This window comes from Aeromonas sp. D3 (genome assembly GCF_027705025.1).
Classification (GTDB): domain Bacteria; phylum Pseudomonadota; class Gammaproteobacteria; order Enterobacterales; family Aeromonadaceae; genus Aeromonas; species Aeromonas salmonicida.
This window is the reverse complement of sequence record NZ_JAPDBE010000002.1, coordinates 113,323-228,665: the sequence shown is the minus strand read 5'-3', so window position 1 is coordinate 228,665 and position 115,343 is coordinate 113,323. Positions and strand designations below refer to the sequence as shown.

Below are 115,343 nucleotides of genomic sequence, written 5' to 3'. Positions count from 1 at the left end.
CACACCGCGGTGCAGACGAAGGATGGAGATATCAAAGGTCCCGCCGCCGAGATCATACACCGCTATCACCCCTTCCTGACCGGAGTCGAGGCCGTAGGCAATCGCGGCGGCAGTGGGTTCGTTGAGCAGGCGCAGTACGTGCAGACCGGCCAGACGGGCCGCGTCCTTGGTACCCTGACGCTGGGCATCATCAAAATAGGCGGGCACTGTAATGACAACGCCATCCAGCTCGCCACCCAGTGCGGCCGCACCACGCTCTGCCAGTTTCTTCAAGATTTCGGCTGAGACCTGTACCGGGTTGACCAGCCCCTGACGGGTCTGCAGCTGGGGCATGCCGTTATCGGCGGCCACAAACTGGTAAGGCTGCTGGCGAGTATCAATGTCGGCCAGGGCCTTGCCCATCATCCGCTTGGCGGAGACGATGGTGTTGTGAGGATCGAGTGAGGCTTCACGCTTGGCGTCAAAGCCGACACGAATAGCATCAACCTGATAGTGCACCACGGAGGGCAGCAGATCCCGACCCTGCTCGTCGCAGAGGGTATCGGCGTGGCCGCTGCGCACTGCCGCGACCAGAGAATTGGTGGTGCCAAGATCGATGCCAACGGCACGTTTATGCTGATGAGGTGCGGCGCTCTGGCCGGGCTCGGCGATTTGCAGTAATGCCATGGGTAATCAAAATTCCAGCGTTAAAGGATCAAGACTCGAACAGTGAGTCTTCGAATCGTTCCAGCTCTTCAAGGAGCTTGTCGACAAACTTGAGTTTGCGGACGCAATCAGCCGCGATCAGATCATCGCCAGCGGCAAGCGTCAGTGTCAGCTGTTGCATCAACAGCTGGTGATCATGCCCTATTTCCTGGCGAAAATCCTTGATGGCACCCTCAGGGTCGGCTTCCCCTTTCAAGTCGGCAAGGCGCTCGCGCCACTCAAGTTGTTGCATCAGGAAGCTGGTGTCTTGCAGGGTTTGCTGCTCGCCACGAATATCGGTGCCTCGCAGGGAGAGCAGATACTCGGCTCGGCGCAGGGGCGTCTTGAGGGTGGTGTAGGCATCGTTGATCTGGGCGGCTCGTTGCACCGCAACCAGTTGTTCCCGCTCGGGCGCCGTGGCAAAACGATCGGGGTGGAACTGGGTTTGCAACTGACGGTAGGTGTCCGCCAGCTGACGGGTATCGAGCTCGAAGCCTTCAACCAGCCCAAACAGCTCGAAATGATTCATGCAAACCTCTTAGACACAGACGTTTTCACCGCCACCAAGCTCGCCAAAAACGCTGAACCGGGTGTTATTGAACTGGTCGTTTTCGACCAGTTCAACCGGCAGGACATCATGTATGTCAAACCTGTCAGACACTGAAACTTTCGCCGCAACCACACTCGCCCTTGGCGTTGGGGTTATTGAACTGGAAGCCCTCATTGAGGCCTTCCTTGACGAAGTCCAGTTCGGTGCCATCCAGATGGATCAGGCTCTTGGCATCGACGATGATTCTGACACCGTTCTGCTCAAACACCTGATCTTCATCCGCCAGCTCATCGACAAACTCGAGCACATAGGCAAGACCCGAACAGCCGGTGGTCTTGACGCCGAGGCGAAGGCCTATGCCCTTGCCCCGGTTGGTCAGAAAAGAGGAAACCCGTGCCGCTGCGGCATCTGTCATGGTAATGGCCATACTGCTCTCCTGACCTTAGAGACCTTTCTTCTGCTTGTAATCGGCGATGGCGGCCTTGATGGCATCCTCAGCCAGAATGGAGCAGTGGATCTTCACCGGTGGCAGAGCCAGCTCTTCGGCGATGTCAGTGTTCTTGATGCCGGCGGCTTCGTCCAGGGTCTTGCCCTTGACCCACTCGGTCACGAGGGAGCTGGAGGCAATGGCGGAACCACAACCGTAGGTCTTGAACTTGGCGTCTTCGATGATGCCGTCGTCGCTGATCTTCAGTTGCAGCTTCATCACGTCGCCACACGCCGGAGCACCGACCATACCGGTCGCTATGTTGGGATCGTTCTTGTCGAAGCCACCTACGTTGCGGGGATTCTCGTAGTGGTCGATTACTTTTTCACTGTAAGCCATATCTAACTCCTGCTAATTCCGTTGATCACTGATCCGATGGATCAGTGATGAGCCCATTCGACCGTGTTCAGATCGACGCCGTCTTTGTACATCTCCCACAGGGGAGACATCTCGCGCAGACGACCGATGGAGTCACGGATAAGCTTGATTGCGTAATCAATCTCTTCTTCTGTGGTAAAGCGACCCAGGCTGAAACGGATGGAGCTGTGCGCCAGCTCGTCGTTCAGGCCCAGCGCGCGCAGCACATAGGAGGGCTCCAGGCTGGCCGAGGTACAGGCAGAACCGGAAGAGACCGCCAGATCTTTCAGCGCCATGATCAGGGATTCCCCTTCCACATAAGCGAAGCTGACGTTGAGGTTGCCCGGTACACGCTGTTCCAGGTCACCGTTGATGTAGACGGCTTCAATATCCTTGATGCCATCCCACAGACGCTGACGCAGGGCCATGATGTGCTGGCCTTCGCTCGCCATCTCTTCTTTGGCGATACGGAAAGCTTCACCCATGCCAACGATCTGGTGAGTCGGCAGTGTGCCTGAACGCATGCCACGTTCGTGGCCACCACCGTGCATCTGGGCTTCCAGACGAACGCGGGGCTTGCGACGCACAAACAGGGCACCGATCCCTTTCGGGCCGTATACCTTGTGCGCAGAAACAGAGAGCAGGTCAACTTTCAGCGCTTCCACATCCACCGGGATCTTGCCCACGCTCTGTACCGCATCCACGTGCAGCAGGATCTTGCGGGAGCGGCACAGCTCGCCGATGGCGGCAATGTTTTGCACCACGCCGATCTCGTTGTTGACGTGCATGATGCTGACCAGGATGGTGTCATCACGCAGGGCGCCCTCGATCTGTTCCAGGGTGAACAGGCCGTTCGGCATCGGCTCGAGGTAAGTCACCTCATAGCCTTCACGCTCCAGCTGGCGGCAAGTATCGAGTACTGCCTTGTGCTCTGTCTTGGAGGTGATGATGTGCTTGCCCTTGCCAGCATAAAAATGGGCAACGCCCTTGATGGCCAGGTTGTTGGATTCGGTCGCGCCGGAGGTAAAGACGATCTCGCGCGGGTCTGCACCGATCAGCTCTGCCACTTGATTACGGGCCAGGTCTACCGCCTCTTCGGCTTGCCAGCCAAAGCGGTGGGAACGGGAAGCTGGATTGCCGAACAGGCCATCCATGGTGAGACACTGCATCATTTTTTCTGCGACACGCGGGTCCACCGGACAGGTTGCCGAATAATCAAGGTAAATAGGCAGTTTCATGTTTTTCTCCGTTACAGCCAGGGTCACACATCGACCGGCTGTGGAAAGCACGTTTGTTTATAGTTGGACTTTCAAGCTCACATCGCCGTGTTCTACCCGATCAACCAGGGACAACACGGTTTTCATTTGTTCATCTTGCTTGCCGGCAATCCGGCGCACGTCCGCCTGACCCACCAGCTCAGCCAGGGTGATATCCCCCAGGAAACTGGAAATACGCTCGCTGAGGTCACGCCACAGGGAGTGAGTGAGACACTGGGTACCGCCGTGGCAGCCACCTTTGCCGAGACACTTGGTGGCATCAACCGACTCGTCGACTGCAGTGATCACCTGACCGACAGAGATAGCATCAGGGGCCAGACCGAGGCGATAACCACCGCCCGGACCACGCACACTGCTCACCAGACCATGCTTGCGCAGGCGGGCAAACAGTTGCTCGAGATAGGACAAGGAGATGCCCTGACGCTCTGAAATATCAGCCAGGGGCACAGGCCCCTGCTCTGCATGCAACGCCACGTCGAGCATGGCAGTCACAGCGTAACGTCCTTTTGAGGTCAGTCTCATATGCCTTACCGTCTTGCGAACCAATCAATATGGGCACATGGTCACATACCCGACTAAAACAGTCAAGTATATGGTTGAGTAATACAGTCGGGTTTAATCCTGCGGCTTTGGCTTCTGGATCGAGGTCAGAATGCCGCGCAAAATATTGAGTTCTATCGCTTCCGGACGGGCCCGATTGAACAGGCGGCGCAGCTTGCTCATCACCTGACCCGGGTGGTCGTCGGCAATGAAGCCTGTTTTGAGCAGAGTCTGCTCCAGATGCTGATAAAAGCCTTCCAGCTGACGGGCGCTGGGATAATCCGCCTCGCTCTCCACCTCGGGAGCCTGATCCTTCAGCCAGCACATCCGCACTTCATAGCAGATAGTCTGTACCGCCATGGCCAGATTGAGGGAGCTGTATTCCGGATTGGCAGGAATGGCCACATGGTAGTGGCATTTCTGCAACTCGTCGTTGGTGAGGCCAGTGCGTTCACGGCCAAACACCAGGGCAACCGGATGCTTCATCCCTTCCCCCACGGCTTTTTCCCCTGCTTCACGGGGATCCAGCATGGGCCAGCTCAGGGTACGGGAACGGGCACTGGTGCCGATGACCAGACCGCAGTCAGCAATGGCCTCATCCAGGGTCGATACGATACGGGCATTGGCGAGCACGTCACTGGCACCTGCAGCCAGCGCATGAGCGCCGTCATCAGGCAAGGCTTGCGGATCAACCAACACCAGCCGGGTCAGCCCCATGGTCTTCATGGCTCGCGCCGCGGATCCCATGTTGCCTGTGTGAGAGGTGTTTACCAAAACGATACGAATCTGATCCAACATGCCCAGTCAATCTTCAGTCAAAAATGGCGCGCAATTGTAACATAGCCAATCGCTATTTTGGCACCGTAAATGGCGTCCCATTTCACAACAAAACCGTCATTTTGTAGAACAAAGCATCATTAGCCAACCGGGGAGGCTGGCTAAACTTGGAGGATGGAGAAGGAAACGAGTGGAGGAGACATGTGCCCGCATTGGCTTTATGAGAGGTTGCCTGCCTGCTATTTGTTGACGGCAGTCGGCATGATCATGCTCACCGACTCCCCTTTGCTCTGGCTGGCAGGTGCCCTGCTGTTTGTGGCCGGTGCGGCGAGCTGGATGATGCGCTCCAGCTATCGGCGTACCGACCTGGTCATCTTTCCGACCAAGCGCTGGTTCCAGCCGGAATGGCTCTACGAGGCCCAGCCCTTTATCTGGCTGGCGCTGGGGTTGCTGCTCTCTCACCTCCCCGATGCCATGGCCCTGATGGCCTTGCTTCCTTGTGCCTGGGCATGCCGCTGCCTGTGGGTTCGCAGTCACTACCGCCACCATGCCGCTGGCCTGGCTTCACACTTGAGACGGGATCCCGCCCGTCGGCGCAGGGTGCGACTCCTGCGCTGACAGGGCACGCGCCCCTTCAATAAAGGTAGCGAGATCCATCAGGGGATAGCGCATCAGCCTCGGCAAACCGTCCAGATCCAGGCTGTCCATCAGGTTCTTCACCTCCAGTCCCAGCTCGGTATCTCCCTCAATCTTCAGCTTGCGCTGAAAGAAAAGGGAATCGGGGTCCTCTTTGCGACCAGCGATCAGGATGAGGTCGTTGGTGGTACCACTGAAACAGACATCCGCACGATCGCAATGGCGTGCCACCACCAGCTTTCCATCCTGTTCGCTGATAAACCAGCAAAGCTCGAGATCCGATACCTCGACTTTCAGCCACTTGCCAGCCAGAAACTCGAAATCGCCATCTTCGATGGCCTCCTTGAACACCCGCGCCAGCAGGCGCTCCATCAGGTTCCGCTGCAGGGTAAAAGGCACCAGTTTGAGGGGGTGACGCAAAAAGCGGGGGGCCTGTTCGACCAGACGACGTTGCAGTTGTTGAAACACGATGAACTCCCAAGTTTTTACGCATTCAAGCACAGGGTTGCACTCTGGATCCTGTGGGAAATCAAACTTGTGCCGACTTACCTCAAGAAGGGTAAAGCCACACAAAGCTGCCTCAGGTCAAAAAGTGGGAAGGCATCGATGAATACAATCGGGCCACTTTTGCATTTTTCCCCTCTCGGAGCGTACCCGATGGAATTACTCTGTCCGGCAGGCAGCTTGCCGGCACTGAAAACAGCCGTGGATAACGGGGCCGATGCGGTTTATATCGGCTTCAAGGATGACACCAATGCCCGCCACTTTGCCGGTCTCAACTTCACCGACAGCAAGCTGGAAAAGGCGGTGGACTACGTGCATCAACATGGCCGCAAGCTGCACATCGCCATCAATACCTTCGCCCACCCGGGCTCCGATACCAGATGGAAACAGGCAGTAGACAGGGGGGTTGCCCTGGGTGCAGATGCGCTGATCATCGCCGATCTCGCCGTGCTCGATTACGCCAGCCGCCATTATCCGGACATGGAGCTGCACGTTTCTGTTCAAGCCAGTGCCACCAATGCCGCCGCCATCCGTTTCTATCAGCAGCATTTCAACGTCGGCCGGGTGGTCTTGCCACGGGTGCTCTCCATGCACCAGGTCCGGCAGCTGGCCCGCGAGACCGATGTCGGCCTGGAAGTGTTCGCCTTCGGCAGCCTCTGCATCATGGCGGAGGGCCGCTGCTACCTATCCTCCTACATGACAGGGGAGAGCCCCAACACGGTCGGGGCCTGCTCTCCGGCCAAGTTCGTGCGCTGGGAAGAGACGCCACTGGGCCTCGAATCCCGTCTCAACGAGGTGCTGATCGACCGCTACGGCCCGGGTGAAAATGCCGGTTATCCGACCCTGTGCAAGGGGCGTTTCGACGTGGATGGCCAGACCTATCACGCACTGGAGGAGCCGACCAGCCTCAACACCCTTGGCCTCTTGCCCGAGCTGTTCCAGACCGGCATCCAGTCAGTCAAGATTGAAGGGCGCCAGCGCAGCCCCGCCTATGTGGAGCAGGTCACCCGGGTCTGGCGTGCGGCCATCGATGCCTATCAGGCCAATCCCCAGGCGTATCAGGTCAAAGCAGAATGGGATGCCCAGCTCGCCCGCGTCTCGGAGGGGAGTCAGACTACCCTGGGTGCCTATCACCGTCAGTGGCAATAAGGAGGCCCGATGCCATTTCTTCCCGAAACAACCGATGCTGCCTTCAGCCCCTTCAGTCGCCACAAGGAGCACAACTAATGCAATTTTCTCTCGGGCCCCTGCTCTTCTACTGGCCCAAGGCCGACACCCAGGCCTTCTACCAAGCCGCTGCCGACAGTCAGGCAGATATCATCTATCTGGGAGAAACCGTCTGCAGCAAACGCCGTGAGCTGAAAGCAGATGACTGGATTGCCCTGGCCCGCCAGGTAGCCAGCACCGGCAAGCAAGCGGTGCTCTCGACCCTGGCCCTCATCTCTGCCCCCTCCGAACTCAAGGAGGTGAAGCGGCTGGTCGACAACGGCGACCTGCTGGTCGAAGCCAACGATCTGGGCACTGTTCAACTCGCCAGCGAGGCCGGGCTCCCGTTTGTCTGTGGCCCCGCCATCAACGCCTACAACGCCGATGTGCTGCGCATGCTGCTCAAACAGGGAATGACACGCTGGGTGATGCCGGTGGAGCTCTCCCGCGACTGGCTGGTTCAGCTCAGTCAGGATCTGGGCGCTGCCCGCCAGCAGTTTGAAGTGGAGGTGTTTGCCTACGGCCATCTGCCGCTCGCCTATTCGGCGCGCTGCTTCACTGCCCGCTCCCTCGACAAGCCCAAAGACAACTGCGAGCTCGCCTGCATCCATTACCCCACTGGCCGGCTGGCCAGCAGCCGCGAGGGGCAGAAGGTGTTCAATCTCAACGGCATCCAGACCCAGTCCGGTTACTGTTACAACCTCGGCAACGAGCTTGGCGGTATGGCGGATCTGGTGGATGTGGTACGCCTCTCCCCGGAGGGACTGGACACCCTTGATATGTTGGCTCGCTTCAAGGCCAACCAGCAGGGGCAGGCTCCTCTGCCACTGCAACAGGAGCGGGACTGCAATGGTTACTGGCGCCAGATCCCTGGCATGAGTCTAGTGGAATGACACAGCACCAATACCGGATCTGAGCACGGCGGCCACGGCTGCTGGTGTCAAATATCTCCGGCATAAGTTCTGGTGGAATAACACAGCACCAATACCGGATCTGGGCACGGCGGCCACGGCTGCTGGTGTCAAATATCCCCGGCATAAGCTCTGATGGAATAACACCGTACCAATACCAGCACGCAGACAGCAAAAAGGCCTCATCAAGAGGCCTTTTTTACATCGCAGACACAGGCAAATCAGGATGCCTGTTTGCTGCTCTTTCCCTGTGAACTCTGGGCGCCCGGCGGCAAGGGTTTGCGCGCCATCAGCTCCAGCTCCAGCAGGGCGTATCTGTGCTCGATGAAGTCATACACGTTGTTGGCGAGCGCCAGCTTGAAGTAGCTGATGGCTTCCTTGCGGTTGCCCTTGGCCAGTTCAAACTTGCCCAGATAGAAGTAAGTTTCACACAGGCGCTCGGCGAGCTCCCGGTTATCCTTCACTCCTTTCACCACATTGCCCATCAACTGGGTGGCATTGAGCTCACCGGTATAGAGGCGAACCAGATCCCAGTTCCAGGCGTCGTCGTCATATTTGTTGAGACGCTCTCGCATCCTGCTCATGGCAGCCGGCGCATTGAGCTTCTGCTCCGCCAGATAGAGCCACATCACCCGATACGGGTCTTCCGGCTGCGCTTCATAGAAGCGTTTCATGTCGGCGGCGGCCAGCTCGGGGCGATTACCGTAATAGAGTGCGATCCCGCGGTTGAGATAGGCATAGTCATAGTCGGGAGCCAGTTCGAGAGCGGAATCAAATGCCTCGTAGGCTTCGTCATAATTCTGCTGCTGCACCAGATAGACGCCGATAAAATTATAGGCCTCGGCAAAATCCGGTTTCTCCCGCAAGGCACGGTTGAAATCCAGCCTCGCCAGCGAACGCAAACCGACCCGATCAAACACCACGGCACGCTCATAAAACAGTTCGGCACGTTGCTCAGTGGTCAATTCCATCTCACCGAGCATCTGACCGAGTCGCGCCAACGCCAACTCGCTCTGGTAAGAGACCTGCAGGGGGGTCGCCAATACCAGTGAAGCGGGTTGCGGCTTGGGAACTTGAGGCGCTTTAACCTGACTGCTACTGCTGCAACCCCACATGGGGAGCAACAACAGGACACCAAGGAGGTATCCAATCCCTTTCCTGACGTTCAATGAACACTCCGACGCTTACGCTTGACCCCGCATATGGTAAAGGTCAACCGCCACTTTGTCATGTGGCGGTTCCCCTCTCCCTCAAATAAATCAGGATTCGACAGGGTATCCGGCCTCACCCCAGCCCCGAAAACCGCCATCGACACTGACAACCCGGCTATAACCCATTTTTTGCAGATTTTCCGCCACCAGGATGGAGCGGAAACCCCCACCACAATAGAGATAGAGTTCAGTCTGCGGATCCGGATAGCGGGTCTCGATATCCCGTTCAATCACGCCGCGACCAAGGTAGGCCGCCCCTGGCAGGTGACCTCTGGCCCACTCGCTCTCTTCCCGCACGTCGATCAGGTGAAAAGCACGCCCCTCATCCTGCCAACGTTTGATCTGGTGCACATCAGTCTCTTGCACCTGAGGGCGAATGGCCTCGACCAGGGCCAGAAAACGGGGATTGTGTTGCATGGCTTGCTCCTTGCCTTAGGTAATGGAAGATGGGTCATCGGGGAGCATAATGACTCACCCGCCCCATAAGAGAAAGGGCGCCTCACGGCGCCCTTGTCGATTACGGCAGGATCTCTTGCTGATCCGCGCCCTCTTTTTCCACCTGGGTCGGCAGCATATGCTCCCGCTTGACCCCGAGGAACATGGCGAAGGCACTCGCCACATAGATGGATGAGTAGGTGCCGAAGGCCACCCCGATCACCATGGCTACCGAGAAACCGTGGATCAGCGGACCGCCCTTGAGCAGCAGCGCCAGCACCACCACGAACGTCAGACCCGAGGTGATGATGGTCCGGCTCAGGGTCTCTGTCATGGAGAGATCCAGGATGTACTCGGTATCCCCCTTGCGCACCTTGCGGAAGTTCTCCCGCAAGCGGTCAAACACCACTATGGTGTCGTTCAAGGAGTAACCCACCAGGGTCATCAGCGCCGCCAGCACGGTCAAATCGAATTCGTACTGGAAGTAGGCAAACACGCCGAGGGTGATGACCACGTCGTGCACCAGGGAAATAATGCCCCCCAATGCCAGACGCCATTCGAAGCGCACCGCTACGTAGATCAGGATACAGATGATGGAGGCCAGCATGGCCATGGCACCGTCTGTTGCCAGTTCGTCGCCCACTGAGGGGCCGACAAACTCGACGCGCTTGAGCACGGCACCCTGATCAAGCTGCTTGGCAGCCGCCAGCACTTCATTGCCCTGCTGCTCGACCTTGACCCCCTCTTTCGGGGTCAGGCGAAACAGCACGTCGCGACTGGAGCCGAAGTGTTGCAGGGTTGCCCCTTCAATCTTCTGCTCATCCAGCACCTCGTGGATCTTGTCCAGGCTCACCGATTGCTGGAACCCCACCTCGATAGTGGTACCACCGGTAAAGTCCAGCCCCCAGTTCAGGCCCCGATCGAACAGGAAGAACAGGGAGATCACCATCAGCAGGGCAGAGAAAACCACACCCGGCTTGGCATAGCGCATAAACGGGATAGGTTTTTCAAAATGTAGAATCTGAAACATGTCTCTTCCTTAGATCGGCAGCTTGTCGATGCGCCGTCCACCCCAGCCCAGGTTGATAATGGCGCGGGATACTGTGATGGCAGTAAACATGGAAGCACTCAGACCGATACCCAGCGTCAGGGCGAAGCCCTTGATGGCGCCAGTGCCGATACCGAACAGGATCACACAGGTGATGAGCGAGGTGACGTTGGAGTCGGCGATGGTCGAGAATGCACGATCAAAGCCCAGATGAATGGCCTGCTGTACCCCGCGACCGTTGCGGATCTCTTCCCGAATACGCTCATAGATCAACACGTTGGCATCCACCGCCATACCCAGCGTCAAGACGATACCGGCAATGCCCGGCAGTGTCATGGTGGCTCCGGGGATCATGGACATGATACCGACGATCAGTACCAGGTTCATGGTGAGCGCCAGATTGGCCACCCAGCCAAACGCGCGGTAGTAGATCCCCATGAACAGCACGATAACCAGCATGGCCCAGCCGATGGCTTCCATACCGCTGTCGATGTTCTGCTGACCCAGGCTTGGGCCTATGGTCCGCTCTTCAACGATCTGGATGGGGGCAATCAGGGCACCGGCACGCAACAGCAGCGCCAGGTTGTGGGCTTCGTTGGCGTTGTCGATACCCGTGATGCGGAACTGGCTGCCAAGACGCGACTGGATAGTGGCGACGTTGATCACCTCTTCCTGTTTGCGGAACTTGCGCTTGCCATCCGGACCCGGCTGACCGACAGGCTTGTATTCGATGAAGACGGTCGCCATGCCTTTACCGACGTTGTCCTTGGTAAAGTTGGCCATCTTGTTGCCACCCTGGCCATCAAGCTTGATGTTGACCTGGGGACGGCTGTACTCATCGAAACCGGACTGGGCACCCACTATGTGGTCACCGGTCAGGATCACCCGCTTTTGCAGCACAACGGGGCGACCGTTGCGGTCGTTGTACACCTTGGAACTCGGCGGTACACGGCCGTCGGCCGCGGCCTGAATATCGGCCGTTTCATCGACCATGTGGAATTCCAGGGTCGCGGTCGCACCCAGGATCTCCTTGGCACGGGCGGTATCCTGAATACCGGGCAGCTGTACCACTATGCGTTCGGCACCCTGCTGCTGAACCAGCGGCTCAGCCACCCCCAGCTCGTTAACCCGGTTGCGGATGATGGTGATGTTCTGCTCGAGAGCATACTTTCTCACCTCTTTGATCTTGGCATCACTGAGGGCAGCGTTGAGAACGAACTCATCCCCTTTCTGCTCTGTGGTGAAGGTCAAATCCGGGTTCTGACGACGCAGATAAGAGACGGCACGTTCCTGATCTGCTTCATCACGGAACAGAACCTGTACCTGATCACCGACCCGACGTACGCCGGAGTAACGGATCTTCTGGGTACGCAGCTCGGTGCGAAAATCCTGCACCATCTGCTCTTGCTGCTTGGTCAGCGCCTCGGCCATGTCCACTTCCATCAGGAAGTGCACACCGCCGCGCAGGTCAAGACCCAGCTTCAGGGGTGCCGCACCGATGGCTTCGAGCCAGGCAGGGGTAGACGGCGCCAGGTTCAGGGCGGTAATGAAATTGTCACCGAGCTTGTTGGCAACCAGATCACGCGCCTTGAGCTGATCTTCGGTATTCTGGAAACGAACGAGGATGAGACCATGCTCAAATGCAGCATGCTTGACCGGAATGCTGGCGGCCTCAAGGGTCTCTTTGACCAAGTCAAGGGTGTCCAGCTTGACTTCGGCACCACGGCTGGCAGACACCTGCAAGGCCGGGTCTTCACCGTAAAGATTGGGGGCTGCATATAGAAAACCGATGGCGATCACGAAGACCACCATCAGGTATTTCCACAGCGGATAGCGATTTAACACGCTGTGCTCCTCAGGAGATTAAAGGGACTGGATAGAACCCTTGGGCAGTACGGCAGAGACGAAATCACGCTTGATGGTGACCTGGGTCTGATCGTTCAGGGACAGCACAATGTATTCGCTATCGGCGGACACTTTGGCGATCTTGCCAACCAGGCCACCTGAGGTGAGCACTTCATCACCCTTGGCCAGGGAGCTCATCAGGTTGCGGTGATCCTTGGCACGCTTGGCCTGGGGACGGTAGATCATGAAGTAGAAGATAAGGCCGAACACGGCCAGCATGATGATCATTTCCATGCCACCACCCTGTGCACCCGGAACTGCGCCTTCTGCATACGCCTTGGAGATAATGCTCATTTAACAACCTCTCATTTGATGTAGATTTGATAACTAATTTATATATCGTTGTTATTTCACGTCATTTTCAGCTAACGGAGGCACGGGCTTCCCTTGCCGACGGTAAAACTCAGTTACAAAGTCGTCTAATTTACCCTGCTCGATCGCGTCCCGCAAACCCTGCATCACTCGCTGGTAATAACGCAGGTTGTGAATGGTGTTCAGACGGGCACCAAGGATCTCGTTGCACTTGTCCAGATGGTACAAATAGCTGCGGGTGTAGTTCTTGCAGGTGTAGCAATCGCAGTCCGCATCCAGGGTACTGGTGTCGCTGCGATACTTGGCGTTGCGGATCTTGACCACCCCATCCGTGGTGAACAGATGGCCGTTGCGGGCATTGCGGGTCGGCATCACGCAGTCGAACATGTCGACTCCACGGCGCACCCCTTCCACCAGATCTTCCGGTTTGCCCACGCCCATCAGGTAGCGCGGCTTGTCAGCCGGAATTTTCGGGCAGACGTGCTCTAGGATCCTGTGCATGTCTTCCTTGGGCTCACCCACCGCCAGACCGCCAACCGCATAACCGTCGAAGCCGATCTCCAGCAGGCCGTTGAGGGACACATCCCGCAACTCTTCATACACGGAACCCTGAATGATACCGAACAGGGCGTTCTTGTTACCCAAGGCATCAAATTTGTCGCGGGAACGCTTGCCCCAGCGCAGGGACATCTCCATGGACTTGCGCGCTTCTTCGTAAGTGGCCGGATACGGGGTGCACTCGTCGAAGATCATCACGATGTCGGAGCCCAGATCGTACTGGATCTCCATGGATTTCTCGGGGTCCAGGAAGATCTTCTCACCGTTGATGGGGTGACGGAAGTGCACGCCCGCCTCGGTGATCTTGCGAATGTGCCCCAGGCTGAACACCTGGAAACCACCCGAGTCGGTCAGGATCGGGCCCTGCCAGTTCATGAAGTCGTGCAGATCGCCGTGGGCGCGCATCACTTCCTGCCCCGGCCGCAGCCAGAGGTGGAAGGTGTTGCCAAGCAGGATCTCGGCGCCGGTCTCGCGTACTTCTTCCGGGGTCATTCCCTTGACGGTGCCATAGGTACCGACCGGCATAAAGGCCGGCGTTTGTACCACACCACGTTCGAAGACCAGTTGACCGCGACGGGCACGGCCGTCGGTGGTTTTCAGTTCAAATTTCATTGCTACCTCGTTGCGTCAGAGAAACAGTCTGACAATAGAGAGCCCGAAGGCCCGGTATAAAGGGCGAGGCTTATGCCACTGCCCGGCGACGGGTGACAAACATGGCGTCCCCGTAGCTGAAGAAACGGTACTGCTCGGCCACGGCCGCCTGATAGGCCGCCATCACCTGATCGTACCCGGCGAAGGCGCTGACCAGCATGATCAGGGTCGACTCCGGCAGGTGGAAGTTGGTGACCATGGCATCGACTACCTGAAACTGGTAGCCGGGGAAGATGAAGATGTCGGTGTCGCTGAAAAAGGGCGCCAGCGGCTTGCCCTGGGCCAGACTTGCCTTGGCTGCGCTCTCCAGGGAGCGTACCGAGGTGGTGCCCACCGCAATCACCCGGCCACCCCGGGCGCGAGTTGCGTTGATCGCATCCACCACCTCCTGCGGCACTTCGGCGTATTCGGAGTGCATGTGGTGATCTTCAATCTTGTCCACCCGCACCGGCTGGAAGGTCCCCGCCCCTACATGCAGGGTGACAAAGGCCGTTTCAACCCCTTTGGCGCGGATCTTTGCCAGCAGCGGCTCATCGAAGTGCAGGCCGGCGGTCGGCGCCGCCACGGCGCCCGGTTTCTGATTGTAAACGGTCTGGTAGCGCTCCTTGTCGGCGTCCTCATCGGGACGGTCGATATAGGGGGGCAACGGCATATGGCCTATGGCTTCCAGAATCTCCAGCACAGGGCGCGGGTCGAGAAAGTGGATCTCGAACAGGGCATCGTGGCGGGCACGCATCTCGGCATCGACCTTTTCGCCATCGGGGCCGCCATCCAGGATGAGGCGGGTGCCCGGCTTGGGCGCCTTGGAGGCCCGCACATGTGCCAGCACACTGTGCTCGTCCAGGATGCGCTCCACCAGCACCTCCAGCTTGCCACCGCTGGCCTTCTGGCCAAACATGCGCGCCGGAATGACACGGGTGTTGTTGAATACCAGCAGATCGCCGGGGTTGAGCTGGTCCAGCACATCCACAAATTGACCATGGCGCAGGGCGCCGCTTTGACCATCGAGCTGCAACAGGCGGCTGGCGGTACGCTCTGCCATCGGATAGCGGGCAATCAGCTCGTCTGGCAGATCAAAATGAAAATCGGATACTTGCATCTTTCACCTCGGGGGAATCGGCGGCTAGTCTAGTTATCCCCCTCTTCCAAGGCAACCCAAAAGACCAAAAACCCAAGAGAGACAAGGGATAGCGAGCAATATTGCGACATCCATCCGGTTAATGATTCTTTAATGATCTGTATTGACCCTGATCATGTTTTGCCTGCGGGGGCTGGGCTAGGGTGAAAGCAGATACACAAGGAGGCCCACCATGATGACCTTATCCGAGATCATGACAGAACATCCCTTCACTCTGGGTCCGGAAAACAGCGTCAAGCAGGCGATGGATCTGATGCAGCAGGAGCGGATCCGCCATATTCCCATCGTCGACGAACACCATCATCTTCTGGGTCTGGTCACTCTCACCGACATCCTGGCCACCCGCGAGTCCAAACTGCTGCTCATCAACCCGGAGCGGGAGGCGGAATTCACCGACAGCGTCCAGCTCGACGAGATCATGACCCGCCAGGTAGCGAGCGTGGATCCCCACGCCGGCATCAAGGAGGCGGCCCTCTACCTGCAGCGCCACAAATATGGCTGCCTGCCGGTGCTCAAGGGGCGCAAGCTGATCGGCATAGTGACAGAGTCGGATTTCATTGCGGTCGCCATCAACCTGCTCGAACTGATGGAGGAACAGGAGCCGCCAAGCGACTTCTGATCTAAAAACAATGTAATAAAATTACATTGAAAGCGTTTTCGGCATATTAAATCGGCATTAGAACTGAAATACTTTCATTTTGATTGAAATTTTACACCATAACCTTGCTTTGTGATCTGCATCACACTATTATCTCACCCATGCAATAGTTGCCGAGGGGGAGACGAGGGATTGTGCACCCAGCCTCTTCCTCTCATATGTCTGCAAGTTTGCACACCCCGTAGTTAGTCTTTGCTGTAAAGCTTTTGTTTATATAGCCATTCCTTGTTTGATGACCCGGCCTTGTCATAGCGACAACGCCGGGATTTTTTTATCTGCACTATCCTGCCCGGCCTTGCCCTTCCTGCTCCCATTGCGTAGCACGCCACTGCACCGTCCTGCCGCCTCACAAAACAAATAGCCATTCGGACCTTGAAAAGCCGATGTGCCGCACAGATGTTGAACCTCGACAAGGAGTTACCTCTGTACGCCAGAGATATTCATGTTAGGTACAGCAGCGATAGGCTATCTAATAGATAGATTGAAGTGATTCAATTTTGCGGCTTTAATCGATTAAGAAAAGCCCCTATGATGAATCCATCGAACGTTAAACGCCTGGTCCGGACAGACTCTTCAATACCAGACAGGCATATGTACATCACCAAGGAGCTAATACATGTCTACCTATATCAACACTGAAATCAAGCCGTTCAACGCCACCGCCTACCACAATGGCAAGTTCGTTCAGGTGTCTGACGCAGACCTGAAAGGCAAGTGGTCCGTGGTATTCTTCTACCCGGCTGACTTCACCTTCGTTTGCCCGACCGAGCTGGGTGACCTGGCTGACAACTACGCTGAATTCCAGAAGCTGGGCGTCGAGATCTACTCCGTCTCCACCGACACCCACTTCACTCACAAGGCGTGGCACGACACTTCCGACACCATCCAGAAGATCCAGTATCCGATGATTGGTGACCCGACCGGCGCCATCACCCGCAACTTCGGCGTCATGATCGAAGAAGCTGGCCTGGCTGACCGTGGCACCTTCGTTATCGACCCGCAAGGCATCATCCAGATCGTTGAAATCAACGCTGGTGGCATCGGTCGTGACGCGCTGGAACTGCTGCGCAAGGTCAAAGCCGCTCAGTACGTAGCTTCCCACCCGGGTGAAGTGTGCCCGGCCAAGTGGAAAGAAGGCGACGCCACCCTGGCCCCGTCCCTGGATCTGGTAGGCAAAATCTAAGCCTCCCGCTTCCAAGACCGGCCCATTCAAGGGCCGGTCTGCTTTCTGGCCTCCTCTTGGAGCATCAGGCCAGTCATCGCCGACCCGCAATCATTAAGAAGGAATTCGAAGATGTTGGATACCAACCTCAAACAACAGCTGAACACCTATCTGCAGTACATCGTCAATCCCATCGAGATCAGCGTGTCCGGCAACGACAGTGACAAATCCGCAGAGCTGCTGGCATTGGCCCGCGAGATCAGCGAGATGTCCCCCAAAATTGCCATGACTGATGGCAGTAATGCCCGCAAGCCTTCCATGAGCGTTGCACCACAGGGCCAAGCCCCGCGCGTTCATTTTGCCGGCATCCCCATGGGTCATGAATTTACCTCTCTGGTGCTCGCCTTGCTGCAAAGCGGCGGCCACCCTTCCAAGACAGATCCGGCCGTACTGGAGCAGATCAAGCAGCTGAAGGGCGAGTTTCACTTCGAGACCTATATCTCCCTCTCCTGCCACAACTGCCCGGACGTGGTACAGGCGCTGAACCTGATGGCGACCCTGAATCCCGGTATCACCCACACCATGATCGACGGAGCCCTGTTCCAGGACGAAGTGAACGAGCGCCAGATCATGGCGGTGCCGAACGTCTACATGAACGGTCAGCCGTTCAGCCAGGGCCGTATCTCGCTGGAAGAGATCATTGCCAAGCTCGATACCGGTGCGGCCGATCGCAAGGCCGCCGAACTGAGCGAAAAAGCCCCCTATGACGTGCTGGTAGTGGGTGGTGGCCCGGCTGGTGCCGCAGCAGCCATCTATGCCGCCCGTAAAGGTATTCGTACCGCCATCGTCGCAGAGCGTTTTGGTGGTCAGGTGATGGACACGGTCGGGATCGAGAACTTCATCTCCGTGCCCTACACCGAAGGTCCCAAGCTGGCCGCAAGCCTGGAGCAGCACGTCAAGCAGTACGGTGTGGAAGTGATCACCGAGCAGCGTGCCGCCGCCATCAGCAAGGACGGCTATGTGAATGTGGAGCTGGCCTCTGGTGCCACCCTCAAGAGTCGCGCCGTGATCCTGGCGACCGGTGCCCGCTGGCGTGACCTGAACGTGCCGGGCGAGCTCGAGTACCGCACCAAGGGCGTGGCCTACTGCCCCCACTGCGACGGTCCCTTCTTCAAGGGCAAGCGCGTGGCAGTGATAGGTGGTGGTAACTCCGGTATCGAAGCAGCCATCGATCTCGCCGGCATCGTCGAGCACGTCACAGTGGTGGAATTTGCCGATACCCTGCGCGCCGACGAGGTACTGCAGAAGAAAGCCCGCTCCATGGGCAACATCGACATCATCATGAGCGCCCGCACCACGGAAGTGATCGGTGATGGCAGCAAGGTGGTGGGGATGGATTATGAAGATCGCACCACCGGTGAAATCAAGCACCTGGCGGTGGCTGGCATCTTCGTCCAGATCGGACTGGTGCCGAACACCGAGTTCCTCAAGGGGAGCGAGGTGGCACTGACCCGCTTCGGCGAGATCGAGATCGACACCAAGGGCGCCACTTCCCTGCCCGGTGTCTACGCCGCCGGTGACGCCACTACAGTGCCGTTCAAGCAGATCATCATCTCCATGGGGGCCGGTGCAACCGCAGCGCTGGGGGCATTTGATTACCTCATCCGCAATGCGGCGCCGGAAGCGGCAGAAACATCCGCCAAGGCCGATGCCGTGACCGCCTGATAACGGCCCTCGTGCCAGTAAAAAGCCGACTCCCTGGAGTCGGCTTTTTTATCCGTGTTATTCACCAAGCGCTAGTTGGCCTTCACATCCTCCGCCTCGGGCGTGGCAAAGGTCGCAGGCACAGCTTCCCCTTCCAGATCCGTTCTCGGCTCCAGCTCCGCAGTCATGGGGGTATTGGGCGGTACCGGCATGAACACCTGATGCTCGGCCAGTGGAATGGGTGCCCGCTGCCGCTTGCGCCAGCCCAGATACGCCGTCAGCAGGGCGCCGCACAGGGCAAAGTAGACAAACAGCCCCTGTGGCCCGAACTGCATCATGACAAAAGGCGCCAACAATGGCCCTATCATGGCGCCCAAACTGTAGGCGAGCAGCAACCCCTGATTGGCCCCCAACACCTGATCCGGGCGCAGCTCATCGCAAGCATGGCTCAGACTCAGGGGATAAATGGAGAACGCCATCCCCCCCAGCAAGAACACCAGGACGCCGGCGATTGGCTCGCGCCAATCCTCGGGCAACAACACCATCAGCAAAGCAAGCAGGGTCAGCACGGCACTGAGCAGCAGGATCACCAGCCGCCGGTCATAGCGATCAGAGATGCGGCCAATGGGATACTGCAGGCACATGCCCCCCAGGATCACCAGCGCCATCATATCTGCCACCCGCGAAAGCGAAGCCCCGCTGTCGGTAAAATAAAGCGGCAACAGACCGTAGATGGCGCCGAGGATGAGGCCTGAGGTGAAGCTGCTGCCCATGCCCGCCGGGGTGAGCCGCACCAGCTCAATCACCCCGACCGGTTGGGGCGCCACCATGGCCGGTGTGGCCACCCGGGAGAGCGCAAGCGGCACCACCGACAGGGTGGCCGCCATGGCACACAGGGCAAACGGTGTCAGCACCATGGGATCCACCCACTTGAGCACCAATTGGCCCATGGCCAGTGATCCGTAGAGCAGTATCATGTAGAGCGACATCAGCCGCCCCCGATTGGCCGGGGAACTAGAGACCAGCATCCAGGACTCCAGCACCACGAACAGACCGCCGGTGGCAAAGCCCCCCACCAGTCGCAGCGCCGCCCAGCTGACGGGTTCCACCACCATGCCGTGCAGCAGAAACAGAAAACAGAGCAGGGAGGCGTAGGCCGCATAGGCCCGGATATGACCCACCCGGATAATGAGGCGCGCATTGACGAAAGCGCCCAGCACCAGACCGCCAAAATAGGCGGCCGACACCAGGCCTATGGCTTGCACCAACACCTGCTCGGCCGAGAGGCGCACCGTCAGCAGGGTATTGAACATGCCATGGCCCAGGATAAAAATCACCAGACTGGCCAAGGGTGACAGCAACCTTGTGAGTGACATTGGGTCTCCCTGTGTGGCTCATTAATGAGCTAAACAGTCATGGTACCGCTTGCTTCCTGCCCACATCAACCCAACCGGCCCTGCAAGGGGCGCGCTATCCTTGATGAGCCCCCTCCTTGAGGTAACTAATATGAAAACCAAACTGTTGATGATCGGCCTGCTCTTTGCCGGAAACGCCCTCGCCTTTCACTGCCCTGCAGACATGAAGAGCATCGATGACGCCCTCGCCAAAGGCCCGGCCCTCAGTGCGGAGCAACTGGCCGAGGTGAAAAGGCTGCGCGCCGAAGGGGAAACCCTGCACAAGGCAGGCAAGCATCAGGCGTCCGTCGATACCCTGGCCAAAGCCCTGGCGCTGCTCGCACCGGCCAGGTCCTGACGCAACCCTAGGCTGCGAAGGCTCCGGCGTGATGTCATGTCAGACATGCGCCACAAACAACAAGGCCACCTGCTGGGGTGGCCTTGGTTTTATCGGGTAGCTAACCCTCATTCACTCTGCACCTGATCACAACCATTTAAGTTGGAAACTGGCAGATCAAAGTATTCAATGAGTTAACGATACCAAATGTGACATTTAAGTTGGAAACTCAAAAGTAATACTACATCTGCTCCGTGAGCAAACAGGACATTTAAGTTGGAAAACAGGCTCTATTTGACGTGATGGGGAGGGTGCGAACAAATCCTTGACACGAGATCATCAGATTTTCTTAGTACCATGGATGAGAACCAACGTGAGCCATCAACTGACCTTCGCTGACTACGAGTTCAATGGCAAACACCGCCAGACCCGCAAAGAAATCCCCCTTTTGTTCGGATCTCCCTAATTTATCAAAGGCTATGCACATACACATTTTCAAGAATACTTGTCGCGTGAAAAATAAAAATCACTGGCGATAGATTTAAAATTACTACCGTTAGCACTGCCCCATAGACAGCATCATTTATTATTACCCTGGATGGACATATATTTTTCATCTAATTGTGCAGAGAATCCAACTATTAATGATTTCAGCCCGAAATGGAAGGCCGTTTCAGCAGTGGTTCTCGTCTGAACATTAAATGCCTCCTGTAATAATGGTGGCACAGCGTCCATCACTGTATTGTATTCTGTCGGGTTTGTGGCTTGCTCTTCCAATACTGCACCCAGCGTAAAATGGCTGATAGATTGCAGAATGAAAAGAGCCTCCTCGACCGAAAACCCTGCATCGCATAGACAGCGTAGTTGCGCCTCTGCTTGTTCAAACTGGGGGGGCGTAGGAGAGGTCCCTATGTGCAATCGGGCTCCATCACGATGGACCAATAATGCTTTACGGAAACTCAGAGCATTTTCCTGGAGAAACTGCTGCCAACTCTCAGTCGGTAACGGTACTGAACGGGTGTGATGCTTCGCCAGTATTGCCTCTGAAAGCATGTTCATAAGGGTCTGCTTGTTGCGCACGTGCCAATACAGAGTCGGTTGCTCAATTTTGAGGGACTGCGCCAGCTTACGCGTAGTCAGGCCCTCTAGCCCTTCTCTGTCCAGCAGGGTGAGCGCCATTGAAATTACGTCGTCCAAGCTTAGTCGTGCCATCACTATCTCCTTTCGCTGTTGACAATCTATCACTGATAGAGTTACTTTTCAAACCCTATCACCGATAGAGAGCGTTAACTATGAACCGCACTGTGATGATGGCACTGGTCATCATTTTTTTAGATGCCATAGGGATTGGCATAATTATGCCTGTCTTACCGGCGTTATTACGGGAGTTTGTTGGAAAGGCTAATGTTGCGGAGAACTACGGTGTTTTATTGGCGCTGTATGCAATGATGCAAGTGATTTTTGCCCCTCTTCTCGGCCGCTGGTCAGATCGCATAGGTCGTCGCCCTGTATTATTACTTTCACTTTTAGGTGCAACACTGGACTACGCATTAATGGCAACAGCCAGCGTAGTGTGGGTGTTGTATCTGGGACGCTTAATTGCTGGTATTACCGGTGCGACTGGAGCTGTTGCAGCCTCAACAATTGCCGATGTCACACCTGAGGAATCCAGGACACATTGGTTTGGTATGATGGGTGCCTGTTTTGGTGGCGGTATGATTGCTGGACCAGTCATTGGTGGTTTTGCAGGTCAACTTTCGGTACAGGCACCGTTTATGTTCGCTGCTGCCATTAACGGGCTGGCATTTCTGGTCTCCCTATTCATTTTACATGAGACCCATAATGCTAATCAGGTTAGTGACGAGATAAAGAATGAAACAATCAATGAAACCACATCCTCCATACGCGAGATGATCTCCCCATTATCGGGATTGCTAGTTGTCTTTTTCATCATTCAATTGATTGGCCAAATCCCTGCAACATTATGGGTTTTATTCGGAGAAGAGCGCTTCGCATGGGATGGCGTAATGGTCGGTGTTTCATTGGCTGTGTTTGGGCTTACACACGCTCTGTTTCAAGGACTTGCTGCTGGTTTTATCGCTAAACATTTGGGAGAACAGAGAGCTATCGTGGTTGGCATCTTGGCTGATGGCTGTGGCCTACTTTTATTGGCAGTCATTACGCAAAGCTGGATGGTTTGGCCAGTTGTGCTGTTACTCGCTTGTGGTGGCATAACTCTTCCCGCTTTGCAGGGAATTATATCTGTTCGTGTCGGTCAGGTAGCACAGGGACAATTGCAAGGGTTGCTGACCAGTTTGACACACCTCACGGGTGTAATCGGTCCACTTATTTTTGCATTTTTGTATAGTGCAACCCACGAATCTTGGAATGGTTGGGTGTGGATAGTTGGATGCGGATTGTATGTAGTTGCACTGACTATACTGAGGTTTTTCTATCCCGGCAGGGCAGTCCACCCGAAAAATCAGAGCAATTCACAGCCATTTCTTTAAATGGTAATGGTAACTGAATGCCCCCAATTCCTAGACGTGAAACCGACCGTTGCACAGCATCAGAAATTGTGAATGTAACACATTGGACTACTACGAGAACCTACAATGCAAGCCATATTATTTGAGTAGTATTAACGCTACTCCATAACGACTGTCGCCATACTGAAAGTATGGTAAACAGAATAAAGAACTGTCCTCCACAATTGCAAGCCACCATGCCAATCTGTCAGCGCATAATGCCCATTATGTTTAATTGCAGTGTTTGCTTAGCAAAATGGTCACTTCGCAGCCAAATAGTAAATTAGCGCCAGTTTTACACCCTCAGCCGAAGCTAGTCTGGGCCTGATTAGCGTGAAAGTTTATGACAAATCGCTGGTGAGTTTGACTCAGCGAGGAGGCCACTCTGATTTACTCCAAGAAAAGCCATCAAGCGGGTATTTTGATCGGTTTAACTCAATGACCCACCCGCTACCGGCAGACGCGAACGCCAGTTGATAGCCCTGCTCGGGCGAGATGCCAGACGGCAAAGCGGAGACTGAGCGAAAGCTTTCGTCATCAGATGACACCTCTCACCGGTTGACACACGCCTGCGTTGCCGATGCCAGAACCTAATCGGCTCAAAAAGGCCTAGATAATGAGCCGATTAACGTCACTAATCGGCTCATCGCCAAATCAGGTCCTGATTCGTCACAAAAGCGCCAACGCTTTCGTCGACGGCCAACGAAGTGCGCCAAACTAGGTGAGATCCCAATGAACTCTTGAGTGATGGATTACATTGGGCCCGACAACGTTCACGACCATCATCAACAGAGCCCATATGGAGACAACTGGCTACATGAATCGTGCTAACCACGCTCTCACCGCTAGCAGTTCATCTGTGACCGATGTTCTTGCATCCCTCGATATGCCTCGCAATAGGCTGGCGGCTCATCAGCACATTGTTGCCGGAGTCTCCCCTGAGGTCGTCATCAAGTTGGTTGCCCTGCTAGGGTCGGACACTCGTACTGTTTGTGCGATGATCGGCATTCACCGTGATGAGTTGAGTCGCCAAATCAGGCGGGGAGTTCACCTATCTCCCGCTCAGGGAGATCGCCTCTACTGGGTTGTACTAGCGCTGGAGGCTGTCATATCCCTGTACAACGGCGATATTACCAAGTCATTACGATGGCTCACTCGACCAGCCTGGGGATTTGGGGGTGAAAGGCCCGCTGAGGTGCTCACCTCACCGATGGGCGCTCAGGCGGTTATCGACCTTGCAGGAGGAATTGAACACGGCGTCCCTTATTGATTCACCCGTACATGTCATCGTTTATACCAGAACGACCCCTTTCAACCGCTTGCAGCGTGTCGAATCGCCCGCTTAAGCCCAAACGAATCCATTAACATGAATGGCCAGTATTTCCGAAGCTATTTTGACGCAATCAAAACTCAAGGTGACGAAGCTCTTCGTAGTCAAACTGCCCATCCCTGAGGAGATGAATGATGACCTCGCCTTGATCTAGTTCAAGCGCATTTAACATGTTCTCAAGGACCCCGCAGGTATAAAAAGTCATGCCATTTTCCCCATCAAATGGCAGCCAGTAATCATTACCAGATGACTGTTTCCATACTAGAAAGTCACCCTGTCTTGCTATCGTTGATAGGGTTCCAGTTCCGCTGGAAAGTCGCCATCTGTCATCTTGTCGCCAAGATGCAAATATTTTGAATACGCCAACTCGCTCCTCCTTTTCATCTGGTGGGATACGCAATACCACCCACCCCTCTGGTGTAACTTTCATACCACGGCTCCTTTCATAGCGCAGGATAAATTAGGTTCTTGGACAACCTGCTGTGACGGGCAGAATGCAATTATTCCCATGCAACACGAGAGTATCTGTTGTCTGATTGCCGTTGGGCGCAGGCTGGCACGCTCCTGCGTGAGCCGACGGGTCTCAATCGCTTCATCGTTAGATAAGCTCCTGATTTCCTTCAACTCGCCCAAAGTGGTCCGGATCGGCGGGTTGATAGTCTTCCGCGAACAGGTTTTGCAACCGATGAGCCTGCCTCAGGTTTGCCAACGCTTCGAAAAAACAGGTTTCGCAAAGATGCACCTGATATTGCGCACCATCGTGCTGCGAACCATACCCCCAGCGCGCTGCCAGCGTGCCGAACTCCTGCGTACCAATGGTGGTTGTCGTGCTACTGCCACAGACATCGCAGAGAATATCGACGACCTGCGTGGTGGGGACGATGGCTTCGACTTTCATGGCAATACTCCTCGTGTTGACCCCTGACAGCCGTGCCTATATCGACGGCAACCATCAGGGTTTGGCATGCTGGGCTGCGTAAGCAGCGACAAGTCGCACAGCCAGCGCATAGCTGAGCGGTAATCTAGCTTTGTATTTCCTGAGCCAATCCGGTTTGCCAAGCGCACGCTCCAGGGCTGACAATGATCTTGCCTGTGCGGCCAGCTGCCCAAGTCGTGCAGCCAGTTCCAGATCCCGTTGTGCCCAATCCACGCTGGGATGGTGAACAGCCCGTTTGGGAGCGGGCAACTGCTGATACAGCCAGACGCGATCATGCTGATAGAGCCAGCTGAATGCCGTTCGGCACGCCTGCTCGATGACACCGCGACTGGCATGGACATGCTGTGCCAGATATGTCGTCAATGTATCGCGGTGCTCACGCAGCTTGCGCACTCTGCCCAAATGCCGCCGCCAATCAGACAACCCCTGATGGCTCTGAATGATGGCTTCGACCGCACCGACTGAGACGCCATGGCAATGGGCGATCTGCTGTCGGCTTACCCCCATGAACGCCTGCCGCCATATCCCCTGCGCCACTGCCGCAGTGATGCGCTGGATTCGGTGTTCGACGGGGTGGTTGTGTCGCAACGCGAGTTGCTTGATATAACCGACACTGTAACCGGTGTGGCGGGCGATCTGGCGCATGGAGAGCGGCTCTGCCAACCACCTTAGCACTGCTCGCTCGGCGGCTTGCGCGTCACGCGCTGGCGGCACAGGCAACACCTGCTGCGCCTCGATGGAGAAGAACTCCGCTGGGCTGCGACTCACAAACGCCATCAGCATCACATGTTTCAGGTAGTGGTGACTGCGGTCACCGTGCACCAGCCCCGAGACGTATCGATAGTTGGCCAGTCCCGGCGGCACTATCGGCGTTATATCGGCAAACAACCCCTGCCAGAACTCCGTCATGGCCTGCAACAGGGCCTGGCTGCGCAGATGGCCTCGGGCCGTCAGATAGCCCTGTTGCCCGAGCCATCGCTGGTACAGCTCCGCTAGCGACTCCGTTGGTGACTGGACGCACAGATGCCGATGCAGAGCGGTGATATATGCAGAGAGATAGATTTCATGTGCGGATGGTCGTGATGGTTCACAGGGTATCGCGGGATCCGGCAGGAACAATCGGCGGTCGATGCCGCCTGCACCGGCCACCAGGGTATGCAGACGCAGCTGGTGCGTTTCACAGGCGGTGACCCCGTACAGTTGGTGCGCCGTATGCCAGTAGCCGCAACCCACGACCTGTTCATCCCCCCGCAGGCAGGCGGGACACCATTTAAGGCAGACACCGCCAAAATGTAGTTTGCTGGCGGCCTGCCCTGACAGGGCGATGATCCCCCTCCCCTCACCCAGCATGGCGGCCGCTAGGGCGTGGACTTGGGATTGCTCGTCCAGCGCGAAGGCATAGAGCGGGAAGCCCGTGCCATAGTGCAGCAGGTATTGCGGATCCACTCCAGCAGCCTGGGCAGTAACCTCAATATGGCCTGGCAATACCGGATGCAACCGAATGGCAGGACGATGGAACAATCGTTCACAGAAGCGGTTTCGGTCACTGTAGGCAGAATGTACGAAACACTGGCTAACCCAGCTGTAGGCTGATTCGCCAGGAATATAGGTTGGGCTCACTGAGGTCAACACCGCTCACCCCTCAGATCCCAGGAGCCCTACCAGATCGATACCTGCATGCTGCAATAGCAGAAGGTGGGCCAGAGGATGCAACGGATCTCGGGCTGACTGCTCATGATAGCCCCGTGCATTACGCAGTTGGGGGGGTAACTGCCAGCCCTGACCGATCCGTCCAGAGTTGATGAAATACGCAGCCAATGTCTGGGGATCGCTCTGCGCATCCATCTGCTTGAACCACATATTGATCGCTTTAATACTCTTGACCGTGCGCATCGCCTCGCCCGATATCCCCATCGAATCACTCACCAACTGGGTCAGCGAGCGTAGGGTAAGTGCGCTGGCGGAATGGGCCAATACCAGCGACGCTAACTCGATCTCGCGCATCGGCTCGGTAAAATGACCATCATATCCCCCCACCCAGTGGCCGCACTGTGAGCAGAGGTTATCGTAGGGAGGGATGGGTTGTTCCGACAACAGCGTGGCGGTAAAACCACAGCCTGCGCAGCACCCGGACAAGCCGAGTTGATGTCGATGACAATGAAACACCCCTGGCAACTGATGATCCCGGTGGTAATACGGCATGCCATGGATCTCGTGATCTTCTGCGATACAGCCTGCGCACCAGCGCCAGTGTCGGTGCTGTATATTATGTTGGCCGGTCACCCTCAGCCGGAGCGGCGTATGACCCGCCAACGCTGCCACCACGCTCCCTTGCTCGTGCGGAGTCAGGAAGGGGGCTAAATAATTGCCGACAGAGTGATCCTGCCACGCACGTTGAACGTCTCGTGCCCGAAACTGGGTATCGAGGGTAGGATCGTCGGGGTGACATAAACGGTGAGGGCGGATTTGTGGGCTGCTCAGCCCCAACGCCCGGGCCGTTGCTGTAAACGTTCCGTGCGTGCTCAACACATGCATCCGGCCTACCACCGCCCCCAGATGTTCGCCCGGTAGCAACTCCAATCGATGCAGGATCATTTCGGCTTACCTGTATCCAGGTGATACCCAAGCTGGCCTAACAATAATTCCGGCGATAACTGTTCCAATGTTTTCTGTTGTTTTACATCTATTTTCTGCGACTTATTGCTGAGCTTAACATCACCTTGCAGCAGATGAGTTCCAGACTGTGGTTGCACCTGCTGAGCGACCTCATGACCACTCGCCACCGATTCCAGTATGAGCATCGGTGAGAGATCCTCAAATTGGTAATAGGCACCATTACGCAATGCGGTCAGCGCAGGATTGAGTATTCTAAAATCGCGATTAAAGCAGCGATCCAATGCAGCTATCGAGAGATCTTGATCTTGAGGTTTCAAATGGGTCAGATACGAAAGCGTGACCCGCACTAGGCTAGTCGCAATAGCTGGAATACCTGCGCTTAAATAATGAATGTGCTGGCGCAACACGTCTTCCGAGGTTGTCTGGTTTTTCAGCAATCTAGTCTGGCAGATCAGGCGAATAAAGCGGTGCCAAAATGAGCTTTCGAGGTCACAACTCACCAATTGCATAGAACCATTTTTGGTCGCTCGGCGAGTGAGCGTCATCTCGCTTTCAAATAATTTCATCGTGGCCAGCGTCCCGACAAACATCAGTGGTATACCAACTCGATTGAATAATTCCTCCAGAAATTTCATGGTGGTTTTTTCGTTGTTGCTGATCACCTCACTCTTGGCCGACTTGGCCAGATTCTGTGCTTCGTCGAGGATCAACAAACCAACCCCATGGCTGATAAACGCCTTTTGCACCACCGAAATCAATTCATTGACAGATCTACCTCGATGCGCATGACTGTAATCCTCGCCAGTGACTGCATCCAGCGATTCCAACAAGTTCAGTAGTAATGCCTTTTGGCCACGGCGATCATGTACCTCGATATACAGATAGGTCACCTGTATTCTGTTAATAACAAACTCGTTGCCATGGTGATCCGTATAATCACCATGCTCTATCGTCTGTGGGATCTGCCTGCAAATCTGCTTTACCATCGTGGACTTTCCACGTCCACTCAGTCCCAGCAGTAACAGGCTGTATTGAACCGACAACTCCAGTTCCAATACATGTGCAGCCTTCCACGGTTCAGCCTTATCACGATCAATCGCAGCTAATATCCGACGTACATCAGCCCCAACTGGGTTGCGTCGAACATACCCGGCCTCGATCATCCGTCGCATCTGGTCGTATAAACGGTACGCCTCATCTGGAGATGTATAAACCGCCGCCAGTTGGTCAATGGCAGTACGGATAAAATATGAATGTAGCGATTCATCTACCCCGCTAAGATCTAATTCATAGTGAAAAGGAATCTCACAGTTCGCATAAAACTGTGCCGAAGAGAGTGGCATACCTAACCCCTCAATATAGGGATTACCACGATAACTCACATTGGGGTGTGCAAAATATTTCGGTTCCGCCATGGTTACTTTTCCTGAACTGTGAATATTGTTGGATCAGTGAGATCTTGCTGGCCTATCGCCGATAATGGTCGAGGATTTGTATCTAGCTGAGCGACAGGAACCAATTCGGCAACAATGGACTGCCCCTCCCGATGTCGTTGCATGGCAGCATCTATCATTTTGCGATCTTTCATGCCGCCTTGAATGCTTTTGGCATTGCTTTTTATATGCCGCCTGATACTGGCCTGTATTTGTTTATCCTGTTTATCGAACTTTTGTACAAGTGCGACTCGCTCACTGAACTCGCGCTCCTTCATATTTGCGAGACGTTCCTTAGTGATTTCCTGCTGTCGCATGACATTCTCCCAATTATGATTTTTATAGGCCTCACTCCGGTCATTAATATCCAACTGGATAACATCGCCCAATACCGCATCTTTAAGCCATATATAATTGGTGGTGACATCTGAGTAGCGAATTTTAATCTTAAACCTACCAAGATTCCTGGCTTTATCCAGATAGTTCCTACGAACAATTTCATTGCAACTATAGTACAAGCCTCTAAAATAAATGCCCTGTGACATAACCGTTGCCTCAGCCTCGGGCAATAATGCAAAACGCAGCTTATCTGCGGACACTCTGGAACCTATGACAGCTTGCTTTAGCCCCCAATTCCAGACATCACGAGGAGTAAAACCAACACCATCTCGTGACATTTCAAAGTTTTGAGAATTAATACTAGCGCGATTATTATTCAAAAAGAGAATAGTATTTATCAAGCGGTTCATAAAGTCGCTGTAACTATACAATGGTTTACGAGACGGATGTTGGTCCTCTTTTTTCGGCACTTTCATCACTTTTCCTGCATGAGGTGGTATTGCCATTTCTTGCAGTAAATGGAAGCTTTTTTCGACCGTGCCTTTCATATCGCCACGGTGGAGTGCATTTAAATTTGCGGCCTTGATGCCGATTTGGCCTTGCAATATTGCAGTAATATTGTTATCCGAATTTTCAGATCCCCGATCCATCGTTAACTCACGACATACTTCTTGGCAGGGCCATTCAGACTCCTTTATATCAACGCCATACTCCCGACAGAAATCAATTTTATTACTCATGGCATTAAAAAGAGCCTGACTGGCACCATGCCAGCAGGGATTGCCAAATCCCACATGAATTCCAACAATCATGGTACTATACGTATCAACAACCAAATATATTGTAGGTCGTCCAATACTCACTAATTCATCTTGTGAATATTCATCACGAATATAAATGTCGGCAATGGTACTATCTATTTCATACCGATAAGTTGGTCCGCGCAGCCCTTTTTTAGCCACACCAGGTTTAGCCGCATGATCTCGCGCATAATTAATGCTACCAACTCGCTTTTTGATAAATGTTAGTTTATCGATACATTTCATTAATTGTCGTTTGAATGAACGGGGAGAAATCAAGTGATCTTTTGGAAGTAATACTTTCACTGATTCTGATACTTCACCATCTCCAACACTTTTTGGACTCAATTCGACAGATGCATAGGTCATACAATAGTCTAAATATAATTTAGAGAGAACGACTTCCTCTCCAGAGCGAATCGACTTTGAGAATAAATCAATGTTTTTAATGTCCTGCTGGGTAATACCTCGATAAGGATTGCCGTAATTAGTTTCACGTCCTCTTTTTGAGGCCAGACAGATTTTCCCATCGTCCAACTTAATAGTTTTAGTTGGTAGTTGATGATTCAAACCACACTCGTAATATCGTGGCAATAGTGAATTTTTCATCCCTCCACATTTGAAATAGCGATTCAAACAACTGCTTACATATTTTTTACTACGACCTGACTGAATTATGAGTTGTTTCAATATGCCGTTTGATTCACCATATAGATAACGATGTTTAAGATCTGGATCTACTATCAGTGGTTTGATAGTAGCAAGACATTGATCTCTTTTATCAATCCATCTAGGATCAAAAGCTGAATCTGGTTGATAGAATATCTCTGGAAAATCATGATCTGCAATAGAAACCCTAGCAGAATTTATATCAGACTCGACATGTTCCAAAGAAATAAAAAATGGGCGCTTAGGTGAGTCAGTCAACAAATCTGATACAGCTATTAACCTGTTATCCAGACAGATATCAACAATAAGCAACTCGGATTTATTTTTTGTGTTAGATACAATTTTTTGGTTAATTCTCATGAGACCCTCGCAATGCGGGAAGAGGGTGGTATAACTCAATACGCTGTGTCAAATCCATATCAATACGACCGGTATATACTGCATGTTGGAATAAGCAAACAGCATGCCTCTCATCAATGTTCATCTCTTGAGCGACCAGCAAGGCTAACATCCTAAGTGTGGATAAGGGTGCCATAATCATGTGATTTTTAAATTTTAAAACTACATGATCATAAAGATCTGCTGAAACTTGGAGAAGATTTTTTGAATCAAAACACTCCCGCAAGAACTCTACATTGTAGATAAATGTAGCATCAAAATCTTTCTCAGTTACCATCACAAAATCGATATTTTCAGCACGCCAATATTCAAGGGCAATTTTCTCTTTTGCTCGTGTTCGATTAACGACTCGAGGATTGGTGATGGCAGGATCCAGAGCATCGGAATATTTATAGCTGTACGCTGTCAATCGCGCGTTGCCACTATCGGATTGCCTCAACACTAAAAAATCCTGAGTCATGGTTTTGGCTGGAATACGACCACCATGATTGCCCCTCTCTTTGTAATTACCTGGATGGACAATGTTCAGAGAGGCAGCAATTTCTAGAGTTTTATGCAGGGGCAGCGGGTACTGCTCCAGAATATCGATAACCGTTGGGTCATGTTCGAAGTAAAAAAATGGGCGTCGCTCACCACGGCTGAGCAGATGATGCTCACGTTTGGTCTTGTGACTATACACAATCTGACCCTGCCCATGGGTATGGGACTGTCGCACTGTGACCCAGGGCCGATACCCCCAAGCCTGGATGTCTCGGTTGTATCGCTCCGTTTTGGCGATTTCCGCATCTGTGATAATTGGCTGCTTAACCATCTTTTGTTTCATGACCGCTCCTATCTGACTTGCATACAACCTAGTCAGCAGGCAGGGGATCGTCAACAACAAGAATGAACGTAAGATGTTGTTTTATCTTATTTATTTTTATAAATATTAACTGATGATGCTGCTGTGGTGAAAACTCCACACGTATTGAATTTTTATATTTCCCCTTTAAAAACAAAAACTTACCTATATGCGCATAAATACACACAACAGTGCATATTTATTTTTATAAATAATAAGTACAAGTTTTTTATTCCAATTTAGATATAAGAGGACAACTGATATAGAGCATGATTCTGAGGCTATCGATTGTTCTGCACAGAAAAAATGGCCTTTTCGGCCATGAGAGGGATCCTTTGAGGATCAGTAGAAGGCATCAGTACCAAAGAAACAGCCCGGCAAGGGTAACCTGCCGGGCTGTGGGAGTGACTGACGATCAGATAACTCACGCCAACAATCGAGCCGCCATCCCATCCAATCGCTCTTTTGTCTTTTCCCAGCCTGGCATCACTTGGCTCATCAGCCGAAACGACTCGCTGTGGTTGTGCTCGGCAATGTAGCAGAGCTCGTGCAGGATGACGTAATCGATACACTCGCGAGACGCTTTGACGAGGTGTGGGTTAAGCGTGATCCGGCCATGGGGGGAACAGCGCCCCCACAGGGGGATGATGCGAATAAGCCACCAAACACAATGCCATGCCTTTATAACAAGTTGAATTTTAAGGACTAAAAATTTCAATTTTATTGTAGAGGACACTTATTCGCACCCTCCTTAGCTGGTCAGGGCACGGTGCTCAACCGATTAGAGGTATTACCCAAGTGAAACTGCGAAGTCATTCCATTTCAAATGTCCGATATTCACCTGATTCATGATCATATACTTCTACCTCTGCACCACTACCACTAGACTCTACGCTCTCAACATCCGCTGAACGATACTCTCCATAATCATGGTCATAATATTCAATTTCCTCCCCAGCTCTTACTAAATTACCGCTTTCAATCTCAATGTCACTCCCAGAATCATTGTCAACACCTTCCCATGCATAAATATTAGAAGACATTATTGCAGCAAAGAAAGCTAGAGTGATTGTTATTTTTTTCATCTGTAATCCTTTTTAAATTAAGTTAAGAATGCCCGGATGACTCACTGAATTTGAATACCCAAACTTGTGAGTAAGGAGGTCGTCAGTGTTCCCGTACTACTTAACCTGTTATCACTCTGATAGCGTTTTATCTGGGCGCGGGTTTTCGGGCCAATCTTGCCATCGATAATACCTACATCATAGCCTTTGGTGAACAGTGCTAATTGCACCCGCATGACCAGATCCATCATGGCGCTATCATTGGCTGTCAGCCGTCTGGCTGGTGAAGTGACTTCGAGAGGGGCCTGCAAGCTTTGGTTAAGGCTGTTTACACTGCTGCCATATGCTCGCGAAGGCACAGCGACAGGGGCCGAATAGGTCGAGGTGCCGTAGCCTGAGTAGTGAGAACGATGACTGGAGTGCGAGCGATGTGAACTGTGCGAGCGATGTGAACGGTGGCCTGCATAGAGGTTGTTCACATCCATGTTCAACGAGGCTTCCATGTTGGGCAAGTTGTCTAAGTTCAACTGATTGAAGGCGTCATCGGAGAGATGCGCTTCGCTAGCCGTGACCCCATGCCCACTTAGCACACCCAGACCCAGTACACCCCAACGCTGCAACGTGGACATTAGTTTTTTCATAACAAATTTATTACTCCAATATAAGAGTCATCATCAACACTACATAATGATTTAGTTAAAACACCCGACTTGTGATCAAGGTTCGACGCAAAGAAGCCACAGCAGACTGCCTTCGAAGCACAATCGTCACAACCTTGCGGGAATCCATTTTTCCAGTCGGAAATACTTTGCGCGGCAAAATCGCGCAAACTCAGCGGCAAGTGACAATGCGGAATATTGTAAAGGCAGTACTGCACATTATTCATTTTCAGGGTATTCATGGCAGAGCTTAACGCGGGCAAATGCTCAGCAATGGGAGAGTACACCGTAGCGTAATTTTGCTTGGCAAAGCCCGTAAATTCGATCCCCATAAGGGCAACAAAAGAGACAAACGATAAATTTCTGACAATAAACTCACACAGCGCTTCGATATTTCTGAGTACATCTTTCGTCAAGACGATCCGCAGTTCGATGGACTGTTCAATCGTTTTTAGGTGATAGAGGCCGTTGATGGTCTGATTGAATGCCCCGCGAGACTGCACATGGTAATCGTGATCGCGGGCCATTGCCCCATACAATGGGACACCCCATAGCACCCGCTCATGCCCAATCTGCTGAATCTCATCGATCAGCTCCCTATTACTCAGGTTTTTTCCATTGGTCAAAATATGAAGCTGGGTTTGCGGCAATTTCTGGTGGCAATGGGTCAGAATTTTCAAAAAATCCGCCCCTAACGTCGTCGGTTCACCGCCGCTGATCCCCAAAGTGCGCGGCTCATCGTCCAACAAATCAATGATGTCCAGTGCATCATTCACCCGCCACGCGTCATCCACATTTTTCGGCGGCTGCGAGCACATGATGCAGAAGTTATCGCACCGCTCTGTCAAGAACAGTGAGTTGGAGTCACTGCGCTGCTTGTAGGCGATATACACGGCATCCGTTAACGTCACAATGATGTCGCCATCGTCAAGGCGCTCACCTTCCTCGGTGACGTGAATGATTTGACCGTCAAAAAGCGGGGTTGCATGGTCATAAATGACAATAGCCCCCCACTTGATGGAAAGCAGGGCTTCGCCTCTATATTGCCCGTCGGGGTAGATCAGGCATAACTCGTCCGGTGATCTTCCTGTGGCGATGTAGCTATCAACTGTCGTTACCCGCAACGGGCGGCGAGTTGTAGAGGGATAATGAATGACCGCTCTTAATTTCAGTTTGAAGCTCATCGCTCACTTACCCCTTGTGACCCATGAAGTGAATACATCCTTGTTCTCTTCAAGGAGGCTGAACAAGTGGCGATACAACGGTTTCTGCTTATTGCAGAAGTCATTCTTAGCCCTGTGTCCACCCAAGTCGCCAGTACGGGAATAGTTCTGGATGGGGTTGGCACCACAGTAGGGTAAATAGGCGCAATAGGCGCAAGCCGGAAGGGATTCGGCCACCCCGCTCATCAATATCTCACCCATCACATCCGACGAAATCAGCTCCACATAGGGCGCCTCTACTGAGCCCAAACAGAATTTGTTATCGCCCATGTCATAGAGCATTCGGGCTTCATCGGACGGGTATACATAGCTGTTGTAGTGATAGACCAGCACCCCGGTGCCATCGCCACAGGGCGAGCGCAGATCCACATAGCCCACCGCACGTCCGGTCAGCATGTTGTTCAGTGCCAAGGACGCCGTGACTTCATCTAGGTAGTAGCCTGCTTTATTGATATCGATGATGTATTGCAGGCTCTTTTGATAAAACGCGAAATACTCGGCAGAGGTATAGCTGACCTTGCTTTCCCTTTTGACGGCAAAGCCATACATGTTGAGCGGCCGCAAGAATATCGAATGGAAGCCATGCTTCACATACTCATCTACGATCTCCTGGTGAAAAGGTAGACTGTCTTTGGTGATGGTGGTCATGGCGGCGATGGCCTCATCGCCAATGGCCTCTCTCACCTTTCGAATACCCGCAAGGGTACTTTGATAGCTATTACCACATGAGGATGGCCGATTTTTGTTGTGTAGCGCTTCTGGGCCATCCAGCGACGTTGAGATCTGAATACTGTGGAGCTTGATAAAATCCAGCATCTCATCGGTAATGTATTGCAGGCTAGTGGCAATGACAAACACGAGGCTCTTGCCATGCACACTGTTTTTTTCGTGAGCGTAGTCCACGATAAATTTAATTAAATCGAAGGCGAGCAAAGGCTCACCTCCCTGAAACTCAATGGTGATGCGCTGGTTGGGTGATTCGAACACCCGATCTACCGCATTTCTGGCCGTCTCTTGTGACATGTCGTGCTGTGACGATGTCACTGATTTGCGGCTCGCCTGACAATACTCGCAAGAATTTCCACAACGCAATGTGATCACAAAGATATGCAGTCCCGGCCCGCCACTGAGGAAAGATTTGCGCTGCCTGTATTTGGCTGATAAACAGCGCAGTGCATACGAATCCTCAGAACCTGCCAAGAAACTCTTTCGTTTTAACTCTTGATATAACTCAGTGTCAGTTGGCAGTTCGCCAGCCACCAATTCTTGCAATTCTCGATCCTGAATAAATGAAAATTCACCAACTGCATTGACGATGAGTACTTCATCTTGACTCAAGCGTTCAAAGTTAAAAGGAAACAGTGTATAGTCTTTATCTTTGTCAGCAAAATAGGCTTTATTCTTAAATTTATTTCGCATCAACCGGTTCGCTCCATGCTTCACGCAGCGCAGCACACACCAACGCCTCTTTCACTACCTTCGTTTTTTCCTCAATCACTACCCGCAACTCGTGGTCAATCAGCGCATTTTTAAATTCAGCCTCAAAGTCGCTGGCTATCGGAGTGGTATCCAATGCCGCAACAGTAATGAAATACATTCCACTTTTCATTTGAATTTCGAAATTAAAATTACCTGCAAACCCGTAACAAGTTCGCAATATGGCATCTTTACTGAAAAAAGGGTCGATAATTACGATCATGATTACACTCAGGAAATACATATGAGGAAAACAAAGAACTCTTCAACTATACCAAAAATGAGGTATCGAAGTGAATTTTCAAGTTAGGATTTTTTAGATTATCTAAGCTATGCTTGCGTTAGCTCAATGTTTAGGTGCAATGCCCACGACGGAACATCGCATACTTAGTGTTGTGAATGGCTGATGTTGTTACCATTATGTGTTGGTGAGTTGCTTTACCCCTTCATGTGCCTATCGTTGGCCCTCCTTCGGTACCCAGATTATCCTTTGGCACCATGCCGGTGCTTAGCCCGATAGGGAAATTTGAGTAATAACGCAAACTTTTGTATAAAGTATACCGCGCCCTTGATATATGAATGCTACTGATCTACTAACGACGGTCTAATAAATTCTTAATTTGTAATTTAATTACGTTTTATCAAACCAAGCATAAAAAAGGCCCTGCTATTGCAGGGCCTTTTAGTTTCCAACTTAAATGGTCGGTTTCCAACTTCAATGTCACGGTATCCAACTTAAATGGTCGTGATCAACACCGTTATTACTTGGCGTAATCCTCGGTGGGGATGCAGGCGCAGAACAGGTTGCGATCGCCGTAGACATCGTCGATGCGGTTGACCGACGGCCACAACTTGGCGGCGCGCACGGCGTCGGACGGGAAGACCGCCTCTGCGCGGCTGTAGCCACGAGCCCACTGCTCGTCCATCACGTCATCCTGGGTGTGGGGTGCGTTGACCAGCGGGTTGTCGGTCAGGCTCCAGTGACCGTCCTGCACCTTGGCAATCTCGGCACGGATGGCGGTCATCGCCTCGACGAAGCGATCCAGCTCGCGCTTGGATTCGGATTCGGTCGGCTCGACCATCAGGGTACCCGCCACCGGGAAGCTCATGGTCGGCGCGTGGAAGCCGTAGTCCATCAACCGTTTAGCCACGTCCATCTCGCTGATACCGGACGCCTCTTTCAGCGGGCGGATATCCAGGATGCACTCGTGAGCCACCCGACCATTGCGACCGGAATAGAGCACGGGGAAGGATTCACCCAGCTTCTTGGCCAGATAGTTGGCGTTGAGGATGGCCACCTGGGTGGATTTCTTCAGCCCCTCATCACCCAGCATGGCGATATACATCCAGCTGATGGGCAGGATGCTGGCCGAACCGAACGGTGCCGCCGACACGGCGCCGTTGTTGCGGCTCTCCTTGTCGGTCTTGACCACAGCGTGACCGGCCACGAAGGGTGCCAGGTGTTTCTTCACGCCGATGGGGCCCATGCCCGGACCGCCACCGCCGTGAGGGATGGCGAAGGTCTTGTGCAGGTTGAGGTGGGAGACGTCCGCGCCGATAAAGCCCGGGGCAGTGAGGCCCACCTGGGCGTTCATGTTGGCACCGTCGAGGTAGACCTGACCACCGTGCTGGTGAACGATGTCGCACACCTCCTTGATGGTCTCCTCGTACACCCCGTGGGTGGAGGGATAAGTCACCATCAGGCAGCTAAGCTTCTCCCCCGCCTCGGCCGCCTTGGCGCGCAGGTCGTCGAGATCCACGTTGCCGGACTTGTCACAGGCGGTGACTATGACCCGCAGACCCGCCATCTGGGCAGAGGCCGGGTTGGTACCGTGGGCAGAGGCAGGGATCAGGCAGATGTCGCGATGGCCGTCGCCACGGGACTCGTGGTACTTCTTGATGGCGAGCAAGCCTGCGTACTCGCCCTGGGCGCCGGAGTTGGGCTGCATGCAAACCGCATCGTAACCGGTTACCTTCACCAGCCAGTCTTCGAGGTCGGCCAGCAGCAGCTGGTAGCCCTTGGCCTGGGCCAGCGGGGCGAACGGGTGCAGCTTGCCGAACTCGGGCCAGGTCACCGGGATCATCTCAGCGGTGGCGTTGAGCTTCATGGTGCAAGAACCCAGGGAAATCATGGCGTAGTTAAGCGCCAGATCCTTGGCTTCGAGACGGTGGATGTAACGCAGCATCTCGGTCTCGGAGTGGTACTTGTTGAACACCTCGTGGGTCAGCACAGCGTCGGTGCGCAGCAGATCCTGCGGGATGCCCTGATGGGTCTGGGCCGCCTTGTCGAGCGCCTCCACGTCCAGGCCATGGCCCTTGCCGAGGAAGAGATCGAACAGTTCGGCCACATCGGCGCGGGTGGTGGTCTCAGAGAGCGACACACCCACGGCACCATCCAGATCGGCGCGCAGGTTGATGCCCAGCCCTTCGGCCTTGGCGATCAGTGCCGCCTTGTCGCCCGTCAGTACGGTAAGCGTATCGAACCAGCTGGCGTGTTTGAGGGCCACGCCCTTGGTTTTAAGCCCCAGCGCCAGGATGCTGGTGAGACGGTGCACGCGGGAGGCGATGGTTTTCAACCCCACGGGGCCGTGGTAGACGGCGTAGAAGCTCGCCATGTTGGCCAGCAGCACCTGGGCGGTACAGATGTTGGAGTTGGCCTTCTCGCGGCGGATATGCTGCTCGCGGGTCTGCATCGCCATGCGCAGGGCACTCTTGCCGCGGGCGTCCTTGGAAACGCCTATGATGCGACCCGGCATGGAGCGCTTGTAGGCGTCGCGGGTGGCGAAGAAGGCGGCGTGGGGGCCACCGTACCCCATGGGCACGCCGAAGCGCTGGGCGGAGCCGAACACCACGTCGGCGCCCAGCTCGCCCGGGGATTTGAGCAGCAGCAGGGAGAGCAAGTCGGCGCTGACGCAGGCCAGCCCTTTCTGGGCCTGTACCGCGGCAATCAGGGCGCGCAGATCTTTCACCTCACCTGTGGTGGTGGGGTACTGGAACAGAGCACCAAACACCTCTTCACTCACCGCGTCGCTCGCGGCACCGACAGCCACATCAAAACCGAAGTGAACCGCGCGCTCCTTGACCACGTCGATCACCTGCGGGTGAACATCATCGGCCACGAAAAAGAGGTTGGATTTGGACTTGGCCATCCGCTTGGCCAACGCCATCGCCTCAGCGGCGGCGGTCGCCTCATCCAGCAGGGAGGCGCTCGCCAGATCCATGCCGGTGAGATCCAGCGTCAGCTGCTGGAAGTTGAGCAGGGCTTCAAGACGGCCCTGCGCCAGCTCGGGCTGGTAGGGGGTATAGGCGGTATACCAGCCCGGGTTTTCCAGCACGTTGCGCAAAATGACGTGGGGCACATGGGTATCGTGGTAGCCCATGCCGATATAGCTCTTGGCAATCTTGTTCTGGGCGGCATAGCCCCTGAGCTTGGCCAGCGCCTCCACTTCGGTCATGCCCGCACCGATGCCGAGCGGGCCCGGCAGGCGAATGGCGGCGGGCACGGTCTGGGCAATCAGATCGTCCAGACTCTCGGCGCCCACCTCGGCCAGCAGCACACGCAGCTCTTCCTCACCCGGGCCTATGTGGCGGCGGATGAAATCGGTTTTTTGTTCGAGTTCAAACAGTGACTGGGTCATTTCCCTATTCCTGGTAATAAGTCCTGGTAACCAAGACCTGATGTTCCTGATAGCCGGCTGATACCGACTCCACTCATGTTCTGAATACCGCAGGCAGTGTGCACAGTGCGGTACCGGATGCTGCGACAGCATCGACAGGGGGTCACCTTGTTACGCATAACCTGGCGCACAAACAGAGTGGCCCGATGGCAGGCCATGCCTGCAAGCGGCGGGCGCGACTTCACCCTGATGCCGGCCGGAACGGGTCCGGCTGGCAGACATACAAACGGGCCCTGCCGTGTTGGCAGGGCCCGGGGGCATTACTCTTCGTCCACCAGGTTCTGGTAGCCTTCGGCATCCAGCAGGTTGGCGAGCTCACCCGCATCGTCCAGCTTGATGCGGAACAGCCAGCCAGTGCCGTAGGGATCTGAGTTGACCAGCTCGGGGCTGCCTTCCAGCTCTTCGTTGATGGCAACAATCTCGCCACTCACCGGGCTGTAGATGTCAGAGGCGGCCTTGACCGACTCGGCCACGGCGCAGTCATCACCGGCACCAATTTGCTTGCCCACTTCCGGCAGGTCGACAAATACCATGTCTCCCAGCAGATCCTGGGCGTGCTCTGTGATACCGACCACGGCCTCGCCGTTGGCTTCAACACGGATCCACTCGTGGGAGGTGGCATATTTCAGTTCGCTCGGGATATGGCTCATTTGTGCTTCCTTATTCACTTGGATCACTTGTACCTGGAGGGGGGTACAAGGGGTACTGGCGAAGGTGATCCCCTTCGCCGCAATGGGGTTGTTACACCAGTTTCTGGCCGTTGCGCACGAAAGCGGGCTTGGTGACCTTGACGGTGACCAGCTTCTTGCGGATCTCCACCTCGGCCTGCTCGCCGATATCGCGGGGCACCCGCGCCAGGGCAATACTGTAGCCCAGGGTCGGCGAGAAAGAGCCGGAGGTGATCACACCTTCCCGTTTTTCACCGCTGGCGGTGGTGAAGGTGACCAGCATGCCGGCACGCAGTACGCCCTTCTCTTCCATCACCAGACCGACCTGCTTGGGCTGGGTACCCGCCGCTTTTTGTGCTTCCAGCGCGGCGCGACCGATAAACTGGCGGGAGGCCGGTTCGAAGGCCAGGGTCCAGGCCATGTTGGCGGCGAGCGGGCTGATGCTTTCGTCCATATCCTGGCTGTAGAGGTTCATGCCGGCTTCGAGACGCAGGGTATCGCGGGCACCCAGTCCGCACGGGGCCACGCCGTTATCCAGCAGCGCCTGCCACAGGTCGCACGCCTTCTCTTGCGGCACCACGATTTCATAACCGTCTTCACCTGTGTAACCGGTGGTGGCGATAAAGAGATCCCCTGCCTGCACGCCGAAGAAGGGCTTCATGCCTTCTACTGCAGCGTTCTGCTCAGGGGTGAACACCTTGGCCGCCTTGGCCTTGGCGTTGGGGCCCTGTACCGCGATCATGGCGAGTTCGGGGCGTTCGGTCACGCTCACGGCAAAATCGATGGCGTGGTGGCGGATCCAGGCCAGATCCTTCTCGCGAGTGGCGGAGTTCACCACCAGACGGTAGAAGGTATCGGTCAGATAATAGGTAATGAGGTCATCGATGACGCCGCCATCGGGGTTGAGCATGCCGCTGTAGAGGGCCTTGCCCGGGACTGTGAGTTTGGCCACGTCGTTGGCCAGCAGGTGTTGCAGGAAGGCTTTGACCCGCTCGCCGGTCAAGTCGACTATGGTCATGTGGGAGACGTCGAACATGCCGGCATCGGTGCGCACCGCGTGGTGCTCTTCCAGCTGGGAGCCGTAGTTGATGGGCATTTCCCAACCGTGGAAGTCCACCATTTTGGCGCCGGCTTCCAGGTGCTTGGGATGCAGTACTGTAGTCTGGATCATCGCTGTGTTTCCTTAAGCGTTCGCGACAACACTCGCAATCCGCCTTCCTCTGACAGCCAACAGTACGGTCAATCGCCTGTGCAACAGAAAGAGAAGAGACAGTCGGAGTCTGTGCTCGTTCCAGCCCCGCGGGGCAAGAGTGATTCCTTGAACGCAGCGGATTATATGACAAGAGGGCGAGCGCGCCGCTCAAAAAAAACTAATCCACCGTCAGTAAACAGACCCCAGACACTAAGGTAAAAACAGTGATAAAAACAGTCAAAAAGCGACTCACACGAGATTAAATTTTGATTTTTACCGTTTCGTCACAATTTGAAGAAAAACGTTTCGCCTACCACCCAGATTAAAGGCTGATGCCCAAAATGGGTCATCAGCCTCATCACATTAGTTTTGTTGTAAAAAAACCTGAGTAGTATTAGATTTTTTCACCCTTGGCCAGCACAGGCAGTTCGCCATCGAGCCCCATGGCGGCCCGGATCACCCCCTGCTTGAGTGGTGCCAGCGCATCGAAGGCGCACAATCCCACCCCGCGTACCAGCTTCTTGAGGGGGTTGGCCCCGCTGAACAGTCGCTTGAGCCCTTCCATCGCCGCCAGCATGCGGGCCGCCTCGCTCTTGCGCCAACGCTCGTAGCCGCGCAGGTTGGCCAGCAGACCGATATCAATGCCAGCGCGCTGGCTCTGCACTATCTGCTCGGCCAGCGCGGCGGCATCCAGCAGGCCGAGGTTGACCCCCTGCCCCGCCAGCGGATGTATGGTGTGGGCCGCATCCCCCACCAGCACCAGTCGCTCGCGAGCGAAATCACGGGCATAGCGGGCGGTGAGCGGGATGGCGCTGCGCGCCCCTTCCACCTTGCACAATCCCAGCCGGCCATCGAAGGCGGTGGTGAGTTGGCGGTTGAACTGTTCATCATCGCAGGCGCACAGCGCTTCGGCCCGGGTGGCGGGCACGGACCAGACGATGGAGCAGAGGTTGGGTTGCCACAGGGGCAGGAAGGCGAGCGGGCCATCCGGGGTGAAGATCTGGCGGGCCACCGCCTCATGGGGCTCGGCACAGCGCACCGTCGCCACCAGGGCATGGTGGCCGTAATCCCAGCTGGTGAGCGGAATATCGGCCTGGCGGCGCACCCAGGAGTGGGCGCCATCGGCGGCCACCACCAGCTTGGCCGACAGGGCACGACCATCATCCAGCAGCAGGAGTGACCCCGCCTCGCCACTTTGCAGGCTGGCTGCCCGGGCGGGGCTCAGCAGGCTGATGTTGCTCGCCTCCCCGTTTATGTCATCGAGGATCGCCTCCAGCAGCGCCAACTGGATGACCCGATTCTCGACTATGTGGCCGAGCGCCGCCTGGCGCAGGCTGGCGGCATCAAAACCAATCTGGCCGAAGCTGTCTTGCTCCCACACCTGCATCTTCTCGTAGGGCTGCAGGCGGCGCGCCTCGATACCGGTCCAGGCGCCAACCTGCTGCAAGATGCGCTGGCTGGCCAGACTCAGGGCACTGACCCGGTTGTCCGGTGCCTCGCCGAGCTGGGGTTCGGGCAACTGCCCCTCCACGATGGCAATCTTGAGGCCGCTCTCCTTGAGTGCGGCGGCGAGCCCCAGGCCCACCATGCCACCTCCCACAATCACCACATCCACGTTTTGCATCTGCATCATCTGTTCCTTTCGTGGCTGACCGACAGGGTCAGCAGGGGACGCCCATTGGCATCGACCCCGTTCAATACGCGGTTTGCTGCCGCCTATGGGCGGCACACCTTATTTACGGCACAGATCGGCCACAAACCCCAGGGTGCGGGAGGCCAGCGGCGCCTTGAGACAAGTCAGCCGCCCCATCAGGGAGAGCAAGAGGTTGCGGCCCGCCACCAGGGGCTCATGACCATTGGAGAAGAGCTGGGCCAGGGAGGAGGTGAGCCAGATGGTCTTGGCCTGATCCTCCTTGCGTTGCTGCCAGTAGCCGCTCAGCACGCCGAAACTGCCGATGTCCTCCCCCACTGCAAGCGCACGAGCAACCGCCTGGGTGAGCAGGTCAAGGTCGCGCATGCCGAGGTTGAAGCCCTGCCCTGCGATAGGGTGCAGCAGGTGAGCGGCATTGCCCACCAGCACTGTGCGCTGGGCCAGTGGATAGTCAGCCGCCGTCAGCACCAGCGGATAAACGTGGCGCTGACCGGCCCGCTCGAAGCGCCCCAGCCGCCAGCCAAACGCCTGCTGCAGCCGGGCGAGAAACGCAGCTTCATCGAGCGCCATCAGTTCATCCACCTGATCCCGCCCGACGCTCCACACCAGAGAGGAGAGCCCCTCCTGCATCGGCAACAAGGCCAGCGGGCCCCCCTCGGTGAAGCGCTCGAACGCCCGACCGGCAGGATCCTGCGCCGTCTTGACGGTAGCTATGATGGCGCTCTGCTCAAAGTCATGGCGGGTCACCGCCATCTTGAAGTGCTGGCGCACGAAGGAGTTGCCACCATCGGCCGCCACCAGCAGTCGGGTCTGGTAACGCTCACCGCTGGCCAGCAGTAAATCCACCCCCTCTTCCCGCGGCTCGACCCTGGCCAGCATGGCCGGGCACAACATCCGGATCTGCGGGCAGGCCGCGATCGCCTGTTGCAGCTCAAGCCCTGCCGCCGACAGCTCGATCACCTGACCGAGCGCGGGCAAACCATATTCCGTCGCCGACAGCCTGGCCTGACCGCCATGGCCCCGATCCGAGACATGGACCTGGGTGATGGGGGAGCAGTGAGGGGCAAAGCGAGGCCAGAGTCCGTGGCGGGCAAGCGCCTCGCAGGTGCCTGCAGAGAGCGCTATGGCTCGGGCATCGAAACCAGGGTGAAGCGTGAGCTCGGGGGCGCTCGCCTCCAGCAGCAGGATCTGCAGGGGTTTGCCGTCAGCACCTCGTAGCGCTGCGAGGGAGAGCGCCAGCACGGCGCCACTCATTCCACCGCCGACGATAGCCACATCGACGTGAACCAGATCAGATTGAGACATGAGATGAGAGGGAGAAGCTAAAACGTGGCCTCATGCTATCACAAAGCAGTGGGCCAGGATGCGAAGCCACGGGCAAAAATCGGGGGGCGGCCATGACGCAATCGAAAACCTGCCGGACTATGTCGGCAAACCGACACCTGCAACCCGGCCGGATAAAAGCAGAGCGCCACCTGGGCGCTCTGCGTTGTTTTATGCTGTTTCTGTCGCAGTGACGATCGCAAGGGCCAATCAATGCAGGGTCGGTGGTGCGATCGGGGTATCCGGGCGTTTGCCAAACTCTTCGAAGGTCATCATGACCCCCAGGCGCACATGCTCGTAGAGCACCAGGAAGGAGGCTTCGTTCTCGTCATCCTCCTGATCGAACTCGGCAGAAACCTGGGTGATGCTGGCGATATCCTGGATCATCTCCTGCAATTCTTCAGACGCTTTGGACAGCTCCTGCTGCGCCACGCCAAAACCGGCCAGGAATGCCTGGGACCAGTCCACCAGCGAATCGATGCGCTCGTCGAGCGGCGCCTCGTCGCTTGGCAGCAGCAGCTCGACACCCTTCTGGGCCATCAGGCTCTCGACTATCTCGTGATAGAGATCTGTCATCACCTGGCGCACCGGGGCCGGCAGGCCGAAACCGTCGTTGACCAGATCGTTGAAAGGCGGCAACCAGCTCTTGTCATCCAGTGCCACGCCACCGCAGACGAGACCGCAGATCACGCCATGGGCCTCCACCGCCGTTGCCATCAGCTCATGCTGTTCCATCAGGTCGGCCACGGCCGTGTATTTCAGGGGGTTCGTTTTGCTCATCGAAGATCCGCTCAAAGTTCAGGCAAATATGCAGAATTAATGGTCAGGATCCTAGCATTCTCCCCCTTCCAGAGCCAGCAAGGCCTTGAAACTTCTGCATCTGCGCTATATAGTCCCGCCCAGTTGTCCACGTGGATAAAGGCGGAAATCAGCACCGCCGTATTGAGGAAGGCATGAGCACAGAGGCCGTAGAAATCGTCATTTTGGGACGTCCCTACAAGGTATCCTGTCCCTTGGGACAGCAGGACGCCCTGCGCCAGGCCGCCGACCAGCTGACTGACAAACTCATAGAGCTGCGTCAGCGCTCCAAGGTCTCCAGCAACGAACAGCTGGCGGTGATGGCAGCACTCAATTTTTGCCATGAGCTCTGCCTTGAAAAAGAGAAGAATCACCAATACTCTGAGACCATGGACAAGCGGATCAAGATGCTGCAACGCACCATAGAAGCGGCGCTGATCGAACACGGACAGTATGGCGAATCCAGCGAACAGGGCCAGCAGCCCTAATCGTGTAACGTTTTAAAATTCCCTGGGATGTGCGTCAGCCGGTTCAAGTCCCCGAGCCGATAATCATACCCAACAGGGGATCGGCCTTCTGGCTATTGTGCATGCTCGGCACGACCGAGAAGCCTGCGGTCAGATTCGATTCCCGCCTTGAACCTACGGTTCAAGGGCCCAAACCGGCAACGGCATCTCCGGGGTACCAACAGCAAAAAGCCCGTCATCACGATGACGGGCTTTTTCTTTGCTTGAAGATCACTCAGCAACCGGCACGGCAGTGCTATCTCATTTGCTCAGCAGCAGATTTTCCTGCTGACGAGAGGCGCTCACCAGCACGGGTATCGACTTGGAGGTGGGGGTAAACGAGCCCTCCCCGATACTGTCGATGGGCACCAGCGGGTTGGTTTCGGGATAGTAGGCCGCGATATTGCCCTGCGGGATCTCATAGATCACCACGTTGAATCCGGTCACAATCCGCTCGCGCCCATCGTTGCAGATGGCCGCCATATCGATCCGATCCCCTTCGGCAAAGCCCAGACGGCGGGCATCCGCCCCGTTCATGAACACCACATTGCGCTGGCCCTTGATGCCGCGATAGCGATCGTCCATGCCGTAGATGGTGGTGTTGTACTGATCATGGGATCGCAGGCTTTGCAGCAGCAATACCGGCTGATCGCTCATCTGTTCGGCATGGCGGGTACACTCCGGCAACACAGAGCGCGGCAGGGTGCTGGCGCGAAACTCGGCGCTGCCGCTGGCGGTATTCCACCTCAGTAGCGCCGCGGCGTTGTCCAGATGAAAGCCACACGGCTGCTGGATGCGGGTATTGAAATCGGTGAAACTGGCGATGGTCTGCTCGATGAGATCGCGGATGCGGCCATAGTCATCGCGCAGGCCCAGCCAATCGACTCGCTCGCAGCCAAGAGTGGCGTGAGCCATGCGCGCCACTATGTCGGTCTCTGACAAGCAGAGTGGCGACACAGGCTCGGCCGTACCGGTCGAAGCGTGCACCATGCTGAAGGTGTCCTCCACCGTGATCTTCTGGTTGCCGGTGCGCTGGATATCGAGCTCGGTGCGGCCGAGGCAGGGCAGGATCAGCGCCGCCTTGCCCACCTGCAGGTGGCTGCGGTTGAGCTTGGTGCTGATCTGTACATTGAGCGCGGCCCTCTTCATGGCCCCGTAGGTGAAGTCTGTGTCGGGTGCGGCGGCGGCCAGGTTGCCGCCCAGGCAGATAAGCACCTTGCTCTTGCCCTCGTGCAATGCCTTGAGCGCCTCATAGACGTTGTGACCACGCGCCCTGGGCAGACTCACCTGCAGGTGATGCTCTAGGCGGTCGATAAAGGCCGCGGTCGGCTTCTCGTTGATCCCCATGGTGCGGTTGCCCTGTACGTTGCTGTGGCCCCGTACCGGACAGAGTCCCGCCCCCGGCTTGCCCATCTGGCCGCGCATCAGGTGCAGGTTGACTATCTCGCGGATGGTGTCGACCGAGTGCAGATGCTGGGTCAGCCCCATGGCCCAGCAGCTGATGACGCTGCGGCTGGCGGCAAACACGCGGGCCGCCTGCACGATATCGGCGCGGGAAAGGCCAGATTGCTGCTCGATCTCGACCCAGCCTGTGGCGCGCACCTGCGCCTCGAACTCGTCAAAATGGCGGGTATTGCGGGCGATAAAGTCGCGATCCACCACCTCGGGCGCCTCTTCCAGCATGTATTTGGCCATGCCGCGGATGGCGGCCATGTCGCCGCCCAGTTTGGGCGTCAGGTATTGATGGCTGATGGTGGTGGCCGCCGGGGTCAGCAGCTCAAGAGGGCTCTGCGGACTGGCAAAGCGCTCGAGGGCCACCTCTTTGAGGTTATTGAAGCTGACAATCTTGCAGCCATTTCGCGCCGCCTTGCGCAGGGCATTCATCATGCGCGGATGGTTGGTGCCCGGATTCTGGCCATAGACGAACACCGCCTCGGCACGGTCAAAATCATCCAGCACCACAGTGCCCTTACCGATGCCGACCGACTGAGTCAGCGCCACCCCGCTCGCCTCGTGGCACATGTTGGAGCAGTCGGGGAAGTTGTTGGTGCCAAACAGGCGGCCAAACAGCTGATAGAGGTAGGAAGCCTCGTTACTGGCGCGCCCCGAAGTGTAGAACTCCACCTCATCCGGGCTGTCGAGCCCCTTGAGGGTATCGGCCATCAGCGAAAAGGCCTCATCCCAGCTTATCGGTTCATAGTGATCGGTCGCCGGGTTGTAGCGCAGGGGCTCGGTCAGCCGCCCCTGATACTCCAGCCAGTAGTCGCTCTGGGTGGCCAGCTGGCGCACCGAGTGGGCAGCAAAAAATGCGGCCCCCACCGTCTTGCCGGTGGATTCCCAGGCCACAGCCTTGGCGCCGTTTTCGCAAAACTGGAAGGCGCCATGATCGTTGTCGCCCCAGGCGCAGCCCGGACAGTCGAAGCCATCGGTCTGGTTGACCCGCAGCAGATTCTTGATGTTCTGGCGGGTCTTCTGGCTGCGCAGCACCTGTTTCATGGTGGATTGCAGGGACGAAAAACCGCCTGCTTTGGCGGGCTTTTCAATATGACTCATGGCACTCTCCGATGGGATCCGCCGGGCGATAGCTGGAGTAGCTGACCGGGGCATCAAACTTGGGAATATGGACGACATTGAGGTTGTATTTGAGGGCCAGCCTGACCGCCAGCTGGCTGGGCGAAGCCAGACAGACAAGGTGTCGAGCGCCGAACAGCGCCGCCTTTTGCACCAGCTCGCTGCCGCAGCGACTGGTCACCACCAGGGTGTCGCAGGCCTGTGGTTGGCGCAACAGGAGACCGATCAGCTTGTCGAGGGCATTGTGGCGCCCTATATCTTCGCGGCAGTGGAGGATCCGCCCATGCTCATCCAGCGCCAGCGCCGCATGGAGGGCGCCAGAGTGCTGCCCTTTGAGCTGCCACTGCGCAATCTGTGGGCGCAGTTCAGCCAACAGCGCGACATCAAGGGGTGGGGTGAGCGGCAGAGCTGGCAAGGGGGGATACGCCTGCTCGACCGCCTCCACCCCGCAGATGCCGCAGCCGGTGGCGCCGGTCAGCCTGCGCCGACGCTGCTGTAGCTGCGCCAGACAACGATTGGCGATGGTAACATCCAGCACAAAGCCATGTTCAGCGGGGGATACCCGGATATCGTGCACATCGTGGTTGTGCCGGATGATCGACTCGCAGAACAGAAATCCTATGGCAAAATCGTCGAGATCGTCCGGTGTCGCCATCATCACCGCATGGTTGATACCATTGATATTGATGGATACCGCCACCTCTTCCACCAGATGATCCAGCGAAGGCAAGGCATGGTGGAGAGTGTGTGGAACGGTGGGGTTGGCTGCCGGCATGAAAGGTTGGCCTAAAAATGCAAACTGCATTCAAGTTTAGAGAGGCCGCACCGGCAAAACCAATGAATTAAATCTATCTCCCGATAGAATCACTCTATTGACGATGAATTTTCAATTGATTAATTTGAACTATCACCCCGCCAGACGCCTCGCAACACCGCCATGAACATCAAGCAACTGCACTATTTCCACGAACTGGCCAGGCATCGGCATTTTGCCAAGGCCGCCAAAGCCTGCCACATCACCCAGCCGACCCTGTCGGCCAGCATAACGGCGCTGGAGAAAAACCTGGGCACGGATCTGGTGGTACGTACCAGCCAGTTTGTCGCCCTCACAGAGGCGGGCGAGCTGGTGCGCCAGTACGCCGAGCGGATGCTGCTGGAGCAGGAGGCGCTCAAGCAGGAGTTGGCGCTGTTTCACGGCGAACTGTCGGGCACCTTGCGCATCGGCATAGTGGCCCAATCCAATGTCGACATCATGCCGCTCATTGCCAGGTGCACGCAGCGCTACCCAGATATCGTCATTCGCCTGTCGGTGCTGAGCAACGAAGCCCTGCTGTCACAGCTGGCGCTGCACCAGTGCGACATAGGTCTGGGGTTTGACGAGCCCCCTGGTGAACCCGGCAGGCACGCTTTCAACTTTTACCCTCAGGGTCACAACCGGATGGCGGTGCTGATGAACCGCGGCGCGGCGGAGCCCTTCCCCTCCTCTGAGCCCATGACCCTGGCCAGTCTACAAACCCGGCCACTGGTGCTGCCAAGCCGCTCCATGCAGTTTCGCCGATACCTGGATCTCGCCGCCGAGCGCGCACGGATAAACCTGAATGTGGTGCTGGAGACAGACTCCCTGTTCCATCTGGTGAGTGCGGTGCGCCACCAGCTGGGCTGGGCCATCGTCAGCGCTGGCCTCGCCCACTCCGCCAGCCAGCTCTCTGATCTGGTGTGTCATCCCCTAGAACCGATCGAAGCCGGCAGCACCGTCTTCCTCACTCGCCAGCACAGCATTACCCCCGCCATGAGGGCCTTTCTGGATTTGGTGGCAGAAGACGCCACCATAGGCCGGGGGCAATAACGAAGAAGCCCGCCAATGGCGGGCTTCAGGAGCACAGACAGGATCAGGTCGCCATCTGCTCGTGGGGCGATCCATGGTGGCGCAGCCAGGCAAAGCTCAAGGCTACCAGCAGGACCATGATCGTCATGATGGCCCCCAGGGTCACCTGGCCCTCCATCGGGAAGCAAGCCGCCAGCAGGGTGACTATCCCCGCCCCCAGGTTCTGCATCCCGCCAAGAATGGCGCCAGCCGTCCCTGCCTGACCCGGGAAGGGTTCGATGGCGCAGGAAGTCGCGGTCGGATAGAGGATGCCGCTACCGATGAAGTAAACAGCGGCGCCCCCCACCAAAGAGGCGGCACTCACCACCCCGAACAGGCCTGGCAGCAGTATGATGAGCGACCCCAGCGCCAGGAAGGCGATGCCCAGGCGCATCAGTTTGCCCTGGCTCAGCCGAAAACTGAGCTTGGCAGAGAGCCAGGCACCAAACAGATAACCGGGCAGCGGCAGCACGAACAATACGCTGACAGTGCGGGCGCTCAGTTTGAGTACATCGCCGAGCAGCACGCCTGCCGCCGCTTCAAACACGGCAAGTCCTGCAAAGGTTGCCATCAGGCAGAGCAGGTTGCCCTGGAAGCGTGGATTGCCCAGCACATGGCGGTAGGCGGCGCCGACCCGCAGCCGCTCTTGGCGCGCCGCCACCGGCAGGGTTTCACCAAACCAGGCCAGCAGGGCCAGGGTAGTCACGGCACCAAAACCAAACAGGAACCAGTAGCCGGCACGCCAGTTGAACAGCTCGGTCAACCAGCCGCCCAGCACGGGGGCCAGCAGCGGGGAAAAGATCACCCCCATGCTCACCAGACTGTTGGCTCGGTTCAGTTCGGCACCGCTGTAGCGGTCGCGCATCACGGTCCGGCTCATGGCACCACCGGCACCGGTACCCAGCCCCTGGATCAGGCTGCCGATCAGCAGAGCCGTGAAGCTCGGGATCAACTGAATGGTCAGTGTCCCTACCAGAAACACCATCATGCCGATAAGCAGCACGGGGCGACGGCCGATGCGATCCGACAGCGGACCGTAGACAAACTGGGAGAGCCCGTACGGGATCAGGTAACAGGCCATCACCGCCTGCAACTGGCCGGAGGCCACGTTGAAGTCCCCCGCCATCATGGGAATGGAGGGCACATACAGGGTCTGGGTCATCTGGCCCACAGCGACCATGAGAATGGTCAGAAAAAACAGGGGGTAAAAACTGTGCCGATACATATCTCAGTCCCGCAAATCATCAAAAGCTGCCGCTCCCCTGGCAGATAATCTGCAGAGGGGATCCAAAAAACAGAGTCAATCAAAGGTGAAAATACAAGGCGGAGAACCCGCACCGGCCGGGAGCAGGACACTCCCTTGGCTTGGGGTGATCTTAGTGATTCAGATCACGAAAAACGAACGAATCTTTATAATCAGCTTTCCCTAGTTTTCCTAATGTGACGGGGTTATTCACCCCGTCAGCGACACAAATCAAGGGGTTATCATCGACAAGATGCCTTCAGACCTCGTCATCATACTGTCCGCCGCACACGGGCAACATCCAGCCCCTCATTTTGGGTACCTGCCGTCATTCCCAGCCGCAGGCAGCGTTCCCCCACCTTGTCGGCCAGGGCTTCGTCATGGGTCACCAGCAGCAGGGCACAGCCGATCTCTCCCAGCTCCTCCAGCAGGCAGGTCATGGTCTGCTGCTGACTGAGGGGATCGAGCCGGGAGGTAGGCTCATCTGCAAACAGCAGTACGGGGCGCAGCAACAGGGCCCTGATCAGCGACAGACGCTGCAACTCGCCCCCCGATACCTGACCCGGCAGACGCCTCAGCAAGCCCTCATCGAGCCCCAGCCTCGCCAGATAATCGATGAGACGCTGACGGGGCAACCGATGGCGGTGCAGCAGATCGTCAAACAGGGTCCCGAGGCGCACCCGACTGGCAAACGCCTGCACAGGATCCTGATAGAGTTTCTGCCAGCGATGGTGAGCGACCCCTTCCCGGCACAGCACATGCCCCTGCAAAGGACGCTGCAGACCGAGCAGCACATTGCCGAGGGTGCTCTTGCCCGCACCGCTCGGCGCCATGATGGCAAGCCGCTCCCCTTGTGCCAGTTGCACATCGAGACCCTGGAACAGGGTCTGTTCGCCATACCCCATGGTCAGCCCCTCGCCCCTGAGCAACCAATCACCTGTGGCCGGTGCACTTTTCTTGGGCCAGGCTGCGGGATCTGCCGCCAGCAGGGCCCGGGTGTAGGCATGGGCCGGGTGATGCAGCACCCGCTCGGCGGGCCCTTGCTCCACTATCTCGCCCCCCTTAACCACCAACACCCAGCCACCCAGCGCCCGGGCCAGAGTCAGGTCGTGGGTGATGGTCAACAACTGACGAGCCTGCGCCAGATAGCCCAGCAGCAGCGCTTGCAGCCTGGCGCGGGCCAGACTGTCTAGCCCCTTGGTGGGCTCGTCGGCGATGAGCAGTCGGGCCTGCCCCAGGGTGGCGGCCGCAAAGGCGGCACGCTGGGCCATGCCGCCGGAAAGCTGATGCGCGAAATGACGCTCACGCCCTGCAAGCCCCAGGTGCTCGAGGGAGGCTCTCGCCCGCAAGCGGGCCTGTGGACCTCCCGCAAGCCAGCCCTCCTCCACTTGGTGCAGCAGCCCCATGGTAGGGTCGAGTGCCATCACAGGCTCTTGCGGCAACATCGCCAGCTCCTGCCCCCACAGGGCACGCAGTCGATGGGGCTCGGCCAGATCGTAGTGATGACCGGCCACCTCAAGCTGGCCTTGCCCAAGTAGCGGTGCAGGCAGCGTGCCCATCAGGGCATGGGCCAGCAGGGATTTGCCCGAGCCACTCTCCCCCACCAGGGTCAGGGCACTGCCGGGAGTCAGGGTCAAGTCCAGCGCTTGCAGCAGGGTCTGCTTGCCATCGCCAACCTGCACGCCCTTGATGTGAATAGCAGTCATGACCTGGCTCCTTGTGAAGAACGGGGATGGGGCTCTGCCTTCTGGTTGAGCAGCACCAGTGCCAGCAGCATCAAGCCCATCACCATGATGGGGGCCAGCAGCAAACGGGGTGCCTCCTGATAGTGCGGCAACGCCTCCGTCATCATCAGCCCCAGCTCGGGGGTGGGAGGCTGAATGCCCACCCCGACAAAGCCCAGGGTGGAGAGGGTCAGAATGGCCCCCGCCAGACCGAACGCCATCATGGTCAGCAACTGGGGTGCCAGCTCGGGCCAGAGGTGGCGGCGCACTATGTAGCCGTTGCCAAAACCGAGCAGACGGGACGCCTCCACCTGGGGTGACGCGAGCAAGGTGCGACTGCGGGCCCGCACCACCCGGTAGTATTCCACCCACTGCGCCATGGCCAGACCGAGATAGAGGATGGCAAAGCCGCCCTGAGCCATGGCGGAGAACAACAGCACCAGCAGCAGACTGGGCAGGGCCAGCACACCGTCGGCCAGGCTGCGCAGCAGCCCATCTGCCCAGCCACCGCGCCAGGCCGAGAGCCAACCCAGCAGAGAACCGAGCAGCGCGGCCGTCATGACGCACAGGATCCCCAGCAGCAGCGACAAGCGGGTAGCCGCGGCCAGCCGCGCCATCAGGCTGCGCCCCAGCTGATCCCGCCCGAGGGGCTCCTGCCAGGAAGGGTCGGCCAGAAAGTTGACCAGATCCTGGGCGGCAGGATCGGGCCAGATGAGCGGTGCCAGCAAGGCAAACAGCACCACCAGCAGGAGCAGGCTCGCTCCGGCTTTCAATGAGAGAGACATGATCAAGACTCCTTGGGACCGCGAGGATCAATGGCGAGGCAGAGCAGATCGGTCAGGGTGTTAAGCAGCACAAACAGCGCAGCCAGCACCAGCACTGTGCCCTGCACCATGGGCACGTCGCGCCAGAAAATGGCATGCACCAGCGCATGGCCGATGCCGGGCCAGGCAAACAGACTCTCGACCACCACCACACCTTCAATCAGGAGCACCAGCTGTACGCTGGTGTAGGCAATGACGCTGACCCCGGTATTGCGCAACCCGTGGCGCAGAAATACCCGTGCTGGCGACAGCCCCTTGGTGAGGGCAAAGCGGTAATAATCGGACTGCACGACAGTGAGCACGCTTTCTCGCACGACCCTGGCCAGCACGCCGGACAGGCCGAGCCCCAGGGTAAGGGCAGGCAGCCAGAGGTTGTGTCCCTCCCCGTGCCCGGCGGCACTGAACCAGCCCAGTTCCACCGAGAGCAGCACCATCAGCACCAGACCCAGCAGAAAGGGCGGCAGTGCCCGCATCAATACACTCCAGGCCAGAGTCAGCCGATCGCAGAGCCCCCCTGGACGCAAGGCGCTCAGGCTGCCAAGGGGCAGCGCCAGCAACAAGGCCAGCACAACGGCGGCCAGTGCCAGCGACAAAGTCGCCCCCAGATGATGCCCAATCTCACCGACGACCGGAGCCCCGGTGACCAGTGAGCTGCCCAGATCCCCCTGAAGCAAGGCGGCAAGCCAGTCGCCGAAGCGGGACAGGGCCGACTCGGCCAGCCCCAGCTCATGGCGCACAGCGCTCGCCGCCTCTGCGGTGACATAGTCATAGCCGTAGCGACCGGCGGCGATGCGAAAGGCGATATCCCCGGGCAGGGATTGCACCATCAGAAAACAGAGCCCGGCCACCAGCAGCGCCACCATCAGTGCCTGTACCAGACGCTGACTCAGGACGCCCACGACAGCAGACAAGGGCAAGCCTGTCATTGCGCACCCCAAGTCAGCCTGGTCAGGTAATAACTGCGCTCTTGGGGATCCAGTTCAAAACCCTTGAGCTTGCGGCTGACGGCTGCACTCTGGCGATACCAGGCAATGGGCAGCAGCGGCAACTCCTGTTGCAAGGTAGCGGCGATGTCACGCCTCAGCATGGCGGCCTCTTGCGTGGGCAAGGCTTCACGACCAAGCCGCGCCAGTTGAGCTGTGAGTACAGGGGATTGCCAGTTCATTACCCCCCAGTCGGCACCGGCAGGGGCCAGGTCCCCCAGCAGGGTCACCAGCGGATCCGGCACCAACGCATAGTTGCGGGCATAAAGACCGAGCTGGAGCGAGCCATCCTGATGACCTGCCGGGATCTCGCTCGAATTGCCCACCGCCACCTTGAGCTCGACACCCACTTCCTTCCACTGAGCCTGCAACGCCGTCGCCAGCTGAGGCAACTCGGGGCGATCCGGAAAGGTGCGCAGGGTCAAAGTGAAGCGATCCTTCCCCTTGTGCAGCACGCCATCTGCCCCCTTCTGCCAGCCTGCCGCGGCAAAGGCCGCTTGCGCCGCCTGCACGTCATAGGCAAGCGGTGTCAAGCCGGGCTGATGCCATTCCTTCAGACTGGGAGGAAAAAGCTGGGTCGCCGCCATCTCGGGATCACGCAGCAGGGCTGCCGCCATGCCGCTGCGGTTGATGGCCAGACTGAGCGCACGCCGCACGGCCGGATCGCTCAGACGTGGATCGGCCCCATTGAGTTTGAGCTGTATGGTGCGTGGCAAGGTCACAGAGGCGATGCTCACCCTGGGCGCTTGTTGCAAACGGCGTATGCTGACCGGATCAAGTCCCCATGCGATGTCAGCCTGACCACTCTCTGCCATCAGGGTACGGCTCTCGGCGCGGCCGACCGTCAGGTAGCTGACCTGCTCGATGGCGGCCTTTGGGCCATCCCAGCGGTCAAAACGCGCTGTTTCGATCCGCTGAGGCTGCTGCAAACGGGTAATGCGATAGGGGCCGGATCCAATCACCTGCGTCACCTCCCCCTTGTCGTCATAGGCCCCCCTGGCCAGGATCTGGGTACTGGGATGGGCCAGCACAGCCGCCAGCGAGGCGAAGGGGTGGGCAAGGGTGACAAGCAGCGCCCCCTCTTTGGCCTCAATGGCGGTAATCGGTGCGCTGGTCAGTACCCCTGGTTTGCGCCAGGCCTGTTGCAACGCAAACGCAGCCTGCTCGGCATTCACCTTGCTGCCATCGTGAAAATGGGCGTGGGGGCGCAGCGTGAATCTCCACTGCAAGCCATCCTCTGAGCGGGACCAATCACTGGCCAGCCCCGGCTTCAAGCCTCCCTGACTGTCAACGTCGACCAGGGTCTCGGCTACCTGCAAACGGGTAAAAAAGACACCGTTGCTGGCCGGGTCGATACTGTGGATTTCCCATGGCCCCACCATGGTCAGCGGCTTGCCATGGGCACCAGCACTCATGCCTGCCAGCAACGCCAGGGCACACCATCCTGAATAGGCGTATTTTTTTGTCATCGTCTCCATCCGAATAATCATTGTCATCAACTGAAAGGTTGTCGTTATAACATAACAATTAATCAGGCAGAATGACTTTCCACTCTTGATGAATCACTCGTTTGTAGGGAGTTAATAGCGGGGCCAGACGATCCTTCTCAGCGAGCATGAATGATGCAACGGCGGGAAATGGTGATGTGAAGACAAGGGGGAGAAGCGAGAAAAAAGATGGCCCGTCACGGGGCCATCTTGTCAGCTTAGCGAGTCACCATCTGCTGGGCTTGCTTGACCAGATCGGCCGGGTCCTCGTTGCGCGGCGGTATGGCAATCCCTTTCTGGCAGGCGGGGCGAGCCGCCATACGTGCCATCCAGGCTTGCAGATGGGTCAACCCGTCGATGGAGATACCGCTCCAGTCATAGATGCGCACCCAGGGCCAGGTGGCGATATCGGCGATGCTGTACTCATCGGCCAGATACTCGTGCTCCGCCAGATGGGTGTCGAGCACCTCGAACAGACGACGCCCCTCTTTCTGATAGCGCTCGATGGCGGCCGGGATCTTCTCCGGGAAGTAGCGATAGAAGACGTTGGCCTGCCCCATCATGGGACCGACACCGCCCATCTGGAACATCAACCACTGGATGGCCTGGGAGCGACGCTTGGGATCCTGCGGCAACAACTTGCCCGCCTTCTCTGCCAGATAGAGCAGGATGGCGCCGGACTCGAACACCGCGAAATCGCCGTTATCCCGATCGACGATGGCCGGGATGCGACCATTGGGGTTGATGGCCAGAAACTCGGGCTTTTTCTGATCCAGCGCCGACAAATCGAGCGGGATCACCCGATAGGGCAATCCCAGCTCTTCGAGGGCAATCGCCACCTTGAAACCATTGGGGGTGGCAGCGGTATAAAAATCGATCATCATGGACTCCTTGTGATTCAGGCCCGGGCGCAGAGGCTAACCTCGGCCCATTTGTGCCGGATCCGGGTTGGTGCTATGTGCACATGCAACAAGACAATTGGATGTGGGCTGCGCATCTCGCAGCAGCGGCACAATATCGGCCAGTTATGACAAATATTGCGCCGCTTGAACAGCCCGATAAAAGAGGACGCCAGGTTAGCTGCACAACCCCATGGGTTGGCGCTGGCGCAGCAGAATGAGGCGAGACAGCAGCGGAAAGTAGGACTCAAGCTTGTTTAATAGCACCCGGCTGCAAGCGGGATCGGCCAGTTCAGACTCGGCCAGCGCTATGCCGTTGGAGACAAAATAAAAACGGGGATCCCGTACATCCGGCCCCTGAATGGTGAGGGAGTCATCCCCCCTGTGCATCAGCAGCGGCAATACCGGCAAGCCGAAGCTATCGCCACTTCGCTGCCAACCGAACTCGGGCCAGACAGTATCGCCATCGAGCAGCAGAATGGCCGCCTCCTCTTTACCCGGCTGCCATTGCGATGGCTGGGTAATATTCACCTCGTCGAAGTAGGCGCCATATCCGGTTGATGCTCTCAACGCCGCTAGCAGTCCCTGGGTAGTTGCTGCCGACGGTTTTTGACTGACTAATGACAAATTCATGATCCACATCCCTATGCTCATGCAGCCTGTTATTCGGCTACTGCCATAAGGCTAGACCAAAAAGAGTCTGTATTGGAGCCGTCAGATCTGGCAGTCGCCAAGGTCGGGGAGAAGGCGTATAACGGTTGCCATTATCGAAAAGACTGGTATCATACCGCGTCCTTTTATCCCCCGTTCTTTAACATCCAGTGGTGAACCTATGCATCCGATGCTGAATATCGCCGTGCGCGCTGCGCGCAACGCCGGTCAAGTAGTAGTAAAAGCCTTTTCCCAGCCCGAAAACATCGAGGCCATCCAGAAAGGCAGCAATGACTTCGTGACCAACGTTGACCGTGACGCCGAAGCGGCCATCATTCACACCATCAAAAAATCTTACCCTGAACACAGCATCATTGCTGAAGAGTCTGGTGAGATTGCCGGTACCAATCCGGACTACCAATGGATCATTGACCCACTGGATGGCACGACCAACCTCGTCAAGGGCATTCCGCACTTTGCCGTCTCCATCGCCCTGCGCGTCAAGGGCAAGACAGAACAAGCCGTCGTCTACGATCCCATCCGTGACGAGCTGTTTACCGCGACCCGTGGTAACGGCGCCCAGCTGAACGGCTACCGCATCCGTGTCGGCAAGGCCAAAGAGCTGGCTGGTACCGTTCTTGCCACCGGTTTCCCATTCAAGCAGAAGCATCATATCGAGCCCTACCTGAAGATGTTCCAGAGCATGTTCATCGAATGTGCCGACATCCGTCGCTCCGGCTCTGCCGCGCTGGATCTGGCCTATGTGGCCGCCGGTCGCGTCGACGGCTTCTGGGAGATCGGCCTCAAGCCCTGGGATACCGCAGCCGGTGAACTGCTGGCCAAAGAGTCCGGTGCCATCGTCACCGACTTCGTGGGTGGTCACAACTACGAAAACTCCGGCAACATAGTGGTTGCCAACCCGCGCGTCCTGAAAGAGATGCTCGGCAAGATCCGTGAGAACCTGCCGGAATCTCTGGCCAAGTAAGCCGTTACCCGCAGCGCACACACATTGAACCCGGTCCAGGCCGGGTTTTTTTATGTCTATTGCAAAGCAATTTATCTGCAAAGCCGCAAAACAATCCTGCCCGGCACCTACTATTCCCTCAGCCGTGAGCTTGCTATACACATGCACTCAGCAAGTGTCTTGCAATCGATATCAAGTCCCTCCCCTTTGCAATCTGCCCACCTTGGCTCAATCAGCCGCAAACAGGAGTTTATTCACTGGGCGCCGGCCTTTTCAGTACTGTCGTCTTTGCCAAATAACAAAACCCGGCCTGAGCCGGGTTTTGTTATCAATCCAACGAGGACAGTGCCAGCTCAGCGTGAGCCGACCCGGCACTGCCCTCATGTCATCAAGCCAGACGGAAGCGACCCATGGTCTGCTTCAGGCCGGCGGCCAGCTGGCTCAGCTCCAGACAGGCACGGGCGGTATGATCGGCGCCGATGGCAACCTCGTTGGAGGATTCATTGATCCGCTCCACATTGCGACCCAGCTCATCGGAAACCGCATCCTGCTCGCCACAGGCACTGGCAATCTGAATGGCCATGTCAGCAATCTGGGCAACCGCTTCTTCAATTTGCTGAATGCCGTTGCTGGTCTGCTCGCTCTGCACCACGCACTGGCGGATCATGTCACAGCTTTGACCTGTCACCTCTTTCGCCTGGTTGGCACGTGCCTGCAAGGTTTCTATGATGGCCACTATCTCGCCGGTGGATGCCTGAGTGCGACCAGCCAGGGTTCGTACCTCATCGGCCACCACGGCAAAGCCACGACCCTGTTCACCGGCACGAGCCGCCTCGATGGCGGCGTTGAGCGCCAGCAGGTTGGTCTGATCGGCGATGCCGCGGATCACGTCCACCACCAGATTGATCTGGGCAGATTCACGCTCCAGCTCGGCGACCAGGGTCCCCGCCTGTTCAATCTCCTCGGCGACCCGGGTAATGGCTACCAGCGAGCTCTGCACATCCTGATTGCCGCGACGGGCAAGGGCGTTGGCAGAGCTGGCAGATTCGGAGGCGGTCTCTGTGTTGCCGGCCACGTCGGCCACGGTCGCCTTCATCTGGGTCATGGCGGTCGCAACCAGGGAGATCTCCTGCTGCTGGCTCTGGATCCCCTGCGCCGATTGTTCGGAAACGGCGCTCACCTCTTCGATGGCGGCGCCAAGCTGAGTCACGGCAGCCACCACTTCTTCAATCAGACCGCGCAGATTGTCCTGCATCTTGAGGGATGCCTTGGCCAGCATGCCCAGCTCATCGCGACCTATGTGCTGACGATCCAGCTGATGGGTCAGGTCACCGGCTGCGATGGCGTTGGCCTGCGCCACGACTGCGTACAGCGGCAAACAGATCTGGCGAGTCAGGAACCAGGTCATGGCCATCATGAACAGCAGCAGGCCGCCGATGCTCACCATGGCAAAACTGGTCACCATGTTGACGCTGTCGAGCAGGCTGCCCCGATTCTCCTTCACGAAGCCGAGGTTCACCTCCACCAGGTTGTTGACCGACTGCTCCAGGGCGCCATAGGCGGCGTTTGACTGGAATAGCAACGCCTTGGCCTCGGCAGGCTGACCTTGCACCAGCATCTGATCAACGGCATTGACCGAGTTCAGGTACTGTTGCCAGTCCTGCTTGGCACGATTGAAGACCTGACGCTCATGATCGGCGCCGACCGTTGCCTCGTAGGCACGAAAAGCACGCTCGACCTTCTGGACATTGTCCTGGATGCGGCCACGACGGGCCTGCAGATCGGCGGCATCGTCAACCATCAACAGGGCAAACTGGGCACGACGCACATAGGAGACGTCGTAGAGCAATTTTTCTACCGAGAGCACGCTCGGCAGGGTGGAGTCGGTAAAGTTCAGCACGCGGTCGCGCACGCCGCGCAACTCGCTGGAAAGGAAAATACCGAATATCACATTGACGGCGGCAATGACCGCAAAAACCACGGCAATCTTTTTGCCGATAGACAGATTTTTATAAAACATGGTGGCTGGTGATCCTCAACTGCTGACAAGCAGGTGCACTGTGGCGATCACATCCGTATGAGCTGATACCCGGACATTCCTGCCGGGAGGTGGGGCGTTGCGAAAGACCAAGGGAAGGGCGGGTTTCGCGAGGGCGGCACTTTACCATAAAACCGCTCACTCCTTCACCGGATTTATCGGCGAGAAAGCAAGTTGTTTTTCCCCATAACCAGACTTTCATCACGCACTTTTTATAGCGACCAAATCATTTCAAATACTTAGCCGATGGGGACAATCGACGGGCGGGCATGGACAAAGCCGGTCAGGCTGGGTGTAATGCACAGGATGGTTACAAGCCATCCTCATCTGCTGTAGAGAGGTCAAGTTTATGGATAACGTATCGGCCCTGCCGGTTTCCTCCTGGTCAGTCCAACTGCGCGAGCAGGTGCAGGCTCGCCCACTGACCGCCCTCGGTCTGCTCATCGCGCTGGCCGCCGTCTTGCTGCTGCTATTGCAGAGCCTCATCATGCTGGCGACTGACGATATGAGCACAGGCGTCCGTTATGGTCTCATCGGCGGGGTAGCGGGCTTTGCCGCCACCGCCCTCGGCGCCCTGCCGGCACTCTTCTTGCGTTCCGTGCCACAACGAGTGGAAGACGCCATGCTGGGCTTTGCCGCCGGCATGATGCTGGCCGCCAGCGCCTTCTCCCTGCTGCTGCCGGGGCTCGAAGCAGCAGAAGGGATCACAGGGGATGGCTTTCTCGCCGCGGCCGTAGTGGTGGCAGGCATGACCCTGGGGGGCCTGCTGATGCTGGGGCTGGATCAGTTCACCCCCCATGAGCACGACAAGACAGGCCCCTGCGGCCCAGGTCACCAGCAGTGCTCCCGGGTCTGGCTGTTCGTGTTTGCCATTGCCCTGCACAACCTGCCGGAGGGGATGGCCATCGGGGTCAGCTTCTCTCAGGGGGATATGTCGGTGGGGCTGCCGCTGACTACGGCCATCGCCCTGCAAGACATTCCGGAAGGGCTGGCGGTGGCGCTGGCCATGTGCGCCGCAGGATTCAGACCCTGGGTTGCGGTATTGGTCGCCATAGCAAGCGGCTTGCTCGAACCCCTCGGCGCCCTGCTTGGGGTCGGCCTCTCCAGCGGCATGGCCATCGCCTACCCTATAGGGCTGGGGCTGGCGGCGGGCGCCATGCTGTTTGTGGTCTCCCACGAGGTGATCCCGGAAACGCACCGCAATGGTCACCAGACCCACGCCACTCTGGGCCTGATGGCAGGCTTTGCCCTTATGATGACCCTCGACACCGCCTTGGGTTGATAACATGCTGATAAATAGCCTGATGTCTCATTCGTTGACGATACTGACATAGCTGGCATCGGGATCTCCCCGAGCCTTCATCGAGGGCCTGCATGACATGAGATCCTGGGTGGCCTCACTGCTTTGCCTGCTTGCCCCTGCACTCTGGGCAGCCAGTTCCCCCGAGGTTTATCACACGGCGGCGCAACCGGAATCGGCGCCCAAGTACATTGGAAATCCGGATGGCCGGATCGGCGGCATTTGCGTCGACCTGTTTCGCCTCATGGAGCAGCGAGAGCCCGCCCTGCGCATCCAGGGCGATCAAGCCTTCCTGCCGCTAAGGCGGTTGGAAAAGAGCGTGCTGCATGGCCAGCTCGATTTTATCTGTGGTGTCGGCGACAACCCGGCGCGTCGGCATCAGTTTATCTATCTGCAACCACCTGTGTTTACCGTGCGCTACCACCTGGCGGTGCGCAGCGACGACACTGTCGAGGTCAAGGGCTGGGATGATGTCAGAGCACTCGGCAAGGAGGGCACCATCCTGATCAACCATGGCAGCGGCGCCATAGCGCGGCTGCAAACCATAGGCGGTCTCATCATAGATAGCGGCGGGATCAGCAGCTCCGCCAATTACCACAAGCTGCTGATGAAACGGGGACGTTTCGTCTATTACCGCTCACCGGGTTTTGAATTCGATATCCGCCAACACAACCTCGCCAGCCAGATCCGCATACTCCCGACCGTCATGGAGGAAACGCCCTTTTATATCCTGTTTTACCAGCAGACTTCGCCCGAGCGGCTTGGCCTGTTTGCCAACACGCTGCAACAAGTCGCCAACAGCGGGGAACTGGCCAGCCTGGTCGAGCATTACCGCTAGCGTATCTTTCCCCGCATCATCTGAATGCTCGGCGCCATCACCAACTTTTGTTATGATCCACAACAACTTATTCGGCCGTGCGGCCATCGAGACGAGGTGAGTGATGAAAGTAGGTATTATCGGCGCCATGGAACAGGAAGTGGCCCTGCTGCGCAGCCAGATGAACGAGCCAACCACGCTGCAACTGGGCGGCTGCGAATTCTATCAAGGCAAGCTGGCAGGCAAAGAGGTGATCCTGACTCGCTCCGGCATCGGTAAGGTCGCCGCCAGTGTCGCCACCAGCCTGCTGCTGGAGAAATTTGCCCCGGATTGTGTCATCAACACAGGCTCAGCTGGCGGCTTCGCTCAGGATCTGCACATCGGTGATGTGGTCATCGCCGATGAGATGCGCTTTCACGATGTGGACGTGACCGCCTTTGGTTATGAGATGGGCCAGATGGCACAGCAACCCGCAGCCTTCCCCTGCGATGAGAAACTGATCGCGGTGGCAGAGGATTGCATCGCCGAGCAAGGCAAGCATCAAACCAAAGTTGGCCTCATCTGCACCGGTGATCAGTTCATGTGCAAACCAGACGCCATCGCCAAGGCCCGTGCTGATTTCCCGCAGATGCTGGCGGTCGAAATGGAAGGGGCCGCCATCGGCCAGGTGTGCCATATGTTCAAGGTGCCCTATCTGGTGGTGCGCGCCATGTCGGACATCGCCGGCAAGGAACAGGTTGAATCCTTCGATGCCTTCATCGAGGTGGCGGGCCAGCATTCCGCCGAGATGATCATCAAGATGCTCGGCAAGCTGTGATCGACCTCGCCACACTGGAACACATGGCCGCCACCCCGGCGGCCATTTTGCTCGGGGCCGCGCTGCTGGAAGCCATACTGCCCTGGCCTGCCCAGTTCAGACTCTCTGCCCTGGTGCCCCTGCTGACCCGCCTGGGCCACAAGGTTCACCGCCCCGATGGCGCGTCCAGGCAGCAATTCCAAGCCGGTCTGCTGGCCCTGCTGGTCGTCTGGCTGCCATGCGCCGCCGGACTCTGGGCTGTGCGCAACCTCTCCCTCTCCGAGCCGCTGTTTGATCTGTTGTTTCTGTTGCTGATGATAGAGTCCCGTCCATTGCGTGAGCTGGCCAAGGCAACCCGTTCCCTGGCAAGCCAGGAGACGCTGGTCGTTGCCCGCCTGCAGGCAGCGCCCTGGCTCAGGCGCGATGCCGGCAAGCTCTCCGTGATGGGGATTGCCAAGGCCGTCAGTGAGACCTGCGCACTGCGCCTGGTAGGGCAATGGGCGGGCCCCTTGCTCGGGTTTGCACTGGCAGGCGTTCAGGGCGCCCTGCTGTGGAGACTCGCTCAATTGATGGATCAGGGCTGGAGCCCAAAACAGGTGGCATTCAGCCATTTCGGCCGCGCCGCCGCCGTGCTTTATCAGGCCCTCTGCACCCCAACCATACTGCTGCTGGCACTGCCCCTGTGCCTGACTCAAGTGCGCCAGCTAGGCGCCAGGATGCGCACTGCCATTCAGTGGCCCTACCCCGCCATGGGCATCTTGCTCGCCCAGCTATCCAGCTCGCTTGGCATCCGGCTGGGTGGCCCCCGCTATTATCAGGGCACCCTGTTCCGCTTCCCGGTATTTGATGCACCCAGCGACCCGGCAGCCGCCACTGCGCTACGCGTACTCAACCGGTTGCAACTGATTGGCTGGGGTTGGCTCGCACTGGCCACAATGCTCACAGTGCTGGAGCAGCTCCATGGCTAACTATTTCGCCCTGCTTTGCCTGCTCTGCTGTTCGCTGACGCTGCAGGCTGCAACACCGATGCGCATCGTCAGTCTGACCCCCCATCTGACCGAGCTGTTGTTCCTCGTTGGGGCAGGCGATCGCATCGTCGCCACCGATGATGCATCGGATTTTCCGCCAGAAGTGAACGATCGCCCGCACGTGGCCAACTACCGCAGCATCAACCTCGAAGCCCTGCTGGCCCAGAAACCGGATCTGGTGGTGGCCTGGCGCTCTGCCCAATCCCGTATGCTGGCACCTGTCGAACAGCTGGGGATCCCTGTGTTCTACTCTGAGCCCACGGATTTTGCTTCCCTGGCCACCGAAATTCGGGCGCTGGGAGCACTGCTGGACCTGGAGCAGACAGCGAACACTCAGGCCGAGGCCTACCTTGCCAGACTGGCGGCGCTCAAGCAACGTTATGGTCAGCCCAACCATATCAAGGTGTTTTATCAGCTCTGGTATCCGCCCCTGACCAGCGTCAGCGGCTCGGCGTGGCCAGCCCAGGCCATCGAACTGTGCGGTGCAGAGAACCTGATGGCTGGCGCCAGAATCCCTTACCCTCAGGTCAATTTGGAGCAGGTGATCAAGTCTGACCCTGCGCTCATTCTGGCTGGTAGCCAGGATCCTGACGCTTTACGTCACTGGCAACAATGGCCCATGGTCGATGCGGTCAAACATCAACGATTGCAACTCATCAACTCGGATGAACTGCACCGCTTCACCCCGAGGGCGCTCAATGCCGTGGAGCAGGTATGCAATGCCATCGCTCGCGTGCAAGCAAAATAGCCACTGGCACTAACACAGCGATATTGAAAACAGAGACGCCGGCATCTGCCGGCGTCTTGTTGTGTCTGAAAACCTTCTCGTCACTGAAAGGCATTACCTGCTGGTCAGGTATGTTTGAACACATTGAGCCCAGCAAAGTAGGTGGAGTCCTGCCGCTGGAATGCATCTGCATACATGACCTTGCTCTCCTCAAAGAAGCGCCCGAGTATTGATTCAGCTTCTTTCAGCTTTATTTCAAACTCCTCAGAGTCTGCATTTACCAAGGCCATCATCAGGCTGATGATATTGGCATAGAAATAGTTTATCGAGCCTATCATCACACGATAAAGATGGCATTCACGGCTCATGAGCAAGTAGAGAAGATAGTCATGGTGTCGTTGCATCAGTGCCAACACGGCATTGTGCTCACGCGGCACCTGTTGCCAATCCGCTTGAAATTTATCTATCAGCTCATCGAAAAGCGATGCATTGAGCGCGGCATTGAAGTCAATGCTGGTCATGTCGAAAGGCTGGAAGCAGCGATCCATCACCTCATCCATCAATCGTACTTTATCCAGTTCGGGCCAGGATGGCTGCAAGGATTCGACACCTTGAGGTATGGCGCCCTCGATATAGGCTCCATCACTGCTGTTGATGCAGCGCAAATCAGGATAATTATTCAGCACTCGCTCCATATTATGGATGGCGAGCCCAAACAAATGATTGATGCGCACCTCCCCACCAAAATTGCCTGGTGCCGGGAAGGTATCTTTCAGATTCTCGTTATATTTGGCTTCTTTCTTGTCGTTGTAATACAAGCTCAAACTGGAGTGGTGTTTGCCTGCCGATTTGTAGCCATTATCAATGCCGAATAGATACACCTGCTTGAAGCCCAGCAAAGCGGCATAGTTGAGTCCGGTATTCCCCACAAACGGGTTGGAAAACTCAATGGTGTCATATTCAAATGCCTGACCAAAGGCACTGATCAGCATGGAAAACATGGGTTCATTGGGTTTGAACGTCAATCCCGTCTTGCGGAAGAATCCTTTGCACTCGGGGTGAATAACATCGACGCTCAGGAAGACGGTATCCTTGATAAAGTCATCGGCATCAAGAATGCGCAGGAAATCTGCCGAACTCTTGGTACGCTCTACGGCCACATAAATATCTGGCTTGACACCCGCCTTGTGAAGCGCACTGACAGCCGTACCACAGGCGATGATGACAGCCTGTTGCTGATGCTGCTTTATAAAGTCAATGCTCTGATCCAGAGAAGGACCATTGCCCACAACAAACACTGGCACCTGGCTGAATGCCGATGTATCACGCTGCCGCTTCAGGAACGGGGTTCCCTCTTGCAGATGATTGTGGCTGTGAGCCAGCGCGTAGATATTGTCGTCAAAGAAGCCCCAGCCCGTTTTGAGCAGGTAAAACTCGCTCTCTACCTGATTTATCAGCGCATGCAGCTTGGGAGAATGATAATGGCAAAAAGAGAAGTAGCTAGCCGACCAGAATGCCCCCTTGCGATGAAGGGCTTCCATCATATCCGCTGCCAGCAGTTGTTCGTCAACACCGATGAACAGATGCAAGCTAAGTGACTCACGCTCCATATATTCGAACAATTCATGCCAATCGAAACAATAGAGTGAGGCATAGAACATATCGAGATCGGGCTCGAAGGCAAACAGGTTCCTGATCTTGCACTGCTCATAGAGATAACCCAGCTGGTATCCCAAGCCGATCCCGTACATCAGTGACAACGGAATATCGGAGTGCAGGGCACTGTTCAACCGCAAGCCTTCCAAGGCCGACTTTTCTTTTAATTTGGATATTTCATTATTAAATTTTATGTGGATCTGGCCATCGATATGCCACTGAGGAATAAAATCGATGCACTGCAACACACTCTGCTCGATCACTTCTGCTATCTGTGCCTGTACCTCGGCAAACGGATCCTCACCATAAAGAGACACCCCATCATCAAGCCACAAGATATTGGGAATACCATTGTCATTGCAGAAAAAACGAAATGGCCGGACAGGCTGATAATCTTTGAAATAATCATGAATGCCGGGCATGTGTTTTGCGAAAGCAGCCATATTGAGCTGATGACGAACAGGAAGCACGTCCAGCATGGCGGCTTCCTGTTTTTTTTGCCGCTCTAGGCGAGAGAGTTCATTTTCTACATCGGCAATGTTTTTATTAAAATCCATGATGTGCCTAACCTGCATTCAGCTTGTAAAGATCAGAGGCGCGACCCGCTTTGGAAAACTGCAGCAACTCCTCTTCTGCAAGATGTTTCTCTTTTCCCACCCACTCATGGATGGCTTGAAACTGCTGCAATGCCTGACGCTGCTCCGCATCAAGCACAGCACCCGATGGAATGTGTTGAAACACACCATCAAGCGCACCGAGATAAGGCTCCACCAGCTTGTCAGCCGCCTGCATCTGGCGCTGCTCAAGCAGAACCAACAGCTGGTTGCCAGTTTCCATCAATTCGACCAGAGGGCTGCAGTTCATTCCGCCCTGCCTACTTTCTGCTGTGCCAGCGCCTTGTCACGCTCTTCGACGGGGATCGCATCCCACCCGCTTTTTACAGTCAGCATCAGATTAATCACCTCGTCAACCGCACTGATATCCATATCGCGGCTGGCATCCATCATCCGGGCCTTCATGTAATCATAAAGCGCGAACAGGTCCTCGGGCACCTTGCCATAAGAGAGATCCAGCGAGTCCTGCAGGCCGTTGATGATGGCCATCGTTTTGGAAATGGACTGGGACTTTTGCTCAAAGTCGCGACGCTCAATCGCGCCACGCGCCTGGGCAAGACGCTCGAGACATCCCTGCATCAGTAGCTGAATGACGCGATAAGGGTCGGCCACCGCCAGCTCGGATTGCAGACTCTGGGTGGTATAGGCTTTGATATTTTTCCGATACATAGAAACACCGATCCTGACTATGAATTACTGTTCTTGGTGTTGAGCAGGTTCAAATATGAGGCTGACTTGTTCATCTTGGCCAGCATGCTGTCCAGGCTCCCGTAACGGGCACGCAATGTCTCTTCATACTTGGTCAGCTGGGCCGAAACATCCAACTGCTTGCGATTGACATCACGCAGATCCGAATTCAGGCTATCTTCCCGTTTGGCAAGCAAGCCGCCGGTTTTGGAGTAATTTTCCAGTTGCCCGGCTAACTTGCCAGCTACACCATCTTTTCCGCCAAATACCGCAACTACCTGATCGAAGTTCTTTTCAACTGCTTCGTCGAATTTTGTAGAGTCAAGAGAGAGCACCCCCTTGTTGTCCATCTTGACACCCAGCTGAAAGATGCTTGAAAACGTGGAGGAATTTTTGGAAGGCTCAGTGATGCCCCCATTCATCATATTTATCACGGCGCGCGTGGTGGCATCACCAGCCAAGGCCCCCCCATCATTTTGACTAACCCCGGCCACAATTGAACTGCGCTTGCCAAGATCACCGCTCTTCTTCACCAAGGTGTTGTAGCCATCGATGAAGCTCTTGACCATGTCCTTGATGCCAGCCTTGTCGGTGGTTACATCCACCTTGTTGGACTTGAGTGTATTGTCCGCATTTTTGTCGGATTCTCTCAACACTGTGACCTTGAGTCCGATAATCGTACCATCAAAGGTATTGGTTGCACTGGTCAGTGTGCTCCCGTCCACCGTGATCTCGGCATCCCTAGCGTCTTGTGTTTGAGTCAGTTTGGAGATGAAGTTGTCAGTCAATTCAGTGGTATTGCCAGTTATCTGCAAGTCCTTGCCAGCACCGCTGATACCAGAATCAATGACAAGTTTGGACTTGCCATCGGACGTGTTCATTATATTGACGCTGAGGCCAAAGTTATCACCGTCATTATTGATACGCTTGCGAATGGACTGCAGCGTATCCCCCGCCTTGACATCCACATCAAAAGTCTTGTCACCGGCCTTGAAGGTCAGGACGCCATCCTGAGTAATAAGAGGGTCGGTAGATTTGTCGAACACACCGTCAAACTTGCTGGTCTTCGCCAATTTTTCGACTGAGATGTCGTACTGCCCGTTGGAAGCACCCGCTTTACTCTCCACCTTGAGTACGGGATTGTCCTTGTCCTGAGTGATGTTGATGGCGCGTTTGTTGAATGCATCGTCCTTGGACATCGCCTTGAGCGTGGTCACAAAGGAAGCGATGGCTGATTTCAGTTGCCCAACACCTGAGAGAGTGATTTGAGCATTGGTCTTCTTGGTGGTAATTGGCTGCAGCAGTTGTGCCTTTTTGGCATCCACACTGGCAGCAATCACAGACTCAAGATCAAGTCCCGAGCCGGCACCTGCAGAAGTAATCGTGGTCATACTCACTCTCCTCGTTATGCTTGCGTATTAGATCTCGTTATCGAGCAGCAGCCCGACACGGGAACCTCCGCCGGTCGCATCACCTTCGCGCAGATCCTTGATCCGTTTGCTGATGGCCAGTAACTCTTCGCTCGGGATCTGGCGGATCATCGACTTGGTATGGGCATCCATCACCTTGATGACGACCTGCTCGAGATCCTTTTCGACACTGAAATTGACAGTCCATCCTTGCAACTTACTGAACTCCTGCAAGTTTTGGACCTCCTTTTCAATATCAACCTCAGAAATCTCCTGTTTGCTGACTTTCTCTTGCGCCTTCTCCTCTTGCTGCTTCTTCACATCCTGTGCCATCACCCGCTGCTCTTCCGTCGTGCCAGATAGCACTTGAGCGGCCGATTGGCCGCTCTTGCTACTTGACTGAAGAGAAGAAGGAGTGACCGATGAGGGTATTCCAATGTCATTGGCCATATCGTCGCTCCCCATTCTATCTCATCACTGCCTGTTAACCCAGCAGTGACAGGGCTGACTGCGGTCTTTGGTTGGCTTGCGCCAGGATGCTGGAAGCAGCCTGTTGCAGAATGTTCTGCTTGGTCAGGTTGGCTGTTTCAGTCGCAAAGTCCGCATCGCGAATACGAGAGCGTGCTGCACTCAGGTTTTCAGAGACGTTGGACTGGTTGCGAATGGTCGAGTCAAACCGGTTTTGCACCGCACCCAGTTCTGCTCGCTTGCTGTCAACCGCCTTGATCATATAGTCAAGGTTGGCCATTGCATTTTGAGCTTCTTTAGCAGTCTTAATACTACTAACACTGGTTGTAGCGACTGCTGTAGTCTGTTTGCCAATAGTGTAAGGCTCACCAGCGGTGGTTGTTGTAACCGTTGCGCTTCCCTTGGTAGCTGATGCAATACCCTTCATAGTAAATGCAGATGTCATCTTGAAGGTGATGGTCTGACCCGCATCGGCACCCACCTGGAAGGAGCCCTTGTAAGAACCATCCAGCAGCTTCTGGCCACCAAAACTGGTATCGCTGGAGATGCGATTAATCTCAGTCGTCAGTTGATCATACTCTTGCTGCAATGCGGTACGGTCGTCAGTGTTGTTAGAACCGTTGGCGGATTGCTGGGCCAGGGTACGCATACGCTGCAACATGGAGGTGACTTCATCCATGGCACCTTCAGCGGTTTGTGCAACCGAGATACCATCGTTGGCGTTGCGGTTACCCTGATCCAGTCCATTGACTTGTGAGGTCAAACGGTTGGAGATCTGCAGACCGGCTGCATCGTCCTTGGCAGTGTTGATACGCAGACCGGATGCCAGTCTGGTATAGGACGTATCCAGGGACTTGTTGGTGTTCATCAGGTTACGCTGGGCGTTCAGTGATGAAGTATTCGTGTTGATGTACATGGCCATAAAAATATTCTCCCGAAGAACATGCGACTGCGGGTTGCGCCGACAAAGCGACGTCCCACCGTTAGAAGACCAGGTTGAACAATCCTGTGTCTTCTGGCGGGTGTCTGTTTGAACGAACAGGCCACCCGCAGTAGTGCAAACGTTGGATTCCGAACACCCCTCGATTGCTTCACTTTATTTAACGGCCGCAGGGACACAAGCTTTAGGAAAATAATTGCCGAAGGCGGCAAGTTTTATCCGGTAAGCGGCAAATCACAGGCATCAGAAGACTCGCCATGTGACGTCAGGCACCATGACGACATGCACACAGAAGAGGTTGATTTTGGCACGGTTTGTGCTTTGCTATGATGGAGTGGCGTCAATTTGACGGCACAATAAAAAGAGGCCGGAAAATCCGGCCTAAAATGAGCATACGCTCAGGAGAATACGACCAAGAGTGACAGAACTGAACAGCTGTACAACACTTGGCATTACTAATATAGAGAATTGATTCTCTCCCGATAGAACAGAGTGCAAACCCGAACACCCCTTTGTTCCATCTCTTGACCAGGGCGGCCTGAACAACCGCCCTGTTTTCTTTTGTTAGCCCTGCAGCAGCGAGAGGGCAGACTGGGGACGCTGGTTTGCCTGTGACAGTATGGTGGATGCCGCCTGCTGCAAAATGTTTTGCTTGGTCAGGTTGGCCGTTTCAGTCGCAAAGTCTGCATCACGAATACGTGAGCGGGCAGCGCTGACGTTTTCAGAGACGTTCGCCTGGTTGCGAATGGTCGAGTCGAACCGGTTCTGTACCGCCCCCAGCTCGGCACGCTTACTGTCCACCACCTTGATCATGTAATCCAAGTTTGCCATTGCAGTTTGAGCTTCTTTAGCGCTCTCAATACTACTAACACTGGTTGTAGCGACTGCTGTAGTCTGTTTGCCAATAGTGTAAGGCTCACCAATGGTGGTGGTTGTAACCGTTGCGCTTCCCTTGGTAGCTGATGCAATACCCTTCATAGTGAATGCAGATGTCATCTTGAAGGTGATGGTCTGACCTGCATCGGCGCCGACCTGGAAGGAGCCCACATAGCCACCACTGAGCAGGTTCTGGCCACCAAAGGTGGTATCTTTTGCCACCCGGTCGATTTCAGTCATCAGTTGAGTGTACTCTTGCTGCAAAGCGGTTCGGTCATCGGTGTTGTTGGAACCATTGGCAGATTGCTGAGCAAGGGTGCGCATCCGTTGCAGCATGGAGGTCACTTCTTCCATGGCACCTTCTGCGGTCTGGGCAACGGAAATGCCATCGTTGGCGTTACGGTTACCCTGGTCCAGTCCATTGATCTGGGAGGTCAAACGGTTGGATATTTGCAGACCTGCCGCATCGTCTTTTGCGCTGTTGATGCGCAGACCAGATGCCAGACGGGTGTAAGAAGTATCCAGAGATTTGTTGGTGTTCATCAGGTTACGCTGGGCGTTAAGCGATGAAACGTTCGTATTGATATAAAGTGCCATAACCATTCTCCTAAGCTATTAAATTTACTATCTAATTTGCTCGGACTTTATTGTCTTTCCTGTCCGATGCGTCTTATTTAACGGCCTCTTTTTCGATGTCTTTAGCATTATTTTTAACGCTTCATCGCATTAACGCCGCTTACCCTATTTATCGGCACATTCCCGCTTTACTTAAGAGAAAAAATCCAAAAAGTTCCCCTTATCAGAAGGATGCCGCACAAGCCAAAGGCCATGGCAAAGCAAGTGCCCTGACCTGCAAGGTGTCAGCGCTTATCCGTGCACCCACATCCCGTTTGCAAAAACTGGGGCTGGCTCTCATTTTTGCAGGCCATCATTGGTCAGAAGCCTGCACACCCCCTAAAATCGCGACCCCATCAACAATTGGACGTGAGTTGTTCTCCATGCAGACACTGGTTGAGCAGATTGTTTACATCAGCGACATGTTTGGTACTGCGGTATTCGCGTTTTCGGGAGTGCTGGTAGCAGGGCGGCTCAGGATGGATGCCTTCGGCGTCATGGTGCTGGCGGCGGTAACCGCCATCGGCGGTGGCACCATCCGCGACATGATATTGGGTGCCACTCCTGTGTTCTGGGTGCGTGACCCTCTCTATATCTGGGTGGTGATTGCCACGGCGCTGGTGGGTATGTGGATGGTCAAGCTACCCAAGCGTATGCCCTGGTATGTGTTGCCGGTAGCAGATGCCTTCGGGCTGGCTCTCTTTACCGTGATCGGTGCCCAGAAGGCACTCAACTTCGGTACCCCAGGTCTGATAGCGGTGATCATGGGGACCATGACGGGTGTGGCTGGCGGCATGATCCGCGATGTGCTGGCACGGGAGGTGCCCATGGTGCTGCAAAAGGAGATCTATGCCACCGCCTGCATTCTGGGGGGCATCCTCTATACCCTGGCACTGGAGGTCAACGTGGACAGGGTGACCGCCATGCTGATCAGCATGCTGGGGGTATTTGGTCTGCGGGTCGCTGCCATTTACTGGCACCTGTCACTGCCCACCTTTTCGCTGCAACGCCATTGATGTTCGGGCCGGGGGGCATGTCGCACTCCCGGCCTCGTTACGTTGAACCAAGCGGGCTTTTCTGTTGTCATAGAATCCAGTCGTTGTAAGCCGGAATCCCTCATGCAAAAACTTGGGCTCATTACTTCCCTGCTACTGATGAATGTGGCAACGGCGCACGCCGATGCACAGGTACTGTTTGGACGACTGGCTTCTACCCCGGTGCAGCAGTTCAACCAGCAGATCCGTCAGGCAAGCACGACCCGGCAAACCTGGGTCAATGATTATCGTGAAGTGGCACTGCGTTTTGTCGGCCATAGCGACATACCCAGTCGCATCCAGGCACAGCAACTGGATAATGATCTGGTGCTGTCGGTTGCCCTCGATGGCAACAAGAGTGACATGCTTTATATCCTGACCCTGTTTCGCAGCAATAACCTGTGGCAGATGAAGCAGGCCGAGATGGGCTGGCGTTGCCAGGGCGAGTCAACCTTTACCCCTGTCCCCTGCCCCTGATCCCCACGTTGTCTTGACACGCCATCTGAGCGTGATGCGCAGTGAAATAAAAAATCCGGCTCATTGGCCGGATTTTTTATTCGAAACGTCACCCTCTGATTACGGGCGGTACACCTTGACGTTGTCAAAACCCTTCTCTTTCAGGTAGAGCGCCTGCAGCTTGCTCATCACGCCGCGATCGCAGTAGAGCAGATAGGTCTGCTCTTTGGGCAGATCGCCAAAGGCGGTGGCCAGCTTGAAGAAGGGGATGTGCAGCACGTCACGGCCTTCCACCACCAAAGGTTTCTCGTCGCGCTCGTCGGCGGAACGGATGTCTAGGATCACCTCGTCAGCGGCCAGCACTTCTGTGGTCTCTATCTCTTGAACCTCGGCGGCGGTCTCTTCACCGATGCGGCGAATGTCGAGGTAACGGGCCTCGGACACCACCTTGTCCAGGATGGCGAAGTCGAAGTTGGCCTCTTCCGCCTCGATGTTGGACAGCACAGCCTTGATGGTCGGCTTCTTGGAGATGACGCCGCAATACTCCGGCATTGTCTCGGCAAACTCCAGAGTGCCGATACGACGGGCTTCGCTGATGATGTCCGGCTTGTCCCAGGTGATGAGCGGGCGCAGGATCACCTTGTCGGTCACCCGATCGATGACGTTGAGGTTGGTGAGGGTCTGGCTGGAGACCTGACCCACGCACTCCCCTGTCACCAGGGCCGGGATCTGGAAGTAGTCAGCCACCTGGCCTGCGGCACGCATCATCATGCGCTTGAGCACTACCCCCATCTGGCCGTTATCCACCTTTTCCAGGATCTCGGCGACCACGGGTTCAAAGTCGATGGCGGTGAAGCGCACCTTGTGAGAGGCGCCAAACTTGCTCCACAGGTAGTAGGCTACCTGCTTGACCCCAATCTCGTGGGCGGCGCCGCCGAGATTGAAGAAGCAATAGTGCACGCGGCAGCCACGCTTGATGAACTGGTAGGAAGCCACGCCCGAGTCGAAGCCACCGGAGAGCAGGCTCAGCACGTCTTCCTGGGTCGCCATGGGGAAACCGCCCATGCCATGGTGAACGGCGCTGATGATGTAAAGCTCGTCGTTTTCCACTTCCAGGTTGACCTGGATGTCAGGCTTTTTCAGACGTACGCCGGCCGTTTCGCAATGCTGGTTGAGGCCACCACCCACATAACGCTCCAGCTCTAGCGAGCTGAAATCGTGCTTGCCGACACGGCGGGCACGCACGCAGAAGGTCTTGCCTTTCAGGCGATCACCCCAGACGGCGCGGGTCTGCTCGAAGATGTCATGCAGGTCGGTGAAGTTGCTCAGTTTCACTTCGAGGAAGTACTGGATGCCAGGGATACAAGCCAGGGTTTCCAGATACTGGGCGTGGAACTGATCATTGCGGGAGCTCACTACCAGCTTGTCCCAATCCATCCGTACGCGGGCGTCTTCGTCGAAGCGGCGCAACACGTTGCGAATGTTGCCCTGCAACATCTTGGTGAAGCGCTGGCGCACTGACTTGCTCTTGATGGTGATTTCCGGGAACAGCTTGATAATGAACTTCATGGTTTCAACTCGGGTGGCCTTGATTTAAGGGCGCGGATTATATCAGAACTTTGTTGCCAGCGCCTACAGGCTGAGCGTTCACCCATATTCTCCCACTCAATGTTTGCGGCCCGGCGGCAATCTTGCGTATATTCCCGAACCTGCGCCCTGGCAAGATGCGTCAACACAGAAGATCCGATGAAGACTTATATCTACTACCCCGGCATGGAGGTACGTGACGAGCTCTGGCTCAAGTTTGCCCTGCTCTATCTGGAGCGGCTCGCCTTCGTCTTCACCATCAGTGAGAAAAGCGGCCTCACCACTTTGCTAAGTACGCTGGAGCAGCGAACCGACCTGCTGGCAGAGCGGCCCGAGCCAGCTTTCTTTGCAGATATCACCCCTCAGCTGGAGAGTCAGCTCGGCGGTCTTGTCGCGCCCGACTTTGTCCGCCACAAGGTATTTGGCAACAGAGATCTCATCACTCGCTGGCGTCAAAGCGCCAATCACGACTGCTTCTGCCCGACCCAGGCCGGTCTCGAGCGGCTGCACGGCTTTTGCCTCGCCCACGGCTTTGCCAGCCAGGATGAGGGGGGGATCAAGATGGCGCGGCGCTTTGCCAATCTGCTCTCCATGCGCCTCGCCCGTGAGTGGGCACTCGCCAATGAGGGGGCGCTCATCACGGATCACGACTATCTGGACAGGCTGCTGCACCTGCTCGAATCCCGCTACCACAATCGGGGCGGCCAGGATTGCTTCCACCTCGAGATACCATTGCAAGTGCCCACTCACCTGAGCGAAATCTCCTTCGAGGAATTGATTGCACTGCGCGCCCGCAGCGGCTTTCGCCAGCAACTGGCCGAGTTCCATCAGGCCCTCGATGCCATGCTCACCATGCTGGGCAGCGGCTATGCCGAGCCAGCAGCCCTGACCCGTTTCGAGCTGGCGCAGCAAGGGCTCAATCAGCTGCTGGGGCCAGCGACTCACAGCCTGCCGCTCACCACCCTGATCAGCTGTTCATTGCCCGCCATGGCAATGATCCATCAGCTCAAGGCAAGCCACCCGGCTAGCAACCTCATCTTCCATCCCATCAAGAAGAGCCATTTTCACCAGCGCAAGAGCCAGCACTTCTTCACCCGGCTGGGCCAGGTCAAATCCTGAGTCCGCCGTGATGATATGAGGCTGCGCCAATATTCCGGCGTGCTGCCCGGCCAAATCAGGAGGATCCCCCTCTTCAGGAGGGATTCTCCAACCGAAACTCCACCCTGTCGCTGTTGCCCGCCTCATCGACCACCACCAGCTGGTAGCGGCCTGCCTTGCTCAATACCTGATCCCCATCCCAGCGCAGGCGCTGGCCATTGAGAAACCAGAATGGCTTGCCCACACCACCCAGCACCCTGGGTTGCAGGCGATAGCGCTGGCTACGAATAAGGTTGCCCTCCCCCAGGGCGACGATGCGAATCGGCGCCTGCAGATCCGCCCCCTGTGCCTCTCCCTCACAACCGCTGGCGAGCAGCGCCTTGCGCCGCTCGCCTGGCGCGCGCCAGGGCTCCAGCGACAAGGGCCACAGCGCCCGCCAGACAGATTGGCTAGCATCGTCACAACGGGTCAGCGTCGGCTTGCCCTGACTGGTCAGTGCCACTTGGCGCAGGGGGGAAGGCCAATCCATGGGGTCTGGCAAGGTAGGGGGATCCCGCTCATCCAGCAGCCAGGCGCTCTGATGCTGCAAGCAGGCCTCAGGCAGGGTGGCACTCACCCGCCGCCCCAGTGGCCAACAGATCTCGGCCTCGCTCACCGCATTGGGTTGCGCTGGCAGGGGGCTGTTGTCCCCCAGTCGCGAATAGACGGAGAGCAGCAGCGGCACAGCCGCGCTCTGGCCATAAAAACCGGGCAAGGGGGTGCCATCGGGCCGCCCCAGCCAGACCCCCAGGGTCCAGCGGCCAGAGACTCCCAGCGCCCAGCTGTCCCGATAGCCATAGCTGGTACCCGTCTTCCAGGCCAGCCGGTTGACCCGGCCGGTCGCCTCGCTGGCAAAGGGCTGATCAGCCCGCCCCTGCGAGCTTAAAATTTGCCAGGTGATCCAGGCGGCCCCAGGGCTCAGCAAGGGGCGCGAGACCGCCTTTTGTCCCGCCAGCCAGACCGGCATCGCCACCTGTCCCTGCCGGGTGAGGGAGCTATAGAGCGCCACCAGTTGTTCCAGCCTGACGCCGGCCGCCCCCAGCGCAATGGCCGGATTGGGCTTGTCGGAGAGGGCCAGCCTGACCCCGGCGTTATCCAGTCGATTGACCAGAGTATCGGGCCCAAGGGCCTCCAGCACCTGCACGGCAGGGACGTTGAGGGATTGCTGCAACGCCCGGGTCAGGGTGACAGGCCCCTGAAAGGCGCCGGTAAAATTGGCGGGGCGATAGTCCGACCCCAGTCTGGGGGCATCGGAGAGCAGGGAGGCCGAATGAACCAGGCCGGCATCGAGGGCCAGACCATAGATAAACGGCTTGAGGGTGGAGCCGGGTGAGCGGATCGCCTGCACCATGTCGAGGTAGCCATGACGGCGCAGATTGCCATACTCGGCGCTGCCCACGTAGGCGCGCACCGCCATGGTCTGGTTATCCACCAACAGCAGGGCGGCGGAAGTCTGTTCCGGGAAACGACGTATATAAGTCGCCACCCGCGCCTCCAGCCAGCGCTGCAGATCGCCATCTATGGTGGTATGCACCAGGGCGCCCGGCTGGCTGTCGGCGGCTAAACGGGCAAACAGCGGCGCCTCCATGGGAGTGAAGTGACCGCGCGCCAGCACGGGTTCTATTCGCCCTTCACGCCACACGGCGTCTGGCCAGGCTCCCTGTTTGACCAGTCGCTGCATCACCTTGTCACGGGCGGCGCGGGCGCGATCAGGATGGCGGTCGGGTCGGTAACGGCTGGGGGCCTGCGGCAGCACCGCCAACAGGGCGGCCTCAGCATGAGTGAGCTTGGCCGCACTCTTGCCCAGATAGGCAAAGCTGGCCGCCTGTACTCCTTCCAGATTGCCACCAAAGGGGGCACGGTTGAGATAAACGGTGAGCAGGGTGCGCTTGTCGTAGTGCCACTCCAGTTGCAGCGCCCGCGCCATCTGGCGCAGCTTGCCGGGTACGCTCCTGTGATAGGGCTCGATCAAGCGGGCCACCTGCATGGTAAGGGTCGAGCCCCCCGATACCGCCCGCCCGTAACGCAGCCACTGCCAGACCCCGCGCACCATGGCCACAGGGTTGACCCCGGGATGGCGCCAGAAATGGCGATCCTCGTAGCCGAGCAATGCCTCTATGTAACGGGGAGAGACCTGCGCCAGGGTCACCGGATAGCGCCACACCCCGCTGGTGTCGGCAAAGGCGCGCAGCGGCCGCCCCTTCATATCGAGCACCACCCGCGCATAGGCCGGATCCAGCGGTGGCGGCGGGAAAACGCGATCCAGCACCAGCAACACCAGGATGAGAGCCCCCATTCCCAACCCCGTCAGCCGCAGCCAGCGAGGCAAACCTGGCAAAGCAAGCCGGCCCTGATGCAACCACTGGCGAGCACGCGACCAAAAACCGGCCGGACGCGCCTCGTCCTGCAAAGGCGAATTACTCAGAAATGGTCACCTCATGGATATCCTGGCCCACCGCCCGCAGTTCGGGTCGATACATGTCTTCCACTTGGGTCGGCGGCACCTGATAGCGACCCGGGGTCACTGCCCGCATCAGATAGACCAGTTGCTGATTGCCCCCCTCGCTCAGATCCAGCGCGGCCGTGTAACGATCGTCTCTAAACTCCTGATGTTTTAGGTAGTCGTTCCACTCGCTCTGCCACGCAGGCTTACCCTCGATACTGAGCTCCTCGAGCTTGATGCTGGTGCCAAGGGCCGGGTTTTCCAGCTCAAATCCCGCCGGCAGCATCTCCACCAGCAAGGCATCGGGCACCGTCTGCTCGCTGCTCACATTGAGCCGCACCACCACCAAATCGCTCACCTTGACCTTAGCGGGATCAAAGCGCTTACCATCGGCATTGAACCAGCTGCGGGTCACGCTCATGCCCTGGCTGATGCGCTTGGGCGCCTGCTCCGGGTAGCCTACCAGGGTGCGCTGCACGTAGAGGGAGCCCTTGCCCTCGTTGGTCACGCCAGTCGCCGCCAGTGCCTCGGGGGCACCGATCTGCGCACTGTTTTTACCGGCAATGGCCTGGTCGCCACTGATTGACGCTACCCTGGCCTGCCAGTCAGCCGCAGGATCGACCTGTGCCAACCGCAACAGGGCCAACCGCTCCTGAGTGCTTAGCCACTGGCGATGGGCCAGGGTATCGGCCACCTTGGCGCTGAACTCGGGCCAGCGATCCTCGGCCAGCTTGTGCAGGCGCAGCAGGGCAAGCTCCAACGCACCATCGCGCAGGGGCGAACCGTAATCGGCCAGATAGTCATCGCCGCGCGGGGTTGCCAGCGCCCGAGTCAAAACCTTGGCAGCAGTCTGCTCATCCCCCATGGCGGAAAGCGCCAGCGAGAGGTGCAAGAGCGGCAAACCGGAGCGGGCATGATCCGCCTGCTGCTCCCAGATGAGGCGCAAGGTGGAAAGTGGCGCCTTGCCTACTCGCGCCAGCACGAAGGCACTGTAAGCCTGATAGGCCAGCCGGCTGTGTTCGGGGGCACTGCTCCAGCGTTCCCCATACTGGCTGTCGCCGAGATAGCTCTGCAAACGGTTGATGGCCTGATTGAGCATCGCCTCGGGCACGGCATCTCCGGCCTCTTTTCTTGTCAGCAGATAATCGGCCGCATAGGCGGTGAGCCACTGCTCCTCATCGGAGCGGCCATCCCACAGACCAAAGCCGCCGCTGGGCAATTGCAGTCGTTGCAACCGTTGCAGCAGGGCGCGCTGCAGGTCCGCCTCGCTCACCGGCTTGTCCACTTTTGGCAAATTGTTTGACCAGGTAGCACGCTCATCCGCCGTAGTCAGCAAGTAAGGCCAGGCGCGAGACAGGGTCTGCTCCAGACAGGCGTAGGGGTACTGGGCAAGCGCTTGCCACTGGCCGGCCGGATCCCAGGGGGGCGTACCTGAGAGGCTGAGCAGCCCCTGCAGATTGGCGGGATCCAGCCCGGCCAGTTCGCTCTGGGCAAAGCTCATCTGCTGGTTGGGTGCCAGCATCTGATAGCGCTGACGCGTCTGGGCTGGCCAGGGGGATCGCAGCGGCAGCGACCATTCGCGGTTTACCGCAAAATCCTTGCCGCTGGCGGCCAGTTGCAGGCGAGCCACACCGCTCGCCCCGGTCACTGTGAGCGGCAGGGTCAGCCACTGCTCCTCGCCATTTTTCAGCGCCAGCGTCCCGGGCAGCTCGCCACCCGCCTGCAAGCCACCAGTCAGGGTCCAGATCAGCGACAGGCTCTGATCTTCACCACTCATGTTGCGCAGTTGCACCAGAGCACGGGTCTCATCCCCTCTGGCCCCAAAACGCGGCCAGCCTATCTCGGCCACCAGCGGCGCCACAACTTTGACGGCACGCTCGGCCTGACCCACCTGCTGCTCGTTCCAGGCCAGCGCCATCAGCGCCAGCTCGCCGTTGAAGTTGGGCAGATCAAGCGGGATCACCGCCTTGCCACTCTCGTCAAAACTCACCTCGCCGCTCCAGAGCGCTGCCACCTCGACCCGACTCTCCAGCGCCCCTCCCTTCTTCAGGGCCGGCGCATCACCGCCGTAGTTGAGGCGAGCCAGCTTGCCATCCTGCGGCGGTATCACCTGACCGTAGTTGTCGAACAAGTCTTGCGCGAAGCGCTTGCGGCCAAAGAAGATCTCGAACGGATCGAGGGGTTGGTAGTCGCTGATATTGAGCACTCCCCTATCCACCGCAGCCAGCACCACCCGGCCCTGACTGTTTGGTGACGAGGTCACCGCCACCTCGAGGCGAGTGAGCGGCACCGCCTTGTCCGGCGCACTCAAGGTGAGCGGCAGGCGGCGGGCCTCCCGGTCGAGCGCGAGCGGCACCAAACCGACCGAGCGCAGGCTCTGCACACTCTTTTGGCTCACCGGCTTTGATTCGCTGTCAGGGGCGGCAATCTGGGCAGAGATATGCAGATCGTGGCGCTGCCACTCAGGGCTGACGGGGATCTCGAACTCGCCATGCGCCTCTGCCAATCCACCGCCTTCGGCTCGTAACTCGATACGCTGCCACCAGCGCAGGCCGTCACCATCTTCCACCAGCAAGAGCCCCTTGCCCGCACGGGGGGCAACCAGCGTCACTTTCGCCTTGTCACCCGCCTGATAGGCGCGTTTGTCGAGGGTGATGGCAATCTTGTCAGGCCGCGCCTGCTCACCACCGCCACCCCAGGCGTAACTGCCGATCTCGACCCGCAGACTGGACTGATGGCCCTGACTGTTCTCCACCTCCAACCGATACCAGCCCGCCGCCAAGGGCAAGCTGAGGGTGGTCGGCCCCTTGCCATCCAGTTGCAGTGTCTGCTCCTGCTCCAGATAGGGCTGACTGTTGAACTCGTACTTCCACCCTTCGCCATCGGCGTAGTGCCAGTAGTAGTCACGGTATTCGTTGACCAGACGCACCTTCACCTCGCCCGCCACCGGCTGGCCCTGCTCATCGAGGTTGAGGATCTGGAAAGGCAGCGTCTTGCCCCCCTCCACTCTGTCTGCGACGAAATCGGCCTTGAGCGCAGGCCACTGGCTACCGGTGGGCCAGCCGTACTGGGTACGGCTGCGATTGACCGCCCTGCCACCGGGCTCGGATAAAGAGACACGATAAGCCACCTCCAGCGGCCCCAGGGTCCCCACGCTGGCAAGTTGATCCACCAGCGAAAATGCGCCATTCCCCTGCTGGTCCAGGGTGAGCGTGACAGGCTCCAGATCCCTGGCCTGCTCGGTCAGCAGCACATCCCCCAGCGTAAACTCCTGCCACTGGGTGAAGGGCATGGTGGCGCGGCTTATCTTCACCTCTGCCTTGGCCTTGGTGGCGCTAGCCGGGGCGCCATAGAGATAATCCCCCTGCAACGGCAAGGTGAGTGCCTCCTGCGGGTTCAGTAATTCACCATCCGGTCCCTTGCCGAGTTGCAGCTTGAGCCGCTCCGGCAGGAACTCTTCCACCAGGAAGGGCCACTCGAAGCGGCTGCCGGCGGCGGTTTTCAGGGTGATGGTCCAGCGGCCGAGCGGCGCATCATCCGGCAGGCGCAGGCCATAATGGGCGGCGCCCAGGCTGTCCGGCAGCAGCCGCTTTTGTTCGAGCAGCTGGCCATCCGGCTGTTTCACTTCCAGCTCCACCGCCATGCCCGGCAGCAACTGGCCATCCTGCCCTTTTAGCAAAATTTCACTGTCAAGCCGCTCGCCGGGGCGGTAGAGATCCCGCCCGCTGAACAGATAAAGCTGCAGGGCCTGCCAGGGCTGGGTGCCCAATTCAAAGGCGGAGAGATCCAGCGCGGCGCCATCGAGGCGCAGCACAGCCAGATGCTTGCCCTGCTCGGCCAGCAGCAGGCGCGCACCCTGCACCTGATCGAAGCGGCGATGCCCCCGCAGATCGGTCTGTTGCACCTGCAGCCGGTTGCCCTTCTCGTCGAGCAAAGAGAGTTGTACCTCCTTGAGGGGATCCGCGCTCGAGAGCGCGCTGACAAACACCTCCAGCTGGTCCCGATAGCGACGGGCACTGAGCCCCATGTCGCTCACCGCGAAATAGGTGGTCTCCTTGCGCCAGTCGTAGTTGCCCAGGGGGGACATGACCGCAAAGTAGACGCCGGCCTCGGCCAGCTGCGGCTCCTTGACGTTGATGAGGCGGGTCTCGCGGCGATTGGGATCCAGCTCAAGGGCGTAACGGCCGCTGAACACCCGCTTGGCGCGGCTGGTGATCTGCTCCAGCTCCCAGTTACCCATGCCTGCGCCGGGTCTGTATTCGGCCAGAAAGCGTGGCAGATATTCGGCATCGACCCGGAAGAAATCGATATTGACCTCATCCACGTTGACCGCGCTGATGGGCAAGCGCAGCTCCTGACGCAGCGGCAGCACCATGCCGCTGGCAGCAAAGGAGGCTCCCGCCTCCAGTGGTCGGGTCTTGAGGGTCCAGCTCTGCGCCTCGGGCCCCAACCCAGCTTTGAGGGTCACCTTGTAACTCTTGTCGGGTGCGACCTGCGGGAAGTAGAGGGTGCGGCCATCCTCGGCCAGGACCCACTCCCCCTGCAACTGCTTACCCCCCTCGCTCACACTGAGCCAGGTTTGCCAATTGGACTTGGGCGCCAGCGGGCCGGAGAAGACCAGCGCCAGCGCCGGTGCATCCCGATACTGGCGGGCATTGGCCTGCACCACAGTGTCTGGCGCCCCAGCGACTTGCCGGGCTGCGGACGCCTGATCGGCGGTTGCCGGCTTGTCTGGGCCGCAACCGGCCAAGAGCAGACCGGTCAGCCCTGTGAGCAACAGGGCTGACCAACGGCGCCTAAGTGGTGAGACGAAAGCATGAGCACATTGGTGAGCAGCAGGGCGAGGGTCGAAAGGGCGCATAGGTTCCATCCCGGATTGGATCGCTGCCATAGCAGCGCGATAGGCAACAGGATAAGACATCCGACTCGCTTGACACAAAACTCATTGCAAAATGTCGAGCACAGATTGCCACCAGACAGATAACAAAAAGCCGACCCTGAGGTCGGCGTTTCACGGCAGCGGTGAGTCGGTTAGTCCATCACCGCCATCTGCCAGGTTTTAAAACCACCGGAGAGGTTTTTCACCTTGAAGCCGTGCTGGCTGAGCAGGCGGCAAGCCACGTGGCCACGCAAGCCCACCTGGCAGCTGATGAGCAGCTCTTTATCCCTGGGCAATTCATTCAGGCGAGCGCGCAGCTCATCGAGGGGAATATGCAGGGCACCCGGGATGCGACCCAGCTTGTCGAGTTCGGGGTCATTGCGCACATCCAGCACCTGTTGATGGGGGTGACGAGCCTGTACCTCGGCAGCGTGGCAGAGGATGGTATCCCCCTTCAAGTGGTTGCTCGCCACAAAGCCCGCCATGTTGATCACATCCTTGGCCGACCCGAACGGCGGCGCATAGGTGAGCTCCAGATCCTGCAAGTCAAACACCGTCAGCCCGGCGCGCTGGGCCACCGCCAGTACGTCGATGCGCTTGTCGACCCCATCCTTGCCGATGGCCTGGGCACCGTAGATCTTGCCATCGGGGGCGAACAGCAGCTTGAGGCTGACCGGATGGGCGCCCGGGTAGTAACTGGCGTGGCTGCCTGGATGGACATAAGCCTTCTCGAACGGCAGGCCCAGTTGCACCAGGCGCTTCTCGTTGAGGCCCGTGCTGGCCACCGCCAGATCGAACAGCTTGCAGATGGCGGTGCCCTGGGTCTTCTTGTAGGTTTCGGCCCGCCCCAGCATGTTGTCGGCGGCGATGCGCCCTTGCCGGTTGGCAGGCCCCGCCAAGGGGATCAGCACGGATTCGCCGGTCACAAAATCTGTCTCTTCCACCGCATCCCCCACCGCATGGATGAAGGGATCCGAGGTGCGCATGCCGGCATCTACCTTGATGCCGCCGCGCGGGCCCAACTCCAGCCCCGCTTTTGCGGCGAGCAGGGTTTCTGGCTTGACGCCGATGGCCAGGATCAACAGACCGGTTTCAAGATGTGAGCCATCACTCAGGGGCAGACGCAAGCCACTGCGCGTGGCGCTCGCCACGGCGGCGGTTTTCTCCGCCAGCACATCCAGACTTTCGATGGCGGCAAGACCGGTACGCAGCCGCAGATCTATGCCCTCTTCCCGGATGCGGGCGTGGAGCATATTGGCCATCTCTTTATCCACCGGCGCCATCACCTGATCGGAGAGCTCCAGCAGGGTGACCTCCAGCTTGCGCTGATGCAGTGCCTCCATCATCTCCAACCCGATAAAGCCGCCACCGACCACAGTGACATGGCGTGGATGATCATGCTGCAGAGCAGCAAGGATGCGATCCATGTCAGGGATATTGCGCAGGGTATAAACATGCGGGCTGTCGATGCCGGGGAACGGAGGGCGGATTGGCGCGGCCCCCGGGCTCAGCAGCAGTTGATCGTAAGGCTCTCGCCGCTCTTCACCGGTTTGCAGATGACGCACCAGCAGTGTCTTGCCAGCCTTGTCTATCTCGATCACATCGTGAAAGACTCGCACATCCACATTGAAACGGCGCTTGAAGCTCTGGGGCGTCTGCAACAGCAGGGCATCCCTATCCTGTATGTCCCCCCCTATGTGGTAAGGCAGGCCGCAGTTGGCGAAGCTGACAAACTCGCCACGCTCGAACACCACTATCTCGGCCTCTTCACTCAGACGGCGAGCTCTGGCCGCCGCAGAGGCGCCGCCAGCCACACCGCCTACAATCAGGATCCGTTTCATCAGCAAGACTCCGGTGAACAACAAATTGCCATTAAATTAGCGATTTCTAATTTAGATTTCAATGAAATTTTGTTTGCACCGATTTTGCAGTATTCTTGCCACCCGACAGTTGTTCAACAGGATGTTATCAGTTCATGTCGTCTACCGCGCTCAGTCACCTTCCCCCTGCCAGCCAGACACCGCTGTTCTTTCGTCTGGATGTGCGCAGCCAACGGCTGGTCGCCCTGACCGATGTGATGCAAACCCCGCTTCATTGGCTGGATGAACCGAGAAGTGCCTGGCCGGCCCAACTGCCGGATGCCCTGCGACTGCCCATAGAGCAAGCCCTTGCCAAGGGTCAGGGGGGCAAGCTGATGCTGCGCTTCGCCGGACAGCAGTGGCATATCGCTCTCTCCCATGAACAGGATGCCTTCTGGCTCATCTGCCTGCAGACCCAGCGCCAGGAGCCCATCGCCGATCTCGCCTTGCAGCTGCCACGCCTGAGCCAGATGGCCAGCCAGCAACAGTTCGTCGCCATGCTGGAAGCCCTCAAGGAGAGCCTGGGGGCCGATCGCCTGATCCTCTGGCACTATCAGGCCAATGGCTCCCTCGGCAGCGAACAGCTGACCCCAGTCTTTGCCCTCGGCGCCGAGGGGCTTTCGGCCATTCGCGGTGACAGTCGTTACATTCGTGCCTTGCGCACCCGTAAATCCTTGAGTTTTTCCGAGGCGGCGCACCAGCCCATGTTGAGCCAGCACTACTATCTGGCCAATGCAGGGGTGAGCTCGCGCCTCGATGGCGCCCTGCTGGAGCAGGAAAAACTCATCGGCGTGCTGAGCCTTGAGTACCTCAGCGCCACAGTGCTGAGCGAAGAGATGCTGCAACTGGTGCGCCACAGCGCCCAATTGCTCGGTCACTGGCAGCCAGAGCCTGAACCTCTCATCAATCCTGTGTTGGCCTTGCCCGGCGAGCTGACCCTGTTGACCGGCATCGCCTATTGCCGTGCACTGGTAAACTGGGCCGTCACCATGAGTGGTGCCCGCATCGGCTGGGTCGGCGAATACCAGCCGCGAGGCCAGGAGCTCTGGATCATTCCGCGCTGCGTGCTGGAAGGAGAAACCTTCTCCATCCTCAAACCCTTACAGCTGGATCCTGGCCCCGCCCAGGAGTTGTTCCAGCACGGTCAGGCCCTCTATGTGGAAGACCTGCCCCTGCGTTATCCACACGCCACCCAGTTGCTGGCCCTCAATGCCAAGGCCTATGTCGGCGTGCCGTTGCACGGTCCGAGCGGTGCCCCCATGGGACAGCTCACCTTGCTGCTCGACACGCCACTGGCCGACCCCATGCCCTTGCTCGATGCCCTCAGCAGTCAGCATGAACGGGCCGCCATCGAATTGCAGCGGCTCGCCGCCGACGATGCTCTGCGCCTGGCAGAAGTGGCCTTCAACACCCACGACGGCCTGCTGGTCATGGATCACCAGGGGATCATTCTCAAGGTCAACCACTCCTTTGGCCGCATCACGGGGTTTGGCAACGATGAGATGATCGGCCAGCATATTGTCAGGCTTCGACCGACCTATTATGGCGATCACCTGAAAGAGGATGTCAGACGGGCCATCGATGAGCAGGAGTTCTGGATGGGCGAGGAGCGCTGCCTGCACAAGGATGGGCATCTGTTCCCGGTGCGTCTCATGGTGAGCGGGGTCAAGGATGAACTCGGCGAATTCAGTCACTACGTCTGCAGCTTCTACGACATCACCAAGGAAAAAGACGCCGCCCGTCACATAGAGCAGCTCGCCTATTACGACGATCTGTGCGGGCTCTACAACAGGCGCAGCCTCAACAACATAATGCAATGCACCCTGCAGGCACCGAACGGTCAATGGGGCGCCTTGCTGCTGGTGGATCTGGACAACTTCAAGTCGATCAACGACTCCCTCGGCCATGCCTGTGGCGATCAGCTGCTGCAAGCCGTGGTCGAGCGGCTCAAGGGACTGCCCCAGGACAACCTGGTGCTGGCCCGCATCTCGGGGGATGAATTCGCCCTGCTGTTCACCGCCCTGGGTCAGGGTTATGTCACTGCCAAGATTCTGGCCGAGCACTTCGCCCGCGAGCTGATGGGGCTGTTTCGCACCCCGTTCGACATCGAGGATCACAAACTCCATTGCAGTGCATCTGTGGGGATCAGCCTGTTTTCCAGCGAAGACCAGGATCATCTGGTGCTTATGCAGCAGGCCGATACCGCCACCCACATGGCCAAGCGGGCCGGTCAGGGCAACTATGTTTTCTTCAGCGAGGCCATGGCCGAGAAAGAGAAGAGCAAGCTCACCATCAACAACCAGCTGCGCGATGCCCTGCGCCACCATGAGCTGCAACTGCACTATCAGCCGCAATACAGGGTCGACAATGGCAGCTTGTCCGGCATAGAGGCACTGCTGCGCTGGCAGCGCAGCGACGGCACCATGGTGCCACCGGCCGAGTTCATTCCCATCGCCGAAGAGACTAGCCTCATCCAGGACATCGGCTACTGGGTGATGAAGACCGCCTGTGCCCAGTACAGTTTCTGGCTCAATCGCGGCTTTGCCATTCCCCATCTGTCGGTCAACGTCAGCGCCCGCCAGTTCCACACCGCAGGCTTCGTACAGCAGGTGGAATACATACTGCGCGACACAGGGGTGCCCCCTTCCCGCCTGCTGCTGGAAGTGACCGAATCCGTGGTGCTGGAAAACCGGCTGGAGAGCATAGCCCGCATGCGGCAACTCAAGGATCTCGGCATACTGCTCTCCATCGATGATTTCGGCACCGGCTACTCGTCGCTGGCCTATCTGCGGGATCTGCCGGCGGACGAAGTGAAGCTCGACCGAAGCTTCATTCAAACCCTGGTTCACAGCGAACAGGACAAGGCCATCGTCAAGGCCATCCTGGATCTGGCCAAGGTTTTCCGCTTTACCGTCACCGCCGAAGGGGTGGAAGATGAGGAGCAGCTCGCCATCCTCAAAACCTTGGGATGCCAGCATTATCAAGGCTTCCTGACCAGTCGACCGCTGACGGTAAAAGCCCTGGAGAGCCTGCTCGGCGCGGCCCAGTCGGGCTAAACAGGTAGGATTTATAGGGATTTATGTAATAAAATCACGGCCTGCTCGAATCGTTGGAGTCGTCTATGTCTGTCAGTAATCAGATCCCTGCCGTTGAAACCAGTGCATCCGGTGTCATTGGCCGGATCCATTCCGTTGAAACCTGCGGCACCGTTGATGGCCCCGGAATACGGTTTATCGTATTCATGCAAGGCTGTCTGATGCGCTGCAAGTACTGCCACAATCGGGATACCTGGGATACCCAGGGTGGCCGCGAAGTGACAGTGCCGGAGTTGATGAGCGACATCACCAGCTATCGCCACTTCATGAATGCCTCGGGTGGCGGTGTCACCGCCTCCGGTGGCGAAGCCATGCTGCAACAAAACTTTATCGCCGAACTGTTTGCCGCCTGCAAGGAGAAGGGTGTTCACACCTGCCTCGATACCAATGGCTTTGTGCGTCATTACGACGAACAGCTCGACAAGGTGCTCGATAACACGGATCTGGTGCTGCTTGACATCAAGCAGATCAATGACGAGAAGCACATCCCTCTCACCCACGTCAGCAACAAGTACACCCTGGAGTTCGCCCGTTATCTCGCCGCCAAAGGCAAGACAATGTGGATCCGCTACGTGGTGGTGCCGACCTGGTCGGACGATGACGAGAGCGCAGAGGGACTGGGCCAGTTCATTGCCGAATTGGGGGATAGTGTCGAGAAGGTGGAACTGCTGCCCTATCACGAGCTGGGCAAGCACAAGTGGGACGTTCTGGGTGAAAACTATGATCTGACCGGGATCAAGCCCCCCAGCAAGGAGACCATGGACAGAGTTCAGGGCATACTCGCCAAGTACCACAACAACGTCAAATACTGATGCCTCAGCAGGGCTGGCAAGGAATACGCCAGCCCTGCTGATATTGAGACACTCCATTACTGCCCGCCCAGCGCGCCATCACATGACAAGGAAATGCCATGAATGAAGGACAAGCGGCCGCCCTCCTGCTCTGGGTATTGCTGCTGATATTCAGCCTGCGTGGCACCCTGCTGCGTACCCTGCTTGATCAACCCCTCTATCAGCACCTCTGCCTTGGCGGCGCCATCGTACTGGTCCCGCTCTGGACCTTGCGCGCCGGCCTGCATGAAGGGCTGGAGGTGCACTTTCTCGGCCTCACCAGCCTGACCCTGCTGCTGGGGTGGCGTCTGGCCCTGCTTGCTCCCTGCCTGACACTGCTTGTTCTGGGTTACTTCGGGGTTGCCCCCCTCGCCGATTTTGGCTGGCAGGCGCTGATTGGCATCGCCCTGCCGGTCGCTACCAGCTGGCTGCTGTTCCTGGCGAGCTGGGCCTGGATGCCCCGCCATCTGTTCGTCTATCTGTTCGTGGTCGCCTTTTTTGGCGGGGCGCTGAGCATCTCGGTCAAGATGATCGCCAGCGCCCTGCTGATGGGGATGAGCGGCGCCTATCCGTGGCATACCATCAGCGCCGACTACCTCTCCATCTGGCCGCTGCTGCTCTTCCCCGAAGCCCTGCTCAACGGCATGACCATGACCTTGCTCGCCGTCTACCGCCCCCACTGGGTCAACACCTTCTTCGATCGGGAATACCTGGGGCGCTAAGCGCGTGCGCCATGCTTGCCCGCGACACAACACTCACCCACCGACAGCAAAAGCCCCTGACGAGCAGGGGCCTGGCAACAAGAGGAGCAGAGCTTAGAAGCGGTATTCGATATGCAGGGAGTGGGTATCCAGGCCGGGGTTTTGGTCATACATCTTGGCGTTGGACATGTGCTCATACTGATAGCCAATCAGCCAGTTCTTGGTGATCGCGTACCCCAGACCAATGCCGGAAGCAAACTGGAAGGGGCCGCCGTAATCCTTGAAGCCATTGCCGCGATGGCCGAACTCATGCTCCGCCAGCCAGAGCACCTCAGCCGGGATCCATACCACCCAGTTCCCCCACAGACATTCGGCGCGCGCCCCTGTGCCCAATCTGGCAGTGCGCTCATCCCCCACCTTCAGCATGCCACCACGCACGCCCAGACCAAACTGGCAGCCAGAATCCCCCCAGCGCCAGAACATGTGATGGTATTTGACGTCTGCCGTGAAGATGCTGAGTTTCTCGTTTTCGGCGGGTGTGCCCAGTTGCAAGGCAACAATGTTGTCATTGGCGATGGCTCCGGTGCTGGCTATCAATGAAGCCAGCAGTCCCGAGAGCAAGAGTGTGTTAGCGCGCATGTTCCCTCCTACGTCCTTGTTATCCGGTGCGCCCCCTCAAACTCAAATGGGCACATCTCAGGAATAGTCAGTCGCAGTGGAGATTGTCAATAAACCATGCATGTTTGTGCACAGTGTTGCCAGCATAGGAATGTAAGCTGACAAGCTATCTGGATAGTTGGTAACCCCTTCATACTCGGCACCAACTACACCAGCTAGAGGGGCCTAGGTTATGGCAATTTATATCGGGAAATATCTCGTGGCTGACCAAAGTTATGGTAAATCACTGATCAAATATTGGAAGGCCTGAATTCCGTTGTGATGTCTTTTGACTGACGACCTCAGTGACCATAGCCTTCCAGCAACTGCTCTAGATATACCGTTACAGGCTGCGGGGGCGCAGGTGGGCGTGCCAGCGTGCTTCCCACTTCTTGAACAGCCAGACGATGACGAAGGTGAGCAACATGTAGAGCAGGCCTGCGGTCAGGAAGGCCTCGAACGGGCTGTAGTAGCGGGAGTTGATGATCCGCGCGGCGCCGGTCAGGTCGACGATGGTGATGATGCCAGCCACCGCCGAGCCCTGCAGCATGAAGATCACCTCGTTGCTGTAGGCGGGCAGCGCACGGCGAAACGAGTTGGGCAAAATGATGCGGGTGAGGGTTTGCCAGCGGCTCATGCCAAAGGCGTTGGCCGCTTCAATCTGCCCCTTGGGCATGTTGAGCACGGCGCCGCGCACTATCTCTGCGGTGTAGGCGCCGGTATTGAGGGTGAACGCCAGCAAAGCGCAGAACCAGGCTTCGGCAAACAGGGTCCAGGCTGCGCTGTTTTTCAGCCACTCCCACTGGGCAGCGCCGTAGTAGATGATAAAGAGCTGTACCAGCAAGGGGGTGCCACGAAAGAAGTAGATATAGGCCCAGATCGGCCCCTTGATCAGCCAGTTGCGACTGTTGCGCAGTATCCCCATGGGCACCGCCAGCGCCAGACCGAGTATGAGGGATGCCGCCACCAGCAGCACTGTGGTGTAAAGCCCCTGCCAGTAGGTAGGCCACTCTTTGAGAATGATTGAGAAATCCATGGCTTACCTCGTCTTTATCGCGTAGTGACGCTCGGCCCACTTCAGTGCCGAGGTGGAAACCGCAGTGAAGATCAGGAAGATCAGGGCCACCGCCATGTAAAAGGTGAAGGGCAACTGGGTCGAGCCTGCCGCCAGGGACGCTTTGCGCACCATGTCATCGAGACCGATGATGGAGACCAGCGCCGTGGTCTTGAGCAGTACCAGCCAGTTGTTGCCAAACCCCGGCAGGGCATGGCGCATCATCTGGGGAAACAGGATCCGCACAAAGACCTGGGTCGCCCGCATGCCAAAGGCGCGAGCGGCTTCCAGCTCCCCCTTGTCCACCGCCAGGATGGCGCCGCGGAATGTCTCCGTCATGTAGGCACCGAAGATGAAACCTATGGTGGCGACCCCGGCCGCAAACGGGCTGATATCGATGTAATCAGGCAGCAGGGAGACCCACTCCTGATTGGGATTGCTCTCAAGCAAGAAGTTGTTGTAGGTCTCGTTGACCCAGGTACAGACGCTGTTGATCAGCACCTGGCCGCCGAAGAACAGCAGCATCATCAGCACCAGATCGGGAATGCCGCGAATGACGGTGGTGTAAGTGGTCGCAATGCCCCTGGCCCACTTGTAGGGCGACAGTTTGGCGAGCGCCCCCAGCATCCCCAGCAGCAGCGCCAGCAGCAACGAGGCCAGCGCCACTTCCAGAGTGACCCAGGCACCCTCCAGCAGGGAGGCTTCGTATCCTTTCAAATCAAACATATGCAGCTCCATTGCACATTGAGTGGGCTCGCCCCTCCCAAGCAGAGGCTCCATATTCTTTAAAACCACACATATGCAGCTCCATTGCAATCAAGCGGGCCCATCACTCCTTGCGGGAGATAACGGGCCCGATATGACGACTGACGGGAGTCAGCCTGTCGTTCCTGGTTCGCCGTCGGCACCGCAAGGACCCCAAGCCTCCTCCTGGCTCTTTCATACAAGGGAGGGAGTTTGCAACGCCTCCCCCTTGTGAAGGGGAGGCCAGGAGAGGGTTTTGATGATCCGCCGTAGACGACGTTCGGTTGTTATTCGCCGTAAACGTCGAACTCGAAGTACTTGTCGTTGATTTCCTTGTACTTGCCGTTGGCGCGCAGGGCCAGGATCGCCGTGTTGAATTTCTCTTTCAGATCCTTGTCAGCCTTGCGAACGGCGATGCCGGCACCCTCACCAAACCACTTGGGATCGGTCAGTTTCGGGCCGACGAACTCAAAGCCGTCACCGCCCTCTTTTTTCAGCAGACCATCCGTGATGGCAGCGGAGTCGGCCAGCACATAGTCGACACGACCGGATTTCAGATCGAGGTAGGCTTCATCGGCGGTGCCGTAACGCTTGATGGTGGCGTTGGGGAAGTTGTCGGTGATGTAGGTATCCATGGAGGTAGCGCGTTGTACCGCCACGGCCTTGCCATCCATGAATGCCTTGTCGAGCTGGACGTCAGTGCCTTTCTTGGCGGCGAAGCGGGCCGGAATGTGCTGGTACTTCTGGGTGAAGTCCACCTTCTTCTTGCGCTCTTCGGTGATGTCCATGGTGGCGATGATGGCGTCATATTTGCGCGACAGCAGCGCCGGTATGATGCCGTCCCAATCCTGTTTGACCAGGGTGCACTTCACCTTCATCTCTGCGCACAGGGCGTTGGCGATATCGATGTCAAAGCCTTTCACTTCGCCACTGGGCTCGGTCCAGGAGAAGGGAGGGTAAGCACCTTCCACCCCGATCCGCACTTCTTTCCACTCCTTGGCCATCAGGCTACCGGAAGACAGGGCAGTCACTATGGCAGTCGCCAGCATCAGCTTGTTCATGTATCTCTCCTTGATAAAATCGTCGACTGTTAACGTTGGATCCCGCCCATCAATAGATGGAAGAGATAAATTGCTTGAACCGTTCCGATTTGGGATGGGCGAAAATCTCCTTGGGGTTGCCCTCCTCTTCCACGCGCCCCTGATGCAAAAACATTACCTTGTTCGACACATCACGGGCAAACGACATCTCATGGGTCACCACCAGCATGGTGCGCCCCTCTTCGGCCAGCTCACGCATCAGGCCGAGCACCTCACCCACCAGCTCGGGATCGAGCGCCGAAGTGGGTTCATCAAACAGCATCACTTCGGGATCCACCGCCAGCGCCCGGGCAATGGCCGCACGCTGCTGCTGACCACCGGAGAGGTGGCCAGGGTAGTAATCCCGGCGCTCCCACAGGCCCACCCGATTGAGCAGATGCTCCGCCTTGGCAATGGCTTCGGCGCGGGGGATCTTCAGCACCTGGATAGGTACTTCGATGATGTTCTGCATGATGGTCATGTGCGACCAGAGGTTGAAACTTTGAAACACCATGGCCAGACGGCTACGGATACGCTCCACCTGACGCACATCCTCCGCCAGCCGCTCGCCAGCCCGGTTGGTTTTCATCCGGATAAGCTCGCCATGAAGCGAAACCGTGCCGGAAGAGGGTGTTTCCAGCAAATTGATACAGCGAAGAAAGGTCGACTTCCCCGAGCCGGAGGAGCCGATCAGGGAGATCACGTCCCCCTTGTGGGCGGTCATGTCGATGCCCTTGAGCACTTCGTGGGTGCCGAAATACTTGTGCAGTTCACGAACTTCCAGTGCGGCAACGTCGCTCATCCATTACAACCTTGTCTGTCCCTAGACGCCGCTACGGCGTGACTCAGCCATCGTCCATTTAACAAAAAATTAACCGATGGCAACCTTCAGCGAAAATATCACTCGACTAGTCAAAAAACAATACAGAACGGTGGTCTTTGGTGTTTTGTCTGTATTTTTATTGGTCTAATCGGTATTTTTCAGCACTTTGTCTGCATAAAACCCTATCCAGACCAGTAAGGCAACACCGCCTTTTTATACCCACATCGCAAGGGTGGCAAGAAAATTCCTGCATCATGGTCATAACCGTGCCCAAGCAGCTTTATTCACCCTGCGGATGTTTGCATCTTGTTGAAAAGTGGGCTGACTCGTCGATTCTCCTGCTGCACCAAGACGAACCACTGCGCCACATCAGTGCATGGATTTGCACCAAAAACATAACAACTTGATAAAAAAGCCCCGGATGAAACATGCAAACTCACAGATATGTGACACAGAGCCAATAAGTAGTGATAAGGTGTCATTTTTATCAGTTTTGTGATCGAGGCCCCGATGTTGCTCAATGTATTGCTGATCCTGCTGCCGCTGGCAATCGGCTATCTGATCCCCCTCTCTTCCGCCCGGCTCATCAAGCTGGTCAATCAGTCGCTGGGCAAGATGGTCTATCTCATCCTGTTTCTGATGGGGCTGGGGCTCGCCTATGTAGAGAACCTGGGCAGCAACCTTGCGGTGATCTTCAAGGTGGCCGGTGTCATGCTGGCCGCAATTACCTTCTGCAACCTGCTGGCGCTCTGGTGGCTCGACAAACGCAGCCCGCCGACCCATGAGGCGAGTGACGCCAAGATGCCGAGCAAGCTGCACCTGCTGTGGGAATCACTTCAGCTCTGCTTCGTGGTGCTGGGGGGCGTGCTGCTGGGGCTGCTGGTGGATCTGCGGATCTTGCCCATCGACAAGTTGAGTGAGTGGGCCCTGATGTTGTTGCTGCTGCTGATCGGGGTGCAAATGCGCAACTCCGGCATGCGACTGCGCCAGATCCTGCTCAATCCCTGGGGCATGAAAATCGCCTTTACCGTCATCGTCAGCAGCTGGCTGGGCAGTCTGCTGGCAGCCCAGTTGCTCGGCATGCCATTCAGTCATGGCTTGGCGATCAGCTCCAGCTTCGGCTGGTATTCGCTGTCGGGCATTCTGGTGGCCGACAAGCTGGGGCCAGTGCTCGGCTCCGCCGCCTTTATCAACGATCTGGGTCGCGAGCTTATCGCCATTCTCATCATCCCCATGTTGATGCGCCGCCACCCCTCTGCCGCCATCGGCTACGGTGGCGCCACTGCGCTGGACTTCACCCTGCCGGTCATTCAGAAATCCGGTGGCATCCAGGTAGTGCCGGTGGCGATTGTCTCCGGCTTTATCCTGAGCCTGCTCGGCCCCATCCTGATCCTGGGCTTCCTGGCCATTTAAACCTGCCAACCTCATCACGCCCGACCCGAGTGTCGGGCTTTTTTGTGCCAACCCCTTGCCGCCGGTTCGCCAGCCATAGGCAAGCAGAGCCGGATCCGCTAGGCTCACCCTCAGTTTTCATTTGCTGGTCAACCCTAGCCCCATGAATTATCTGGCTCATCTGCATCTGGCTGCCCATACCCGAAGTTCCCTCACCGGCAATCTGCTGGGGGATTTTATCAAGGGACCACTGCCAAGCGCCCTCGCCCCCGAGTTCGACGAGGGGATCTGGCTACATCGCAAGATTGATGCCTTCACCGATGCCCACCCGGAGCACAGGGCGGCGGTGGCCTGCTTTGAGGCGCCCTGGCGCCGCTTTGGCGGCATACTGGTGGACATGCTCTACGACCACTGGCTCAGTGTGTACTGGTCACAGTTTTGTGCAGAGCCTCTGCCCCGCTTTTTGCAGCACAGCTATGAGCAACTATTGGCAGACCACCTGCTGCTGGCAGACGGCTTGCCAGCGGCACTGAAACGGATGGCGGAGCAGAACTGGATTGCCTCCTATCGTCACAAAGAGGGGCTGGGCCGTGCCCTCAACGGCATAGGCCATCGTCTGCGCCGCCCTGTGTTGCTCGGCGATGCCCTCACCACCCTGGATGAGATGGATTGGCACACCTGCGAGCTGGGCTTTCTGCGCTTCTATCCCCAGCTGATGGCATTTAGCGAGCAGCAGCTCGCCCACTATCGCGAGACAGGCGACCACGCCGGATTGCGGCCATAAAAAACCGGACCCAGGGTCCGGTTTGCAGATAAAGGCGCACTGACCCAGTGCCTTATTTCTCTTCTTGTGAAAGCTCACCCTTCTTCTTGCGAATGCTGAGGCCCAGCTCCCGGCCGCGCAGGCGGGCGTAATAGATGGTGCCGACAAACGCCAGTGTGGTGAACACCAGTTCAACCACAGCCAGCCAACGCTCCCCCTCATCCGTGGTGATCAGCGTCAGGGCGTGCAGGAAATAGGGCATCAGCACGAAGTTGCCCCAGGCGTGGGTGTAAGGGTTGCCCTGTGCTATGCCCTTGAGCGGGAACAGGAGCGGTACAGTCCAGATCACCGGCAGCAACCAGGGATTGAGGTCAGGGTGGGGAGAGAGAAACAGGTGCCAGAGGATGACCCAACCCAGCAGGCCAAAGAAGCCAATCAGGGTCAGCAGACGGGCGAAGCGAGTGGTCACTTGAGGATCTCCAGCACCTGCTCGGGAGGGCGGCCGATGCGAGCCTTGCCATCTTTGATGACGATGGGGCGCTCGATGAGCTTGGGATGCTGGTGCATGGCGCGAATGAGGGCATCGCCACTCTGATCCGCCAGCCCCAGCTCTTTGTAGAGATCTTCCTTGGTGCGCATCAGCTGGCGCGGATCGGCAAAGCCCAGTTGGGTCAGCAGGGTGCGAATGACATCTTCACTCGGCGCCTGCTCCAGATAGAGCACCACATCCGGGGCGATCCCGTGCTGTTCCAGCAGGGCCAGGGTTTCACGGCTCTTTGAACAGCGCGGATTGTGGTAGATTTGGGTCTCGCTCATGGTAACTCCCTGATTGTTCGCAAGATGGGACAAGAAACGGCGCTATTGTAGGGGAAACGGATGGTCAGGGTAAGCGGCAGGGCACAGGAAATGAAACGAATTTGTTGGATGATTGTGGCCGCTCTGCTGACAGCCTGCTCCCCGGCCCCCGAGTTCAGCAACGACCAGGGTCAGCCGGTGACACTGGCGCAGTTTGCCGGTAAACCGCTCTTGGTCAACTACTTCGCGCCCTGGTGCGCCCCCTGCCTGCGGGAATTGCCGCTGTTGGAGACACTGGCGCAGGAGGGCAAGATAGCCGTGGTGATCATCAGTTACGATCACGCCACCCCGGCCGAGCTGGGGGCACTGGCCAGTCGCCATCACATCAAAGTCCCGCTGCTGATCGCCGATAAAGAGGCGCACCTCCCCTTCTCTCTCCCAACCGGACTGCCCACCAGCTATCTGCTCGATGGCGAGGGCCGATTGCAAGAGACGCTGGTGGGAGAGTTCGACGAGCAGAAGATTACCGCCCTCAAGCTGCGGGCTGCGCAATTTCGTTAGAGAAGCTCCCCTCCCCTTGCCAGGGGAAGCGACGATGGGCCTTCCTGACATTTGAGCGTCTGCGACGCTTCTCTTTCATCACGAGTCTGCCGCCCCGCTCCCTTCTGAAGGGGTGGCCGGGAAGAGTCTGCCGCCCGGAAAGAAAACGGGGCGCGCCATTGCTGGCGCACCCCGTTTCACCGCATGTCTGAGTCATCACCCTTTCAGGCTGTCGAGATCCTTTTTCGCGCGCTCCAGCTCTGTGATGCGCGCCTCCAGTCTGGCCAGGGTCAGCTTGTCGCTGGTGGTGCCACGGGCCACGATCAGCTCGTCGATGGCGGCTTGATAATCCCCCCGCAGGGAGAGCATCTCGGCGCGTGCCATGTGCAACTCTGTCATTCGGCCCGCCTTGCGATAGGCATCGGAGAGCAGGTTCCAGGCTAGGCTGTTCTCTTCGTGATCCCGGGCATAGGGATCCAGGATGGCGATGGATTTCTTGTAATCGCCCCCTTCCAGATAGGCGTTACCCAGGTTGACCACCACCACTTCGTTATCCGGCATGCGGGCGCGGAACTTCTCCAGCCGTGCAATGGCCTGGGCGCTGCGTCCCTTGGCGAGATCGATATCGGTCAGGGCATCGACCACAAACAAGTCTTCCGGATGACGGGTTGCCAGCTCCTGCATCAGGGTGTCAGCCTCATCGGTGCGCTTGAGTTGCAACAAGGCCAGCGCCTTGCCATAGGTGGCCGCATCCTTGAGGGGGTAATCCCCTTTTTGCAGACGACTGTCGAAATAGCTGAGCAGCGCCTGTGGGGTCTCGGTGCCATAGCGCACCTGAATGCGCACCTTGGCCAGCCAGAAGTCGAGGCTGGGGGGCAAGTTGCGGCGTCCATAGCTGTTGGCGCGGCCACGGGCCTCGGAGATCCGGGTCTCGGGCAGGGGGTGAGTGAGCAGCATCTGGGGCGGCTTGCTGGCGTAGCGATACTCGGCCGCCAGCTTCTGGAAGAAGTTGGCCATGCCCATGGGGTCAAACCCTGCGTCATACAGGGTCTTCATGCCGATCCGGTCTGCTTCATATTCGTTGTCGCGGGTGTAGTTGATGGCCGATTGCATCGACAATCCGAGGGTGGTCTGCAAGGCGGCGATACCGGCTGTGGGGTTGATCACCGCGAGCGCAATGGAGCCCACCAACCCGGCCAGGGTCATGGCGGAGCTGCTCGCCTGCGCCTCCATGTAGCGGGCGATGTGACGCTGGGTCACGTGGGTGATTTCGTGCGCCAGTACCGAGGCCAGCTCGCTCTCGCTGTCGGCATATAGGAAGAGGCCGGTGTGCACCTTGACCCGACCACCGAGGAAGGCGGCCGCGTTGATACTGGGATCATTGATAAGGAAGAAGGTAAAGGGAAAACGCACCCCGTCGGCGTTGGTCAGCAAGCGCTGCCCCAGATCGTCTATGTACTGACTCAGCACGGGATCATCGATGATCGGCAAGCCAGCCCGGGCGAAACGCATGAAGGCATTGCCATAACGCACCTCCTGCTCAATGGGCAGGGCGGCTACCCCGGCGGTGCCTATGTCGGGAAGCTGATTGCTCGCCTGGGCATGGAAAGTGGCACCCATCAGGGAAGCCAGCAGGGGAAGCGATGCCATCAAAGGGGAAAAGCGTGCCACGTTATCTCTATCTCCAATCAGACCCTACCGGGACACCGGCAGAATACCCTTGCCCCTCAAGGGCTACAAGCGTTGTTTCATGCTCTTATCACGGCCATAATAACCGCTTCATGCCCGATGGAGCCCCTATGGAACACCTCGATCTGACCCCCTGGCGCTGCCCGGAGCCACTGATCCGGCTCAAGCTCTGGTTGCGTCAGGCGACGCCCGGTCAATCCTTGTCCATTCAGCTGGCAGACCCGGGCTCCCGGCAGGATATTCCAGCCTACTTGCAACGCCAGGGGCACAACTTCTGGTTGCGACAGGAGCCGGACAATACGATCTTTTTGCAGTTGGTTGTCGGGGCCAAACAGCCATCATGAGCCCCAGTCACGAAAGGATGCTGTCATGTTAGAAGTACTCAAGCGCTGGTATCAGACCCGTTTCTCCGACCCCGATGCGGTCACCCTCTTCCTGTTGCTGGTGTTCGGCTTTGCCGTGCTCTGGCTGTTTGGCAACCTGCTGGCCCCCATACTGGTGGCCATTGTCATGGCTTATCTGCTGGAGTGGCCGGTCAACCGGCTGCAACGGACCGGGCTCTCCCGCGCGCTAGCTACCACGCTGGTGCTGCTGCTGTTCATCGCACTGACAGTGATGGCCTTGCTGGGACTGATCCCGACCCTGGTGAGTCAGGGCATCAATCTGGCCAAGGAGTCTCCCTCCATGCTGGCCCATGCCCAGGACTATGTGCGCACCCTGCCAGACCTCTATCCCGAGATCATCGACGTCACCCTGGTCGAGACTGTGATAGACAACATTCGCCAACGCATCCTGAGTGGCGGCGAGCATCTGGTGAGCGCCTCCCTCAGCTCGCTGGTGAACGTGGTCGCTCTTCTTATTTACCTCATTCTGGTGCCGCTGATGGTGTTCTTCATGCTCAAGGACAAGCAGCCATTGCTCAGCGGGCTCACCCGCTTCATGCCGCGCAACCGGGCTCTGGTCAAGCGAGTCTGGACCGAGATGAACGGCCAGATCATCAACTATGTTCGGGGCAAGGTGATCGAGATCCTTATCGTCGGGGTGGCTACCTATATCCCCTTTGCCCTGATGGGACTGCGCTACTCCGCCCTGCTGGCGGTGGCGGTCGGCTTCTCCGTGCTCATTCCTTACATAGGCGCGGCAGCGGTCACTGTACCTGTGGCCATGGTGGCCCTGTTCCAGTGGGGATTCTCTTCTGATTTCGTCTGGCTGATGGTGGCCTATCTGGTGATCCAGGCCCTCGATGGCAACCTGCTGGTGCCTCTGCTTTTCTCCGAGGCAGTCAACCTGCATCCGGTGGCCATCATCATGGCCGTGCTGGTGTTTGGCGGCCTATGGGGTTTCTGGGGCGTCTTTTTCGCCATTCCCCTCGCCACCCTGGTCAAGGCGGTGATCAATGCCTGGCCCAAGCGGGATGATCCGGCCCTGCCCGGCGTCTGAGGGCGCATGCACCTCTCCGGTGACAGAGGGTGACAGAGGGTGACAACCAGCAATCATGAAACGAAGAAGGGAGCCCATGGCTCCCTTCTTCGTCATGCAATAGCGGTTGTCAATATCAGAGCCCGGCCAGAAATGCCGTCAGTGCCTGATTGACGAAGGCGGGATTTTCCAGCGTGGAGATGTGGCCTGCGGCCGGTATCTCCTTGAAGGGGCAACCCAGCACTTCGGCCATCAGATAACCCTCCAGCACGGGGCGTGCCTTGTCTTCGCAGCCGGTCATGACCAGCGCCGGCACCCTGATCTCTTCCAGCCAGTCGATACGGTCTTCCCGGGTCACAAAGCTGCGGCCCACCGCCACCATGGCGGCTATCTTCTCCCCCGGCCAGGAGGCAAGGCGTTCCTTGAATCCGTCAATCAAGGCCGCATTCGGCTGATTGGCAAAAAACAGCGGCGCCACCTGCTCCACTATGGGGGCCGGTATTGCGCCGAGCTGCCCAATCATGCCCAGCATGCCGAGGTAGCGCTCGCAGGTGATCTGGGGCTCTAGACCGACGAAGCTGTCCATCAGCACCACTCCCTTGAGACGGGTCGGTGCCATCCTGGCCAGCTCGACACCCCACATGCCACCGATGGAAAGACCCACCAGCACACACTCTTCGACCCCGAGGGCATCGAGCAGCGCCAGATGATCACGGGCCAGGGTCGCCAGGGTGCAGGGACCTTCCGGCAACCGGTCGGAATCGCCATGGCCCCACAGCTCGGGCACGATACAGCGGTACTGGCCCTTGAGCGCGGCAATCTGCGGCGCCCACATGGCGCTGTCCCACAGGTAGCTGTGGCCAAACAACAGAACCGGGCCCTGCCCCTCGTCCAGATAGGCCATTTGGCGGCCCGCTATCTCCATAAATTGCTTCATGTTTTCTCCTGTTGCCAGCTGCTGATGATGAGACGGCAATGCAAATCGCCATAAATGGCTTCATGTTTTTTCTATTGCCAGCGGCTGATGAGGCGGCAGTGTAAATCGCCATGCTGTTTTGCTGCCAGCGACGGGGCGGCAGTGTAACACGCAGTCCTTGGCAGTGGCGCCTCCCTGGTGCAAGCTGAAGATGACTCAAGGAAAGGACTCAAAAAGGAGAAAGCCATGCCGAAGGAAAAGATCAAGAAGCGCCCGCGTCTGGACAAGAAGTGCTATGAGCATCACCTCACCCATCTGCAGGAGGAGCTGGTCAAGTTGCAGGAGTGGGTCAAGCAGGAGGGGCTGAAAGTGGTGGTGCTGTTCGAGGGACGCGATGCCGCCGGCAAGGGCGGCGTCATCAAGGCCATCACAGAACCGCTCAATCCCCGGGTCTGTCGGGTCACCGCCTTGCCCGCTCCCTCCGATAGAGAGCGATCCCAGTGGTATTTTCAACGCTATGCCGCCCACCTGCCCGCCGCCGGTGAAATGGTGCTGTTCGACCGTTCCTGGTACAACCGGGCCGGGGTCGAGCGGGTGATGGGGTTTTGCAGCGATGCGGAGTATCGCGAGTTTTTACGGGCCTGTCCCGAGTTTGAACGCATGCTGATCCGCTCAGGGATCACCCTGATCAAATACTGGTTCTCGGTCTCGGACGAAGAGCAGGAAAAGCGTTTCAAGGAGCGGATCAACACCCCCATCAAGCGCTGGAAGTTCAGCCCCATGGACTTGCAATCCCGCTCACGCTGGGTGGAGTACTCCCGCGCCAAGGATGACATGTTCACCTACACGGACACGGAAGACTGTCCCTGGTTCGTGGTCGATGCCGACGACAAGCGTCGAGCCCGGCTCAACTGCATCGCCCACCTGCTCGGCAAGGTGCCCTACGAGGCGATCCACTACGAACCCATCAAGCTGCCCCCCATCACGACAGAGGGGTACGAGCGCCCGCCGCTGGCCAGCCAGACCTTTGTACCCGACATTACCGCCGAGCTGGAGGCCTGATCACCATCACCCTGCCTGCCATGTTTCCCGAACGGCAGGCAATAAAAAGCCGGTCTGACGACCGGCAAAAAGGCATTGAATACTAAGGAAAACCAGCGCAAAAAAATCAGGTACGAATGTACTTGGCGGTACGAGGGAACGCCTGCTCTTTGGCGTCAAAGAGATAACAGGCTTCAGCCGGGATACCCACGCTGTAGGTCTGACCGGTTGCCACATCCACGTCCGAGGTAGCCTTGACGGTAAAGTCGTGACCATCCACATCCATATAAACGAAGGATTCCGCGCCCAGGTGTTCAGCCACCTGCACAATCCCGCTCACCTTGCTGTGAGCATGGGGATGATCGAGCGGGAACAGATGCTCGGGACGAATACCCAGCTCTACCTTGTCACCGACCGAGCCACGACGGGCATCGACCCGCGCCCGCACCGTATCGCCGGAGGTGAGTTTGACCACACACTCCTGCTCGCCAATCTCCAGCAATTCGCCCGACAGGAAGTTCATCTTGGGTGAGCCGATAAAGCCCGCCACGAACTTGTTGTCCGGGTTGTGGTAGAGATCGAGCGGGGTGCCGAACTGCTCCAGGTTGGTTTGGGCCTCGCCCTTGAGCGGGCTCAACACCACGATGCGGTTGGCCAGTGTCATGGCTTCCACCTGATCGTGGGTCACATAGATGATGGTGGAGTTGAGCTCCTTGTGCAGCTTGGCGATCTCGATGCGCATCTTGACCCGCAGGGCGGCATCCAGGTTGGACAAGGGTTCGTCAAACAGGAACACCTGCGGCTGCTGCACTATGGAGCGACCTATGGCCACCCGCTGACGCTGACCGCCGGAGAGCGCCTTGGGCTTTCTGTCCAGCAATGGCTCAAGCCCCAGGATCTCGGCGGCGCGCATCACCCGCTTGTGGATGTTCTCCTTGTCCATCTTCTTGAGCTTGAGGCCAAAGGCCATGTTCTCGTAGATGTTCATGTGCGGATAGAGAGCGTAGGACTGGAACACCATGCCGACGTTGCGCTCCACCGGCGGCACGTCGTTCATGTAACGACCGCCGATAGTCAGCTCACCGCTGGTGATGTCTTCCAGACCCGCGATCATCCGCAGCAGGGTTGACTTGCCGCAGCCGGACGGGCCGACGAAGACGATGAACTCCCCTTCCTTGATGGCCAGGTTGATGTTGCGCAGCGTGTCCTTGTGGACCGCCGGATCGTAGTTCTTGCGAACGTTGTTGAGTACTACTTCAGCCATGACGAGCTCCGCTCTTGAATCTTTGCAAATCGTGACGGCGGGGGAGTCAGCTCCCCCGGCCATAAACTTAACCTTTCACACCGCCAGCGGTTAGGCCGCCGACCAGCCAGCGCTGCGCCATCAGGAAGACCACAGTAATGGGCAAACCCGACAGGACGGCTGCAGCCGCAAAGTCACCCCACAGATAGTTCTGCGGATAGAGGTATTGCTGGGCACCGACCGCCAGGGTCAGGTTGTTCACATCCTGCAGCAGGATGGAGGCCACAGGCACCTCAGTGATGGTACCGATGAACGCCAGAATGAACACCACCGCCAGAATCGGCACCGACAGGGGCAACAGGATCAGGCGGAACGCCTGCCACGGGGTCGCGCCATCGATGGCTGCCGCCTCTTCCAGAGAGGAGTCTATGGTCTCGAAGTAGCCCTTGATGGTCCAGACGTGCAGCGCTATGCCGCCCATGTAAGCCAGGATAAGGCCACCGTGGGTGTTCAGACCCAGCCAGGGCACATAGTCACCTATCTTGTTGAACAGCGCATAGATGGCCACCAGTGCCAGCACGGCCGGGAACATCTGGAAGATCAGCATCCCTTGCAATATGGTCTGCTTGCCGCGAAAACGCAGGCGGGCAAACGCATAGGCACAAGTGGTCGACAACGTCACTATCATCAGGGCCGTGATGCCGGCGATCTTGATGGAGTTCCACAGCCAGGTCAGCACGGGGAACGGCGGCGGCGTGATGCTGCCATCGGCGTTGGTGATGGACATGCCCAGCGCCAGCTTCCAGTGATCCAGGGTCGGATCGGAGGGGATGATTTCCCCCACCGAGAAGTTGCCGTTACGAAACGAGATGGCGATGACCATGATCACCGGGAAAATGATCAGCGCCAGGAAGGCCCACATGACCAGGTGGGTTGCCCACACCCGGTATTTGACTGATTTGGGTTGTACGATAGCCATTGAGAAGCCTCCTTACTGTTGCTTGTCGGCTTTGGACAATTTCAGGTTGAGCAGTGCAAGCGCGCCGACGATCAGGAAGATGGCGGTAGCGATGGCACTGGCCAGACCGTAGTCCTGACCACCCGAGCCCTGGAACGCAATCCGGTAGGTGTAGTTCACCAACAGATCCGTGGTACCGGCCGGGGTACTGGCACCTATGATGTCCGGCGCCCCGTTCGTCAACAACTGTATGAGTACGAAGTTGTTGAAGTTGAAAGCAAAGGATGCGATCAGCAGCGGAGTGAGCGGCTTCATCAAGAGCGGAACCGTGATCTTGAAGAAGTTCTGCACAGGACCGGCACCGTCCATGGCGGACGCCTCGTAGAGATCATCCGGAATGGCTTTGAGCAAGCCCATGCAGAGGATCATCATGTAGGGGTAGCCAAGCCAGGTATTGACGATGAGGATCATCACCTTGGCCAGGAAGGGGGTGGTGTACCAGTCCGGCTTGATGCCGAACGCCGCTTCCAGGAACAGGTTGATCTCGCCGAAGTTCTGGTTGAACAAGCCCTTGAACACCAGGATGGAGATAAACGCCGGTATCGCATAGGGCAGGATCAGCATGACCCGGTAGAAGCCGCGACCTCTGAGCTGTTCCCACTGCACCAGACATGCCATCACCATGCCGATGGCCAGGGTGAAGCCCACTGAGCCGGCGGAGAAGATCACAGTCCAGACGAAGATCTGCATGAAGGGACCCTGGATACCCGGGTCTGTCATGATGCGCACGAAGTTTTTCCAACCCACGCTCACCACGAAACCGGGGGCCATGCCCTTGCCGACAAACTGTCCCTGCTCGTCGATGTATTGATAGAAGCCGGTGTCACCGTTGGGCAGCATCAGCTCGCCGGTCTGGGTGTCACGCAGCAGGTTGCTGTCCTTGATCACCACGCCGGATTTGAGCACGGCGCCATCCATCAGCCGGGTGTACTGCTGCTTCTGGGCGGCAAACTTGCGCAGGCTGCTCAGGGTCAGGTGAATGCCACCTTCCGGCAATACCAGATCCAGCGCGCTCAGGTGAGTACGGTGATCGACGATGGCACGAATGGGGGCCACCTTGTCCACGGCCTCTTCTGCCAGAGGCTGCAACTGAACAACCTGGACTGCGTCCTGCACTCTGCCCTCGCGGACAGCCAGTTCACGGGCCTTGTTGTTCATCAGAGTAAGGGGTTGACTGATAAAGGCTTGGTCGTCCTGTTTCAGCAACAGCTGAAACTGATTGTTCTCACCACCCAGCAGGGTGAAATCGAATTCACCGCCAGCCACCTTGTAGCTTTTTTTCAGATGGTAATCCCGTGCCTGCTCAAGGGAGAGCAAGTTGGATCCCGAATAGTTGGTGAAGGCGATGCCGATCGTGTAGGCAAGAGGGAAGATGATAAACACAACCATGCCAGCCACACCGGGGAAGATATAGCGGTGGGCATAAGTCTTCTTGTTCATGAAGACATACAGACCGACGGACACCACCACCAGATCGAGCAGAGCGAATACCCACTCACCGCTGGCGTACATCATCACGGCCGCATAACCGTTGAGGATGGCTACCAGAGCAGCGATGGTCCACTTAAGCCAGGTGTGCTTATCCTTCGGACCGGCATAGGATTCAATAGAAGGTACTACTTCCATGCCAATTAACCTTTATAACGCCAAGAGAGATTTGAGAGAGTGGGAGGCCGTTGCGGCCTCCCGGGTAGTAGTGCATGCTTACTGAACGATACGCTTGGCAGCGGTATCCAGGGCTTCGTCAACGCTCTGACGGCCGGAGGTCACGTTCTTGAGGGCAGTTTCGAAGGAAGACCAGAAACGGCTCATCTCAGGCACGGACGGCATCGGCTCGCCATTCTGGGCGTTCACCATGGTTGCCTTGATGTGCGGATCGGATTCCAGGGTCTTCTGGAAGGACTTCAGCGCTACTGCACCCAACGGCTTGTCGGCGTTGACCGGCGCCAGACCGGCATCGGTCAGCAGGTAGTTTTCCAGGAACTCGATAGCCAGATCCTTGTTCGGGCTGGCGGCGTTGATGGTCGCACCCAGTACGCCAACAAAGGCTTTGGCCGGGTTGCCCTTCAGGGTCGGCAGGGACGCTACACCGTACTTGATGCCGCTCTTGTCCAGGTTGCTCCAGGCCCAGGGACCGTTGATCATCATGGCCACTTCGCCCTTGTTGAACTTGGCGTCCATCACACCGTAGTCGATACCTTTTTCCAAGTGACCGGATTTGATCATCTCGGAGATATAGCCAACACCGGCCTTGGCACCTGCGTTGTTCACGCCGGTATCTTTCACGTCATAACCGGTAGCGGTTTTCTTGAAGGCATAGCCACCGTTGGCAGCCACCAGCGGGTAGCTGAAATAGGGGGTGTCATAGGCCCACATGATGGCGCGCTTGCCATTTTTCTTCAGCGCTTCGTCGATCTTGGCGATCTCTTCGAAGGTTTTCGGCGGCTCGGGCAGCAGATCCTTGTTATAGATAAGGCTCACGGCTTCTACCGCAACCGGATAACCGTAGGTCTTGCCATCCACTGCCATGGCATCCCAGGCGAACTGTTCAAACTTGGCTTTGGTGGCTGCGTTCGGGGTAACAGGTACCAGCAGACCGGCCTTGACCCACTCACCGTAACGGTCGTGAGCCCAGAAGAAGATGTCCGGACCGTTGCCGGTGGCAGCGGCTTGCTGGAATTTCACTTCCACCTGATCAGGGTGAGCAACCGTCACCTTGATGCCAGTTTCGGCTTCAAACTTCTTACCTACTTCAGCCAGACCATTGTATCCCTTGTCACCGTTAATCCAGATGGTCAGTTGACCTTCGTCAATGGCGGCAGTGGCAGAGCAAGCCACGCCCAGAGTAGCCAGACCGATCAGGGATGACAGCAATTTCTTTTTCATGAGCCTTTCCTTGTATTAGTTCCGCGCTGTAAGAGCATTGTGTGCGAGATGAATATTATCCCAAGCCGCTACTGCCTCACATGACGCAACTCGCATTTTTGAAATGCAATTACGTATTTTCTTCCAGAAAGTTATGAAAACATTTTCTTATTTCAGGGGGTTATCGCCATTTATTGGCATATTTCTCGCCAAAAACAGAAATTAAATTACCAAATGGAAATAAAAAACACAAATGAAAGGGTTTTCACTGCATTGAAAACCCTTTCACTGTGGTTATTCTGTTTAAATTGTTAACAAAGCACCGAGTTGGTTTCGAGGCGACTTACCCCATTAAATAAAAAGACACCGCAGCGAAGTGCGGTGTCTTTTTGCCAAAAATGGAAAGCAGATCACATTACGACTGGCGCAGCAGCTGATCCTTGAGATTGGGTGGCACGCCGCGAATGGTCAGGGTATCTGTCTGAGGATCGTAAAACACCCGGCTGTTCAGCAATTTCTGCTCGAAGCTCAGGGTCAGACCGCCACCGGAGCCGACGAACTTGGTCAGGCCGCGCAGGGTGGAGCGATCGGCGGGGAAGCGCTCTTCCAGCTCATACTCCTGACCGATGAAGCTGTAAAAATCGAGATCGCCGTCGCCCGCTTCTTTTGCAGAGAGTTCGGCGGAAAGCGCCTTGATTTCGATCTCTTCACCGGCGCTGGCCTGCTCGGTGCAATATTTGAAGACTTGCTTCTTGTAGTCGTTGCGCTCGGCCGGTTCGAGCTGACGACTGTCGCAATAATCGTCCACCGCCTGCAGCAGCCCTTTATTTTGGATCTTGGCATCCATGCCCTCGCGGGCACCCAGCAAGTCCATGAAAAAGTCCCCCAGTTTGCGACCGACCCGCCCCTTGCTGAAGGTGATATAGCGGCGAGAGTCTGGCTGGGTTTTCCATTCGGTCAAATCGATGCGGGCCACCAGATTGAGCTTGCCGATATCCAGATAATGGATATGGCGCAAGTCCAGCGCCTCGCTGACGGTGACGCTCTCTTTGCCTTCCAGCAGGGCGACCATCAGGTAATCGACCCCCACATAGTTGTATTTGGCAAACAGCAATACACCCTGTTCGTCGAGGGCGTGATCCACCAGGTTCTTGACCAGCAGCTGGGTCATATTGACCGAGAAGGGGACGAATTCGAGCTGATCGCCGAGCAGCTGCTCGAGGGCAATGCGAAAGGCGGGAGAAGGCTGCTTGGGGGCTTCCTCACCGTCGGCCAGCTCGGCGACGGCGGCTTCGGGGTCAGCGAAAAAGCCAAAGCCCTTGCCACCCTTGCCGTTGTAAATGCGATGCAACTCCGCCATCAGCCCCTGAACCGCCTCATCAGCAGGCAGGGTCTGGCTGCGGGTGTCGGCGTGAGGTTGACCATCGCCGCCCTGGCGCAGGGAGTGAAGAATGATCTTGTCGATATCGAGACTCATGTCACAAAGCCATAGTGTTAGCCGAAAGGGTGAAGTATTATAAGGCGCTTTGAACCGAGATGAACTGAAGATTATGCCCATCGTATCAAAGTACACAAACCAGCAATTTGATGACCTGATGAATGACCTGATCACTGTACTGGAAAAGCACAAGGCGCCAGTCGACCTCAGCCTGATGGTGCTGGGTAACGTGACGACCAATATCATCAACGGCATGGCCCCGGCACAACGCCAGGCGATCACTGAAAAATATGTCCAGGCACTGACTTCCTCGGTCGACACTCGCCACGACACTCACTGAGTCGCCGCCTTTTTTTGACGTTTCTCAAAGCAGATGGATCACTATGGTCGAAACCGGCAACCCCTATCGTGATAATGTCTCTCGCCTGATCACCTGGGGGCATTGGTTCTCCTTCTTCAACATCATTCTGGCCATGCTGATTGCCACCCGCTATCTGGGTGCCATCAGCTGGCCATCGACCACGCTCGGCGTGACCTATCTCATCATCAGCTGGATAGGTCACTTCTCGTTTCTGAGCTTTGTCACCTACCTGTTGACCATATTCCCGCTGAGTTTCGTGCTGCCCAAAGAGAAGCTGCTGCGCTTCATTTCGGCCATCATCGCCACCCTGGCGCTGGTGCTCCTGCTCATCGACACCCAGGTGTTCCAGCTGTTCAAGTTCCACTTGAACGCTCAGGTGTGGCAGTTGCTGCTGGATCAGGCCCAGACCGAGGAGGGCTCGATCTGGAGCATCATCTTCGTGGCGGTGCCGACCATCTTCCTGCTGCAACTGCTGCTGTCGGCCTATGTGTGGCGCAAGATCAACAAGCGCAAGCGCCGCCAGTATGGCAATCAGGTGGGGCTGGCCCTGCTGGTCTGCTTCATTCTGACCCACGTGGTCAACAGCTGGGCCGATGCAACCCTGTATCAGCCCATTACCATGCAGCGCGCCAACTTCCCGCTCTCCTACCCCATGACCGCCAAGAGCTTCCTGGCCAAGCACGGCTGGCTGGACCTGGATCAGTACGAGAAGAAGGCAGAATCCCAGGATGGCGAGAGCGAGAGCCGCTTGCGCTACCCCCTGCGCCCGCTCAGCGTCAACGCCCCCATTGCCCACAAGAACCTGCTGGTGGTGGTGGTGGATTCGCTGCGAGCCGACATGCTCAACAGTATCAACATGCCCAATCTGCAGCGTTATGCAGACAGCCATCTCAATTTCCGCAACCACATGAGTGGCGGCAATGACGATGTGATGGGTATGTTCAGCCTCTTCTATGGCCTGCCCGGCCACTATTACGACGACATCCGCAACGACAAGACACCGCCGGTACTGTTCGACGAGATGCTGCGCCAGGATTACCAGTTCGGCCTGTTTGGCGCGCTGGAAGATGCGCAGCAGTATCGCCAGAGCATCCTCTCCGGTCTGCGCAAGCAGGTGTTTGTCTCCGAGCAGACCAATGATCAGCTGCTGATCGGTGACTGGCAGCAGTGGCTCGCCAAGCGCTCGCCGGACAGACCCTGGTTCTCGCTGGTCTATCTGTCGAGCCCGGGTGATTACCAGCTACCGGCCAACATGAAGGGCCCCTTCCAGCCCGAGCTGACCAAGTTCAATCCGGCCACCGCTTATCAGGCCAAAAACCTGCAGAAGCTGGAGAACCGTTACAAGAACACCGTCTTCTACACCGATCAGTTGCTGGAACAGATGCTGAGTCAGCTGCAACAGCAGGGCCTGAACGAGCAGACCATAGTCGTGGTGACCTCCAACCACGGTCAGGAGTTCAACGATACTCGCAGCAACAGCTGGGGTTATGGCACCAACTACTCGCCCTATCAGGTGCAGGTGCCTTTCGTGCTGGCCTGGCCGGGCAACGACACCCTGGCGCAGAGCCAGTTGAGCAGCCATCTGGATCTGGTGCCCACCCTGATGCAGGGTATGCTGGGGGTGCGCAACCCGGCGCGGGACTACAGCACAGGCCGCAGTCTGTTCGACAACAGCCCGCGCAACTGGCTGCTGGCCGGGGATCAGCGTGACTTTGCCATCTATCAGGGCAACACCATCACCCACTTCAACAAGCAGGGTGACTTCGAACTGCTGGAGCGCAACAGCTACCGTCCCATCAAGCACGGCACCCCCGACATGGGTGTCATGATCCAGGTGATGAACGAGCTCAACCGCTTCTATCGCGCCCCCTGACGGCCAGAAAACCACACTCACCAAGCCCGTTCCCGTAGCGGGCTTTTTATTGCGTGCGGTGCGTGCCGGAAAACAACAGCTGGGCATCTATGCCCAAGGGGGCCCTATGGGGGACGGGTTTACTACCCAGCCAGATAGCTCTCTTCTCCCCTTCATGTTCTCACTTGCCGGCGCAAACGTTCTTCTTTTCACTACTGACTCTTCCATCAAAAACATCAATCTGATCAAGATCATAAAAACAAAATGATAATGATTATCAATCGTTGATCTGGATGGATCACTCTGCAATAATCCGCGCCCTTCAGGCTTAAATAACAATCATTCTCAAAATGAAAATACTGCTGCACTACTGGCCCATGCTGCTGTCCGGCACAGCGCTGGCCGCCAGCGATCAGACCCAACTCGATGGGACTGGCACCCCTGCTCACCTCAAGGCGCGCGAGACCATAGTGGTCAAGGGCCAGCGGGTCGAACAGAAGCTGTCCGATATCTCGGGCGCCATCACAGTCATCACCGAAGAGGATCTGGATCGCCAGATCGCCACCGAACTCACCGACGTGTTCAAGAACGAACCCGGCATTTCTGTGACCGGCTCGGCAGGGCGTCCGCAAAACATCCGCATCCGCGGCATTGGCGGCAACCGGGTGCTGATCATCAAAGACGGGGTCAGGGTCAGCGACGGCTTCGGTGCCGACGATCTCAACGACAAGGTGGGCCGTTTCAGCTTCGATCTGGATGACGTCAAGCAGATTGAGGTGGCCAAGGGAGCCGGCTCCGCCCTGCACGGATCAGACGCCATCGGCGGCACCATCGTCATCTCCACCAAGCAGCCGGAGGATTATCTGCAGGGGCAGGATGCCTACCTCAGCAGCAAAGTCCTGCATGATGGCAGCAGCAACAAGCAGAAGTTGAGCGCCACCGGTGCCGCCCGCTGGGCTGAGACAGAACACCTGCTGCGCCTCTCTGGCTGGCAGGGGCACGAGACAGCCAACTATGACGAGAGCCGCATCCCGGCGGATCTGGATGGCCTGAGTGCCTCCACCAGCTCTCGCTTCACCCTGAACGAGCACCACCTGCTGCGCCTCGAACTCGACTACTTCGAGGACAATGCCAAGCGGGATCAGGGGCCGCGCGAAGTACCCCAGCCCGATGGCAAATGGCAGGTTCGCCAGTATCGCGAGGACAGCACCCAGCGCTCCCAGGGCGCCAAGCTGAGCTGGGAGGCGCGCAGTCTCGACCATCTGCTGGCGGATCAGTTCACCTTGAGCCTGCACGGCAATCACGCCAAGAACAGCGCCAACAAACGCAGCCTGCTGCAAAATGACCTGCTGAGCGGCTATCCCCGCTATCGCAGCGAACGGGAGCTGGCCACCTTCACCGAGGATCTGCTCGGCGGCGAGCTGGACATTCGCCGCGATCTGACAACCGGCGCCATCGAACACAAGCTGAGCTATGGCGTCGAACTGGAGCGCGCAAGCCACGAGCGGCCGGTCGACAAGCTGATCTTGGAGGCGGGCATTCCCCAGCCCGGCCAATCCGCACCCTTCAGCAGCGCCCGCACGGACCGCGCCGGCATCTGGCTGGGGGATGTGGCGAGCCTCGGGCAATGGCAATTCACCCCCACACTGCGCATGGATCACCAGTGGCTGAGCCCGCAAGATGGCAAGGGTGCCAGTAACCACAGCTGGCACCTCTCCCCCAGTCTGGCCACCAGCTACCGCTTCAACGATCAGTGGCGCAGCTGGCTCAGCTATGCCAACGGTTTTAGTGCACCCTCCTACGACAAGGTGTACGGCAATATTCCCCACTATTTTGCCCTGCCGCCGTTCGAGATCATCGCCAACCCGGACCTCAAGGAGG

The 115,343-nt window shown here is 57.3% G+C and carries 103 protein-coding genes and 1 other RNA gene (2 of these 104 only partly in view); 33 read left to right on the top strand and 71 right to left on the bottom strand.

Going from position 1 to position 115,343, the window contains the following annotated elements:
- The 7 genes from hscA to trmJ form a co-directional block, all read right to left on the bottom strand.
- Nucleotides 1–666, bottom strand: the 5' end (the start) of a protein-coding gene (gene hscA / locus OKC28_RS02780) for a Fe-S protein assembly chaperone HscA (protein WP_256688147.1). It extends 1,182 nt beyond the left edge of the window; 666 of the gene's 1,848 nt are visible here — the first part of the coding sequence; its start codon is at nt 664–666; the stop codon falls past the left edge of the window.
- A gap of 28 nt (nt 667–694) precedes the next feature.
- Entirely contained in the window at nt 695–1,213 is a 519-nt protein-coding gene (gene hscB / locus OKC28_RS02775; protein ID WP_058394705.1) for a co-chaperone HscB, read from the bottom strand.
- A gap of 124 nt (nt 1,214–1,337) precedes the next feature.
- Nucleotides 1,338–1,661: an iron-sulfur cluster assembly protein IscA gene (iscA, locus tag OKC28_RS02770; RefSeq protein ID WP_005310407.1), complete on the bottom strand. Its 324-nt coding sequence runs from the start codon at nt 1,659–1,661 to the stop codon at nt 1,338–1,340.
- A 15-nt stretch (nt 1,662–1,676) separates the two neighbouring features.
- The gene (gene iscU / locus OKC28_RS02765) at nt 1,677–2,060 is read right to left on the bottom strand and encodes a Fe-S cluster assembly scaffold IscU (RefSeq protein ID WP_005310405.1); all 384 of its coding nucleotides are present in this window, start codon (nt 2,058–2,060) and stop codon (nt 1,677–1,679) included.
- Between the two features lie 41 nt (nt 2,061–2,101).
- Entirely contained in the window at nt 2,102–3,316 is a 1,215-nt protein-coding gene (locus tag OKC28_RS02760) for an IscS subfamily cysteine desulfurase (RefSeq protein ID WP_059112288.1), read from the bottom strand.
- 57 nt (nt 3,317–3,373) lie between these two features.
- Nucleotides 3,374–3,877, bottom strand: a complete 504-nt coding sequence (gene iscR / locus OKC28_RS02755; protein WP_017411386.1) for a Fe-S cluster assembly transcriptional regulator IscR — start codon at nt 3,875–3,877, stop codon at nt 3,374–3,376.
- A gap of 93 nt (nt 3,878–3,970) precedes the next feature.
- On the bottom strand, nt 3,971–4,693 hold the full coding sequence (trmJ, locus tag OKC28_RS02750) for a tRNA (cytosine(32)/uridine(32)-2'-O)-methyltransferase TrmJ (RefSeq protein WP_256688145.1): 723 nt from the start codon (nt 4,691–4,693) through the stop codon (nt 3,971–3,973).
- A 180-nt stretch (nt 4,694–4,873) separates the two neighbouring features.
- Between trmJ and OKC28_RS02745 the strand changes: the two genes are divergently transcribed.
- Nucleotides 4,874–5,290, top strand: a complete 417-nt coding sequence (locus OKC28_RS02745; RefSeq protein ID WP_059112290.1) for a hypothetical protein — start codon at nt 4,874–4,876, stop codon at nt 5,288–5,290.
- Here the strand turns inward: OKC28_RS02745 and ubiT are convergent.
- On the bottom strand, nt 5,237–5,776 hold the full coding sequence (ubiT, locus tag OKC28_RS02740) for a ubiquinone anaerobic biosynthesis accessory factor UbiT (RefSeq protein WP_256688144.1): 540 nt from the start codon (nt 5,774–5,776) through the stop codon (nt 5,237–5,239). The two genes, OKC28_RS02745 and ubiT, sit on opposite strands and share 54 nt — an antisense overlap.
- A 189-nt stretch (nt 5,777–5,965) precedes the next feature.
- On the opposite strand from ubiT, the gene ubiU reads away from it, so the two are divergent.
- Together ubiU and OKC28_RS02730 are read left to right on the top strand one after the other, a co-directional pair.
- Nucleotides 5,966–6,961, top strand: coding sequence for a ubiquinone anaerobic biosynthesis protein UbiU (gene ubiU / locus OKC28_RS02735; RefSeq protein WP_270687176.1), 996 nt, complete (start codon nt 5,966–5,968; stop codon nt 6,959–6,961).
- A 77-nt stretch (nt 6,962–7,038) separates the two neighbouring features.
- Complete coding sequence (locus OKC28_RS02730) at nt 7,039–7,911, top strand: U32 family peptidase (protein WP_059112292.1); 873 nt, start codon at nt 7,039–7,041, stop codon at nt 7,909–7,911.
- 239 nt (nt 7,912–8,150) lie between these two features.
- Here the strand turns inward: OKC28_RS02730 and nlpI are convergent, their stop codons facing one another.
- The 7 genes from nlpI to queA form a co-directional block, all read right to left on the bottom strand.
- On the bottom strand, nt 8,151–9,098 hold the full coding sequence (nlpI, locus tag OKC28_RS02725; protein ID WP_282790523.1) for a lipoprotein NlpI: 948 nt from the start codon (nt 9,096–9,098) through the stop codon (nt 8,151–8,153).
- A 90-nt stretch (nt 9,099–9,188) separates the two neighbouring features.
- Complete coding sequence (locus tag OKC28_RS02720) at nt 9,189–9,557, bottom strand: rhodanese-like domain-containing protein (RefSeq protein WP_270687171.1); 369 nt, start codon at nt 9,555–9,557, stop codon at nt 9,189–9,191.
- Between the two features lie 100 nt (nt 9,558–9,657).
- Nucleotides 9,658–10,605: a protein translocase subunit SecF gene (secF, locus tag OKC28_RS02715; protein WP_131731039.1), complete on the bottom strand. Its 948-nt coding sequence runs from the start codon at nt 10,603–10,605 to the stop codon at nt 9,658–9,660.
- 9 nt (nt 10,606–10,614) lie between these two features.
- Nucleotides 10,615–12,468 carry a protein translocase subunit SecD gene (gene secD, locus OKC28_RS02710; RefSeq protein ID WP_021139833.1) on the bottom strand — a complete coding sequence of 618 codons (1,854 nt, stop codon included), beginning with the start codon at nt 12,466–12,468 and terminating at the stop codon, nt 10,615–10,617.
- 18 nt (nt 12,469–12,486) lie between these two features.
- On the bottom strand, nt 12,487–12,822 hold the full coding sequence (yajC, locus tag OKC28_RS02705) for a preprotein translocase subunit YajC (RefSeq protein ID WP_021139832.1): 336 nt from the start codon (nt 12,820–12,822) through the stop codon (nt 12,487–12,489).
- A 51-nt stretch (nt 12,823–12,873) separates the two neighbouring features.
- Entirely contained in the window at nt 12,874–14,010 is a 1,137-nt protein-coding gene (tgt, locus tag OKC28_RS02700; protein WP_021139831.1) for a tRNA guanosine(34) transglycosylase Tgt, read from the bottom strand.
- A gap of 70 nt (nt 14,011–14,080) precedes the next feature.
- A complete protein-coding gene (gene queA, locus OKC28_RS02695) occupies nt 14,081–15,148 on the bottom strand; it encodes a tRNA preQ1(34) S-adenosylmethionine ribosyltransferase-isomerase QueA (RefSeq protein ID WP_270687164.1) in 1,068 nt (355 codons plus the stop codon).
- Between the two features lie 211 nt (nt 15,149–15,359).
- Between queA and OKC28_RS02690 the strand changes: the two genes are divergently transcribed.
- The 3 genes from OKC28_RS02690 (at nt 15,360) to ahpF (ending at nt 18,732) form a co-directional block, all read left to right on the top strand.
- Nucleotides 15,360–15,806, top strand: coding sequence for a CBS domain-containing protein (locus OKC28_RS02690; protein WP_017411391.1), 447 nt, complete (start codon nt 15,360–15,362; stop codon nt 15,804–15,806).
- 655 nt (nt 15,807–16,461) lie between these two features.
- Nucleotides 16,462–17,028, top strand: coding sequence for an alkyl hydroperoxide reductase subunit C (gene ahpC / locus OKC28_RS02685; protein ID WP_005900002.1), 567 nt, complete (start codon nt 16,462–16,464; stop codon nt 17,026–17,028).
- Between the two features lie 111 nt (nt 17,029–17,139).
- Nucleotides 17,140–18,732 (top strand): alkyl hydroperoxide reductase subunit F, encoded by a 1,593-nt coding sequence (ahpF, locus tag OKC28_RS02680; RefSeq protein WP_113720347.1) that lies wholly within the window; start codon nt 17,140–17,142, stop codon nt 18,730–18,732.
- A 71-nt stretch (nt 18,733–18,803) separates the two neighbouring features.
- Here the strand turns inward: ahpF and OKC28_RS02675 are convergent, their stop codons facing one another.
- The gene (locus OKC28_RS02675; RefSeq protein ID WP_256688141.1) at nt 18,804–20,087 is read right to left on the bottom strand and encodes an MFS transporter; all 1,284 of its coding nucleotides are present in this window, start codon (nt 20,085–20,087) and stop codon (nt 18,804–18,806) included.
- Nucleotides 20,088–20,217: 130 nt separating this feature from the next.
- Between OKC28_RS02675 and OKC28_RS02670 the strand changes: the two genes are divergently transcribed.
- Nucleotides 20,218–20,463, top strand: coding sequence for a hypothetical protein (locus OKC28_RS02670; protein WP_265432924.1), 246 nt, complete (start codon nt 20,218–20,220; stop codon nt 20,461–20,463).
- 558 nt (nt 20,464–21,021) lie between these two features.
- Here the strand turns inward: OKC28_RS02670 and OKC28_RS02665 are convergent.
- Nucleotides 21,022–21,654 carry a tetracycline resistance transcriptional repressor TetR(E) gene (locus OKC28_RS02665; RefSeq protein ID WP_011899269.1) on the bottom strand — a complete coding sequence of 211 codons (633 nt, stop codon included), beginning with the start codon at nt 21,652–21,654 and terminating at the stop codon, nt 21,022–21,024.
- Between the two features lie 80 nt (nt 21,655–21,734).
- Between OKC28_RS02665 and tet(E) the strand changes: the two genes are divergently transcribed.
- Nucleotides 21,735–22,952: a tetracycline efflux MFS transporter Tet(E) gene (gene tet(E), locus OKC28_RS02660; protein WP_011899270.1), complete on the top strand. Its 1,218-nt coding sequence runs from the start codon at nt 21,735–21,737 to the stop codon at nt 22,950–22,952.
- 817 nt (nt 22,953–23,769) lie between these two features.
- The gene (locus tag OKC28_RS22965; protein ID WP_011899271.1) at nt 23,770–24,240 is read left to right on the top strand and encodes an antitoxin Xre/MbcA/ParS toxin-binding domain-containing protein; all 471 of its coding nucleotides are present in this window, start codon (nt 23,770–23,772) and stop codon (nt 24,238–24,240) included.
- A 133-nt stretch (nt 24,241–24,373) separates the two neighbouring features.
- On the opposite strand, the gene OKC28_RS02655 is transcribed toward OKC28_RS22965, so the two are convergent.
- The 19 genes from OKC28_RS02655 to OKC28_RS02565 all read right to left on the bottom strand — a co-directional run bounded on the left by OKC28_RS02655 (nt 24,374) and on the right by OKC28_RS02565 (nt 46,047).
- Nucleotides 24,374–24,730 carry a hypothetical protein gene (locus OKC28_RS02655; RefSeq protein ID WP_011899272.1) on the bottom strand — a complete coding sequence of 119 codons (357 nt, stop codon included), beginning with the start codon at nt 24,728–24,730 and terminating at the stop codon, nt 24,374–24,376.
- Between the two features lie 168 nt (nt 24,731–24,898).
- On the bottom strand, nt 24,899–25,198 hold the full coding sequence (locus tag OKC28_RS02650) for a hypothetical protein (RefSeq protein ID WP_011899273.1): 300 nt from the start codon (nt 25,196–25,198) through the stop codon (nt 24,899–24,901).
- 54 nt (nt 25,199–25,252) lie between these two features.
- The gene (locus OKC28_RS02645; RefSeq protein WP_223945899.1) at nt 25,253–26,857 is read right to left on the bottom strand and encodes a TnsD family transposase; all 1,605 of its coding nucleotides are present in this window, start codon (nt 26,855–26,857) and stop codon (nt 25,253–25,255) included.
- 15 nt (nt 26,858–26,872) lie between these two features.
- Nucleotides 26,873–27,832 (bottom strand): TniQ family protein, encoded by a 960-nt coding sequence (locus OKC28_RS02640; protein WP_042657575.1) that lies wholly within the window; start codon nt 27,830–27,832, stop codon nt 26,873–26,875.
- Nucleotides 27,829–29,268, bottom strand: coding sequence for an AAA family ATPase (locus OKC28_RS02635; protein ID WP_011899277.1), 1,440 nt, complete (start codon nt 29,266–29,268; stop codon nt 27,829–27,831). The genes OKC28_RS02640 and OKC28_RS02635 overlap by 4 nt, the downstream gene beginning before the upstream one ends.
- A gap of 2 nt (nt 29,269–29,270) precedes the next feature.
- Nucleotides 29,271–31,454 (bottom strand): hypothetical protein, encoded by a 2,184-nt coding sequence (locus tag OKC28_RS02630; protein ID WP_011899278.1) that lies wholly within the window; start codon nt 31,452–31,454, stop codon nt 29,271–29,273.
- A complete protein-coding gene (locus OKC28_RS02625; RefSeq protein ID WP_011899279.1) occupies nt 31,444–32,316 on the bottom strand; it encodes a TnsA endonuclease N-terminal domain-containing protein in 873 nt (290 codons plus the stop codon). Before OKC28_RS02625 ends, OKC28_RS02630 begins: the two co-directional genes overlap by 11 nt.
- Nucleotides 32,317–32,758: 442 nt before the next feature.
- A complete protein-coding gene (locus OKC28_RS02620) occupies nt 32,759–33,070 on the bottom strand; it encodes a M48 metallopeptidase family protein (protein ID WP_011899280.1) in 312 nt (103 codons plus the stop codon).
- Between the two features lie 76 nt (nt 33,071–33,146).
- The gene (locus OKC28_RS02615; protein ID WP_042657574.1) at nt 33,147–33,419 is read right to left on the bottom strand and encodes a DUF5334 family protein; all 273 of its coding nucleotides are present in this window, start codon (nt 33,417–33,419) and stop codon (nt 33,147–33,149) included.
- Between the two features lie 41 nt (nt 33,420–33,460).
- Nucleotides 33,461–34,039 carry a His-Xaa-Ser repeat protein HxsA gene (hxsA, locus tag OKC28_RS02610; protein WP_011899282.1) on the bottom strand — a complete coding sequence of 193 codons (579 nt, stop codon included), beginning with the start codon at nt 34,037–34,039 and terminating at the stop codon, nt 33,461–33,463.
- Nucleotides 34,036–35,241 carry a His-Xaa-Ser system radical SAM maturase HxsC gene (gene hxsC, locus OKC28_RS02605; RefSeq protein WP_011899283.1) on the bottom strand — a complete coding sequence of 402 codons (1,206 nt, stop codon included), beginning with the start codon at nt 35,239–35,241 and terminating at the stop codon, nt 34,036–34,038. The genes hxsA and hxsC overlap by 4 nt, the downstream gene beginning before the upstream one ends.
- Nucleotides 35,242–35,244: 3 nt before the next feature.
- A complete protein-coding gene (gene hxsB / locus OKC28_RS02600; protein ID WP_011899284.1) occupies nt 35,245–36,699 on the bottom strand; it encodes a His-Xaa-Ser system radical SAM maturase HxsB in 1,455 nt (484 codons plus the stop codon).
- Nucleotides 36,689–36,979: a His-Xaa-Ser system protein HxsD gene (gene hxsD / locus OKC28_RS02595; protein ID WP_157868080.1), complete on the bottom strand. Its 291-nt coding sequence runs from the start codon at nt 36,977–36,979 to the stop codon at nt 36,689–36,691. Before hxsD ends, hxsB begins: the two co-directional genes overlap by 11 nt.
- A 538-nt stretch (nt 36,980–37,517) precedes the next feature.
- Nucleotides 37,518–40,394 (bottom strand): aminomethyl-transferring glycine dehydrogenase, encoded by a 2,877-nt coding sequence (gene gcvP, locus OKC28_RS02590; protein ID WP_256688139.1) that lies wholly within the window; start codon nt 40,392–40,394, stop codon nt 37,518–37,520.
- Nucleotides 40,395–40,693: 299 nt separating this feature from the next.
- Entirely contained in the window at nt 40,694–41,083 is a 390-nt protein-coding gene (gene gcvH / locus OKC28_RS02585; RefSeq protein WP_219615490.1) for a glycine cleavage system protein GcvH, read from the bottom strand.
- Nucleotides 41,084–41,174: 91 nt separating this feature from the next.
- Entirely contained in the window at nt 41,175–42,272 is a 1,098-nt protein-coding gene (gcvT, locus tag OKC28_RS02580) for a glycine cleavage system aminomethyltransferase GcvT (RefSeq protein WP_219615489.1), read from the bottom strand.
- Nucleotides 42,273–42,687: 415 nt separating this feature from the next.
- Nucleotides 42,688–43,923, bottom strand: coding sequence for an FAD-dependent 2-octaprenylphenol hydroxylase (locus OKC28_RS02575; protein WP_256688390.1), 1,236 nt, complete (start codon nt 43,921–43,923; stop codon nt 42,688–42,690).
- 102 nt (nt 43,924–44,025) lie between these two features.
- Nucleotides 44,026–45,249 (bottom strand): 2-octaprenyl-6-methoxyphenyl hydroxylase, encoded by a 1,224-nt coding sequence (ubiH, locus tag OKC28_RS02570; protein WP_256688138.1) that lies wholly within the window; start codon nt 45,247–45,249, stop codon nt 44,026–44,028.
- 228 nt (nt 45,250–45,477) lie between these two features.
- Nucleotides 45,478–46,047, bottom strand: coding sequence for a UPF0149 family protein (locus OKC28_RS02565; protein ID WP_017411397.1), 570 nt, complete (start codon nt 46,045–46,047; stop codon nt 45,478–45,480).
- A gap of 173 nt (nt 46,048–46,220) precedes the next feature.
- Here OKC28_RS02565 and zapA point away from each other — a divergent pair, with 173 nt between their 5' ends.
- Both zapA and ssrS read left to right on the top strand, forming a co-directional pair.
- On the top strand, nt 46,221–46,553 hold the full coding sequence (gene zapA, locus OKC28_RS02560; RefSeq protein WP_005310350.1) for a cell division protein ZapA: 333 nt from the start codon (nt 46,221–46,223) through the stop codon (nt 46,551–46,553).
- 16 nt (nt 46,554–46,569) lie between these two features.
- Nucleotides 46,570–46,752: non-coding RNA, 6S RNA (ssrS, locus tag OKC28_RS02555), on the top strand.
- A gap of 80 nt (nt 46,753–46,832) precedes the next feature.
- Here ssrS and OKC28_RS02550 read toward each other — a convergent pair.
- Both OKC28_RS02550 and fdhD read right to left on the bottom strand, forming a co-directional pair.
- Nucleotides 46,833–49,124, bottom strand: coding sequence for an FdhF/YdeP family oxidoreductase (locus OKC28_RS02550; protein ID WP_256688137.1), 2,292 nt, complete (start codon nt 49,122–49,124; stop codon nt 46,833–46,835).
- Nucleotides 49,111–49,917, bottom strand: coding sequence for a formate dehydrogenase accessory sulfurtransferase FdhD (gene fdhD, locus OKC28_RS02545; RefSeq protein WP_256688136.1), 807 nt, complete (start codon nt 49,915–49,917; stop codon nt 49,111–49,113). The genes OKC28_RS02550 and fdhD overlap by 14 nt, the downstream gene beginning before the upstream one ends.
- Before the next feature lie 162 nt (nt 49,918–50,079).
- On the opposite strand from fdhD, the gene OKC28_RS02540 reads away from it, so the two are divergent.
- Nucleotides 50,080–50,988, top strand: a complete 909-nt coding sequence (locus OKC28_RS02540; protein WP_256688135.1) for a LysR family transcriptional regulator — start codon at nt 50,080–50,082, stop codon at nt 50,986–50,988.
- Nucleotides 50,989–51,031: 43 nt separating this feature from the next.
- Here OKC28_RS02540 and emrD read toward each other — a convergent pair whose 3' ends face one another.
- The 7 genes from emrD to OKC28_RS02505 all read right to left on the bottom strand — a co-directional run bounded on the left by emrD (nt 51,032) and on the right by OKC28_RS02505 (nt 58,799).
- Nucleotides 51,032–52,231 (bottom strand): multidrug efflux MFS transporter EmrD, encoded by a 1,200-nt coding sequence (emrD, locus tag OKC28_RS02535; RefSeq protein WP_058394721.1) that lies wholly within the window; start codon nt 52,229–52,231, stop codon nt 51,032–51,034.
- 290 nt (nt 52,232–52,521) lie between these two features.
- A complete protein-coding gene (locus OKC28_RS02530; protein WP_270687133.1) occupies nt 52,522–53,955 on the bottom strand; it encodes an ABC transporter ATP-binding protein in 1,434 nt (477 codons plus the stop codon).
- The gene (locus tag OKC28_RS02525) at nt 53,952–54,758 is read right to left on the bottom strand and encodes an ABC transporter permease (protein ID WP_270687131.1); all 807 of its coding nucleotides are present in this window, start codon (nt 54,756–54,758) and stop codon (nt 53,952–53,954) included. The genes OKC28_RS02530 and OKC28_RS02525 overlap by 4 nt, the downstream gene beginning before the upstream one ends.
- Before the next feature lie 2 nt (nt 54,759–54,760).
- Nucleotides 54,761–55,723, bottom strand: coding sequence for an ABC transporter permease (locus OKC28_RS02520; RefSeq protein WP_087755934.1), 963 nt, complete (start codon nt 55,721–55,723; stop codon nt 54,761–54,763).
- Nucleotides 55,720–57,249 carry an ABC transporter substrate-binding protein gene (locus OKC28_RS02515; protein WP_270687125.1) on the bottom strand — a complete coding sequence of 510 codons (1,530 nt, stop codon included), beginning with the start codon at nt 57,247–57,249 and terminating at the stop codon, nt 55,720–55,722. The genes OKC28_RS02520 and OKC28_RS02515 overlap by 4 nt, the downstream gene beginning before the upstream one ends.
- A gap of 236 nt (nt 57,250–57,485) precedes the next feature.
- Nucleotides 57,486–58,148: a glutathione S-transferase family protein gene (locus OKC28_RS02510; RefSeq protein ID WP_021139807.1), complete on the bottom strand. Its 663-nt coding sequence runs from the start codon at nt 58,146–58,148 to the stop codon at nt 57,486–57,488.
- A 195-nt stretch (nt 58,149–58,343) separates the two neighbouring features.
- Nucleotides 58,344–58,799, bottom strand: a complete 456-nt coding sequence (locus OKC28_RS02505; protein WP_011898874.1) for a hypothetical protein — start codon at nt 58,797–58,799, stop codon at nt 58,344–58,346.
- A 199-nt stretch (nt 58,800–58,998) separates the two neighbouring features.
- On the opposite strand from OKC28_RS02505, the gene suhB reads away from it, so the two are divergent.
- Nucleotides 58,999–59,802: an inositol-1-monophosphatase gene (gene suhB / locus OKC28_RS02500; RefSeq protein WP_005310327.1), complete on the top strand. Its 804-nt coding sequence runs from the start codon at nt 58,999–59,001 to the stop codon at nt 59,800–59,802.
- 367 nt (nt 59,803–60,169) lie between these two features.
- Here suhB and OKC28_RS02495 read toward each other — a convergent pair whose 3' ends face one another.
- Entirely contained in the window at nt 60,170–61,801 is a 1,632-nt protein-coding gene (locus OKC28_RS02495) for a methyl-accepting chemotaxis protein (RefSeq protein ID WP_113720336.1), read from the bottom strand.
- A gap of 367 nt (nt 61,802–62,168) precedes the next feature.
- Here OKC28_RS02495 and OKC28_RS02490 point away from each other — a divergent pair, with 367 nt between their 5' ends.
- The 5 genes from OKC28_RS02490 (at nt 62,169) to OKC28_RS02470 (ending at nt 66,508) form a co-directional block, all read left to right on the top strand.
- Complete coding sequence (locus OKC28_RS02490; protein WP_021138565.1) at nt 62,169–63,101, top strand: ZIP family metal transporter; 933 nt, start codon at nt 62,169–62,171, stop codon at nt 63,099–63,101.
- Between the two features lie 97 nt (nt 63,102–63,198).
- Nucleotides 63,199–63,957, top strand: coding sequence for a substrate-binding periplasmic protein (locus OKC28_RS02485; RefSeq protein ID WP_021138564.1), 759 nt, complete (start codon nt 63,199–63,201; stop codon nt 63,955–63,957).
- Nucleotides 63,958–64,060: 103 nt separating this feature from the next.
- Nucleotides 64,061–64,753, top strand: a complete 693-nt coding sequence (mtnN, locus tag OKC28_RS02480) for a 5'-methylthioadenosine/S-adenosylhomocysteine nucleosidase (protein ID WP_021138563.1) — start codon at nt 64,061–64,063, stop codon at nt 64,751–64,753.
- A complete protein-coding gene (locus OKC28_RS02475) occupies nt 64,750–65,700 on the top strand; it encodes a cobalamin biosynthesis protein CobD/CbiB (RefSeq protein WP_265456771.1) in 951 nt (316 codons plus the stop codon). The genes mtnN and OKC28_RS02475 overlap by 4 nt, the downstream gene beginning before the upstream one ends.
- The gene (locus OKC28_RS02470) at nt 65,693–66,508 is read left to right on the top strand and encodes a cobalamin-binding protein (RefSeq protein WP_265456769.1); all 816 of its coding nucleotides are present in this window, start codon (nt 65,693–65,695) and stop codon (nt 66,506–66,508) included. Before OKC28_RS02475 ends, OKC28_RS02470 begins: the two co-directional genes overlap by 8 nt.
- Before the next feature lie 104 nt (nt 66,509–66,612).
- Here OKC28_RS02470 and OKC28_RS02465 read toward each other — a convergent pair whose 3' ends face one another.
- From OKC28_RS02465 to flaA, 7 genes are all read right to left on the bottom strand, one after another.
- A complete protein-coding gene (locus OKC28_RS02465; RefSeq protein WP_265456767.1) occupies nt 66,613–68,700 on the bottom strand; it encodes a motility associated factor glycosyltransferase family protein in 2,088 nt (695 codons plus the stop codon).
- 7 nt (nt 68,701–68,707) lie between these two features.
- Entirely contained in the window at nt 68,708–68,980 is a 273-nt protein-coding gene (locus OKC28_RS02460; RefSeq protein ID WP_238583089.1) for a hypothetical protein, read from the bottom strand.
- 23 nt (nt 68,981–69,003) lie between these two features.
- Nucleotides 69,004–69,426, bottom strand: coding sequence for a flagellar export chaperone FliS (fliS, locus tag OKC28_RS02455; protein ID WP_265432907.1), 423 nt, complete (start codon nt 69,424–69,426; stop codon nt 69,004–69,006).
- 17 nt (nt 69,427–69,443) lie between these two features.
- Complete coding sequence (gene fliD, locus OKC28_RS02450; protein WP_265456765.1) at nt 69,444–70,835, bottom strand: flagellar filament capping protein FliD; 1,392 nt, start codon at nt 70,833–70,835, stop codon at nt 69,444–69,446.
- 27 nt (nt 70,836–70,862) lie between these two features.
- Nucleotides 70,863–71,303, bottom strand: coding sequence for a flagellar protein FlaG (locus tag OKC28_RS02445; RefSeq protein ID WP_265432905.1), 441 nt, complete (start codon nt 71,301–71,303; stop codon nt 70,863–70,865).
- A gap of 34 nt (nt 71,304–71,337) precedes the next feature.
- Nucleotides 71,338–72,243: a flagellin B gene (gene flaB, locus OKC28_RS02440; RefSeq protein ID WP_270687106.1), complete on the bottom strand. Its 906-nt coding sequence runs from the start codon at nt 72,241–72,243 to the stop codon at nt 71,338–71,340.
- Nucleotides 72,244–72,825: 582 nt separating this feature from the next.
- Nucleotides 72,826–73,734 carry a flagellin A gene (gene flaA, locus OKC28_RS02435; protein WP_059114231.1) on the bottom strand — a complete coding sequence of 303 codons (909 nt, stop codon included), beginning with the start codon at nt 73,732–73,734 and terminating at the stop codon, nt 72,826–72,828.
- A 401-nt stretch (nt 73,735–74,135) separates the two neighbouring features.
- On the opposite strand from flaA, the gene OKC28_RS02430 reads away from it, so the two are divergent.
- The gene (locus OKC28_RS02430) at nt 74,136–74,768 is read left to right on the top strand and encodes a trimeric intracellular cation channel family protein (RefSeq protein WP_005310300.1); all 633 of its coding nucleotides are present in this window, start codon (nt 74,136–74,138) and stop codon (nt 74,766–74,768) included.
- 102 nt (nt 74,769–74,870) lie between these two features.
- The gene (locus tag OKC28_RS02425) at nt 74,871–75,263 is read left to right on the top strand and encodes a hypothetical protein (protein WP_005310298.1); all 393 of its coding nucleotides are present in this window, start codon (nt 74,871–74,873) and stop codon (nt 75,261–75,263) included.
- Nucleotides 75,264–75,362: 99 nt separating this feature from the next.
- On the opposite strand, the gene thiI is transcribed toward OKC28_RS02425, so the two are convergent.
- On the bottom strand, nt 75,363–76,811 hold the full coding sequence (gene thiI, locus OKC28_RS02420) for a tRNA uracil 4-sulfurtransferase ThiI (protein WP_005310296.1): 1,449 nt from the start codon (nt 76,809–76,811) through the stop codon (nt 75,363–75,365).
- 177 nt (nt 76,812–76,988) lie between these two features.
- Between thiI and OKC28_RS02415 the strand changes: the two genes are divergently transcribed.
- Nucleotides 76,989–77,948 carry a hypothetical protein gene (locus OKC28_RS02415; protein WP_021138551.1) on the top strand — a complete coding sequence of 320 codons (960 nt, stop codon included), beginning with the start codon at nt 76,989–76,991 and terminating at the stop codon, nt 77,946–77,948.
- A 73-nt stretch (nt 77,949–78,021) separates the two neighbouring features.
- Here OKC28_RS02415 and pbpC read toward each other — a convergent pair whose 3' ends face one another.
- The 3 genes from pbpC to OKC28_RS02400 all read right to left on the bottom strand — a co-directional run bounded on the left by pbpC (nt 78,022) and on the right by OKC28_RS02400 (nt 87,129).
- Nucleotides 78,022–80,376: a penicillin-binding protein 1C gene (gene pbpC, locus OKC28_RS02410; protein ID WP_373968139.1), complete on the bottom strand. Its 2,355-nt coding sequence runs from the start codon at nt 80,374–80,376 to the stop codon at nt 78,022–78,024.
- Nucleotides 80,377–80,383: 7 nt separating this feature from the next.
- On the bottom strand, nt 80,384–85,270 hold the full coding sequence (locus tag OKC28_RS02405) for an alpha-2-macroglobulin family protein (protein ID WP_270687096.1): 4,887 nt from the start codon (nt 85,268–85,270) through the stop codon (nt 80,384–80,386).
- Nucleotides 85,271–85,440: 170 nt separating this feature from the next.
- Entirely contained in the window at nt 85,441–87,129 is a 1,689-nt protein-coding gene (locus tag OKC28_RS02400; RefSeq protein WP_270687093.1) for an FAD-dependent oxidoreductase, read from the bottom strand.
- Nucleotides 87,130–87,263: 134 nt separating this feature from the next.
- On the opposite strand from OKC28_RS02400, the gene OKC28_RS02395 reads away from it, so the two are divergent.
- The 3 genes from OKC28_RS02395 (at nt 87,264) to OKC28_RS02385 (ending at nt 91,794) form a co-directional block, all read left to right on the top strand.
- Entirely contained in the window at nt 87,264–90,203 is a 2,940-nt protein-coding gene (locus OKC28_RS02395) for a sensor domain-containing phosphodiesterase (protein WP_192873358.1), read from the top strand.
- Nucleotides 90,204–90,268: 65 nt separating this feature from the next.
- The gene (gene pflA, locus OKC28_RS02390; RefSeq protein WP_059168524.1) at nt 90,269–91,054 is read left to right on the top strand and encodes a pyruvate formate lyase 1-activating protein; all 786 of its coding nucleotides are present in this window, start codon (nt 90,269–90,271) and stop codon (nt 91,052–91,054) included.
- A gap of 98 nt (nt 91,055–91,152) precedes the next feature.
- Nucleotides 91,153–91,794 (top strand): energy-coupling factor ABC transporter permease, encoded by a 642-nt coding sequence (locus tag OKC28_RS02385; RefSeq protein WP_059113450.1) that lies wholly within the window; start codon nt 91,153–91,155, stop codon nt 91,792–91,794.
- Nucleotides 91,795–91,887: 93 nt separating this feature from the next.
- Here the strand turns inward: OKC28_RS02385 and OKC28_RS02380 are convergent, their stop codons facing one another.
- From OKC28_RS02380 to OKC28_RS02360, 5 genes are all read right to left on the bottom strand, one after another.
- Nucleotides 91,888–92,412: an acyloxyacyl hydrolase gene (locus OKC28_RS02380; protein WP_059113449.1), complete on the bottom strand. Its 525-nt coding sequence runs from the start codon at nt 92,410–92,412 to the stop codon at nt 91,888–91,890.
- A gap of 361 nt (nt 92,413–92,773) precedes the next feature.
- Nucleotides 92,774–93,466, bottom strand: a complete 693-nt coding sequence (locus OKC28_RS02375; RefSeq protein WP_005310139.1) for an ABC transporter permease — start codon at nt 93,464–93,466, stop codon at nt 92,774–92,776.
- A 3-nt stretch (nt 93,467–93,469) separates the two neighbouring features.
- Entirely contained in the window at nt 93,470–94,210 is a 741-nt protein-coding gene (locus OKC28_RS02370; RefSeq protein WP_005310137.1) for an ABC transporter permease, read from the bottom strand.
- A 305-nt stretch (nt 94,211–94,515) separates the two neighbouring features.
- Entirely contained in the window at nt 94,516–95,289 is a 774-nt protein-coding gene (locus OKC28_RS02365; protein WP_005310135.1) for an ABC transporter substrate-binding protein, read from the bottom strand.
- Between the two features lie 49 nt (nt 95,290–95,338).
- A complete protein-coding gene (locus OKC28_RS02360) occupies nt 95,339–96,109 on the bottom strand; it encodes an ABC transporter ATP-binding protein (protein WP_005310133.1) in 771 nt (256 codons plus the stop codon).
- 531 nt (nt 96,110–96,640) lie between these two features.
- Between OKC28_RS02360 and OKC28_RS02355 the strand changes: the two genes are divergently transcribed.
- A complete protein-coding gene (locus OKC28_RS02355) occupies nt 96,641–97,543 on the top strand; it encodes a lysine exporter LysO family protein (protein WP_034523538.1) in 903 nt (300 codons plus the stop codon).
- Nucleotides 97,544–97,685: 142 nt separating this feature from the next.
- Nucleotides 97,686–98,306, top strand: coding sequence for an acyl carrier protein phosphodiesterase (locus OKC28_RS02350; protein WP_265456752.1), 621 nt, complete (start codon nt 97,686–97,688; stop codon nt 98,304–98,306).
- A 52-nt stretch (nt 98,307–98,358) separates the two neighbouring features.
- Here OKC28_RS02350 and OKC28_RS02345 read toward each other — a convergent pair whose 3' ends face one another.
- On the bottom strand, nt 98,359–98,754 hold the full coding sequence (locus OKC28_RS02345) for a DUF2069 domain-containing protein (protein WP_265456750.1): 396 nt from the start codon (nt 98,752–98,754) through the stop codon (nt 98,359–98,361).
- On the bottom strand, nt 98,751–99,101 hold the full coding sequence (arsC, locus tag OKC28_RS02340) for an arsenate reductase (glutaredoxin) (protein ID WP_021138542.1): 351 nt from the start codon (nt 99,099–99,101) through the stop codon (nt 98,751–98,753). The genes OKC28_RS02345 and arsC overlap by 4 nt, the downstream gene beginning before the upstream one ends.
- Nucleotides 99,102–99,161: 60 nt before the next feature.
- Here arsC and OKC28_RS02335 point away from each other — a divergent pair, with 60 nt between their 5' ends.
- Entirely contained in the window at nt 99,162–99,641 is a 480-nt protein-coding gene (locus tag OKC28_RS02335; protein ID WP_265456748.1) for a TlpA family protein disulfide reductase, read from the top strand.
- Nucleotides 99,642–99,836: 195 nt separating this feature from the next.
- On the opposite strand, the gene OKC28_RS02330 is transcribed toward OKC28_RS02335, so the two are convergent.
- Entirely contained in the window at nt 99,837–101,291 is a 1,455-nt protein-coding gene (locus OKC28_RS02330; protein WP_353851636.1) for a beta-barrel assembly-enhancing protease, read from the bottom strand.
- A gap of 128 nt (nt 101,292–101,419) precedes the next feature.
- On the opposite strand from OKC28_RS02330, the gene OKC28_RS02325 reads away from it, so the two are divergent.
- Entirely contained in the window at nt 101,420–101,653 is a 234-nt protein-coding gene (locus OKC28_RS02325) for a sulfurtransferase TusA family protein (RefSeq protein WP_099992557.1), read from the top strand.
- A 25-nt stretch (nt 101,654–101,678) separates the two neighbouring features.
- Complete coding sequence (locus OKC28_RS02320; protein ID WP_265456745.1) at nt 101,679–102,749, top strand: AI-2E family transporter; 1,071 nt, start codon at nt 101,679–101,681, stop codon at nt 102,747–102,749.
- 115 nt (nt 102,750–102,864) lie between these two features.
- Here OKC28_RS02320 and OKC28_RS02315 read toward each other — a convergent pair whose 3' ends face one another.
- Nucleotides 102,865–103,665, bottom strand: a complete 801-nt coding sequence (locus OKC28_RS02315) for an alpha/beta fold hydrolase (protein ID WP_021138537.1) — start codon at nt 103,663–103,665, stop codon at nt 102,865–102,867.
- 225 nt (nt 103,666–103,890) lie between these two features.
- Here OKC28_RS02315 and ppk2 point away from each other — a divergent pair, with 225 nt between their 5' ends.
- On the top strand, nt 103,891–104,706 hold the full coding sequence (gene ppk2 / locus OKC28_RS02310) for a polyphosphate kinase 2 (protein ID WP_265451884.1): 816 nt from the start codon (nt 103,891–103,893) through the stop codon (nt 104,704–104,706).
- A 106-nt stretch (nt 104,707–104,812) separates the two neighbouring features.
- Here ppk2 and OKC28_RS02305 read toward each other — a convergent pair whose 3' ends face one another.
- From OKC28_RS02305 to yejK, 5 genes are all read right to left on the bottom strand, one after another.
- The gene (locus tag OKC28_RS02305) at nt 104,813–105,949 is read right to left on the bottom strand and encodes an ABC transporter ATP-binding protein (RefSeq protein WP_005310112.1); all 1,137 of its coding nucleotides are present in this window, start codon (nt 105,947–105,949) and stop codon (nt 104,813–104,815) included.
- Between the two features lie 67 nt (nt 105,950–106,016).
- Entirely contained in the window at nt 106,017–106,907 is an 891-nt protein-coding gene (gene malG / locus OKC28_RS02300) for a maltose ABC transporter permease MalG (RefSeq protein ID WP_017412117.1), read from the bottom strand.
- A 12-nt stretch (nt 106,908–106,919) separates the two neighbouring features.
- Nucleotides 106,920–108,572 (bottom strand): maltose ABC transporter permease MalF, encoded by a 1,653-nt coding sequence (gene malF, locus OKC28_RS02295; protein ID WP_111588647.1) that lies wholly within the window; start codon nt 108,570–108,572, stop codon nt 106,920–106,922.
- A gap of 78 nt (nt 108,573–108,650) precedes the next feature.
- On the bottom strand, nt 108,651–109,832 hold the full coding sequence (gene malE / locus OKC28_RS02290) for a maltose/maltodextrin ABC transporter substrate-binding protein MalE (protein ID WP_005310106.1): 1,182 nt from the start codon (nt 109,830–109,832) through the stop codon (nt 108,651–108,653).
- A 394-nt stretch (nt 109,833–110,226) separates the two neighbouring features.
- On the bottom strand, nt 110,227–111,288 hold the full coding sequence (gene yejK / locus OKC28_RS02285; protein ID WP_192896051.1) for a nucleoid-associated protein YejK: 1,062 nt from the start codon (nt 111,286–111,288) through the stop codon (nt 110,227–110,229).
- Nucleotides 111,289–111,361: 73 nt separating this feature from the next.
- On the opposite strand from yejK, the gene OKC28_RS02280 reads away from it, so the two are divergent.
- From OKC28_RS02280 to OKC28_RS02270, 3 genes are all read left to right on the top strand, one after another.
- Nucleotides 111,362–111,589 carry a YejL family protein gene (locus OKC28_RS02280; protein WP_005310102.1) on the top strand — a complete coding sequence of 76 codons (228 nt, stop codon included), beginning with the start codon at nt 111,362–111,364 and terminating at the stop codon, nt 111,587–111,589.
- Between the two features lie 43 nt (nt 111,590–111,632).
- Nucleotides 111,633–113,483 (top strand): DUF3413 domain-containing protein, encoded by a 1,851-nt coding sequence (locus OKC28_RS02275; RefSeq protein ID WP_256688106.1) that lies wholly within the window; start codon nt 111,633–111,635, stop codon nt 113,481–113,483.
- Between the two features lie 329 nt (nt 113,484–113,812).
- Nucleotides 113,813–115,343, top strand: partial view of a TonB-dependent hemoglobin/transferrin/lactoferrin family receptor gene (locus OKC28_RS02270; protein WP_270687088.1) — the 5' portion only. 635 nt of this gene lie beyond the right edge of the window; only the first 1,531 of its 2,166 coding nucleotides appear in the window; its start codon is at nt 113,813–113,815; its stop codon lies off the right edge, out of view.

What these genes read in the sequence shown, in the direction of transcription:
- hscB (WP_058394705.1), bottom strand. Translation starts at nt 1,213, where the DNA reads ATGAATCATTTCGAGCTGTTTGGGCTGGTTGAAGGCTTCGAGCTCGAT.
- iscA (WP_005310407.1), bottom strand. Translation starts at nt 1,661, where the DNA reads ATGGCCATTACCATGACAGATGCCGCAGCGGCACGGGTTTCCTCTTTT.
- iscU (WP_005310405.1), bottom strand. Translation starts at nt 2,060, where the DNA reads ATGGCTTACAGTGAAAAAGTAATCGACCACTACGAGAATCCCCGCAAC.
- OKC28_RS02760 (WP_059112288.1), bottom strand. Translation starts at nt 3,316, where the DNA reads ATGAAACTGCCTATTTACCTTGATTATTCGGCAACCTGTCCGGTGGAC.
- iscR (WP_017411386.1), bottom strand. Translation starts at nt 3,877, where the DNA reads ATGAGACTGACCTCAAAAGGACGTTACGCTGTGACTGCCATGCTCGAC.
- trmJ (WP_256688145.1), bottom strand. Translation starts at nt 4,693, where the DNA reads ATGTTGGATCAGATTCGTATCGTTTTGGTAAACACCTCTCACACAGGC.
- OKC28_RS02745 (WP_059112290.1), top strand. Translation starts at nt 4,874, where the DNA reads ATGTGCCCGCATTGGCTTTATGAGAGGTTGCCTGCCTGCTATTTGTTG.
- ubiU (WP_270687176.1), top strand. Translation starts at nt 5,966, where the DNA reads ATGGAATTACTCTGTCCGGCAGGCAGCTTGCCGGCACTGAAAACAGCC.
- OKC28_RS02730 (WP_059112292.1), top strand. Translation starts at nt 7,039, where the DNA reads ATGCAATTTTCTCTCGGGCCCCTGCTCTTCTACTGGCCCAAGGCCGAC.
- OKC28_RS02720 (WP_270687171.1), bottom strand. Translation starts at nt 9,557, where the DNA reads ATGCAACACAATCCCCGTTTTCTGGCCCTGGTCGAGGCCATTCGCCCT.
- secF (WP_131731039.1), bottom strand. Translation starts at nt 10,605, where the DNA reads ATGTTTCAGATTCTACATTTTGAAAAACCTATCCCGTTTATGCGCTAT.
- yajC (WP_021139832.1), bottom strand. Translation starts at nt 12,822, where the DNA reads ATGAGCATTATCTCCAAGGCGTATGCAGAAGGCGCAGTTCCGGGTGCA.
- tgt (WP_021139831.1), bottom strand. Translation starts at nt 14,010, where the DNA reads ATGAAATTTGAACTGAAAACCACCGACGGCCGTGCCCGTCGCGGTCAA.
- queA (WP_270687164.1), bottom strand. Translation starts at nt 15,148, where the DNA reads ATGCAAGTATCCGATTTTCATTTTGATCTGCCAGACGAGCTGATTGCC.
- OKC28_RS02690 (WP_017411391.1), top strand. Translation starts at nt 15,360, where the DNA reads ATGATGACCTTATCCGAGATCATGACAGAACATCCCTTCACTCTGGGT.
- ahpC (WP_005900002.1), top strand. Translation starts at nt 16,462, where the DNA reads ATGTCTACCTATATCAACACTGAAATCAAGCCGTTCAACGCCACCGCC.
- ahpF (WP_113720347.1), top strand. Translation starts at nt 17,140, where the DNA reads ATGTTGGATACCAACCTCAAACAACAGCTGAACACCTATCTGCAGTAC.
- OKC28_RS02675 (WP_256688141.1), bottom strand. Translation starts at nt 20,087, where the DNA reads ATGTCACTCACAAGGTTGCTGTCACCCTTGGCCAGTCTGGTGATTTTT.
- OKC28_RS02670 (WP_265432924.1), top strand. Translation starts at nt 20,218, where the DNA reads ATGAAAACCAAACTGTTGATGATCGGCCTGCTCTTTGCCGGAAACGCC.
- OKC28_RS02665 (WP_011899269.1), bottom strand. Translation starts at nt 21,654, where the DNA reads ATGGCACGACTAAGCTTGGACGACGTAATTTCAATGGCGCTCACCCTG.
- OKC28_RS22965 (WP_011899271.1), top strand. Translation starts at nt 23,770, where the DNA reads ATGGAGACAACTGGCTACATGAATCGTGCTAACCACGCTCTCACCGCT.
- OKC28_RS02655 (WP_011899272.1), bottom strand. Translation starts at nt 24,730, where the DNA reads ATGAAAGTTACACCAGAGGGGTGGGTGGTATTGCGTATCCCACCAGAT.
- OKC28_RS02650 (WP_011899273.1), bottom strand. Translation starts at nt 25,198, where the DNA reads ATGAAAGTCGAAGCCATCGTCCCCACCACGCAGGTCGTCGATATTCTC.
- OKC28_RS02640 (WP_042657575.1), bottom strand. Translation starts at nt 27,832, where the DNA reads ATGATCCTGCATCGATTGGAGTTGCTACCGGGCGAACATCTGGGGGCG.
- OKC28_RS02635 (WP_011899277.1), bottom strand. Translation starts at nt 29,268, where the DNA reads ATGGCGGAACCGAAATATTTTGCACACCCCAATGTGAGTTATCGTGGT.
- OKC28_RS02630 (WP_011899278.1), bottom strand. Translation starts at nt 31,454, where the DNA reads ATGAGAATTAACCAAAAAATTGTATCTAACACAAAAAATAAATCCGAG.
- OKC28_RS02625 (WP_011899279.1), bottom strand. Translation starts at nt 32,316, where the DNA reads ATGAAACAAAAGATGGTTAAGCAGCCAATTATCACAGATGCGGAAATC.
- OKC28_RS02615 (WP_042657574.1), bottom strand. Translation starts at nt 33,419, where the DNA reads ATGAAAAAAATAACAATCACTCTAGCTTTCTTTGCTGCAATAATGTCT.
- hxsA (WP_011899282.1), bottom strand. Translation starts at nt 34,039, where the DNA reads ATGAAAAAACTAATGTCCACGTTGCAGCGTTGGGGTGTACTGGGTCTG.
- hxsC (WP_011899283.1), bottom strand. Translation starts at nt 35,241, where the DNA reads ATGAGCTTCAAACTGAAATTAAGAGCGGTCATTCATTATCCCTCTACA.
- hxsB (WP_011899284.1), bottom strand. Translation starts at nt 36,699, where the DNA reads ATGCGAAATAAATTTAAGAATAAAGCCTATTTTGCTGACAAAGATAAA.
- hxsD (WP_157868080.1), bottom strand. Translation starts at nt 36,979, where the DNA reads ATGATCGTAATTATCGACCCTTTTTTCAGTAAAGATGCCATATTGCGA.
- gcvP (WP_256688139.1), bottom strand. Translation starts at nt 40,394, where the DNA reads ATGACCCAGTCACTGTTTGAACTCGAACAAAAAACCGATTTCATCCGC.
- gcvH (WP_219615490.1), bottom strand. Translation starts at nt 41,083, where the DNA reads ATGAGCCATATCCCGAGCGAACTGAAATATGCCACCTCCCACGAGTGG.
- gcvT (WP_219615489.1), bottom strand. Translation starts at nt 42,272, where the DNA reads ATGATCCAGACTACAGTACTGCATCCCAAGCACCTGGAAGCCGGCGCC.
- OKC28_RS02575 (WP_256688390.1), bottom strand. Translation starts at nt 43,923, where the DNA reads ATGCAGATGCAAAACGTGGATGTGGTGATTGTGGGAGGTGGCATGGTG.
- ubiH (WP_256688138.1), bottom strand. Translation starts at nt 45,249, where the DNA reads ATGTCTCAATCTGATCTGGTTCACGTCGATGTGGCTATCGTCGGCGGT.
- OKC28_RS02565 (WP_017411397.1), bottom strand. Translation starts at nt 46,047, where the DNA reads ATGAGCAAAACGAACCCCCTGAAATACACGGCCGTGGCCGACCTGATG.
- zapA (WP_005310350.1), top strand. Translation starts at nt 46,221, where the DNA reads ATGAGCACAGAGGCCGTAGAAATCGTCATTTTGGGACGTCCCTACAAG.
- OKC28_RS02550 (WP_256688137.1), bottom strand. Translation starts at nt 49,124, where the DNA reads ATGAGTCATATTGAAAAGCCCGCCAAAGCAGGCGGTTTTTCGTCCCTG.
- fdhD (WP_256688136.1), bottom strand. Translation starts at nt 49,917, where the DNA reads ATGCCGGCAGCCAACCCCACCGTTCCACACACTCTCCACCATGCCTTG.
- OKC28_RS02540 (WP_256688135.1), top strand. Translation starts at nt 50,080, where the DNA reads ATGAACATCAAGCAACTGCACTATTTCCACGAACTGGCCAGGCATCGG.
- emrD (WP_058394721.1), bottom strand. Translation starts at nt 52,231, where the DNA reads ATGTATCGGCACAGTTTTTACCCCCTGTTTTTTCTGACCATTCTCATG.
- OKC28_RS02530 (WP_270687133.1), bottom strand. Translation starts at nt 53,955, where the DNA reads ATGACTGCTATTCACATCAAGGGCGTGCAGGTTGGCGATGGCAAGCAG.
- OKC28_RS02525 (WP_270687131.1), bottom strand. Translation starts at nt 54,758, where the DNA reads ATGTCTCTCTCATTGAAAGCCGGAGCGAGCCTGCTCCTGCTGGTGGTG.
- OKC28_RS02520 (WP_087755934.1), bottom strand. Translation starts at nt 55,723, where the DNA reads ATGACAGGCTTGCCCTTGTCTGCTGTCGTGGGCGTCCTGAGTCAGCGT.
- OKC28_RS02515 (WP_270687125.1), bottom strand. Translation starts at nt 57,249, where the DNA reads ATGACAAAAAAATACGCCTATTCAGGATGGTGTGCCCTGGCGTTGCTG.
- OKC28_RS02510 (WP_021139807.1), bottom strand. Translation starts at nt 58,148, where the DNA reads ATGATCGATTTTTATACCGCTGCCACCCCCAATGGTTTCAAGGTGGCG.
- OKC28_RS02505 (WP_011898874.1), bottom strand. Translation starts at nt 58,799, where the DNA reads ATGAATTTGTCATTAGTCAGTCAAAAACCGTCGGCAGCAACTACCCAG.
- suhB (WP_005310327.1), top strand. Translation starts at nt 58,999, where the DNA reads ATGCATCCGATGCTGAATATCGCCGTGCGCGCTGCGCGCAACGCCGGT.
- OKC28_RS02495 (WP_113720336.1), bottom strand. Translation starts at nt 61,801, where the DNA reads ATGTTTTATAAAAATCTGTCTATCGGCAAAAAGATTGCCGTGGTTTTT.
- OKC28_RS02490 (WP_021138565.1), top strand. Translation starts at nt 62,169, where the DNA reads ATGGATAACGTATCGGCCCTGCCGGTTTCCTCCTGGTCAGTCCAACTG.
- OKC28_RS02485 (WP_021138564.1), top strand. Translation starts at nt 63,199, where the DNA reads ATGAGATCCTGGGTGGCCTCACTGCTTTGCCTGCTTGCCCCTGCACTC.
- mtnN (WP_021138563.1), top strand. Translation starts at nt 64,061, where the DNA reads ATGAAAGTAGGTATTATCGGCGCCATGGAACAGGAAGTGGCCCTGCTG.
- OKC28_RS02470 (WP_265456769.1), top strand. Translation starts at nt 65,693, where the DNA reads ATGGCTAACTATTTCGCCCTGCTTTGCCTGCTCTGCTGTTCGCTGACG.
- OKC28_RS02465 (WP_265456767.1), bottom strand. Translation starts at nt 68,700, where the DNA reads ATGGATTTTAATAAAAACATTGCCGATGTAGAAAATGAACTCTCTCGC.
- OKC28_RS02460 (WP_238583089.1), bottom strand. Translation starts at nt 68,980, where the DNA reads ATGGAAACTGGCAACCAGCTGTTGGTTCTGCTTGAGCAGCGCCAGATG.
- fliS (WP_265432907.1), bottom strand. Translation starts at nt 69,426, where the DNA reads ATGTATCGGAAAAATATCAAAGCCTATACCACCCAGAGTCTGCAATCC.
- fliD (WP_265456765.1), bottom strand. Translation starts at nt 70,835, where the DNA reads ATGACCACGATTACTTCTGCAGGTGCCGGCTCGGGACTTGATCTTGAG.
- OKC28_RS02445 (WP_265432905.1), bottom strand. Translation starts at nt 71,303, where the DNA reads ATGGCCAATGACATTGGAATACCCTCATCGGTCACTCCTTCTTCTCTT.
- flaB (WP_270687106.1), bottom strand. Translation starts at nt 72,243, where the DNA reads ATGGCCATGTACATCAACACGAATACTTCATCACTGAACGCCCAGCGT.
- flaA (WP_059114231.1), bottom strand. Translation starts at nt 73,734, where the DNA reads ATGGCACTTTATATCAATACGAACGTTTCATCGCTTAACGCCCAGCGT.
- OKC28_RS02430 (WP_005310300.1), top strand. Translation starts at nt 74,136, where the DNA reads ATGCAGACACTGGTTGAGCAGATTGTTTACATCAGCGACATGTTTGGT.
- OKC28_RS02425 (WP_005310298.1), top strand. Translation starts at nt 74,871, where the DNA reads ATGCAAAAACTTGGGCTCATTACTTCCCTGCTACTGATGAATGTGGCA.
- thiI (WP_005310296.1), bottom strand. Translation starts at nt 76,811, where the DNA reads ATGAAGTTCATTATCAAGCTGTTCCCGGAAATCACCATCAAGAGCAAG.
- OKC28_RS02415 (WP_021138551.1), top strand. Translation starts at nt 76,989, where the DNA reads ATGAAGACTTATATCTACTACCCCGGCATGGAGGTACGTGACGAGCTC.
- OKC28_RS02405 (WP_270687096.1), bottom strand. Translation starts at nt 85,270, where the DNA reads ATGCGCCCTTTCGACCCTCGCCCTGCTGCTCACCAATGTGCTCATGCT.
- OKC28_RS02400 (WP_270687093.1), bottom strand. Translation starts at nt 87,129, where the DNA reads ATGAAACGGATCCTGATTGTAGGCGGTGTGGCTGGCGGCGCCTCTGCG.
- OKC28_RS02395 (WP_192873358.1), top strand. Translation starts at nt 87,264, where the DNA reads ATGTCGTCTACCGCGCTCAGTCACCTTCCCCCTGCCAGCCAGACACCG.
- pflA (WP_059168524.1), top strand. Translation starts at nt 90,269, where the DNA reads ATGTCTGTCAGTAATCAGATCCCTGCCGTTGAAACCAGTGCATCCGGT.
- OKC28_RS02385 (WP_059113450.1), top strand. Translation starts at nt 91,153, where the DNA reads ATGAATGAAGGACAAGCGGCCGCCCTCCTGCTCTGGGTATTGCTGCTG.
- OKC28_RS02380 (WP_059113449.1), bottom strand. Translation starts at nt 92,412, where the DNA reads ATGCGCGCTAACACACTCTTGCTCTCGGGACTGCTGGCTTCATTGATA.
- OKC28_RS02375 (WP_005310139.1), bottom strand. Translation starts at nt 93,466, where the DNA reads ATGGATTTCTCAATCATTCTCAAAGAGTGGCCTACCTACTGGCAGGGG.
- OKC28_RS02370 (WP_005310137.1), bottom strand. Translation starts at nt 94,210, where the DNA reads ATGTTTGATTTGAAAGGATACGAAGCCTCCCTGCTGGAGGGTGCCTGG.
- OKC28_RS02365 (WP_005310135.1), bottom strand. Translation starts at nt 95,289, where the DNA reads ATGAACAAGCTGATGCTGGCGACTGCCATAGTGACTGCCCTGTCTTCC.
- OKC28_RS02360 (WP_005310133.1), bottom strand. Translation starts at nt 96,109, where the DNA reads ATGAGCGACGTTGCCGCACTGGAAGTTCGTGAACTGCACAAGTATTTC.
- OKC28_RS02355 (WP_034523538.1), top strand. Translation starts at nt 96,641, where the DNA reads ATGTTGCTCAATGTATTGCTGATCCTGCTGCCGCTGGCAATCGGCTAT.
- OKC28_RS02350 (WP_265456752.1), top strand. Translation starts at nt 97,686, where the DNA reads ATGAATTATCTGGCTCATCTGCATCTGGCTGCCCATACCCGAAGTTCC.
- arsC (WP_021138542.1), bottom strand. Translation starts at nt 99,101, where the DNA reads ATGAGCGAGACCCAAATCTACCACAATCCGCGCTGTTCAAAGAGCCGT.
- OKC28_RS02335 (WP_265456748.1), top strand. Translation starts at nt 99,162, where the DNA reads ATGGTCAGGGTAAGCGGCAGGGCACAGGAAATGAAACGAATTTGTTGG.
- OKC28_RS02325 (WP_099992557.1), top strand. Translation starts at nt 101,420, where the DNA reads ATGGAACACCTCGATCTGACCCCCTGGCGCTGCCCGGAGCCACTGATC.
- OKC28_RS02320 (WP_265456745.1), top strand. Translation starts at nt 101,679, where the DNA reads ATGTTAGAAGTACTCAAGCGCTGGTATCAGACCCGTTTCTCCGACCCC.
- OKC28_RS02315 (WP_021138537.1), bottom strand. Translation starts at nt 103,665, where the DNA reads ATGAAGCAATTTATGGAGATAGCGGGCCGCCAAATGGCCTATCTGGAC.
- ppk2 (WP_265451884.1), top strand. Translation starts at nt 103,891, where the DNA reads ATGCCGAAGGAAAAGATCAAGAAGCGCCCGCGTCTGGACAAGAAGTGC.
- OKC28_RS02305 (WP_005310112.1), bottom strand. Translation starts at nt 105,949, where the DNA reads ATGGCTGAAGTAGTACTCAACAACGTTCGCAAGAACTACGATCCGGCG.
- malG (WP_017412117.1), bottom strand. Translation starts at nt 106,907, where the DNA reads ATGGCTATCGTACAACCCAAATCAGTCAAATACCGGGTGTGGGCAACC.
- malF (WP_111588647.1), bottom strand. Translation starts at nt 108,572, where the DNA reads ATGGAAGTAGTACCTTCTATTGAATCCTATGCCGGTCCGAAGGATAAG.
- malE (WP_005310106.1), bottom strand. Translation starts at nt 109,832, where the DNA reads ATGAAAAAGAAATTGCTGTCATCCCTGATCGGTCTGGCTACTCTGGGC.
- yejK (WP_192896051.1), bottom strand. Translation starts at nt 111,288, where the DNA reads ATGAGTCTCGATATCGACAAGATCATTCTTCACTCCCTGCGCCAGGGC.
- OKC28_RS02280 (WP_005310102.1), top strand. Translation starts at nt 111,362, where the DNA reads ATGCCCATCGTATCAAAGTACACAAACCAGCAATTTGATGACCTGATG.
- OKC28_RS02275 (WP_256688106.1), top strand. Translation starts at nt 111,633, where the DNA reads ATGGTCGAAACCGGCAACCCCTATCGTGATAATGTCTCTCGCCTGATC.